Annotated in this window: 106 protein-coding genes and 9 pseudogenes (1 of these 115 running past the window's edge); 52 read left to right on the top strand and 63 right to left on the bottom strand. The window is 60.2% G+C overall.

What is annotated here, in order from left to right:
* On the top strand, positions 1-229 hold the 3' portion of the coding sequence (locus WOC76_RS01395) for a DMT family transporter (RefSeq protein WP_341102973.1). It extends 275 nt beyond the left edge of the window; 229 of the gene's 504 nt are visible here — the last part of the coding sequence; its start codon lies off the left edge, out of view; the stop codon is at positions 227-229.
* Positions 230-612: 383 nt separating this feature from the next.
* Here the strand turns inward: WOC76_RS01395 and WOC76_RS01390 are convergent, their stop codons facing one another.
* On the bottom strand, positions 613-1,599 hold the full coding sequence (locus tag WOC76_RS01390) for an AraC family transcriptional regulator (protein WP_341102971.1): 987 nt from the start codon (positions 1,597-1,599) through the stop codon (positions 613-615).
* Between the two features lie 150 nt (positions 1,600-1,749).
* Between WOC76_RS01390 and WOC76_RS01385 the strand changes: the two genes are divergently transcribed.
* Positions 1,750-2,121, top strand: a complete 372-nt coding sequence (locus WOC76_RS01385) for an MAPEG family protein (RefSeq protein ID WP_341103052.1) — start codon at positions 1,750-1,752, stop codon at positions 2,119-2,121.
* A gap of 78 nt (positions 2,122-2,199) precedes the next feature.
* Here WOC76_RS01385 and WOC76_RS01380 read toward each other — a convergent pair whose 3' ends face one another.
* Together WOC76_RS01380 and WOC76_RS01375 are read right to left on the bottom strand one after the other, a co-directional pair.
* Entirely contained in the window at positions 2,200-2,616 is a 417-nt protein-coding gene (locus tag WOC76_RS01380) for a hypothetical protein (protein ID WP_341102968.1), read from the bottom strand.
* Positions 2,617-2,619: 3 nt separating this feature from the next.
* Complete coding sequence (locus WOC76_RS01375; RefSeq protein ID WP_341102967.1) at positions 2,620-3,051, bottom strand: regulator; 432 nt, start codon at positions 3,049-3,051, stop codon at positions 2,620-2,622.
* Between the two features lie 268 nt (positions 3,052-3,319).
* Here WOC76_RS01375 and WOC76_RS01370 point away from each other — a divergent pair, with 268 nt between their 5' ends.
* The 3 genes from WOC76_RS01370 (at position 3,320) to WOC76_RS01360 (ending at position 6,053) form a co-directional block, all read left to right on the top strand.
* Positions 3,320-4,714 carry a sensor histidine kinase gene (locus WOC76_RS01370; RefSeq protein WP_341102965.1) on the top strand — a complete coding sequence of 465 codons (1,395 nt, stop codon included), beginning with the start codon at positions 3,320-3,322 and terminating at the stop codon, positions 4,712-4,714.
* Positions 4,711-5,361, top strand: a complete 651-nt coding sequence (locus WOC76_RS01365) for a response regulator transcription factor (RefSeq protein ID WP_341102964.1) — start codon at positions 4,711-4,713, stop codon at positions 5,359-5,361. The genes WOC76_RS01370 and WOC76_RS01365 overlap by 4 nt, the downstream gene beginning before the upstream one ends.
* A 227-nt stretch (positions 5,362-5,588) precedes the next feature.
* Complete coding sequence (locus tag WOC76_RS01360) at positions 5,589-6,053, top strand: DUF3280 domain-containing protein (protein WP_341431233.1); 465 nt, start codon at positions 5,589-5,591, stop codon at positions 6,051-6,053.
* A 145-nt stretch (positions 6,054-6,198) separates the two neighbouring features.
* Here WOC76_RS01360 and WOC76_RS01355 read toward each other — a convergent pair whose 3' ends face one another.
* Entirely contained in the window at positions 6,199-6,978 is a 780-nt protein-coding gene (locus WOC76_RS01355) for a TIGR01458 family HAD-type hydrolase (RefSeq protein WP_341431232.1), read from the bottom strand.
* Positions 6,979-7,120: 142 nt separating this feature from the next.
* Here WOC76_RS01355 and WOC76_RS01350 point away from each other — a divergent pair, with 142 nt between their 5' ends.
* Positions 7,121-7,264 (top strand): hypothetical protein, encoded by a 144-nt coding sequence (locus WOC76_RS01350; protein ID WP_341102959.1) that lies wholly within the window; start codon positions 7,121-7,123, stop codon positions 7,262-7,264.
* A 247-nt stretch (positions 7,265-7,511) separates the two neighbouring features.
* Here WOC76_RS01350 and WOC76_RS01345 read toward each other — a convergent pair whose 3' ends face one another.
* Positions 7,512-8,453, bottom strand: coding sequence for a S1C family serine protease (locus WOC76_RS01345; RefSeq protein WP_341389987.1), 942 nt, complete (start codon positions 8,451-8,453; stop codon positions 7,512-7,514).
* A gap of 53 nt (positions 8,454-8,506) precedes the next feature.
* Positions 8,507-8,929 carry an OsmC family protein gene (locus WOC76_RS01340; protein WP_341102958.1) on the bottom strand — a complete coding sequence of 141 codons (423 nt, stop codon included), beginning with the start codon at positions 8,927-8,929 and terminating at the stop codon, positions 8,507-8,509.
* Between the two features lie 1,282 nt (positions 8,930-10,211).
* On the opposite strand from WOC76_RS01340, the pseudogene WOC76_RS24180 reads away from it, so the two are divergent.
* Together WOC76_RS24180 and WOC76_RS01335 are read left to right on the top strand one after the other, a co-directional pair.
* Positions 10,212-10,256, top strand: a pseudogene (locus WOC76_RS24180) (hypothetical protein); the annotation flags it as partial.
* A 124-nt stretch (positions 10,257-10,380) separates the two neighbouring features.
* On the top strand, positions 10,381-10,866 hold the full coding sequence (locus WOC76_RS01335) for a DUF5996 family protein (protein WP_445730571.1): 486 nt from the start codon (positions 10,381-10,383) through the stop codon (positions 10,864-10,866).
* A gap of 25 nt (positions 10,867-10,891) precedes the next feature.
* Here WOC76_RS01335 and WOC76_RS01330 read toward each other — a convergent pair whose 3' ends face one another.
* The 8 genes from WOC76_RS01330 to WOC76_RS01295 form a co-directional block, all read right to left on the bottom strand.
* Positions 10,892-11,260 (bottom strand): VOC family protein, encoded by a 369-nt coding sequence (locus WOC76_RS01330; RefSeq protein WP_341102957.1) that lies wholly within the window; start codon positions 11,258-11,260, stop codon positions 10,892-10,894.
* Between the two features lie 9 nt (positions 11,261-11,269).
* Positions 11,270-11,671: a hypothetical protein gene (locus WOC76_RS01325; protein ID WP_341102955.1), complete on the bottom strand. Its 402-nt coding sequence runs from the start codon at positions 11,669-11,671 to the stop codon at positions 11,270-11,272.
* A 553-nt stretch (positions 11,672-12,224) separates the two neighbouring features.
* Positions 12,225-12,986, bottom strand: a complete 762-nt coding sequence (locus WOC76_RS01320; RefSeq protein WP_341389991.1) for a dihydrofolate reductase family protein — start codon at positions 12,984-12,986, stop codon at positions 12,225-12,227.
* A gap of 717 nt (positions 12,987-13,703) precedes the next feature.
* Positions 13,704-14,240 (bottom strand): 2-amino-4-hydroxy-6-hydroxymethyldihydropteridine diphosphokinase, encoded by a 537-nt coding sequence (gene folK / locus WOC76_RS01315; protein WP_341102953.1) that lies wholly within the window; start codon positions 14,238-14,240, stop codon positions 13,704-13,706.
* Complete coding sequence (gene folB / locus WOC76_RS01310) at positions 14,237-14,596, bottom strand: dihydroneopterin aldolase (protein ID WP_341102951.1); 360 nt, start codon at positions 14,594-14,596, stop codon at positions 14,237-14,239. The genes folK and folB overlap by 4 nt, the downstream gene beginning before the upstream one ends.
* A 30-nt stretch (positions 14,597-14,626) precedes the next feature.
* The gene (locus WOC76_RS01305) at positions 14,627-14,938 is read right to left on the bottom strand and encodes a hypothetical protein (RefSeq protein WP_341102949.1); all 312 of its coding nucleotides are present in this window, start codon (positions 14,936-14,938) and stop codon (positions 14,627-14,629) included.
* 126 nt (positions 14,939-15,064) lie between these two features.
* Complete coding sequence (locus tag WOC76_RS01300) at positions 15,065-15,412, bottom strand: 4a-hydroxytetrahydrobiopterin dehydratase (RefSeq protein ID WP_341102947.1); 348 nt, start codon at positions 15,410-15,412, stop codon at positions 15,065-15,067.
* 496 nt (positions 15,413-15,908) lie between these two features.
* Entirely contained in the window at positions 15,909-16,112 is a 204-nt protein-coding gene (locus WOC76_RS01295; RefSeq protein ID WP_341102945.1) for a hypothetical protein, read from the bottom strand.
* Between the two features lie 582 nt (positions 16,113-16,694).
* Here WOC76_RS01295 and WOC76_RS01290 point away from each other — a divergent pair.
* A pseudogene (locus WOC76_RS01290) lies at positions 16,695-17,683 on the top strand (IS630 family transposase).
* Positions 17,684-18,283: 600 nt separating this feature from the next.
* Here the strand turns inward: WOC76_RS01290 and WOC76_RS01285 are convergent.
* The 4 genes and pseudogenes from WOC76_RS01285 to WOC76_RS01270 form a co-directional block, all read right to left on the bottom strand.
* Positions 18,284-18,763: an NUDIX hydrolase gene (locus tag WOC76_RS01285; RefSeq protein ID WP_341102942.1), complete on the bottom strand. Its 480-nt coding sequence runs from the start codon at positions 18,761-18,763 to the stop codon at positions 18,284-18,286.
* A 273-nt stretch (positions 18,764-19,036) separates the two neighbouring features.
* Positions 19,037-20,504: pseudogene (locus WOC76_RS01280) on the bottom strand (ISNCY family transposase); the annotation flags it as partial.
* 341 nt (positions 20,505-20,845) lie between these two features.
* Positions 20,846-20,995 carry a hypothetical protein gene (locus WOC76_RS01275; RefSeq protein ID WP_341102940.1) on the bottom strand — a complete coding sequence of 50 codons (150 nt, stop codon included), beginning with the start codon at positions 20,993-20,995 and terminating at the stop codon, positions 20,846-20,848.
* An 831-nt stretch (positions 20,996-21,826) separates the two neighbouring features.
* A pseudogene (locus WOC76_RS01270) lies at positions 21,827-22,241 on the bottom strand (transposase); the annotation flags it as partial.
* A gap of 247 nt (positions 22,242-22,488) precedes the next feature.
* Between WOC76_RS01270 and WOC76_RS01265 the strand changes: the two are divergent.
* Both WOC76_RS01265 and WOC76_RS01260 read left to right on the top strand, forming a co-directional pair.
* Positions 22,489-23,520 carry a DNA-3-methyladenine glycosylase 2 gene (locus tag WOC76_RS01265; protein ID WP_341102939.1) on the top strand — a complete coding sequence of 344 codons (1,032 nt, stop codon included), beginning with the start codon at positions 22,489-22,491 and terminating at the stop codon, positions 23,518-23,520.
* A gap of 46 nt (positions 23,521-23,566) precedes the next feature.
* Positions 23,567-23,698, top strand: coding sequence for a hypothetical protein (locus WOC76_RS01260; protein WP_341102937.1), 132 nt, complete (start codon positions 23,567-23,569; stop codon positions 23,696-23,698).
* A 999-nt stretch (positions 23,699-24,697) separates the two neighbouring features.
* Here WOC76_RS01260 and WOC76_RS01255 read toward each other — a convergent pair.
* Genes WOC76_RS01255 through ndhC form a run of 13 tightly spaced genes read right to left on the bottom strand, consistent with a single transcriptional unit; the run spans position 24,698 to position 39,199 of the window.
* On the bottom strand, positions 24,698-26,143 hold the full coding sequence (locus WOC76_RS01255) for an NADH-quinone oxidoreductase subunit N (protein ID WP_341102935.1): 1,446 nt from the start codon (positions 26,141-26,143) through the stop codon (positions 24,698-24,700).
* A 3-nt stretch (positions 26,144-26,146) separates the two neighbouring features.
* On the bottom strand, positions 26,147-27,643 hold the full coding sequence (gene nuoM, locus WOC76_RS01250; RefSeq protein WP_341102934.1) for an NADH-quinone oxidoreductase subunit M: 1,497 nt from the start codon (positions 27,641-27,643) through the stop codon (positions 26,147-26,149).
* Complete coding sequence (nuoL, locus tag WOC76_RS01245) at positions 27,640-29,520, bottom strand: NADH-quinone oxidoreductase subunit L (protein ID WP_341102932.1); 1,881 nt, start codon at positions 29,518-29,520, stop codon at positions 27,640-27,642. Before nuoL ends, nuoM begins: the two co-directional genes overlap by 4 nt.
* A 1-nt stretch (position 29,521) precedes the next feature.
* Positions 29,522-29,830 carry an NADH-quinone oxidoreductase subunit NuoK gene (gene nuoK, locus WOC76_RS01240; protein WP_341102930.1) on the bottom strand — a complete coding sequence of 103 codons (309 nt, stop codon included), beginning with the start codon at positions 29,828-29,830 and terminating at the stop codon, positions 29,522-29,524.
* Positions 29,831-29,833: 3 nt separating this feature from the next.
* Positions 29,834-30,358 carry an NADH-quinone oxidoreductase subunit J gene (gene nuoJ, locus WOC76_RS01235; RefSeq protein WP_341431231.1) on the bottom strand — a complete coding sequence of 175 codons (525 nt, stop codon included), beginning with the start codon at positions 30,356-30,358 and terminating at the stop codon, positions 29,834-29,836.
* Positions 30,359-30,417: 59 nt separating this feature from the next.
* Positions 30,418-30,933 (bottom strand): NADH-quinone oxidoreductase subunit NuoI, encoded by a 516-nt coding sequence (gene nuoI / locus WOC76_RS01230; RefSeq protein ID WP_341102925.1) that lies wholly within the window; start codon positions 30,931-30,933, stop codon positions 30,418-30,420.
* A 21-nt stretch (positions 30,934-30,954) separates the two neighbouring features.
* Positions 30,955-31,905 (bottom strand): NADH-quinone oxidoreductase subunit NuoH, encoded by a 951-nt coding sequence (gene nuoH / locus WOC76_RS01225; protein WP_341431230.1) that lies wholly within the window; start codon positions 31,903-31,905, stop codon positions 30,955-30,957.
* Positions 31,902-34,637, bottom strand: coding sequence for an NADH-quinone oxidoreductase subunit NuoG (nuoG, locus tag WOC76_RS01220; RefSeq protein ID WP_341389994.1), 2,736 nt, complete (start codon positions 34,635-34,637; stop codon positions 31,902-31,904). The genes nuoH and nuoG overlap by 4 nt, the downstream gene beginning before the upstream one ends.
* A 4-nt stretch (positions 34,638-34,641) precedes the next feature.
* Complete coding sequence (nuoF, locus tag WOC76_RS01215; RefSeq protein WP_341102919.1) at positions 34,642-35,910, bottom strand: NADH-quinone oxidoreductase subunit NuoF; 1,269 nt, start codon at positions 35,908-35,910, stop codon at positions 34,642-34,644.
* 11 nt (positions 35,911-35,921) lie between these two features.
* Positions 35,922-36,386 carry an NADH-quinone oxidoreductase subunit NuoE gene (gene nuoE, locus WOC76_RS01210; RefSeq protein WP_341102917.1) on the bottom strand — a complete coding sequence of 155 codons (465 nt, stop codon included), beginning with the start codon at positions 36,384-36,386 and terminating at the stop codon, positions 35,922-35,924.
* 11 nt (positions 36,387-36,397) lie between these two features.
* Positions 36,398-38,155 carry an NADH-quinone oxidoreductase subunit C/D gene (gene nuoC, locus WOC76_RS01205; protein ID WP_341102915.1) on the bottom strand — a complete coding sequence of 586 codons (1,758 nt, stop codon included), beginning with the start codon at positions 38,153-38,155 and terminating at the stop codon, positions 36,398-36,400.
* 3 nt (positions 38,156-38,158) lie between these two features.
* The gene (locus WOC76_RS01200; protein WP_341389995.1) at positions 38,159-38,794 is read right to left on the bottom strand and encodes an NADH-quinone oxidoreductase subunit B; all 636 of its coding nucleotides are present in this window, start codon (positions 38,792-38,794) and stop codon (positions 38,159-38,161) included.
* A 15-nt stretch (positions 38,795-38,809) separates the two neighbouring features.
* Entirely contained in the window at positions 38,810-39,199 is a 390-nt protein-coding gene (gene ndhC / locus WOC76_RS01195) for an NADH-quinone oxidoreductase subunit A (RefSeq protein WP_341102911.1), read from the bottom strand.
* A 451-nt stretch (positions 39,200-39,650) separates the two neighbouring features.
* Here ndhC and WOC76_RS24175 point away from each other — a divergent pair, with 451 nt between their 5' ends.
* Positions 39,651-40,007 carry a transposase gene (locus WOC76_RS24175; protein WP_341102907.1) on the top strand — a complete coding sequence of 119 codons (357 nt, stop codon included), beginning with the start codon at positions 39,651-39,653 and terminating at the stop codon, positions 40,005-40,007.
* 99 nt (positions 40,008-40,106) lie between these two features.
* Here WOC76_RS24175 and WOC76_RS01190 read toward each other — a convergent pair whose 3' ends face one another.
* Both WOC76_RS01190 and WOC76_RS01185 read right to left on the bottom strand, forming a co-directional pair.
* The gene (locus tag WOC76_RS01190) at positions 40,107-40,577 is read right to left on the bottom strand and encodes a hypothetical protein (protein ID WP_341102905.1); all 471 of its coding nucleotides are present in this window, start codon (positions 40,575-40,577) and stop codon (positions 40,107-40,109) included.
* Between the two features lie 51 nt (positions 40,578-40,628).
* Positions 40,629-41,144 (bottom strand): CBS domain-containing protein, encoded by a 516-nt coding sequence (locus tag WOC76_RS01185; RefSeq protein ID WP_341102904.1) that lies wholly within the window; start codon positions 41,142-41,144, stop codon positions 40,629-40,631.
* Between the two features lie 146 nt (positions 41,145-41,290).
* Between WOC76_RS01185 and WOC76_RS01180 the strand changes: the two are divergent.
* Positions 41,291-42,015: pseudogene (locus WOC76_RS01180) on the top strand (IS5 family transposase); the annotation flags it as partial.
* Between the two features lie 812 nt (positions 42,016-42,827).
* Here the strand turns inward: WOC76_RS01180 and WOC76_RS01175 are convergent.
* Positions 42,828-43,142, bottom strand: coding sequence for a hypothetical protein (locus WOC76_RS01175; protein WP_341102902.1), 315 nt, complete (start codon positions 43,140-43,142; stop codon positions 42,828-42,830).
* A gap of 45 nt (positions 43,143-43,187) precedes the next feature.
* Positions 43,188-43,430, bottom strand: coding sequence for a CBS domain-containing protein (locus tag WOC76_RS24170; protein ID WP_445730578.1), 243 nt, complete (start codon positions 43,428-43,430; stop codon positions 43,188-43,190).
* A 678-nt stretch (positions 43,431-44,108) separates the two neighbouring features.
* Here WOC76_RS24170 and WOC76_RS01170 point away from each other — a divergent pair.
* From WOC76_RS01170 to WOC76_RS01160, 3 genes are read left to right on the top strand one after another with little or no spacing between them, the layout of a single operon-like run.
* Positions 44,109-45,560 (top strand): GH39 family glycosyl hydrolase, encoded by a 1,452-nt coding sequence (locus WOC76_RS01170; RefSeq protein ID WP_341102901.1) that lies wholly within the window; start codon positions 44,109-44,111, stop codon positions 45,558-45,560.
* Entirely contained in the window at positions 45,511-46,848 is a 1,338-nt protein-coding gene (locus WOC76_RS01165; protein ID WP_341102897.1) for a glucoamylase family protein, read from the top strand. Before WOC76_RS01170 ends, WOC76_RS01165 begins: the two co-directional genes overlap by 50 nt.
* Positions 46,845-48,377, top strand: coding sequence for a mercuric reductase (locus WOC76_RS01160; RefSeq protein ID WP_341102896.1), 1,533 nt, complete (start codon positions 46,845-46,847; stop codon positions 48,375-48,377). The genes WOC76_RS01165 and WOC76_RS01160 overlap by 4 nt, the downstream gene beginning before the upstream one ends.
* Before the next feature lie 570 nt (positions 48,378-48,947).
* On the opposite strand, the gene WOC76_RS01155 is transcribed toward WOC76_RS01160, so the two are convergent.
* Both WOC76_RS01155 and WOC76_RS01150 read right to left on the bottom strand, forming a co-directional pair.
* Complete coding sequence (locus tag WOC76_RS01155) at positions 48,948-50,420, bottom strand: glycoside hydrolase family 15 protein (RefSeq protein ID WP_341102894.1); 1,473 nt, start codon at positions 50,418-50,420, stop codon at positions 48,948-48,950.
* Positions 50,417-52,240: an ABC transporter ATP-binding protein/permease gene (locus tag WOC76_RS01150; RefSeq protein WP_341102892.1), complete on the bottom strand. Its 1,824-nt coding sequence runs from the start codon at positions 52,238-52,240 to the stop codon at positions 50,417-50,419. Before WOC76_RS01150 ends, WOC76_RS01155 begins: the two co-directional genes overlap by 4 nt.
* A 221-nt stretch (positions 52,241-52,461) precedes the next feature.
* Between WOC76_RS01150 and tkt the strand changes: the two genes are divergently transcribed.
* The 4 genes from tkt to zwf are packed head-to-tail and all read left to right on the top strand — an operon-like array spanning position 52,462 to position 60,043.
* Positions 52,462-54,543, top strand: coding sequence for a transketolase (gene tkt / locus WOC76_RS01145; protein WP_341102890.1), 2,082 nt, complete (start codon positions 52,462-52,464; stop codon positions 54,541-54,543).
* The gene (locus tag WOC76_RS01140) at positions 54,530-57,367 is read left to right on the top strand and encodes a bifunctional transaldolase/phosoglucose isomerase (RefSeq protein WP_341389997.1); all 2,838 of its coding nucleotides are present in this window, start codon (positions 54,530-54,532) and stop codon (positions 57,365-57,367) included. The genes tkt and WOC76_RS01140 overlap by 14 nt, the downstream gene beginning before the upstream one ends.
* Positions 57,368-57,391: 24 nt before the next feature.
* Positions 57,392-58,411, top strand: coding sequence for a phosphogluconate dehydrogenase (NAD(+)-dependent, decarboxylating) (gene gnd / locus WOC76_RS01135; RefSeq protein ID WP_341102888.1), 1,020 nt, complete (start codon positions 57,392-57,394; stop codon positions 58,409-58,411).
* A gap of 24 nt (positions 58,412-58,435) precedes the next feature.
* On the top strand, positions 58,436-60,043 hold the full coding sequence (zwf, locus tag WOC76_RS01130) for a glucose-6-phosphate dehydrogenase (protein ID WP_341102886.1): 1,608 nt from the start codon (positions 58,436-58,438) through the stop codon (positions 60,041-60,043).
* Positions 60,044-60,228: 185 nt separating this feature from the next.
* On the opposite strand, the gene WOC76_RS01125 is transcribed toward zwf, so the two are convergent.
* Complete coding sequence (locus WOC76_RS01125) at positions 60,229-60,390, bottom strand: hypothetical protein (protein ID WP_341102885.1); 162 nt, start codon at positions 60,388-60,390, stop codon at positions 60,229-60,231.
* 191 nt (positions 60,391-60,581) lie between these two features.
* Between WOC76_RS01125 and WOC76_RS01120 the strand changes: the two genes are divergently transcribed.
* The 3 genes from WOC76_RS01120 to WOC76_RS01110 all read left to right on the top strand — a co-directional run bounded on the left by WOC76_RS01120 (position 60,582) and on the right by WOC76_RS01110 (position 63,368).
* Complete coding sequence (locus tag WOC76_RS01120) at positions 60,582-61,436, top strand: Cof-type HAD-IIB family hydrolase (RefSeq protein ID WP_341102883.1); 855 nt, start codon at positions 60,582-60,584, stop codon at positions 61,434-61,436.
* A gap of 41 nt (positions 61,437-61,477) precedes the next feature.
* Positions 61,478-62,287, top strand: a complete 810-nt coding sequence (pgl, locus tag WOC76_RS01115; protein ID WP_341390000.1) for a 6-phosphogluconolactonase — start codon at positions 61,478-61,480, stop codon at positions 62,285-62,287.
* Positions 62,288-62,669: 382 nt separating this feature from the next.
* Positions 62,670-63,368 (top strand): ROK family protein, encoded by a 699-nt coding sequence (locus tag WOC76_RS01110; RefSeq protein ID WP_341102879.1) that lies wholly within the window; start codon positions 62,670-62,672, stop codon positions 63,366-63,368.
* A 240-nt stretch (positions 63,369-63,608) separates the two neighbouring features.
* Here the strand turns inward: WOC76_RS01110 and rpe are convergent, their stop codons facing one another.
* From rpe to WOC76_RS01090, 4 genes are all read right to left on the bottom strand, one after another.
* On the bottom strand, positions 63,609-64,289 hold the full coding sequence (gene rpe / locus WOC76_RS01105; RefSeq protein WP_341390002.1) for a ribulose-phosphate 3-epimerase: 681 nt from the start codon (positions 64,287-64,289) through the stop codon (positions 63,609-63,611).
* 204 nt (positions 64,290-64,493) lie between these two features.
* On the bottom strand, positions 64,494-65,072 hold the full coding sequence (locus tag WOC76_RS01100; RefSeq protein WP_341102875.1) for a DUF488 domain-containing protein: 579 nt from the start codon (positions 65,070-65,072) through the stop codon (positions 64,494-64,496).
* Positions 65,062-65,274: a DUF2945 domain-containing protein gene (locus WOC76_RS01095; protein ID WP_341390004.1), complete on the bottom strand. Its 213-nt coding sequence runs from the start codon at positions 65,272-65,274 to the stop codon at positions 65,062-65,064. Before WOC76_RS01095 ends, WOC76_RS01100 begins: the two co-directional genes overlap by 11 nt.
* 23 nt (positions 65,275-65,297) lie before the next feature.
* Positions 65,298-65,471, bottom strand: coding sequence for a hypothetical protein (locus tag WOC76_RS01090; protein ID WP_341102873.1), 174 nt, complete (start codon positions 65,469-65,471; stop codon positions 65,298-65,300).
* 173 nt (positions 65,472-65,644) lie between these two features.
* On the opposite strand from WOC76_RS01090, the gene WOC76_RS01085 reads away from it, so the two are divergent.
* Complete coding sequence (locus tag WOC76_RS01085; RefSeq protein ID WP_341102872.1) at positions 65,645-66,082, top strand: hypothetical protein; 438 nt, start codon at positions 65,645-65,647, stop codon at positions 66,080-66,082.
* A 7-nt stretch (positions 66,083-66,089) separates the two neighbouring features.
* Here the strand turns inward: WOC76_RS01085 and tnpC are convergent, their stop codons facing one another.
* The 4 genes from tnpC to WOC76_RS01065 form a co-directional block, all read right to left on the bottom strand.
* Entirely contained in the window at positions 66,090-67,652 is a 1,563-nt protein-coding gene (gene tnpC, locus WOC76_RS01080; RefSeq protein WP_341103045.1) for an IS66 family transposase, read from the bottom strand.
* A 50-nt stretch (positions 67,653-67,702) separates the two neighbouring features.
* Positions 67,703-68,059, bottom strand: a complete 357-nt coding sequence (gene tnpB / locus WOC76_RS01075; protein WP_341102870.1) for an IS66 family insertion sequence element accessory protein TnpB — start codon at positions 68,057-68,059, stop codon at positions 67,703-67,705.
* Positions 68,056-68,484 carry an IS66-like element accessory protein TnpA gene (gene tnpA / locus WOC76_RS01070; RefSeq protein WP_445928447.1) on the bottom strand — a complete coding sequence of 143 codons (429 nt, stop codon included), beginning with the start codon at positions 68,482-68,484 and terminating at the stop codon, positions 68,056-68,058. Before tnpA (WOC76_RS01070) ends, tnpB begins: the two co-directional genes overlap by 4 nt.
* A 491-nt stretch (positions 68,485-68,975) precedes the next feature.
* On the bottom strand, positions 68,976-70,658 hold the full coding sequence (locus tag WOC76_RS01065) for a SulP family inorganic anion transporter (protein ID WP_341431229.1): 1,683 nt from the start codon (positions 70,656-70,658) through the stop codon (positions 68,976-68,978).
* A 1,195-nt stretch (positions 70,659-71,853) separates the two neighbouring features.
* On the opposite strand from WOC76_RS01065, the gene WOC76_RS01060 reads away from it, so the two are divergent.
* The 7 genes and pseudogenes from WOC76_RS01060 (at position 71,854) to WOC76_RS01030 (ending at position 77,146) form a co-directional block, all read left to right on the top strand.
* Complete coding sequence (locus WOC76_RS01060) at positions 71,854-72,183, top strand: cupin (protein ID WP_341102865.1); 330 nt, start codon at positions 71,854-71,856, stop codon at positions 72,181-72,183.
* A 259-nt stretch (positions 72,184-72,442) separates the two neighbouring features.
* A pseudogene (locus WOC76_RS01055) lies at positions 72,443-72,529 on the top strand (IS200/IS605 family transposase); the annotation flags it as partial.
* Positions 72,530-72,598: 69 nt separating this feature from the next.
* Positions 72,599-73,412 (top strand): annotated as a pseudogene (locus tag WOC76_RS01050) (transposase).
* A gap of 677 nt (positions 73,413-74,089) precedes the next feature.
* Positions 74,090-74,452, top strand: a pseudogene (locus WOC76_RS01045) (hypothetical protein); the annotation flags it as partial.
* A 240-nt stretch (positions 74,453-74,692) separates the two neighbouring features.
* Complete coding sequence (gene galK / locus WOC76_RS01040; RefSeq protein ID WP_341431228.1) at positions 74,693-75,991, top strand: galactokinase; 1,299 nt, start codon at positions 74,693-74,695, stop codon at positions 75,989-75,991.
* Positions 75,992-76,455: 464 nt separating this feature from the next.
* A pseudogene (gene tnpA, locus WOC76_RS01035) lies at positions 76,456-76,721 on the top strand (IS200/IS605 family transposase); the annotation flags it as partial.
* A gap of 23 nt (positions 76,722-76,744) precedes the next feature.
* Entirely contained in the window at positions 76,745-77,146 is a 402-nt protein-coding gene (locus tag WOC76_RS01030) for a hypothetical protein (protein ID WP_341102860.1), read from the top strand.
* 175 nt (positions 77,147-77,321) lie between these two features.
* Here the strand turns inward: WOC76_RS01030 and WOC76_RS01025 are convergent, their stop codons facing one another.
* The 4 genes from WOC76_RS01025 to WOC76_RS01010 all read right to left on the bottom strand — a co-directional run bounded on the left by WOC76_RS01025 (position 77,322) and on the right by WOC76_RS01010 (position 79,795).
* Positions 77,322-78,083 (bottom strand): hypothetical protein, encoded by a 762-nt coding sequence (locus tag WOC76_RS01025; protein WP_341102857.1) that lies wholly within the window; start codon positions 78,081-78,083, stop codon positions 77,322-77,324.
* A 12-nt stretch (positions 78,084-78,095) separates the two neighbouring features.
* Positions 78,096-78,617, bottom strand: coding sequence for a hypothetical protein (locus WOC76_RS01020; protein WP_341102855.1), 522 nt, complete (start codon positions 78,615-78,617; stop codon positions 78,096-78,098).
* A 225-nt stretch (positions 78,618-78,842) separates the two neighbouring features.
* Entirely contained in the window at positions 78,843-79,457 is a 615-nt protein-coding gene (locus WOC76_RS01015; protein ID WP_341431227.1) for a hypothetical protein, read from the bottom strand.
* Positions 79,457-79,795, bottom strand: coding sequence for a hypothetical protein (locus WOC76_RS01010; protein WP_341390014.1), 339 nt, complete (start codon positions 79,793-79,795; stop codon positions 79,457-79,459). The genes WOC76_RS01015 and WOC76_RS01010 overlap by 1 nt, the downstream gene beginning before the upstream one ends.
* A 318-nt stretch (positions 79,796-80,113) precedes the next feature.
* Here WOC76_RS01010 and WOC76_RS01005 point away from each other — a divergent pair, with 318 nt between their 5' ends.
* The 12 genes from WOC76_RS01005 (at position 80,114) to WOC76_RS00950 (ending at position 92,748) form a co-directional block, all read left to right on the top strand.
* The gene (locus tag WOC76_RS01005) at positions 80,114-80,671 is read left to right on the top strand and encodes a lytic transglycosylase domain-containing protein (RefSeq protein ID WP_341102849.1); all 558 of its coding nucleotides are present in this window, start codon (positions 80,114-80,116) and stop codon (positions 80,669-80,671) included.
* The gene (locus WOC76_RS01000) at positions 80,668-80,979 is read left to right on the top strand and encodes a TrbC/VirB2 family protein (protein ID WP_036279574.1); all 312 of its coding nucleotides are present in this window, start codon (positions 80,668-80,670) and stop codon (positions 80,977-80,979) included. Before WOC76_RS01005 ends, WOC76_RS01000 begins: the two co-directional genes overlap by 4 nt.
* A complete protein-coding gene (locus WOC76_RS00995) occupies positions 80,979-81,275 on the top strand; it encodes a type IV secretion system protein VirB3 (RefSeq protein ID WP_341102841.1) in 297 nt (98 codons plus the stop codon). The genes WOC76_RS01000 and WOC76_RS00995 overlap by 1 nt, the downstream gene beginning before the upstream one ends.
* Positions 81,276-81,285: 10 nt before the next feature.
* Positions 81,286-83,721 (top strand): VirB4 family type IV secretion system protein, encoded by a 2,436-nt coding sequence (locus tag WOC76_RS00990; protein ID WP_341102839.1) that lies wholly within the window; start codon positions 81,286-81,288, stop codon positions 83,719-83,721.
* The gene (locus tag WOC76_RS00985) at positions 83,711-84,361 is read left to right on the top strand and encodes a hypothetical protein (protein ID WP_341102837.1); all 651 of its coding nucleotides are present in this window, start codon (positions 83,711-83,713) and stop codon (positions 84,359-84,361) included. Before WOC76_RS00990 ends, WOC76_RS00985 begins: the two co-directional genes overlap by 11 nt.
* Before the next feature lie 67 nt (positions 84,362-84,428).
* Positions 84,429-85,151 (top strand): type IV secretion system protein, encoded by a 723-nt coding sequence (locus tag WOC76_RS00980; protein WP_341102834.1) that lies wholly within the window; start codon positions 84,429-84,431, stop codon positions 85,149-85,151.
* Between the two features lie 209 nt (positions 85,152-85,360).
* Positions 85,361-86,416: a type IV secretion system protein gene (locus tag WOC76_RS00975; protein WP_341102832.1), complete on the top strand. Its 1,056-nt coding sequence runs from the start codon at positions 85,361-85,363 to the stop codon at positions 86,414-86,416.
* Positions 86,417-86,422: 6 nt separating this feature from the next.
* Positions 86,423-87,172: a virB8 family protein gene (locus WOC76_RS00970; protein ID WP_341102830.1), complete on the top strand. Its 750-nt coding sequence runs from the start codon at positions 86,423-86,425 to the stop codon at positions 87,170-87,172.
* The gene (locus WOC76_RS00965) at positions 87,169-88,035 is read left to right on the top strand and encodes a TrbG/VirB9 family P-type conjugative transfer protein (RefSeq protein ID WP_341102828.1); all 867 of its coding nucleotides are present in this window, start codon (positions 87,169-87,171) and stop codon (positions 88,033-88,035) included. Before WOC76_RS00970 ends, WOC76_RS00965 begins: the two co-directional genes overlap by 4 nt.
* Before the next feature lie 15 nt (positions 88,036-88,050).
* On the top strand, positions 88,051-89,391 hold the full coding sequence (gene virB10, locus WOC76_RS00960; protein WP_341102824.1) for a type IV secretion system protein VirB10: 1,341 nt from the start codon (positions 88,051-88,053) through the stop codon (positions 89,389-89,391).
* On the top strand, positions 89,339-90,343 hold the full coding sequence (gene virB11 / locus WOC76_RS00955) for a P-type DNA transfer ATPase VirB11 (RefSeq protein WP_341102822.1): 1,005 nt from the start codon (positions 89,339-89,341) through the stop codon (positions 90,341-90,343). The genes virB10 and virB11 overlap by 53 nt, the downstream gene beginning before the upstream one ends.
* Before the next feature lie 245 nt (positions 90,344-90,588).
* On the top strand, positions 90,589-92,748 hold the full coding sequence (locus WOC76_RS00950; RefSeq protein WP_341431226.1) for a type IV secretory system conjugative DNA transfer family protein: 2,160 nt from the start codon (positions 90,589-90,591) through the stop codon (positions 92,746-92,748).
* 131 nt (positions 92,749-92,879) lie between these two features.
* Here the strand turns inward: WOC76_RS00950 and WOC76_RS00945 are convergent, their stop codons facing one another.
* On the bottom strand, positions 92,880-93,593 hold the full coding sequence (locus WOC76_RS00945; RefSeq protein WP_341102818.1) for a L,D-transpeptidase: 714 nt from the start codon (positions 93,591-93,593) through the stop codon (positions 92,880-92,882).
* 440 nt (positions 93,594-94,033) lie between these two features.
* Between WOC76_RS00945 and recD2 the strand changes: the two genes are divergently transcribed.
* Complete coding sequence (gene recD2 / locus WOC76_RS00940) at positions 94,034-96,217, top strand: SF1B family DNA helicase RecD2 (protein ID WP_341102816.1); 2,184 nt, start codon at positions 94,034-94,036, stop codon at positions 96,215-96,217.
* A gap of 134 nt (positions 96,218-96,351) precedes the next feature.
* A complete protein-coding gene (gene trxA, locus WOC76_RS00935; protein WP_341102815.1) occupies positions 96,352-96,795 on the top strand; it encodes a thioredoxin in 444 nt (147 codons plus the stop codon).
* Between the two features lie 40 nt (positions 96,796-96,835).
* On the opposite strand, the gene WOC76_RS00930 is transcribed toward trxA, so the two are convergent.
* Complete coding sequence (locus tag WOC76_RS00930; protein WP_341102813.1) at positions 96,836-97,729, bottom strand: hypothetical protein; 894 nt, start codon at positions 97,727-97,729, stop codon at positions 96,836-96,838.
* A gap of 351 nt (positions 97,730-98,080) precedes the next feature.
* Positions 98,081-98,680 carry a cupin domain-containing protein gene (locus tag WOC76_RS00925; protein ID WP_341102811.1) on the bottom strand — a complete coding sequence of 200 codons (600 nt, stop codon included), beginning with the start codon at positions 98,678-98,680 and terminating at the stop codon, positions 98,081-98,083.
* Positions 98,681-98,740: 60 nt separating this feature from the next.
* Between WOC76_RS00925 and WOC76_RS00920 the strand changes: the two genes are divergently transcribed.
* The gene (locus WOC76_RS00920) at positions 98,741-99,496 is read left to right on the top strand and encodes a phospholipase D-like domain-containing protein (protein ID WP_341102809.1); all 756 of its coding nucleotides are present in this window, start codon (positions 98,741-98,743) and stop codon (positions 99,494-99,496) included.
* A 5-nt stretch (positions 99,497-99,501) separates the two neighbouring features.
* Here the strand turns inward: WOC76_RS00920 and WOC76_RS00915 are convergent, their stop codons facing one another.
* The 3 genes from WOC76_RS00915 to mobC form a co-directional block, all read right to left on the bottom strand.
* On the bottom strand, positions 99,502-100,134 hold the full coding sequence (locus tag WOC76_RS00915) for a methyltransferase family protein (protein WP_341102807.1): 633 nt from the start codon (positions 100,132-100,134) through the stop codon (positions 99,502-99,504).
* A 276-nt stretch (positions 100,135-100,410) separates the two neighbouring features.
* Complete coding sequence (locus WOC76_RS00910) at positions 100,411-103,383, bottom strand: LPD7 domain-containing protein (RefSeq protein ID WP_341390027.1); 2,973 nt, start codon at positions 103,381-103,383, stop codon at positions 100,411-100,413.
* Positions 103,380-103,784, bottom strand: a complete 405-nt coding sequence (gene mobC, locus WOC76_RS00905) for a plasmid mobilization relaxosome protein MobC (RefSeq protein WP_341102803.1) — start codon at positions 103,782-103,784, stop codon at positions 103,380-103,382. Before mobC ends, WOC76_RS00910 begins: the two co-directional genes overlap by 4 nt.
* A gap of 467 nt (positions 103,785-104,251) precedes the next feature.
* Between mobC and WOC76_RS00900 the strand changes: the two genes are divergently transcribed.
* The 3 genes from WOC76_RS00900 to WOC76_RS00890 are packed head-to-tail and all read left to right on the top strand — an operon-like array spanning position 104,252 to position 105,895.
* The gene (locus WOC76_RS00900) at positions 104,252-104,749 is read left to right on the top strand and encodes a hypothetical protein (RefSeq protein ID WP_341102802.1); all 498 of its coding nucleotides are present in this window, start codon (positions 104,252-104,254) and stop codon (positions 104,747-104,749) included.
* A gap of 11 nt (positions 104,750-104,760) precedes the next feature.
* Positions 104,761-105,447 (top strand): nucleotide-binding protein, encoded by a 687-nt coding sequence (locus WOC76_RS00895; RefSeq protein ID WP_341102801.1) that lies wholly within the window; start codon positions 104,761-104,763, stop codon positions 105,445-105,447.
* The gene (locus WOC76_RS00890; RefSeq protein WP_341102799.1) at positions 105,440-105,895 is read left to right on the top strand and encodes a hypothetical protein; all 456 of its coding nucleotides are present in this window, start codon (positions 105,440-105,442) and stop codon (positions 105,893-105,895) included. Before WOC76_RS00895 ends, WOC76_RS00890 begins: the two co-directional genes overlap by 8 nt.
* Before the next feature lie 13 nt (positions 105,896-105,908).
* On the opposite strand, the gene WOC76_RS00885 is transcribed toward WOC76_RS00890, so the two are convergent.
* From WOC76_RS00885 to WOC76_RS00865, 5 genes are all read right to left on the bottom strand, one after another.
* Positions 105,909-106,421: a GNAT family N-acetyltransferase gene (locus WOC76_RS00885; protein ID WP_341102797.1), complete on the bottom strand. Its 513-nt coding sequence runs from the start codon at positions 106,419-106,421 to the stop codon at positions 105,909-105,911.
* Positions 106,422-106,424: 3 nt separating this feature from the next.
* A complete protein-coding gene (locus WOC76_RS00880; RefSeq protein WP_341102795.1) occupies positions 106,425-106,727 on the bottom strand; it encodes a type II toxin-antitoxin system TacA family antitoxin in 303 nt (100 codons plus the stop codon).
* A 300-nt stretch (positions 106,728-107,027) separates the two neighbouring features.
* Positions 107,028-107,627 (bottom strand): alpha/beta fold hydrolase, encoded by a 600-nt coding sequence (locus tag WOC76_RS00875; protein WP_341102793.1) that lies wholly within the window; start codon positions 107,625-107,627, stop codon positions 107,028-107,030.
* A gap of 155 nt (positions 107,628-107,782) precedes the next feature.
* The gene (locus WOC76_RS00870; protein WP_341102791.1) at positions 107,783-108,160 is read right to left on the bottom strand and encodes a single-stranded DNA-binding protein; all 378 of its coding nucleotides are present in this window, start codon (positions 108,158-108,160) and stop codon (positions 107,783-107,785) included.
* A 749-nt stretch (positions 108,161-108,909) separates the two neighbouring features.
* Positions 108,910-109,254 (bottom strand): single-stranded DNA-binding protein, encoded by a 345-nt coding sequence (locus WOC76_RS00865; RefSeq protein WP_341102789.1) that lies wholly within the window; start codon positions 109,252-109,254, stop codon positions 108,910-108,912.
* A 550-nt stretch (positions 109,255-109,804) separates the two neighbouring features.
* On the opposite strand from WOC76_RS00865, the gene WOC76_RS00860 reads away from it, so the two are divergent.
* The 3 genes from WOC76_RS00860 to WOC76_RS00850 all read left to right on the top strand — a co-directional run bounded on the left by WOC76_RS00860 (position 109,805) and on the right by WOC76_RS00850 (position 111,653).
* Positions 109,805-110,335 (top strand): hypothetical protein, encoded by a 531-nt coding sequence (locus WOC76_RS00860; RefSeq protein ID WP_341102787.1) that lies wholly within the window; start codon positions 109,805-109,807, stop codon positions 110,333-110,335.
* 335 nt (positions 110,336-110,670) lie between these two features.
* Entirely contained in the window at positions 110,671-111,165 is a 495-nt protein-coding gene (locus tag WOC76_RS00855; protein ID WP_341102786.1) for a helix-turn-helix domain-containing protein, read from the top strand.
* 275 nt (positions 111,166-111,440) lie between these two features.
* On the top strand, positions 111,441-111,653 hold the full coding sequence (locus WOC76_RS00850; protein WP_341102783.1) for a hypothetical protein: 213 nt from the start codon (positions 111,441-111,443) through the stop codon (positions 111,651-111,653).
* 546 nt (positions 111,654-112,199) lie between these two features.
* Here the strand turns inward: WOC76_RS00850 and WOC76_RS00845 are convergent.
* Together WOC76_RS00845 and WOC76_RS00840 are read right to left on the bottom strand one after the other, a co-directional pair.
* Positions 112,200-112,322 carry a hypothetical protein gene (locus WOC76_RS00845; protein WP_341102782.1) on the bottom strand — a complete coding sequence of 41 codons (123 nt, stop codon included), beginning with the start codon at positions 112,320-112,322 and terminating at the stop codon, positions 112,200-112,202.
* Between the two features lie 465 nt (positions 112,323-112,787).
* Positions 112,788-113,669 carry an ArdC family protein gene (locus WOC76_RS00840; RefSeq protein ID WP_341390035.1) on the bottom strand — a complete coding sequence of 294 codons (882 nt, stop codon included), beginning with the start codon at positions 113,667-113,669 and terminating at the stop codon, positions 112,788-112,790.
* Positions 113,670-113,847 lie beyond the last annotated feature (178 nt).

The raw sequence follows: 113,847 nt of genomic DNA, 5'->3' as shown, positions 1-113,847 counted from the left end.
TGGATTGGCGCTTGGGATCTTTTCGGCCATCCTGCCAAGCTTTCTTACTTCGGAAGAGATCGCACGGATCGGCGCGGCGCATACCGCGATCATTGGCGCGACTGGGCCGATCGCGACCCTCCTGATGGCCTGGTTTCTGCTCGGGGAAGCTATCACCGCCCTGCAGCTCTTCGGCACAATTCTCATGCTTCATGGCGTCCACCAGGCTTCGAGCAGCCCTGCGCGGTGAGTCCTGAGGGGCTTACCCGAAGGGGAGGGATTCTAATACCGTGACGGCCGGCGCCGGCGTTGTTGCTTGCCCCATTCGCGTGGACTGCGGGGCTCGCGGCGGAGAGCCTTTCGCGATTTCCACGCCGCGACTGTTTTTGGTCCAAAGAAGCAAGCCGCCATTCTGGGCTCCCGAAGTGAATTCGTTAGCCTGTCGCCTTTCAAAGAGGGTGCCGCTCTCTGACGCGGCGAAAAGCGACTCTTGAGGGGCAGGTTGCGCACCTTGCCGGGCGTGAGCAGGGGACGGTTGATGAGGTCATCAAGCGACCCCAAAACCATGGATAGGAGAGTCGTAGTTCCTGCTCCGCGCCGAGAAGGGCAATGTTTAGCCGCGATCCGCGCTCGCTATTCTGCTGGCTCCCGACTTTTCGCGAAGGCGGTCGCCCTTTTTCGACGCCATTGGGCCGGTGGGCGACCGACTTGAGCCTTGAACGCGCGGCTAAACGCGGGGACGCTCTCATATCCAACGCGCTCGGCGATGCGATCAAGAGGCGACTCCGTCTCGCGGAGAAGGCGACAGGCGACATTGAGGCGCCATCGGCCGACATAGGCCATGACGCTTTCCCCCATGGTCTCCCGGAAGCGAGCCGCAAAGCGAGAGGGAGACAACGCAACCCGCGCCGCCAGCGCCTCCACGCTCCAATCTGCGCCGGGATCGGCGTGCACATAACGCACCGCCTCTGAAATCTTCGGGTCAGCCAGCCCCCGAAACCAGCCTGCGTCTCGCGCGCGCTGGCGCTGCTGAAACGAACGTATCGCCTCGGCGCAGAGCACTTCCAAAAGGCGCTGGGCGGTAAAGCCGTTGCGGGAGCGCCGCCCGCACTCCGCCGCCAGCATCGCCGCGGCGCCGGCCAGCGCCGGGCTGGCCTCGACCCCGCCTGCCGGGACTTTGAGCGCGGACGGCAGCGCGCCCAACAGCGGGTTGAGCGGAGTCGCTCGAATGACGAAGGCGCCGCAGATTAGCTCTGTCGCCCCCGGTTCGTCCTTTGGCGTGCCAATCCGGTTGGCGTCGCTTAAGATCGTTTCCAACGCCGCCGACTGTGCGACATCGCCATTGGACAGGCGATGCGCCGACCCGCCCGGCAGCAGCAAAAGCTCGGGCGCCTCCACCCGACCTACTGTCTCGCCCTCGCGCGACAGATCGAAGCCGCCACGACGGGCCAGGTGAAACGGCAACACCCGCATGTCCGGCCCCACGCCGAGAAGGCAGCGAAGCCTCGACTCTGCCGGCACGTCGACGGCCCAGGGCGGTTGGTAAGTCTCGTGAACCAGCACCGAGCCGGAGATGCGTAGATCATCCAAGGCGTCGTCCAACGGATCCGCGAGGCGCATGACAGTCGTTCCGGTCAAGAAAACGAGCGGCGCGATCATAGATAAGATTGCCGCAGAGGCGTAGCTCTTTTCTCCGTTGCAGCCGGCGCGGCTGATCGCGCCTGGAGAAGCCTAATGACCAACCAGACCCCTGAATTGACTTAAGTCGCCCTGTCCGCAGCCTTTACCGGCTTATTGTGGATTCCAATCGTCCTTAACCGCTTTTACGAGATTGGCGTGTGGCCGACGTTGAAGAACCCCCAGCGCGGCGCGCAGCCGCACGTCGATTGGGCTTATCGGCTGGCGAGCGCCCACCACAACGCCGTCGAGAACCTCGTCGTGTTCGCGCCGCTGGCGCTCGCCGTCCATGCGCTCGGCATTGGCGCGCCAATGACGGCGCAGGCCTGCGCGCTGTATTTCTGGAGCCGGGTCGCACATGCGATCGTCTACGCCCTCGGAGCGCCGATCCTACGCACCATCGCCTTCCTGATCGGGTTCGGCGCACAGGCGGCGTTGTTTCTGCACATCGTTGGCTTGGCGTAGATTGGCTTAAGATGCTGCTGCGTTACTGCGGCCCGGACGCCGGGGCCGCTTTCTCTGCTGCACGCTGCTACTGGCCCTTCACGAAAACACGACGGCGGCCGCGATTGTCCACGCCGCCGCCGCAAAGCCGATCGTCGTCGCCACACAACTCGAGATGATCGCGGCGAACAAGCCCGCTGGGGGCGCTGCTTTGTAATCCGGCCGCATGGCGTGCACCAGAAAGGCGAAGGGGTTGAAAAAGGCGCCAAAACACGCCGCGGCGATCAACCAGTTCGGCGGCGCCGCGCCGGTGAGCCGGCACAATCCATAGAAGACGAAGAGAAACAACGCCATCATCAGATAGTCGATATGAGAGCGGACGAGATCCGCCCGGTTGGGAAGAATTCGCTGGAGCGCCGCGCCGGTGGGCGCGAGCAGCGCGACGAGCAGCCACGCTTCGATCAAAGCCATCGAAAGGCAAAGAGCGCCAGAAACGGCGAAAGCGGAGAGCCACATGATTCAGTTCCCGTCGCGATCGTAGAGGCCGGCAAAGTCCTCCAGTGTGAGATCTCGGATGACGTTCGAGTCATCATCGAGCGCCTGGTAGAGGGAGCCTTTCCCGTAGATGGCAAAGAGAACAACCGCATCCTGATCGCCCCCGCCTTCGCGGTGCGGCTCGTCGGAGGGCGGCGCGACCGTGAAGCGCCCCGTCGGCCTGATTTCCTTCAGCCGCCCGTCGAGATGATAAAGACGATGCTCGCCCTGGAGCGTCATTGTTTTGTTCAGGGTCAGATGCCGGTGAAGAATAATTTGCTGATTTGCGGCAAATTTGAAGACGACGTGAATGACTTCGTTTTTTTCGTCGAAGTCCAGAACCGACAGCGACAAATAATCGATTCCGTCGATCTGTTTCCAGCGGATATTGCGGTCGTCGAAGGCAAACTCGGACATGATCCTATTCCTCGTGGGGTTTCCGCTTAGATTTTGAGAAATCCGGCGGCGAGCGCCTATGGCAGGATGCCCGGATTCGGCCGGGGAATTTGCCCGGTCTGTGAATCGAGGCCCCCTCGCGCCGCCGAACCAGAGGACTGAGCTCTCCTGCGAGCGACCGGCGTTGGGCAATTTGCCCGATTTTCGCGGATGCGCCGGCTTATGCATTGGCGGCGCACGCGCCGACGGCTAGACTTCAGACTTCGCGCCAAGCTGCGGAGCGCCGTTCATGCGCCTCATTGTTCAATTGATCGCTCAGCTCATCGTAATCGCCGCCATAACGCTCATAGCGACCTCGGCGTACGTCATGATCGACGCCCACAAGAACGTCGAAGCCGAGACCGTCGCCACGGCGGACCGTGTCGCCTTCGAGCTCGAGAACCTGTTCTGGCGGGAGATTCTGTGGCGCGGCAGCATGCGGCGCGACAAGGTGCTGCCCGTTCCGAACTGGGAGTCGCTCTCAACGCTGAAGCTCGTCTCCCCCGGCGTGTGTCTCGCATTCGCCCCGGCGGGAGACGAGCCGCGCCAACTGTGCAGCCGTCTCGAAGGCGTCGGCGCGTCGGCGCCGGAATGGTTCGCGCGCGCCTACAGGGAGGTTTTCGGCCCCGAGAGGCCGGTGGCCCGGCAACTCACCGTCCGAGCGCCGGAGACCGGCATCGTCGTCGCCATCGCCAACGCCGATGCGGCAGTCCGTCAGGCCTGGGGCCAGATCTCCGTCGTCCTCGGCGTCGCGGCCTCCATGGCGGCTGCGATCTGCCTCTTGGCCGCCATGGCCATCGCCAGGGCGCTGGCGCCGACGCAGACGATCATCGAGGGATTGCGGCGTCTGCAAGATGGCAATTACCGACGTCCCATCGCCTATCAGGCGGCCGAGTTCGGGCTCATCGCCGAGGCGGCCAACGATCTCGCCGAGCGCCTTGCGCAGACGGCCGCCGAGCGTACGGCCCTCACCAAGCGCCTGTTCGAGGTTCAGGAGGAGGAGCGGCGCGCTCTCGCGCGTGACCTTCACGACGAATTTGGCCAGTGCCTGACCGCGACACTCGCGTTCGCGGCCTCCATAGAGGCCGGCGCTTTGGATCGGCCCGATCTCGCCGAGGATGCGCGTTCGATTTCCGGAGTCGCAAAACGGATGATGACGACTCTGCGCGAAGCGCTGGCGCGCCTTCGATCCCAGGACCTGGAGGAACTGGGGCTCGAGGCGTGCCTGGTTCAACTCGTCGCAGGATGGAACGCGCGGCCTCAATCGCGGGCAAAAGTGCATCTCGATCTCGCAGGCAATCTCAAAGCCCTGCCACGCGCGGTCTCAATCAGCGTCTACCGCATTGCGCAGGAATGCCTCACCAACGCCATGCGTCATGGCCGCCCAAGCGACATCCGCCTGAGCATCGAAAGCGGGCGGTCGAGCGATGGCCAGATCGCCATGACGGTCGAGGACGACGGCGGCGGCGATCCGGCGAGCGTGAAGGCGTCCGCCGGCCACGGCATATTGGGGATGCGCGAGCGCATCGCCGCTTTGGGCGGCAGCCTTTCCATCGGCCGTTCGGCCCATGGTCTTCTCATCGCCGCGCGGATTCCGCTCTCCCCGCCGGGCGGAACGGCGCCACCGGGACTCGCGACGGCATGAGCGCCGTGGCCATCATACTTGTCGACGACCACCCGATCGTGCGCGAAGGCTACCGCAGGCTCTTGGAGCGCCAACCCGGCTTCCGTGTCGTCGGCGAAGCGGACAATGCGGCCGCTGCCTATCAGCTTTACCGTGACATCTCGCCCGATGTCGTCATCATGGATCTCTCCATGCCTGGCGCCGGCGGGCTCGAAGGGCTTCGCCACATCCGCCAGTGGGACAAGAACGCACGTATCCTCGTGTTCACCATGCATAGCGGATCGGCCTTCGCGCTAAAGGCGTTCGAGGCGGGCGCCGCGGGCTATGTCACCAAGAGCAGCGACGCAAGCGATCTCATAAAGGCCGTTAGGACGGTTGCGAACGGCGGCCGCGCGCTCAGCAACGACGTCGCGCGGCAAATCGCCGCCGAACGCCTTGGCGACAACCGGTCCGTCATCGCGGACCTCGGTCCACGCGAGACGGAACTCCTGAGACTGATCGCCATGGGCAGGACGACGGACGAGATTGCCGCCTTGCTCAATCTCAGCACAAAGACCGTTCAGAATTATCATTACCAGATCAAGTCGAAGGTCGGCGCGCGGACCGACGCACATCTCGTTTGGCTGGCCATTGGCTCAGGATTAGTCGACACCGAGAATGCGGGCTGAACAAGTCTGGCATGTTGCGCTCTCCAAGGAGATTTGCCCGGCTGCTAACGGGAGCCTCGCCTAAGCCAATAGACGCTGGCCTGTCCATATTTCTTCCGCGTTTTATGTCGAACGGGAGAAATCAGATGGGATCGCTTAAAAACCTTCTCAGGGCGTGCGCGATCGTCGCTTTGCTTGCCCTGACCCCAGCGGCGGCGACCGAGTCATCGCGCCCAATCAAGCTCGCCGTGTTTGATCTCGAATTAGACGACTTCAGCACCGGCGGCCCAATCGCGGGAGAGAGCGCGGCCGAAACGGCGCGCCTTCAACGCATGACCACGCTGGTCCGCGACCTGCTTTCGCGGTCTGGCCTGTTCGAGCTTGTCGATGTCAACGCGTCTGCTAGCCCGACGGTCGCCGACCATTGGCTTCGAAAATGCAACGGTTGTGACGCCGACGCAGCTCGCGATCTGGGCGCCGACATGTCCTTCGTGGGATTCTTCCGGAAGATTAGCGTCATGGAGCAATATCTGGAACTTCGAATCCGCGATGCGCGCACGGGGGGGCTTGTCCATGTTTCGCAGACCGATCTGCGTGGCGAGACGGACGAGTCCTGGAGCAGAGCCCTGAAATTTCTGATTAGATACGAGCTTGTCGAACCGGAACTCAGGCGCCGCGACCATCCAGGGAGCGGTCAGGCACACGGGCAATAACAGGCCATGGCCTCAAATGCGCAAATATGCGGCTCATTACGGCGCAGAAAGTCTACAAGGCTCCGGTGTGCAACAGGGCGATCGGATTCCTTGAGCTGTCGTTGACGATTCGGATCCGTGAGTGCGATGCCGGGCGTTGCTGAATTCATCGTGTCTCTGGTGGGGCTTCGCGTTCAGGGGATTCCAACAGCCAAACGACGGCGGCCTCGAGATTCTCCGCCACAAAGGTGGGCCGCTGGGGGAGCCGCGCCTCCCGTCCTGTCTGGTACTTTCCTGTCCGGACGAGAACGCCCATCAAGCCTGCGGCCATCGCGCCGCCGACATCGGCCTCAGCGTCATCGCCGATCATCGCCACCCGATCGGCGGGGCGATGGAGCCCGGATACAGCAAGACTGAAGAACGTCGGCGAAGGCTTGCCCAGCACCAAAGCCTCACGGCCAGAGGCAAATTCGAGCCCCTTCACGAACCGGCCCGCATCGAGGCTCAGTTCGCCATCGCGGTCGAGAAAGCACCGGTTTTTCGCCAGCGCCAGGAAGACGGCCCCGCCGATGATCTTGCGATACGCGCGGTTCAAAAGGTCGTATGTAAAGAACTCACCCGCATCGCCTATGACCACCGCTTCTCCGCTCCCCGCCGCAATATCCGCGAACTCCTCCTGCAGATCGGGATGCGTCACAAGAAATGGCGCGAGGCCTCTTTGGAGCAGGAAGGATCGCGCCAAAGCCGCCGGCGTGTAGATTTCTTCAGGCGAGACCGAGAGCCCCAGGCGCGGCAGATCCTCGACGATGCGCCGGAGGGGACGTCTCGTCGTATTCGTCACGAAGCGGTAAGGAAGCCCCGCAGCTCGAAGCCTTTCGATTGCTTCCAGCGAGCCAGGCAAGGCCGCGTCTCCCACGTAAACGACGGCATCAAGATCAATGAGCACGCCTTCGGGAGCGTTTACGGCTCCGTGGCTCGCTGGAACCGCAGCCGTGCAAATCCTCCAGAAATTATCAAGGCGCCGTCGACGGCTTGTCGGCCGCTCCGCTGCGGATGACCAATACGGAAGGCTAGCCGTCGAGCAAGACATGAAGCTTGGCTTCGAGCTCGACCAGCTCGAAGACGCTATCGAGGCCGCTCACGCGTTCCTGAAGATGGTGCGGTGGGCGCAACTGCATGTGGCTCGTTATGTCGGCGACATCCTTGGGTCTGAGCTTAACGCCAAAATCTGAACGGTCCCTTCGAATATCGAGCGGCTGTGGGGTTTTCGCAAATCTCGAGGAAACTCGATGTCGAACAATCGCGAGCTCTCCTCGAGTTTTTAGAGGAGCACAAGCAAAACTAGACGTCAGCATGGCTCAGGAGGATCTCGGGGAGAGTGGAAAATTCAAAATCTATGGCAAATCTCGTTTCTCCCGTAGCTCGCGTAATCCAAGCTCTGCGCTTGGGGCGGCGGCCGCATGTTTCGTAAATAGAAACTCATGCGGCGCGGCGCTCCTTGGGCCCGACCCAAAAGCGCTTCAATTCAGAACGGCGCAAGACGTCAAATGCAACGACGCGTCCGATCACATCCGCGCTGAGGTTTCTCATGAGATCGTCAGCGCCAGAAACGATTTTGTCGTCGACGCGCAGAATAATGTCCCGCGTCATCAGGCCTGATTCCCAAGCTGGGCCGTTCGGTTCGATGGCGCTGATCGAGGCCCCTTTTTCCTGTTCGATGTCGAGTCTCAATGCGATGCGGCGGGGCACGGAAACGGTCGCGGTGCCGATGCCGATGTAGCCCCTTCGCACGCGCCCATGCCGGATGATCTCGCTCATCACGAATTCCGCAGTGCTGGAGGCGACCGCGAAACAGATTCCTTGCGCGGCCCTTATGATCGCCGTGTTAATGCCGACCACGTCGCCTGCGGTCGTGATCAAAGGGCCGCCTGAATTGCCGGGATTCAACGCGGCGTCCGTCTGGATGACGTCTTCTATTTGTCTGCCTGTTCGCGAGGGGAGGCTGCGGCCCAAAGCCGATATGACCCCGACCGTTACACTCGCTTCGAGGCCTAAGGGATTTCCAATGGCGAGCGCCAATTGCCCGCGCTTGAGACGGCGGGAGTCGCCGAGTCGCGCAGCAGGGAGGGAGAAGCTCTCGTCGATCCGCAACAGGGCCAGGTCCGTGTCTGGGTCGTCTCCCAGCAGACGGGCGGATAACACACGCCCCTCGATCGTCGTCGCTTCGACTCGACGCGCGCCGCGGACGACATGGCTATTTGTCAGCAAAAATCCGTCTGAAGAGACAATGACGCCCGAACCGGCGCTCGCCCGTTTGTCGCCGTGACCAGCTTCGAGTCTGACGACGGCGGGCGAAACGGCGTCGACAGCCTTGATGAGCATCTGCGAATAGGGGTCGAGCTCGGCTGTTGCTTCCTGCATCCCCATCTCTGCGCTGCGATCGAGGTTAAAGGCCGCCTTGGGGGCGGAAGCGATCAAACCAGCCTGGCGTCCAGGGCGATTTCGACGTTCAACGCCTTGGAGACCGGACAGTTTTTCTCGGCGCTTCGGGCTATTTCGAGGAAGGACGCCTCGTCGAGGCCGGGCACAGCGGCGCGCAACGTCAAGGCGGAGCGCGTGATTCGAAAGCCTGATCCGTCGGGCTCGATCGCCACCGCCGCTTCGGTTGAAAGTTCAGCCGCAGTATAGCCAGAGGCCTGCAGCTGAAAGGCAAGCGCCATTGTGAAGCAACCCGCGTGTGCGGCCGCGATCAGCTCCTCGGGATTCGTCCCTTGCTGGTCTTCGAACCGAGTCCGATAGGAATAGGGTGTGCGCGACAGCGTTCCCGACGCGCTCGTGAGTTCGCCGGTTCCGTCTCGGCCGGAGCCCCGCCATGGAGCTTGCGCTTTGCGGATCATGTCTCCTCCTGTCGAATACAAAAGCGGCGGCGCGGCGAACGCGAAAGGCATAAATCGTTATTGCCGGCGGCGGCGACAAGGGTCGCGAACTCGGGCATTGTCATTTGCGTGGCTGACAAGGCCGTTAATCAAAGGAGGTCGCAGAGCATCGGCGGCGGCAGCTCGCGCGGTAGAATTTCGCGCGCCTCAAGGGGCCCGCGACTTCCTCACTCGACGCCAACAATGCGATCATCCGCGCGCCTTCGCGCCTCTGGCGGACTTCGCGCGTGACCGCCCCATCATCGCCAACACGAGCTTCGTCAGAGTCCTCATTGCTGCGATCTCTACCGCACCGGTGGTACGATATCTCGCAGCCTCAAATTGGCGTCCAGCAAGATCTTCGTGGCGGGAAAAGAATGGTGCTGGCTATGCCCGACGGCGACCGGCTGGTCGCCGGACTGGATCTTCCAGCGCACTCAAGCTCAACTAGCCCCGTTGCTGGTTAGAGAACGTCTCCGAGAACCATCAAAAAAGGGCCCGAGGGTATATCCGCGGCGGCGTTTGCGCTCTCTTGGCCCACGATTGACGGGGAATGTGACCGCGCCATGTGGGACCATATTGCCGGATGGCCCTGCAGGAGGGAGGCCTTGATGTCACGTTCTATGCTCCGTGCGAGCCTTGCCAGCGCGGCGCTGTTTGCCGGCGCGCTGCTTGCCCATGCCCAGTCCGTGCCCCCGGCTGGCCCTCCCGCGGAGGTGGCGCCTCCTCCTAGTGATCCCGGTTACGATATTCCCGCTACACCAGCTCCTCCGGTAGCGCCGGCGCCGGAAGACGACTCGGACGAAGACTGAGTTCGCATTGGAGCAAATAAGATGCAAAAAAGTGCCCCGCGCGATTGTTCACGGTCGGGGTGTCTCGAAACGCGGATCGGCGCTCAGGCTCGCGCAACGGAATAGGCTACGCTTCGATCGGCCATATATGTGAGTGTGAGGCGATGGTTCTGATTATTTTGGTCGCGGTGGCGACAGTCGCACTGGTCTTTCTCGCCATTTGGGCTGTCATTTATCGCGCCGGAAAGCGGGGCTAAGTGGCCGACAGGTTGCAAAGGTTGAGAAACGCCCTGCGCGTACATCGGGTGTCGGGGCGTTTTGGCGGCATTCAAACTGCTATCCGCCGGCGCCGAGGTGACGAACGGCATATTCCAACCCTACGCGAGGGACAGCCGATGTGAGCGAGGCCGACGAAGGCGCATGGGCGGATTTCCCCCAACGCCGCCTGGCGGGAGGGCTGCGAAAGTGCACACTTGTGGACTCAGATCGTCGGAACGATCGGAGTATCGCTCACTCCCTGGCTCAACCACTTGTGGCATGTCACGCTCTATGTGCCGCTCCGCGGCCTCGCCGCCTCGCATCAGCGTCCCAACGAGATCGCCGACGCCATCCCATCCCGGGAGGATCGCGTTCACGCGGCTTATGAGCTTCTGGAGATTGCAGGCGGATCGTGCGTTCAAGTTGTTTGGCACGGGCTTTATCGGCAAGGCCAGCCCCGTGCATTTCTTCTGGGGCAGCTTCGACATCGCGACGACGCGGTTTTCCGGTCGCCGCGCGCCGCCGCATCCGGGCGGGGTTCCCAATCTGCCAGACGTCGTCGTGCGTGAAGCATACTCGCACGAGGTGAGTAGCGCCGGCTTTTGGCCCGGCGGCGGCTCTGTGGATTACCCGGCCTTCTATTCCTACGCCTATCCCGCGCCGCCGGGATTCGAGGGCGCGCCGGTGAGGTCGCGGGACGGCTTTTTCCCCAACGAGCTCAAGGAATTCAGCCTGCACTATGACGTCGTCCGGCGCGCCAAAGACCCGGATGCGATTCTCCTCGACTTTCTCCAAAGCGTCTATGAGGCCCCACCGGGATCGCGCCGCGCTCGAGACGTCCTTGGGGCAGATCGGCACCCCGTCCGGTGATCAGCCCGAGCCTGTCCTGAACCCATTATTGGGGAACTGTCATCAATTCCATGAGATGGCCGTCAGGGCTCTCGAAATAGACGCCGCGGCCCCCGCTCCAGTCATTGAGCTTTTTATCAGTCCGGCTCCAGGGCGCGCTCCCGAAGCTCGCGCCTTTCTCCTTGACGCGGCCGAAAATGGCGTCGAATTCGCGGTCGCTGATGTGGAACGCATAATGATGGGCGTCAAACGACGGGGCGTCAGAAAATAACAGAGTCAGCGTTTCATTCACCCGCACGGGCGCGAAGTGGTCGCTTTTGTTCTCGATAGACAAGCCGAAAACGTCGGCAAACCATTCCGCGGCGTCTTGCTTATTGTGAGCAGGAACGATCGTGTGGTTGAGTGTGATAGTCATCGCCAAGTCTCATTTATGCTCGCGCCCGAGCAGAACGCAGTGTTGCGTGTCGGAAAAGATAAGCCATTTCAGTCCAGGCGCAAGAATCAAGCAGCCGCTCGCCGGCATCGGCGCCTCTCTCCCTCGGCGTGGCGATGGGTCGAACCCGAAACCACACGCTGACTGAGGAGGAAACTTAATGTCGCTCATGACCTGGACAAAAGAACAATTTGGCACGAACTCAGCACCCACGATGCATCGCGAAATCTTTCGATTGGTAAATGCGCTCGGCGACTCTACTCTGCCGCGCATAAAGCCGAACATGACAAGCTCGTGGTGACAGGCGTCGATTTGCAGAAGAAGTTTCAGGCTGGCGAGGCGGAGATCGCGGGCGAAACGGTGGTATTTGTCGTTGGCCGGTTGAACAACCATATTCCCAGCATCGACAGACGTTAGGGACCCGTCCTAAACGCGAAGGGCGTTATTTGGCCAGCTTCCCGCGCAAGAAAGAGTCCGGTCGCCCGCCACGGCAGCGGGCGACCTTTGCGCGCCTGCCGATCCGAATCGAAACGCTCGCCGCAAAAGAAGCCCATGCGACGGAGCGTGTCGCGCCGCCTACGACCGAACGTCGGAGATGTCGGGACCAGCTTTGCCGCCACAATGTGCGCGCGTTATAATACCGACCTTTCGATCTACCGCCGTGTGCCTATCGGCGTGGTCATTCCTCCCGACGCCGAGGTCGGAGGAGCAGCATGCGCGAATCCTGGGGCGGGGTTGTGGAGCCTAACAAGATAGACGTACAACGCACGCGGCTTCGGGCGACTCGATGTGTTTCCGCCAGGCAATGTCGGCGTGGCGCACGGCCTCGTCAGTCTCCTGCGCCTGTCCCATCCAGCATCGCTCGACGGCATCATCGAGCGCTTTGGCGATTGCCGCGGCTATCTCTATATCTGCGCGCTGGGCGGCACTCTGCTGACCAAGGGACTTATCCGCTCGCCATCGTCTGGAGCGCGGCCCCATAGCTACTTTGCGTGAAGGCGTAGCGCAGGAGCAGGTGGTCCGACGCCTGTTTGACGCTCTGGAGCGTAAACCACGGCGCAGTTTCCGGAAGGAACAACGCTTGTTCGGCGAGGCCCAGACGCTGCGCCTCCACTCCCCTCCCTGCGATTTGTGGCGCGAGCGTCAGGAACAATTCATCTACCATGTTCGCAGCCAGGAATATGCCGAAGACCGTGGGGCCTCCCTCGTGCAGCAGAAGGCGAACGCGGAACTCGTCAGCGAGGATCCCTAAAACCGCCGCCGGTGTCGTCGTCCCTGATTCCCCTGTCGAGCGCACGGCGACCGAACCGAGCTTGTCGCGATGTGCACGGGCAAGCCGCAAAGCTCCCTCGTTAGTTGTAATGACGACTGCCGCCAAACCTGGCGTGTGAAAGGTCGCTTCGTCGAGGTTAATATTCCCACTCGAGGTCAGAATCACGCTGAGCGGCAAGAGCGGCTTGCCGAGCCTTGCGCGAAGCTGTGCGAAAAGCTCTTTTGCCTGCGGATAGACAAACGCGGGGGTGCGCAAATGTCCATGCGCGGCATGTAGCGATCCGGACCCAAACAAGACGGCGTCCGCCATGCTTCTGAGGAGCCCCATGGTGAATAAATCCTCAGGCTTGCCGCCGCTGATCTCCTCACCCCCCGAGCGGCCTGGGAGGCCGAAGGACACAACTCCGTCGATCGTTTCGACGAAATTGCCGATCACATAAGGTCGGCCAACCGACGCCATAGAGAAGGAAAGGTCGCCTCCATAGAGTTGCTGAAGCTCGGTGGGTAGCAGCGGAGCTCGCGGTTTTTCTCTCTCATAAAGGGTGACAAGACGCATCTGAGTGTCTCCTTCCCGCGCCCAGCAAGCAATTCGTCGCGGGCGCTCTCGCGCTGATTTATGACCGCAGCCACCGCAGCCATCCCCGGCACGCCATTAAATGGAAGCCCTCGCACTCATGGGCCGTCCTCTCGGCTTCGGAATTCACAGTGGAGGTCGTTCGTCAGGATGAGCGGAACCATCTGCTCAGGCGAAGACTGGGAGGCTAACTCCCAGGCCCTCCGGCAGATGGGATGCGATTCAGCCACAGCATTGGCCGTTCGGCCGGCGTGCGCGTCTTTGCGGCCAGCAGCCGCACTGCAGCCTCGAGGTCAATAAAGACGCTACGCATGGCGTCGCGTGGCGGCGAATGATATCAGCGGTCACCACGTATAGCGCGACACATCTGGGGTGAGAAAACGCACGCTTAACCGCGCCAGTATTTCGAGGGCTGCCGGCGGCGATCTTTCAAGAAACTACAACCAAAACCCATCTGCCGAACGAATTGGCGTGATACGCTAGCTCGTCGCCCCGTTGCCAGACCATCAAATTTCGATGGTTAGGGTGCCGAGCCCAGCGGCCTTATGCGTTCGAAACTCGTTAATGGATTGTTCCGCCTTATCTGCATTCGTCGGTCCCTCCCGACTTTGCACAGTAACCTCGAAGTTCGTTTGACAACGTGAGCCGGGTCATATGAAAATTGGTAAATTTCGCAGCGATATCACGAATGCTTATGCCGGTTCCCGGGAGCATCAGATCTGGCGCCACTTCGGACAGGGGGATTGCAACAAAGGCCCGCTTCTCGATGTCTTCGGCCGGAAGGCGAAGATCCGTCGTCTGCACCTGCTGAGAACCATACAGCAGAAGGTCGAGATCAATGGGGCGGGGCGCAAACGTGTCGTCAGTTCGGCGACGCCCTAAGCGGTGCTCGATCGGGCGAAGCACCTTATGCTTGAGTGATTCTGGCGTAAGGCCGGTCTCGATTACGACCACGCCGTTGATATAATCGGGCTGCTCAGGGCGGCCCTCAGCCGGCGTGCGATAGAATGTGGAGAAGCGAACCAGCCGGACTTGGCGTGCTAACAGCCGTATCGCCGTCTTGATGTTTGCTCCGGGCGAAATGTTCGAACCGACCCCGATGTAGGCCCGCGTCATTGCCCTGGCCTTCGACGGACGATTTCAGCGGCGACCGAGCGAGCAAAGCGCAACGCTCCGGGCTTGTCCAAGGTCACGCGCACCTCGGACACTCCCGCAGTCTCGAGGCAAGCGGCGGCGATGGCTTCGGCGAGAGCTTCGAGCAGATGGAAGTGGGAGCCCTCCATCAGCGCGAGCACCCGTTTTTTGATCGCTCGGTAGTCGACGCTATCGTCTAATACGTCGCTCTTGCCGGCATGGCTCAAATCCGTCGAGAGGGCCAAGCTGACAACGACATCCTGCTTCGCCTCCCTCTCATCCGGGCGGAGGCCGATGATGCAACGCGCTGAGAGCTCTCTAATGAGAATGCGATCCATCGGCGTCTCCAAAAGATGGCGCTCCTTCATCTACGTAAATAATCCGGCCGGTGAGGAAACCAGCTGCTTCGGCGTCGTCCACGTCAGCCATTCGCTCAAAACGCTCTTTTGCGGTGTCGTGGGAGCGCCGTGTCGAACGCCGGTCAATCTATTTTCCTGCACAGAGGTCAACTTTAACCGCGCTTTTAATGCCGCGATCCGCGCGTCTGTAAATGCTGCTCTATCCTCAACAGAGAATCCATGGTGATCTTCAGCATGGGTGAACGGCGCTGCCCAGTCGCAAAAGGAAGACCCAAGAAAAGGGAACGAAGCCACCACAGCCAGAGCGAAACGCTTGTTCACGATACATCCTCCGATAGAGCGGACGTAGACGGCCCTGCGAGATGACGGACCCTGCGGACGCAAAATTAGTTAGTCCGATATTGCAAGGGGATCCCGGTTGCACTCCTATATCTGCCGCTTAGCAGCTCAGGGGGGATACATTCGGTCGAACAGTTGGTCGATCTTTGCCGCCATGATGAAGTCGTTCTCATGCAATCCCTTGATCTTCTTGGTTTGCAGCGAGACAACCCCATAGCCCCACCCAAATGAGACGTCAGGGTGATGACGCTCAGCTTCCGCGAGCTCGCCGACTCCGGCGACGAAGCACAAAGCCTCCCGAAAATCCTTGAAGTCAAACCTGCGCTCGATACGGTGCGCATCGTCCAGCAATTGCCAGTCCTTGACATTCCTTCGAAGAGCCTCGGCCTCATTGCGCTCCAGAGGCGGAAGGCCGCCTCGGCAAGGCGTGCAGGTCTTTTCGGCCAGAACCGACATGGATGCGTCCCCTTCTCCAAGTCTCTCACATAATCTCGCATATGAGCCGGCGCACAACTCATGCGCCAAAGCGGCTACCGCGGGCTATTGACGCTGTGCGGATCCCCCATGCGGATGAGAGGTAGCGCGGCAGCCATTCCTTTCAATTTGGGCTGTGACATCGCTCACCCTCGGAGGCGGTGGGCCGTGTGTGTGGCCACCCATCGGCCTGGCGTAGTCTGGTAGACTGTCACCGACGCCGACGAGGGGCGTTTTCACAGCCGCGTTTTGACGGATACGCGAAGCCGCCGAGGATCGGTTCTGCGAGGCGTCAGCACGGCAGCGGGAACTTTACGCCGCCGAAGCCAAGCTAATCGACGCCTTTGGCGGCTACGCGGCCGTGACCTCGAAAGCCCGCCGCAGATTGGGCACGATCGCTCGCCGATCTCGTCGACTTTAATTCCGGGACTACCGGACAGCTTGATTTTCTTTCGCTTGTCCTGCTCTACCCCGAGGGCTAAACCTTGGCAATCAGCTCTCCGAAAAGTGATGAAGACCCATCTTCATAGCATAGCGCGCCCAGCAGCAGGGCGATCAGGAAGCAGGCACCGATCACCGCGACTAAAACTAAATCTGCGTCGTCGATATTCGGCTGGGAATGGACACCTCGCCATTCTGGCCGATGACGTCTCATTCGAGAGCGGAAGTCCCAATGCTTCATATGGCGCTCCTTCAGCCCGGCTCGTCCGCGGCCCCTTTCTTTGTAAGCCTCTCGTGCGCGGCATCGTCTCTCTTATCGAACTCGACGCGGCTTCCAGGGCAGCGCGGATGGCGACGACTGTTCCGGTTCAGCACCTTTAAGACAGGGTTCGATTTGAGGAAGGGAGGCTTTCTGGTTCATCGTCGCGCTTAAGGAGCGAAGATGAGTATCCGTTTTGGTCAAGCCATGATTGGTGACCATTTGCGGTTGTCTCGCAACAGAGCATTTGCCATTACAATGAGCTTACGCACGACAACTGTGAGGGCCAGTTTCCCAGGCTTTCCGGCACGAAGGAGCTGACCATCTTTCGCCTTGAGGTCTGGATTGTGTCGCACGGCCACCATGGCTGGCATGTAAATCGCGCTACTCAACGCCATCGCCGAACATTCATCGCAAAGCAATGATGTTCGCAATTAGATCGCTTCTTGCTTTTCTTGATGAACGCCACAGGCACTCGCAAGTCCTCGTTGGCTCCAGGCGCTAGCCTATAAATCCGGCACGAAAATATCTTGTACTGTTCGGATGTGATGCTATTTCTCGGGAATGGAAAAGGAAGACGCGCGCAAGCAAACCTCTGAGGCTCTGTTAGAGCCTCGCAAACAAGTGATCCGATTCTTCCGGAAGTGCGAGAGAGTGATGGGGATTGTCGAGTTGACGGGGCTATCCCATCCGGCGGTTCGTTTGGCGATCGATCGGTTCGAGGCAGGCGTCGCCGCTGCACTGAGGCGGAAAACCCGCGGCAGGAAGCAAGGCGAAGGCCGCAAACCCAAGCCTGAGGAGGAGGCCGAGCTGCGCGTATGTGGACGCGCGCAGCGGTGACGGAGCTGATCGAGCGCGAGTTCAGTCTGAAGCTATGCGTGCGCGCGGTCGGCAATTATCTCAAACGTTGGGGCTTCACGCCGCAAAAGCCGATCAAGCGGGCCTACGAGCAGCGTCCGGAGGCGATCAAGCGGTGGCTCGACGAAGAATATCCGACGTTCGAACAACGAGCCAAAGCCGAAGGCGGCGAGATGCATTGGGGTGACGAGACCGGCCTCGTGAACACCGACGTTCGCGGTCGCAGTTATCCGCCCAAGGGCGAAACGCCGATCGCCTTTACCCCCGGAACTCGTCAGAAACTGTCAATGATCGCCAGGGCGACGAACCAGGGCAAGGCGAGGTGGATGATCATCGATGATACATTCAACGCCGAGAGGTTGATCGAAGTTTTTGAGGCCTTGATTAAGAACGCGGGCGCGAAAAAATTTTGTCATCCTCGACAATCTGCGCGTCCATCATTGGAAGATCGTCAAGGCGTGACTCGCAGAGCGCACTGACGCGATCGAAGTGTTCTATCTCTCGAGCTACGCGCCTGAGCTGAATCTCGACGAACGACTCAACGCCGACCTCAAACACGCCATCGTCGCCAAGGTCGCGGTGCGGACCAAGCTCAAACTCAGAAAACAGCCGAGGGTCACATGAATACGGTCGAAGCTTCGCCCCATCGCGTCAAAGCCTATTTTCATAACCCTCGGGTGCGTTACGCCGCCTAAAGATTTCACCGTACCGGATCAATAAGTCGAGTAGGCGACACGACGCGAGTGAGGCGATTTGATTGGCTCAAAGGCGCCGTTGCGGTCGATGGGACGGAGATGCCCCATTGCCTCGATTTCGTCCGCTGAGACGATTCAGCACCCATCCGCATCCTCAGCTTGGCGCGGAGCTCTAATTTTGTTTTTCAGCGCGACAAAGCCAACAAAATCTCTCATCGGCCGACGGCATCGTTCATGCACCTTGTGTGCACCTTGTCAGTCGCTGTTCGACGCACTTTATGAACATACGCGCCGCAATCGAACCGAAAGCTCTTCGCGGCATGATGTTCGGAGGTCCGGCGATTTTCGTTGGGCGCAAAATGACCGCCTGCGTCTTCGGACGCGAAGTCGCACTCAAAATTCCCGCCGACCTCGCCAAGACCGTTATTGGGTGAGGACGCGCGAGGCATTTCGCGCGCTACGGCAAACCAAAAATGCACGAGTGGGTCTCTCTACCTGCCGCTACGAGCAAATCTCGATGAGCCCTCAGACCTGCTCGCTGCCGCGCTTTCCTACGCCAAAGCAAACAACGTCTAATTGACCGTCAAAATCGCACATCGCTCATGTAGCGGTGGCCTTCTTGAAGCTTTTCGTCGCGAGCTTTTCAAAACCCCTTATCATTTTGGTGAGTTCCGGTTCGTCCACCATTCGGGCGGCTTTACTGGCCGAGAACCATTTTGTAGCGCGCTGTCGCTTCTCGGGCCAATTCTTCCGCTGCCGCACAACACGCAATGGAAAAACGTCCACGCGGCATAATACCGTCGCGCCGTTCCCCAATTTCTTTTGATAATGAAAGGCGCCAATCGTCGTTTTGTCTATTTTGCCGAGAAGCCCCGCCTCTTGGATGGCTTCGAGAGCTGCGGTTGCATGAGATTTGCGCCCTTTCATGGGCCAGCCTTTGGGAATGACCCACCGGCGCGTCTCTCGCGAAGTGATGAGCATTATTTCTAACGCTTTCCCCTTACGACGCCACGGGAGGGCGGCGTATTGTTGTTGGGGGGCGGCGCCCTTGGTCTTTTTGACTACCTTCGGATACTTCACCCGAACCTCCTAGGGCGCGCCGTGAGGGGAGATTTGCCCTTATAACGCAACCATTTATGGCGCGATAATCTGCGTGAGAAGACGTATTGCCTCACGTAACGATGCTCCTGAATCCAGCTGCCGTTGCCTCATCTATTTTGCTCCCGAGTCTAGGGGACTGAGGAGGCCGGTCGTGGAGCTGGCCGGGGTTGCGCAACGACCGGCCTCCTCAGCCATGTAACGGGCGCCTCCTGGTGACCGGACAACCGAGTCCGGCTCTCGCGTGCATTCTATCGAGCCAAACAAGAGCGCAGCCGCCTCCTCGCTACGCCAGGATTTAAGACGCCGTTGAAGAGTCCGGAGCACGTTGGCCGGATAGGTTCCTGGGCATTCCGCCTGGAGCTTGGATAGAAGTTCACTGCTTGTCCGCCACGGCTCGGCCTCGAACCATTGTCGGAGGTGCGGCGTCGCTTCGAGAAGCGGATCGGGGCGTCGCCGCTCTCTCTTCTTCTTGATGATCGGTCTATCAGTCGGGCGGCCCGTGCCCTCTTTCCAGGCTGTTCGCAAGCTGGCCAGAAACTGGTCGATCGGCGGCGCCGCAGATGGATCGCTGGCTGGCGCCGCGTCGGTAAGCCTGGCCAAGCGCTCCTGTATGGCTCGGATATCGCGCAATAAGGCAACCGGGTCTAAGCTGGCATAGATTTCATTGACGCGGGCGCGCATTGCATCCGGCGCCCGCGCGTCAGCGATCAGCCGCTGATGCGGCGTTGCCGGGGCGCTGTAGTTCTTGCGGACGCGCGCGCCGTCACGCTCTTTTCCGATCAGTTTGAACGACGGCTGGAAAAAAATCACAAACAAACGTGCCGAACGATAGAGCTGAGCGAGAAGGCCAGCCGCTTCGAGCCCTTCGAAGCGGCGGTAACCAACCATTCGGCGGACCACAGTGCCGTTCTTCTGCTCGACAAAGGCCTGGTCGTTTTTGCGATAAGGGCGACAGCGCGTGAAGACGATTGCAGCTTGCTCGCAATACGTCTTCAAAGTCTCATTCATAAACACGGTGTCGTTATCCGTGTCCAAGCCCAAAAGTGTGAAGGGGAGTTGCTTCCGTAGTTCCGTGAGCACAGCGCTCAACAGATTCTGTTCTCGCACGAGAAGCGGCGCGCATTCCGTCCACCCGGTCGCGATGTCGGTGAGGACGAGCGTCTGGATGAAACTGCCACGCGCTGAAGGACCGCTGTGAGCGACAAGGTCGGCCTCGACGAAACCGGGTGCCGGATCGTCCCACTCCGCTGATGTGCGCACGGGGATGCTGCGTCGTAAGGCGCTTGCCGCAGGCCGACGCCGCGGGCGACCGATTTGCTCCCGGATTGGTCGCAGTGTTCGGTCGATCGATCGTCGCCGCGCTCATCGATAGCAATTTGGCGCGAATTTCGGGCGCCAGCTCAATATGACCGTGCCGCTCCATCGCGTCGAGCAAGATCGGCAGGAGGGCCTTCAGGCGCTTGCCGCACACCCGATCCGCGGCTTCCCAAAGCAGCATCAACGCATTTCGCTCAGCCTCGTCGTAAATCCGCCGACGCGCGCGCCGGGCCGACGCCTGACCATTTTCGCGCAGCAACCGCATCGCATGCTTCCTATGGAAACCGCTCAAGCCAACGAACTCGTCGAGAATCCGGCTTCTCTCCACCCGGTTCGCCACCCTGTAGCGTTGCGCCAAAGCCGAAGTCAGTTCCTTACGCGTTGCCATGCTCAATCGCCTCATCGTCGTCCCCGCGCTCCTCCGCTGTTCGGGAGCAAATTACGTGAGGCAACGGTTCAGCATTCAGGAATATTTTCGGCGAGACAATGCGGCATCCAATACGAACCGAGAGGAGCCCGGCATTGGGCGCGAGGCGTCGGGCCGCAAACTTGTATTCGGATTGGATACCCAAAGTACCCCGACCATGAAGCAGTCATTCGCGTCGATGGCAAGACTCCGAAGCAGCAGGACCCATTCTCATCACGGCGTCGAAGCCATGGCTCGTCTCGGGTGGCCGCCGCCTCGGATCATTTTCAGCGGCCTTCGCTAAAATGTAGGCGGGCGCCGAAACTCGATTTATCCCTTCAAGCGGCTTCACGTAGGACGATGCCCGGTGGGATTTCGCCACGACCGATCGGGCTGTCGCCCGCCGCCTCTACGATCTCAAGCTCGACGAATTTCTTTTCCAATAGCCGCAAGATCCAGCGCGCATAGCTTTCAGCGGCGCCGAGCATGACAAGGCGATCAGTCTGGCTTCCTTCCCCCGTCCTTCCCCTGTCGAAAATCCGTGGCACGGGACTCGTTGAAACGGTTAAGCTTGTTCTCGCTTGGACTTAGCTCGGCCTTTTGCTACCGCCAGACAGAAGTGGAGCGAAATAGGCCAGCTGGTCAGCGAGGTCCATGGCCGGGACTTGATGACTCACAGATGCTCCGCTCCCTGGGCACGGGGCAGGCGCTCGGTTCGTCGCTGGCGGCGAGTTCTTGTTCACGTTTTCCTCGCAGAAGCTCTACCAACGCTACCTGTAGGAGCAGTGTCGCCAGGGCACTAGATAGCGGCTCGCGAGCGAGAGCCGCTTTATATACACTGCGCAGTGCCCTTCCGAGCTGCGTTCGAATATTCCCGGCCAATTCGGGTGTAAGGTTGGCCTTCCTTAGTTCCATCTGGCATCTTCCAAAAGGCGATCCTACACCCTTGTTTTTACATAGGTTCCCTCTGTGGAAATTCAAGCCTTGGCGGGGCGTCTGAGTGGCAGTGGGTATGACTTCGGACACCCGAGACCATGGCGTTTGCCTTTCGGTTCGGTGATCTTGGGGTGATGGAGTCGTCTAATCGCGATTTTCGTGTCAAGCGATTTTGCAAGGCGTCGGACGCGTATGCCAAGTGCAGGGTCGTTTTCGTGGTCGACATCAGTCGACGCACGATGGGGCTTCGCGAGAAGAGCCTTCAAATGTGGATGACGCACTCCGCTGGAAGCAGCGGCGCATCCCATTAAACGGAATGGATCGACCCATGTCCCGGCAGGGGACGTTCTTGCGCACTCGGAACGAACGCTATCCCTAAATTGTCATGCGGCGATTCCCGCCATTCGATCGAAGAAGGTTCCCTTCCTGACTATCGCATGCATAATAACCACCAGCTTGCGCGCGACTGCGACCGCAGCTCGCTAGACGCCAATCCTCTGTTTGAGCGCGAGCCCCCATGTCCGCGTGCTGGCGGCTAAATTGCGGGTCAGGATCACTGTCGCCGCCTCATAGAGAAGCCCTTGCAATTCACGATCGCCGCGTCGATATGTGGCCGCTATAATCCTCCTCGCCTCACTGATGGTGCCGGGTCGTCATCCCAAGCCGTGCACTAATAGAGCGGGACCTCGCGAAGTTATTCGGGTCTTCAATCGCATTCGCGAAGAAGGCGCAAGGTGACGCCCATGTTTGCGGCGTGGATCGAACGCTTCGCCAGGCTTCCAGCGTCGGCAGTACGATCCAAGCGCCCCGTCCCGACCAGCGAGAAAGGGGGCGGATAAAAATTATGCTGGTCCGCGCGCCTCTGGCGGCAAAGCGGGCGCCGGCGACGATGCAGGGGCCTAAATAGCCTGCTTAGTTGGGTTCGGTTGTGCGTCTTTCCCGCGGCAACACGCCACCCACGGGGCGCTGAAATAGGGCTTTTGCGCCGCTCTGCTACGCTCCCGCCTGTGCCAGGACAGTCACGATCGGCGCGGAGGGTGATCCGATGTTTGATGATCAAAAGCGCACACAACCCCCGTTAGGACGGAGCTCAGGCGAGCGGCGCCTTCCTACGCGAGCACCATTCCATCTCGAAGCAACTGTGCGGGTTCTGCAGCGTCGACCTACAAACAGCATCGACCAGTGGGAAGGCAGGCGTTACCTACGTGTCTTTCGCATAGAAGACCGTTTCGCGATAACCGCAGTTGAAAACCGGGGAACCATCGACCGGCCAGATGTGCGCTATTCGATGCTCGGCGGATCTTCTGCAGCAGGGCTGCAGATTGAGAGTCTTTTACGACGAATGCTGGGCCTGGATGTGGATCCGGGGCCACTTCAGCGACTGCTCGAGGCAGAGCCAGCCCTCGGCTCGATAGCAGTTGCGCTACGGGGGATGCGCCCTCCTCGTTTTGCCTGTCTTTTCGAAACCTTCTTGAATGTGGTGCCATTTCAACAGGTCAGTCTCGAAGCCGGCTTAGCTAACGTAACACGGCTGGCCGGGCGCTTTGGCCGCCGTATCGACGAGGCGGGCCGCTCCTTCCATACGTCTCCGACGGCCCGATCCATCGCCGAGGCTCGCCTTGACGACTTGAAGGCATGTGGGCTGAGCCTTCGAAAAGCGGACGCGCTTCGCCACGTCGCGCGAGCTATCGAGGCGGGCGATTTGGTCGAGGAGCATATTGCACGGGCGCCGACGGGGGACGCGCTGCACATGCTCCGCGAGCTGCCGGGCGTCGGCCCCTGGAGCGCCAACCTCGTCCTTTTGCGCGGCTTCGGGCGACTCGATATTTTCCCGCCAGGCGACGTCGGCGCGGCGCGCGGACTCGTCAGTCTCCTGCGCCGGTCCGATCCGGCGTGGCTCGACGACGTCATCGAGCGCTTTGGAGATCGTCGGGGTTATCTCTATTTCTGCGCGCTCGGCGGCGCTCTGTTAGCCAAGGGATTCATCCGCCCCGCGTCGCCATTGTCCGGAGCGCGGCGCCATGCCTATTTTTCGCAAAGGCGGAACGCAGGAGCAGGTGGTCCGACGTCTTTTTGACGCTCTGGAACGAAAACCACGGCGCGGCTTCTGAAAGAAGCCTCCCATGGCCAAAGAGGCCCAGACGCTGCGCCTCTATTCCTCTCCCTGCGATTTGCGGCGCAAGCGTCAGAAACGGCTCGTCGACCATTCCTCTTGGGCGCCCTCGGTCGGCTGCGGCAATTGGTTTTCCAATTGATTCACACGAAACCTCTCGCAGCGGCCTCTTTGCCCCGAGAGTTCCCAGCTCGGACATTTCGATCAAGGGCGAACGCCGTAGTTTGGGAGATAGCTAAGAGGCCGACCTTGTCTTATCGGGCGCCACCCCCGCGATACAGTAAGGGCATGGCTCCGACGCGGGCGGATGCCCCCTCCGCAGCGGCGTCGTATGATGCCCGGAGCAGCGCGGACCACATCTCCCAGCGGAATCACAAGAAGCCGAAGGAATGCCTGTTACGCTTGCTGATTGGGAAGCGGAACCCAGATTACCGGCGGAGCAGCTAGCTTTCGAAATCGTGTGCCCGTCCGATAGAAAAATTCACTCCGACAAAATGTGGGAGTAACCCAAAACCTCCCGACGACAGCATTTTTCGATGCGAGCGATCCGCATTGCGGCAAGACCGCGCCCCATGATGTACGAGACCCCCAATGTCACGCAACATGACCTCCGCTCTAGTTGTCGGTATGTTTCTGTCGACCTCGACCGGAGCACTTGCGCAAGAAGCAGTCGCTTGCGATCTGCGTAGAGGATCGGCCAATTCCAGGATTGAATGTCTCACGAAAATGGTCCGCTCTCTGAATGAACGAGTGAGTTCGTTGGAAACACGATTGAACAAGTATGCGAGGCCGGATGATTTATCCGCTTACGTTCGTCGATCCGAGTTGGAGACTCTACTAAACGGTTACGTAAAATACCAATCTCCTGTGGCGATCAATTCGCTGGTCGAGCCCAGCTCGAGCCAATATACCGGACGTTGCCTCGAGGCGTATCCCGGTGAAGCAGAGGTAATCGCTCACAGGCCTTGCAATTTTGACTCGAAACAGGAGCTCAAATGGCAGTTGCTTCCTGCTCCGCGAACGGAGGCAGAAAGACAATGAAGCGACTCAGGTCTCCCTATCGTTCTCGCTGACCTACGCCGCGCCTGGTAATGAAAAGCAGCCCGCGCCTCGGGTTCCATTGGCTCTACAATCGAAAGCGCTATTTGATCGACATTTGTGCGACGACTTGGATCATGTCAATTAACGACGTTGGAAAGACGCCGAGTCCGACCAACGCCAAGGTGAGCGTAGCGAGCACGACGACACTTGTGAAGGGCGTCTTTGCATCGTGCCGCCAAACGCCAGGTGTCGCGCACAAAGCTACTATCACCCGAAGATAATAGAATAAGGCGATGATGCTGCCGACGACGAGAGCCGCGACTGCAGGCCACATCTCGGCGCTGACGCCAGCCTTGAGAACATAGAATTTTGCGAAAAACCCCATTGTGGGAGGAACTCCGGCGAGGGAGAGCAGCGTGAGGGCGAAAACTCCGCCGATCAAGGGTCTTCGCCAAATCAAGCCTCGATAGTCCTCGAGTAACTCGATCTCCATCTCGTTGTCCGATGTCGAAAGAACCGTGATAACGCCGAAGGCGCCCACAGTAGCAACGAAATAGGCGACAAGATAGTAACTTACAGCTTCGATTGCGAGATCGCCGCCGACAAGAAACGCGATTAATAAGTAACCGAGATGCGCGACCGACGAATAGGCGAGGATCCGCTTGACGTTGTTTTGCTGAAGAGCAAGCAGGTTGCCAACCATTATCGATGCAATGACTAAAACGTTGATCAATATGACCACCGAGTTGGAGGTGCGCGCGCCGGTCGTTAAAAAAAGGCGCAAGAAAAGAGCCAACACGGCGCCTTTCGAGATTGCCGCGACAATCGCCGCCACGGGTGCCGGCGCCCCCTCGTAGATATCCGGCGCCCACATGTGAAAGGGCACGATCGACAGCTTAAATCCAATCCCCGTTATGATGAGCGCCAGGCTCGTCAGCCAATAAAGGTCGAACGGGGCGTCCTGGGACGCATTTAGGAAGGAGCCTATGCGCGCGAACTCGAGCGTGCCCAGCCGAGCATACACAAGCGCCATGCCGAAAAGCAGGAATGAGGAAGAGAGCCCCGCGAGGATCAAGTATTTGACTCCGGCCTCGACGGGTCTTTCTTCTGTGCGGGGATAAGCAATCAACCCGAGCAAGGAAATGGTGAGAATCTCGAGACCGAGAAAGAAAGAAGCAAAGTGGTTGCTGGCGACGAGAGCGCCGGCTCCCACTGTCGCGAGGCCCTCGAACAGATAGTACTCTTCGGGAGAATCGTGGCGGACCGCCAGATATCCATGCGACAACAAGAGAATGACGAAACTGGCGGCGAGAATGAGACCGAGGTAAAAAATCGCATAGCCGTCGATGAGCAGAAGGGGCGTCACTTGAACGGGAGAAACAGACGCGGCGGGCCACAAGGAAACCAGCGAAAGCCCAAGCCCAAGCAGCGTTAGCGTGGCGGTTATTCCGTGACGGCGACGAAACGCAATCGCCAGTAGGACTGCGATTAGAGAGGCGCCGAGTACGAGGAAGGGCATGATGGCGATGAAATCGGCGCCGCGCATCGATCATTTTCCCGCGATCTGGCGTTCGAAGACGGTGCGCTGTAACTCGCCGAGCGCTCGGTTTGCCGCCTCGAAAACCGGTTGGGGGAACAGGCCGAACCAGATCAGTATCGCGCTCATCACCGCCAACACGCCGAGGTGACGCGCGTCGAGGTCGACGAGCGTCGTGGATTCTTGCCGCGGTCCATGAAAGACGCGCTGAACGAAGGCGAGAGCATAGATGGCGGATGCGACGAGGGCCAGCGCCCCGGCGACGCCGAGCATCGGAAAAGCCTGGAAGACGCCTACGAGCACCAGGAACTCGCCGACAAAATTTCCGAGTCCTGGCAGCCCAAGCGACGCGATTGCGAAAACCATTCCAAGTCCTGAGAGACGCGGCATGCTCGACCATAAACCTCCCATGCGCGACATGTCGCGCGTGTGGAGCCTTTCCTGAAGTGCGCCGGCCAAGATGAAAAGCCCGCCCGTGCTGAAGCCATGCGCGAGCATTTGCATGAGGGCGCCGCGCAGGGTCAGCGTGTTCCAGGCGTATATCCCGAGCAGAACGAAACCCATATGGCTGACGCTGGTGTATGCGATGAGTCGCTTGATGTCGTATTGGGCGAAGCTGAGCAGCGCGCCGTAAAGAATTCCAATCACGCCGAGGGTCATCGCCACGGGCGCGAACGCCGTCGCCGCGGCTGGGAAGAGCGGCACCGCGAAGCGCAACAAGCCATAGGCGCCTGTCTTCAAAAGCAGGCTCGCGAGGATGACGCTGCCGGCCGTCGGCGCTTCGCTGTGAGCATCGGGCAGCCATGTATGCAACGGCACAATTGGCAGCTTGACCGCGAAGGCGACGAAAAAGCCGAGCATGATCCACATTTGCGTCGCAGGATCGATCTGCGCCTGTGAGAGCGCGAAGTAGTCGAATGTCGCCGCCCCGTGCTGCTGCAGCTCGATGAAGAACAGCGCCAGGATAGCGGCCAGCATGAGGAGGCCGCTTCCTTGAGTGAACAGAAAGAATTTGGTGGCTGCATAAACGCGTTGCTCATGCCCCCAGATCGCGATGACGAAATACATAGGAACTAGCATCAGCTCCCAGAAAAAGAAGAAGAGAAGCAGATCGAAGGCCAGAAAGACGCCGACGACGCCAGCGAGCGTGAGCAGGAGATTAAAATGGAAGAAGCCGAGCCGTTCCGTGATCTCGCTCCAAGAAGCCAGCACGGCGACTAGGCCGAGCGAGATCGTGAGAAGGATCAGCAACAGGCTCAAGCCGTCCATGCCAAGATGGAGTCTCGCTCCCAATTGCGGAATCCAAGGCCAATTGATCTGAGCAAGCCAAGCCTCATTATCGGGGAGGGCGGCGTCGCTTCCGGCCGCCGCCGCGAGGGCGAGGATGAGATCGATCGCAAGTATGATCAGCGCGATCCAGCGCGGTGCGGCTCCGCCCGGCCACCACGCGGCAAGCCAAGCGAGCACGCTGCCGAGCATTGGAACAAGGATCAGCCAGACGAGCGTCATGCGAACACCGCAACCGCTATGGCGAGAACGGCGCCGCCTGCGACTCCGGCGGCGTACCAGCGGACTCGGCCCGTCTGCATCTGACTGAGCAAGCGATGGGCCTCGGCGCTCAGCAAAGCGAGTGTGGTATAGATTGCATCGATAAGGTCCGTCCGACTGAAGCGCGCCGCCCAGAGATATGGTTGCACCAGAGCGTGATCATAGAGCCAGTCAAATCCCCAGCCTCTCGCCCAGAATTTCGCCAATGCGAGAGTCGCCGGGGCTCGAATCATTGTTTGAATGAAGGCCGGCCGGCGATGGAAAGCGATATAGGCGGCATAGATGCCGAGCAGGGAGGCGATCGCCGAGATGAGCATGGACAAGCCCTCCACGCCCTGTCCCGGCTCGAACCGAGAGACGGGCAGCGTCAACTGCATGAGGGAGCTGAAATTTGGGGCGTTCCCCAAATATGGCGGGAGCTCGACAAAGCCGCCCACGACGGCAAGCACGGACAAAACGACAAGGGGGACGGCGATACGACTGCCGGTGCGCCCGCACGGCTCGATCTTCGCCTCGCCGAAGAAGGCGATAAAAACGGCGCGGAAGATATAGAGCGCAGTGAGGAAGGCGCCGGCCACGCCGCCGACCCATAGCGAATTGCCCCCGGGGCCGCTCGACCACGCCGCGGCCAGAATACGATCCTTGCTGTAAAAGCCCGCGGTGATAAGCGGGAACGCGGCTAGCGAGGCGCTGCCGATCAAAAAGCTCCAAAAGGCGAGCGGTAATCGCTGACGGAGGCCGCCCATCTTGAAGATGTCGTGCTCTTCGCCAAGCCGCTGAACGACAACTCCCGCCGACAAAAACAATAGCGCTTTGAAGAAGGCGTGCGTCATGAAGTGGAAGATTGCAGCCGACCAGGCGCCGACCCCAAGCGCCAAGAACATGTAGCCGATTTGGCTGATCGTCGAATAAGCGAGTATTCGCTTGATGTCGTTCTGGTTGAGCGCGCTGAAGGATGCGAGAAGCAAAGTCAACACCCCGATCACTGCAACAGCGCCATGAACCGCGGGCGCGAGCTCATAAAGGACATTTAGCCGAGCGATAAGGTAGACCCCTGCCGTGACCATGGTCGCCGCATGAATAAGAGCGCTGACAGGCGTAGGGCCGGCCATTGCGTCGGGTAGCCAGACTTGCAGCGGCAGCTGCGCTGATTTGCCCAATGCGCCGCCGAGCAGCAGCGCCGCCGCCGTCATCGCGGATCCGGAACCCACGGACCAGCTTCCAGCCGCCCGGCGCATCAGATGTTGAATATCCAGCGTCTCCAAATTGACGAAGAGAAAGAAGAGGCCGATCACCATCGCCGTATCGCCGACGCGCGTGACGATAAACGCCTTGCGCGCCGCTCGTCCATGTGCAGGGTCGCTATACCAGAAGCCGATCAAAAGATAGCTGCAAAGGCCGACGCCTTCCCATCCGAGATAGAGCAATAGAAGATTATCCGCCAAAACCAGAATGAGCATCGTGGCGACGAAGAGATTCATATACGCGAAGTAGCGGCTGTATCCCTCATCCTTGTCCATGAATTCTGTTGAATAAAGATGGATGAGAAGGCTGACAAAGGTGATGACCAGCATCATCACGACGGATAGTGCGTCGAGGTAAAAGCCGATGCGCGGCCTAAAAATATCGACGGCGATCCAGCTCCACAAGACGTGGCTGTAGGGTTGAGGCGACATAAGGAAGATGGCTGAAAGAGCAAAGGCGAGGATCATCGAGATCGCAACGGAGCCAACGCCGATTACCGCAATCCAAGGCCTCGGCAGAGCGCCAGAGGAGACAAACAACATGGCGGAACCGAGGAGGGGCAGGCCGGGGACGAGCGGGAGAAGCGCGAGCATTCTATCCTCGCATCCGGCTCGCGGCGTCGCTGTCGAGCGTACCAAGGCGCCGGAAGATCTGTAGGATGAGCGCGAGACCGACCGAAACCTCCGCCGCAGCCAGCGTAAGTATCAGGATAAACATGATTTGGCCGTCAGCTTGCGCCCACCGCGACCCAGCCACGATGAAGGCAAGCGACGCCGCGTTGAGCATGATCTCGATCGACATCAACATGAAGATCAGGTTCCGGCGGGCCAAGACGCCAATCGCGCCAAGTCCAAAGAGGGCGATGGCGAGCAACAAGCCGTGTTGCGCAGGAATTGGGCTCATTGTTCACTCCTCCGTTTCTGTCAATTCCTTCTGAGGATGGCGTTCATGCTGTCCAAGGTGGTAGGCGCCGATGAGGCCGGCGAGCAGCAGCAGGGACGCAAGTTCGACTGCGAGAACATAGGGGCCGAAAAGCGATGCCCCCACTTGCCGCGGGCCTATGGCGGCGCCGCTTTGAGTCAGGGGGGCGCCGCGCCATAGAATATAGCCAAGTTCGCCGAGGAGAAGCGCCGTTAGGATCGAGGGCCCGATCCAAATTGATGGCGTGAGCAAACGTCGCTCCTCTCTGGCGGCGGCTTCGTCAAGGTTGAGAATCATAATGGCGAATACGAAAAGAACGACAATGGCGCCGGCATAGATGATCACTTCCAGCGCGGCGGCGAAGGGCGCGCCAAGAATGAAGAAGATGATCGCCGTGGCGAGCAGCGAGACGATCAGGTAAAGGAGCGCATGAATAGCGTTGTCATTGACGACCACTCTCGCGGTGGCGACAACGGCGATAGCCGATGCGATGTAAAATGCTGTCGCCATAACTCGCCATCCTTTTTTATCGCTTCGCATTCAAGCGCCTACGATCGGGACTCAACTCGTCACGGCATCAACCCTCGTACGTCGATCGGCGCTTCCTCGCGCTCTGCTTCACCCTTATCCTTGCCGCCGATCGACTTGCCCGCGATGCGCCAGAAGCTATAGTCAGGATACTTACCGACTCCACTAATCAGTAAATCTTCTTTTTCGTAGACGAGGTTCGATCTCTCATATTCGCTCATCTCGAAATCAGGGGTCAATTGGATCGCGAATGTCGGGCAGGCCTCTTCGCAGAAGCCGCAAAAGATGCAGCGCGAGAAATTGATGCGAAAGAACTCGGGCCGCCAGCGCCCGTGCTCGTCCTCCGTTTTTTGGAGCGCGATGCAATCTACAGGGCATGCGACGGCGCATAAATAACAGGCGACACAACGTTCCTCGCCGTCGGGGTCTCGAGACAATATGATGCGCCCGCGAAAGCGAGGCGGGAGGTAGGGCTTCTCCTCCGGATATTGCACTGTCACGCGACGCCGAAAAAGGTGAAGGAAGACCGTCCAGAGCGACAGAAGCGAACTAAACATCGCGCTTCCCTTCCAACAGTTTCACGCGATAAGCGCGACGGCGCCGGTCACGGTGAGGTTCAAGAGCGTCAGGGGTAACATTGCTTTCCAGCCAAAGGTCATCAGCTGGTCATAGCGCGGCCGTGGCAACGCCGCGCGCATCAGGATGAAGAAGCCGACGAAGGAGCCTGTCTTCACTAGGAACCAAAGGAGCGGCGGAAGCGCCGGCCCCAGCCAGCCGCCAAAAAATAACGTCACGATCATGGCCGAGATGAGAGTGATCCCGACATACTCGCCAATGAAAAAGATCCCGAATTTCATACCTGAGTATTCCGTATGGAAGCCCGCGACGAGCTCGCTCTCGGCCTCAGGGAGATCGAAGGGAAGACGGCGTGTTTCTGCGACGCCCGCTATCAAAAATGTGATGAAGCCCAAGAATTGGGGGACGACGTACCACAAATCGCGTTGCGACAGGACAATGTCCCTTAAGTCGAACGAGCCAGCGAGCATGACAACCCCTAAGAGAGATAGCCCCATGAAAATCTCGTAACTCAGCATCTGCGCCGCGGCGCGCACTCCGCCTAGGAGCGAATATTTACTGTTCGAGGCCCAGCCTGCCAGGATTGGGCTGTATACGGCGAGCGAGGACATCGCCAGGAAGAAGAGGACCCCGATGCTGAGGTCGACCACGCCGATGCCAGGAGCTATTGGAACCACCGCGAAGGCGATGAGCGTCGCCGACATGACGATGGCGGGGGCCAGCACGAAGGAGGCACGATCCGCAAAGGGGGGAATCCAATCCTGCTTGAACAGAATTTTGATCATGTCGGCGACAAGCTGGAAAACGCCGAATGGTCCGACTCGGTTGGGACCATAACGATCCTGAAAGAGACCGAGAAGCCGGCGTTCGATCCAAGTCAACAAGGCGGCGAACCCCACGAGCGCGGCCAAAATGCCGATGGCGTTCCCAACTCCGGACGCGAGTTCATTCATCGCGGCTGACCCTTGCTTATGCCATAGGCGGGCGTAATTTTTCCCCAGGCCGGCAAGCGGGCATCGATCGATCCCGAAAGCCCCATGACGGCGCCGGCGACGCCCGGCGGCAGCGCCGGCCGCACTTTCACACGCAAGCGAAAAACTGCGTCTTCCACGCTGACGGCAACCAGTCCGCCTTCCCCGACATGCAAGCGCGCGGCGTCCTGAAGGTTGAGCGCGATATATGGCGCGGGAACGCGCTCGCGCACGGCGGGCGCCGTGCCGCTCAGCTCCTCGCTGCCAAAGACCTCATAGAGCGGAGCGATAATCCATTCGTCGCGCCGTGGCTTGAACGCCGCCGGCGCTTTGTCGAAATAACGCGGCGTCGCCTGCGGTCGAGGCTCAATGAGTCGAACGCCCGGGTCGCCACCTCGCAGCGCATCGCCAACCTCCTCCTGGAATTTGTTTAGAGCGCGGACAGAGTTCCAACCCGGGGTCCAGAAGTATGGGATAAGGGCAGATGGCAGAGGGCCGTAGTAGCCTTCCATCGAATAGGAGAATGGGGTGTCAGGATCGTCGGGCGGTTTTGGCTCATGTATCGTCCGTCCCGCGTCGATGGCGGTGCGGCCGCTATATCGGTGCGGATCCCGCGCGATTTTGCTGCCGCTAACGCGGAAATCCGCCGACGGCGCGGCGCGCGTGATCGGCGAGAGAGCAGGAATTGCCGTCGCGCAAGCCGCGATGACATCATCCAACTGTAACCAGGGTGGATGAGGCGCGCGGCCTACCCACGCCAGCCCATCGCTCAGCCATCGCCAGCTCTCTTGGATTTCTCCGGCCGGCGCGAGAACCTTGAAGTAGCGTTGCGCCCGCCCCTCGCTGTTGACAAGCGTGCCATCGACTTCGGCGAAGGCGCCCGCCGGCAGCACGAGCGTTGCTTTGCGAGCGGTGTCGTGGAGCAGCTGATCGAGAACGACGACGTCACGCGCGAGCTTGAAAAAACTCTCGACGGTAGCCGCGTCGGCGCGTCTGTAGAGGTCATTCTCGAGCACGATCAGCGTGTCCGCGGTCCCCTCCTTTAGGGCGCGCAAGGCGCTCGGCAGTGTTCCTCCGCCCATCAGACCGAGCCCCATGCTGTTGCATTCCGGCAAGGCCAGATAAAGCTTGGCTGAGCGGGAGGTCCGTCGCAAAGCCCAGGCGACGTTGGCGGCGGCCTCGACCACAGGCCTGCTGACGCAACTTGCGCCCGCGACGACCAATGGGCGCTTCGCCTCTTTGAGCCCTTGAGCGACCTGACAGGCGACCGCGCGGATCTCGTCCGAGAGATCGTGAACCAGCGGCGCCGCGTCATCAATTTCATGAGCGACAGCAAAACCGAACCGGGCGATGTCATCAGAAGCGGCGCGGTAAACTCGCGTGGCCACGTCATCGAGCCGTGTCGCGTCGGGAGTCGCGATAAAAAAGGGACTTCTTTGTCCCCCGGCCGCTTCTCGCACGCCTGCGTCTTGCCATCTTGGTATCTTGAGTTTGTCCGCCATCTCCAATGATCTCTGGCGGGCCGCCTGACGAAGGGCCAAGGCAAAGCGAGGCGCAGTGTTTGCAACATCCTCGCCAAGCACCAATATGCCGTCCGCTTGCTCCGCATCCTTAACCGAAGCGGTTCCGGCCGGCCCGTCCCGCAGGATTTCTAGCGTTAGGGCGATGAGTTCTTGTTGTGGCTCTGACACGCCCAGATAAAAGTTTTCAGCGCCAACCAACTCGCGGAGCGCGAAATTAGCCTCCAGCGAGGCGCGTGGCGATCCGATTCCGATCGCCTTGCCGCCAGTGAGGATTCGACCGAAATGATCGAGCGCTTGGCTTTTTGTCGCATATTCTAGCGCGGCGCCTTTGCTTAGCCGCCTAAAAGCTTGCCGCGCTCGGCTCTCGACATCGAGGAAGCCGCGACCGAATCTGCCTCGATCGCATAGGAAATAGCCATTGATCTGGCCATTGTATCGGTTGATGACACGATGCACGGCTCCAAGGCGCGCATTGACCGATGTATTGCAGCCGACGCCGCAATGGACGCAGATCGACGGCGCCGCCGCGAGGTCCCATTTGCGGTTGTAAAGTGCTGCGAATGGCTTGTCGTCGAAAACGCCCGTCGGGCATACCTCGGCTAGGTTGCCGCTGAATTCGTTTTCGAGCACGCCGTCGTCGTGGCGGCCGAAATAAACATTGCGGTGTATGGCGAAAACGTCGAAGTCGCGCCCTCCCGCATAATCGCGATAGAAGCGAACGCAACGATAGCATGCGATACACCGATTCATCTCGTGGGTGAGAAAAGGGCCAAGATACTGGTTCTTATGCGTCCGCTTTTTAAACCGGTAACGCCGGTAAATATGTCCCGTCATCAACGTCATATCTTGCAGATGACACTCGCCTCCTTCCTCGCATACTGGGCAATCATGGGGGTGATTTGTCATCAGCCATTCGATGACGCTCGCCCGAAAGGCGATTACCTCAGGATCGTTGACGGAGAGACGCGCGTTGTCCGTCGCGGGCGTCATGCATGACATAACAATGCGGCCACGCGCGTCGGTTTCGTCGTGAAACAGCTTCACTGCGCATTGTCTGCAAGCGCCAACCGAACCCATCGCTGGATGCCAGCAGAAGTAGGGGACATTTAGTCCTAGCGAGAGGCAAGCGTGCAGGAGATTGTCGCCCGTCTCGACGTCGTATTCCTCCCCGTCAATGTGGAGCGTCGTCACGGTTCTACCTCCAGGGGCATCGCTTCTCTGTGATATGGCGCTCGAAATCCTTCCGAAAATACCGGAGTCCGCTCTTGAGCGGCTCCATCGCGCCAGGGGCGAGCGCGCAGAATGTTTTGCCGGGGCCGAGGAATTGCGTGTGCATGGCCAAGATCTCGAGATCGCCCGGCTCTCCTTCCCCTTCCTCGAAGGCGGCCAGAATCCGTTCCGTCCACGGCAAGCCGTCGCGACATGGCGTGCACCACCCACAAGACTCTCTCGCGAAAAAATGCTCAAGATTATGCAGCATCCCGACGGGGCAGGTTTGTCCGTCGAGAACAATTATCGTGCCGGTTCCCAGGCGGCTTCCGACCTCTTCTACGGATTGGAAGTCCATGGCTACGTCGAGATGCTCCTCCAGGAGAAATTCGGTCGAGGCGCCGCCCGGCAATAGCGCGCGAAAGCTATAGCCTTCGCGCATTCCCCCGCCATGCTCCTCGAGGATTTCCCGAATCGTCGTTCCCATCGGGAGCTCCCATGAGCCGGGATGCTTCACGTGGCCGCTTAGCCCATAAATTTTTGTGCCCCCGTCCGAGCCGCGGCTGAGACCCCGGAACCACTCGGCGCCTCGATTGATAATGTGGGGCACGTTAACAACGGTCTCGACATTGTTGATGATGGTGGGCTTGCCCCAGAGCCCGCTGGTTTGCGGGTAAGGCGGCTTCGCCCGGGGAATAGCGCGGTTGCCTTCGAGCGCTGTAAGGAGGGCGGTTTCCTCGCCGCAGATATACCGGCCGGCGCCTGTGTGAAGATGGAGCGCGAGGTCGAAGTCCGACTCGACGATGCTCCTGCCAAGATAACCCTTGGCGTAGGCCTCGGCGATCGCGCGCTCGAGGCGACGGGCGGCGAGCGTATATTCGGCTCGAAGGAAAATGAACGCGACATTTGCATGCGTGGCGAAAGCGCTCACCACAATCCCTTCAATCAACTGATGGGGATTGCCTTCAAGCAGCATCCGGTCTTTGAATGCGCCGGGCTCCATTTCGTCGGCGTTGACAACGAAATACCTCGGGCGTCGGTCATCCTTGGGCGCTAAGCTCCATTTCCTGCCCGTCGGGAATCCCGCGCCCCCGCGACCTCTTAAGTTAGATTCTGTGACCATCTTTACCACATCGTCTGGCGTCATCTCGCGAAGCGCCTTCCGCACCGCTTCATAGCCTCCCATGCGCACATAAGCTTCGAGCGATAACGGCTCTTCACCCGGACGGATGTTTTTGGTGAGGGGTCGCTCCATTGACGCGTCCGTCACCGGTATGAAGCGAGAGCTTCGCTCAGCTTACCAGGAGAAAGGTCGCCGTGCAGATCGCCGTCGATCATGATCACTGGCGCATGGTCGCAAGCTCCGAGGCAAGCCGTGGGCAGCAGGGTGAAGCGCCCATCGGCTGTGGTTTCCCCAAGCTTCAAATGAAGCTCTTTCTCTAAATGATCGCGCAGCGCACTGCACCCCATGATCCAGCAAGAGACGCTATCGCAGATCAGGATGGTATGCCATCCAACTGGGTGGCGGAATATGAGATTGTAGAAGGTCGCGACACCGTCGAGCTCGTCCGCCGACATATCCAGGCAACGCGCGACGTCGTTAAGGTCCTCATCGGAGATCCAACCGCGCCAGCGCTGAACCATCTTCAGCGCCTCGACGCAAGCGCCGCGCTTCTTCTCGTAGCGGTCGGCCAGTTTGGAAATTGTTTTGTTTTCGTCGAAGGACAACATGATTTCGCTCCTCAACGGTCGACATCCGCCATCACAAAGTCGATGCTGCCGAGAGCAGCAATTAGATCGGGCACCATCGCGTTGCGACACATCAACGGAATCATCTGCAGATGAGGGAACGACGGCGTGCGGATACGCGTTCGGTAGGACATCGTGCCGCCGTCGCTAATTAAGTAATAACTGTTCAAGCCCTTCGAGGCTTCGATACAAACGCTCGCCTCGCCGGGAGGTATCACCGGCCCCCAACTCACGTTGAGAAAATGGGCGATCAGCGTCTCGATATCGTGTATTGTGCGCTCCTTAAGCGGGGGCGTTGTGACGGGGTGCAGCGCCTTATAGGAACCCGCGGGCATATTCTTGAGACACTGTGCGATTATGCGCAGGCTCTGCCGAATTTCTTCAACCCGTACCGCCGTACGGTCGTAACAATCGCCATGAACTCCGGTTGGTATTTCGAAGTCGAATTGCTCATAGCCCGAATAAGGTCGCTTTTTGCGATAATCCCACTCGAATCCGCATGCTCTTAGACCAGGTCCAGTGGCGCCCCAGTCTATGGCTTCATCGAGGGAGTAAGAGCCGACTCCACGCGTTCGAAGCTTGAAGATTCGGTTTTGCATCACCAGCTTGTCGTATTCATTTAGCCGCGCCGACATATAAGCGACAAACTCGCTGACTAGATGGTCCCATCCCTGAGGCAGATCCTGAGCCACGCCGCCAATTCGGAACCAGGCTGGATGCATACGAAAGCCGCAGATGGCCTCTATGACCCCGAACGCACGCTCACGGTCTGTGAACATATAAAAAACCGGCGAGAGTGCGCCGACGTCCTGGGCCATCGTGCCGTAGAACACCAGATGATTTATGACGCGAAACAATTCCGCAAGCATAATCCGGATCACCTTCGCCCGATCTGGCACACTGATTCCGGCAAGTTTTTCAACAGCGAGCACGTAAGGAAAATTGTTCATTACACCACTCAGATAGTCCACGCGGTCTGTGTAAGGGATATACGTGTGCCATGATTGTCTTTCGCCCATCTTCTCAGCGCCGCGATGGTGATAGCCGATGTCAGGAACGGCATTGACGATCTCCTCGCCATCGAGTTGGAGAACAATGCGAAATACGCCATGAACGCTCGGGTGGTTCGGGCCCAAATTCAAGAACATGAACTCATCCGTGTCGCGTCGACGTTGCAGTCCCCAATCTTCGGGTTTGAAGCGCAGGGATTCTTGCTCGAAATCTTCTTTCTTCGAGGACAGCTCAAATAAGCCGGATTCAGTCGCGCGGGCGGGATGATCCTTGCGTAAAGGATGGCCATCCCAAGTTGGCGGCATGAGGATGCGTCGCAGATGCGGATGATCTTGGAAGCCGATCCCGAACATGTCCCATGCTTCGCACTCATACCAATTTGCAGCTGGCCAGAGATCTGTCACGCTGGGTAGCGAAGGTGGTTCGCCTGTAAGCGCGACCTTGATGCGGACGTCCGAGTTTCGCTCATAGGAGAGCAATTGATAGACGACGGTGAAGTTACTCCGCGGTTGGTCCTCGCGGCGGCGTCGATGGCGTTCGTCGATGGCGGTCAGATCGAAAAGGGTACGATAAGGTCGGCCGATGTTCGTTTTCAGGTAGGCCAAAATAGGATGTGCGGCATCCTTGGCGACCCAAAGGGTCGGGATTCCGTCATGTGTCTCCTGCGGCGTGAGGACGTTAGCGCCGAATCGTTCCTCAAGTTCATGAACAACGCTGGGAATGGCAAGGTCATCACGCATTCGTTAAACTCTGTCGGGCGTACGCAGCTCAGTCGTTTTCCGCCGGTCAGGCCGCTTGAGATCACGCAGACTCGGAGGTCTCGCACGAATCACCTCTTGTGGGCCGATCGTCCAACTCAATGGCCGGCGTTCCTTCCCGATTGATTGCTGCAGGAGAATTAGACCTTCAAGTAGGGCGTCGGGACGCGGGGGGCAGCCCGGCACGTAAACATCAACCGGGAGAAAGGCGTCTACTCCCTGGACGACACTGTAGATGTCGTACATTCCGCCCGAATTGGCGCATGACCCCATCGATATGACCCAGCGCGGTTCCAACATTTGATCGTATAGGCGCTTTATCACCGGGGCCATCTTGATGAAGACAGTGCCGGAGATCACGATAAGGTCGGCTTCCCGTGGCGTCGACCGGAGGACCTCTGCGCCGAAACGCGCGATGTCATATTTGCTTGTGAAAGCAGTGGCCATCTCAACGTAGCAACAGGAGAGGCCGAAATTGAAAGGCCATATCGAGTTCTTTCGACCCCAGGCGACCATGTCCTGCAGTTTAGTCAGGATCAAATGTCTGCGAACCGCCTCGTCGAACGAGGCGGTCGAAGCATCCCGATCGTTTTCCGTAACCTTGTCCAAACGCCAGCGCATGAATGATCCTCGGAGTTACAAGCCTCTCGTCCGCGGCCCCCAATCGAGCGCCCCTAGCCGCCACAAATAAACTAGAGCGGCGAGAAGGACGCCAACGAACACCAACATTTCGAAATAGCCACCCCAGCCGACATCGCGAAAGGCTATGGCCCAGGCAAAAATGAAAACTGTCTCGAGATCAAAGATCACGAAGAACATGGCGACGAGATAAAACTTCGCAGGAAAGCGAAAGCGTGCGCCGCCGACGCTTACGATCCCCGACTCGAAAGGCTCGATCGTCGCTTTGCTCGCATGTCTCTCCCCGAATAGGTGAGAAGAGCTCATCATCACGACGATCAGCGCAAAAACAGCGCCACAATACAAAATGAGGGGCCAGAGGGGAGAAGGGATGACCGCTTGCATCATTCGACCTCAGGTTCAAACCGAATACCCACGCAGAAAGCCAAGGATAAATAGCTAGCGCGCGTGAAGGTTCCCTCTGCGAACCAAAGCCCTAATTAGGGAAACAGGCGCGCCTCTGCCGTCAAAACGCGAAGCGTTTCCCGCATATGACCGATGGCCAAACAGCGTTCCGAGCTTATGTTGGCGCTCGGTCAAGACGAAGCGTCGCACGCCTCTCAAGGCTCAAATCGCGCCGGTGACGGCAGACGACGGCGACCGGCTGCACGACTGGCACGGCGACGAAATGGGGGGTGCGGATGGGCGCCATCGCCTTGTCGGCATTTTCCGAGGCCGGCGATCGTGGCGCGGAGCCCAATATCGTAAGGAACCGCTTCGCCAGGGGCGCTCGGCGATGTCTCATGTCCGCTACGACTGGCCTTCCCTGAGAAAGCTTTGATTTATCGGTCGCAAGTTTATGGAGCGTCAGCACGATCTCGAATGTTGCTGCGGCTGGCGGCATGGACCTGGGCTTTATAGAGCGCTGCTCGAAAACACCATACTCGACGTTGGCAATGAAGCTAGTTCGTTGCCGCGTCTTCGGAGACGCCAAGTCCGTATTGTTCTTGACAATCTCCCGATCGACGAGCCCAAGCGCGACATGTCGCCAAAGCGCAACAAGAACGTCCACTACCATTACACGCCGCCGCACGCCTCCTGCCTAAACCAGATCAAAATCTGGTTCTCGATCCTGACCAAAAAGTCGCTTGATCGCGGGTCCTTCACCCCCACGAAGAACTCGTCGCAATATCCGCACCTTCAATGCCAGCTGTAACCGAACCGCCAAGTTCACCGGACAAAGTCCAAGATCGATTAGAAAAACCCTGTTTCGCCGATTTTTCGGGATCATAGGTCTATTGGAGATCAGTATTTCTTAAGGAGTGTCGGCTTGCGACTCGGCGTCGGCGTGTCGTGCTCGCGCATCGGTTAACCAACGATCGAAATCTTCGCGGATTTCAGGACTTTGGACTTGCAGACGCACAATGACTTTCTTCTGTCCGGGATTGGATAGCTCCGCCTCAAACTCCTCGAGGCTTAGCTCTCCGAACGCAAATTCTTCCTCTTCGGTGATTCGCCGTGGACCCAACGTTCGCTCAACGACAGTCTCAAGGATCCAGTATCCATCTTCAACTCGAGGTTCGACCGTGAGCCTCGCAATGGATCTGACGAGATCGAATTCCTCTCCGTTTTCGATTCCATAGGCAGTGGAGTCGAATTCCTCTTCGATTGCATATTCTTTGACCGCGGCGACGTTCAGCTCGGGCTGACCGCGCCCAGCTTCGATCTCGGCGCGCAGCAAGTTAACGACTTCCTCTGCCGACAATTGCAAGTCATAGGGAACCATCGAAGCTCTCTTCACGTCGGGTTGGATGGCTTATCCTCATGGCATAACCGCTCAATGATACCCGATGCCCATGACATAGTCGCGCAGAAGCCCTTCTTCTTCTTCAACCTCGCTCAAGAGCGCTTGCAGTGCGTCTCGTGCGTTGAGCACTCCCAAAGGCTTTGCGTCTTCGTCTATGATGGGAACGTGCAGAAGCCTCTCCTTTTTCATTAGCGACCAGACATCAGAAAGCAAAACGTTCGGCCGACATGATCTTACGTCCCGTGTCATCACTTCCACGACACTCATCGCACAAGCGCAGACACTACGGTGTTCCGACTCCATGTCTGCGGCATGTAGCCTCTTCCCTCCGCCACCAGATTCGTGTCTCCTGCACTGACAATGGCTAAGGCAACGTATGATATCCGATGTGGTGATAACGCCGCCCATCGTGCCATCAGGATTGCATACGATCACAAGATTTATCAGCCCGTCGCACAATGCCAGCGCCGCATCCGCGAGCACGGCGTTGGGTCCAATCGTCGCTAGACGTCGGCGCGCTAAAGGCACGACGCTCTCAACCAGCATTGTTCTGCTCGAGTAAGAGGGTTCGAACGGAATAACGCCCAAAAGGAGGCCTTGTTCCGGTAAAAGCCAGGGGGCGCTGGGGAACGGAAGCGCGGGCCCCGAGGGTTTCCCGCATTTAACCGCGAACGGATGCGTGGCCGACCCCAGTCATGGACGAGGGCGCGCCGCAGCGTCAACATCCGCTGCGCGAGCTGTTCAACGGCCTGCGTTACATGCTGCGCTACGGTATCGCATGGCGCGCCATGCCCAATGATCTGCCGCCAATCAGCGATCGCAGCGCTGGCTCGCGGCGGGCGTGTTCGAGGCGCTGGCGCAGGATCTGCGCGCTCTGTTGCGCGTCGCGTCGGGTCGCGCCGCGGAGCCGACGGCGGCGATCATCGACAGCCGGACCTTGCGCTCAACTCCGGAGAGCGGCCCGCAGGCAGGCTATGACGGGGCAAAGCGAAAGCGCGGCTCGAAGCTGCACATGGCGGTCGACACATTGGGCCATTTGCTGGCGCTGCATGTCACGCCGGCCAATGTCGGCGACCGCGCCGAGGTCGGCAAGCTCGCCGCCGCCGTGCAGGAGGCGACGGGCGAGAGCGTCAAACTCATCTATGTCGATCAGGGCTACACCGGCGAGAACGCGGCCGACGCGGCAAAGGCGCAAGGCGCCGAACTTTGCGTCGTCAAGCTGGCCGAAGTGAAGAAGGGTTTCGTGCTGTTGCCCAAGCGATGAGTGGTCGAGCGTTCATTCGCCTGGGCGACACGATGCAGGCGGCTCGTCAAAGATCACGAGCGCTATGCTCAGACCCTCGCAGGCTTCCATGTCGTCGCCTTCGCATGTCTCATGCTCAAGCGCGCCGCAGAATTCATGCTCCAAGGTGCATAACACCCTAGACGCTGAGAGGCTGTGCCGGCTCTCCGCGCCGTCTGTTGCTCAAGAGCAGACGCAGGGGCTGACGGCGCGTTAGGTCTCCTGCAAGCGCCGCCAGCTTTTTTTGCAACGTTTGGTAGTCAGTCAAGCTCGAAGAGCATGTTGCCTTCCCTAGTTAACCGCCGATCATAGCATGTCTGTGGGAGGCTCAGATGCTTAGGAAGAGCTTATCTGCGGCGTTGTTTGTTACCGTCGCCGCCTCTACCCTGCCGGCTACATCCTTCGCCGGTGTTATGCCAACCGCCGATAACGCCACTGTCAGTGTATCGGCGCCCACCACGCAAGTAGACTGGCGCGTTTACCCGCATCGCCATCACCGCTGGCATATGGGGTGGTATTACGGCTGGCCGCGCTCTCGGCTTGGCGCAGCCTACGGTTACGCCGCGCCTCTCGCCACCTACGGTTACGCGGCGCCTGCCACAACCTACAGCCCTGCTTATCCCTGGTATGGCGCCTACGGGGCTGCATATCCATCATATGCGAACCAGGACCTGCGAGGACTTCTTTTCGTGCTTGGCGGATTGGCAGGCCCGGCAGCGTTCTTGTTCGCAACGCCATAGCGCAAAAGCTTTGGTCCCATCGATTTCGGCGAACCACATCCACGGATATTAACCGAGAATCTGTCTATCTCGGTGATCAAAACATCTCTCATCGAAACCCCCAATTTCCCCTCGATGACGCGATAGCAGGGGCGCGGCGTTTTTCGCGTCTCCGCGCTCTGGCGGGCCGTGAAGGCATGAGTGCATCCTAAAAAGTTTCGATGGGCGTCAAAAAATGCGAGGTTTCTTCCATGGTGTATCCGCGATTTTTTCGAGGCGACCGGCTCCCGTCTGAGGAACGAATGTCGTTGCCGCGTCTTCGCTCATCTGGAGCGGGACGTCGACAGTTTCCCTCTCGCCAGCTGACGCCGTGTCGACGGCTCGATCCAGAACGTCACCGTCTCGTGTTCCAACGATTATCTCGGCATGAGCCAGCATCCGGACGTGATCGCCGCCATGATCGAGACGGCAGGTTAAGGTCGGCGCCGGCGCGGGCGGTACCGAAATATTTCCGGCTCGAGCCACGCCATCGTCGAAAACCATCGAAGCTTTCCTTCACGCCGGGGCCGCGCGACTCAAAATCACGCCTTAACCGTTCAGCGATATCCAATGCCCATGACATAATCGCACAGAAGCCCTTCTTCTTCGACCTCGCTCAAGAGCACTTGTAGCGCATCTCGTGCGTTGATCACTCCCAAAGACCTTGACGTCCTCGTCTACGACCGGAACGTGCAAAAGCCCCTCCGTTTTCATTAGCGTCCAGACATCGGAAAGCAAAGCGTTTGGGAGGCACGACTTTATATCCCGCGTCAGCACTTCCACGACACGCATCCCGCAAGCGCAGACGTCGCGACGTTCCGACTCCATCCCTGCGGCTTGTAGCTTCTCTCCTCCGCCACAAGGTTCGGATCCCCTGCACTGACAACGGCTAAGGCAACGCGTGACATCCGATTTGGTGATGACGTCGCCCATCGTTCCGTCCGGATTGCAGACGATCACGAGATTTATCTGGCCGCCGCACAAGGCCGGCGCCGCATCCGCGAGCATGGCACTGGCTCCAACCGTGGCTAAACGTCGGCGCGCTACGGGCAGCACGCTCTCCACCAGCATAGTTTGCTTAGGTAAGAGGATTTGAGCCGATAACGCCCAAGAGGGGAGCTGGTTCCAGCAAATGCCTGGGGGGTCACCCGGCAACGGAAGGCGTGCGGGGGTTCTCACATTCAACCACGAAGGATGCTTAGACGACCCGGCTAGCGAGCAGCGCAGGTCGAGATCTGCGGATCTCACCCAGCCGGCAAGATCGTGAAGCCGCCTCGGATAGGTCGGCATGTCGGCGGAAGCTTGATTATACAAGGCTCATGTTGTCAAATTTAACATTCCTGGAGCGGGATAGGCCGGATCAAAATCTGCCTGCTAGACCTTCTCCGAATATTCATCCGTGAGAGGCGTTGTCAACGAAATCGATGAAAGCTAATCTAGGTCAGGCCATTTTGGTTGATGGGAATGGCAATGACAGCCACGTTTGTCTGCGACGCGAATCAAAGAGGTCGAATTTTTCCGCATTATTGGGAGCACACCGTCGGCAGCGATCACGCTGTCATGGCGCTTCGCGAGGATTGGCGGCGGCAGATACGCCGCGCGCACGACGAACTCGGCTTTAGCCACGTGCGCTTCCACGGCCTGCTCGACGACGACATGTCGATTCTGACGGGCGAAGGCGAATGGGAAGTCTATTCATTCTTCAACGTGGACAGCATTTTCGACTTTTTGCTCTCCATCGGCATGCGCCCCTTCGTGGAATTAGGCTTCATGCCGACGCCGCTCGCTTCGGGCGACAAGACAGTGTTTCATTATCGCGGGAATGTAACCGCCCCCAAGGACATTGGCAAATGGACGCTGCTAATCGAGAAACTGTTGCGTCACTTTGTGGAGCGTTACGGAATTGACGAAGTGCGCCACTGGTTTTTCGAGGTTTGGAACGAACCCGATCTGAAATGGTTCGGGGGCGGCTCGCAGGCGGAATATTTCGAGTTCTACGTCGTCACCGCGCGTGCTGTAAAATCTGTCGACCGGTCGCTGCGCGTCGGGGGCCCCGCAACCTCGGCCAACGCGTGGATCGCAGATTTCGTCGCCTATTGCCGACGGACCGGGGCGCCTGTCGACTTTATCACGACGCACCATTACCCGACCGACGCCTTCGGCAGGCCGGGCGACGACACCGTCACGCAACTATCGCTCAGTCCGCGAAGCGTGCTCCGCGACCAGGCCGCAAAAGCCAAGCAGGAGGCTGGAGGCCTGCCGCTTTATTATACGGAATGGTGCACCTCCTCCAATTCGCGAGACGGGCTCCATGACGAGCCTTACGCGTCGAGCTTCATTGTGAAGACATTGATGGAGGCGACGGGGCTCGTCGACGGATACAGCTATTGGACGTTTTCCGATATTTTTGAAGAAAACTATTTTCCATCCATGCCTTTTCATGGCGGGTTCGGGCTTCTCACCATCCATGACATCGCCAAACCAGCCTACCGGGCCTTTCAGCTCATGCGTGGCCTTGGGGCGGAACTTTTAAAAGTCAAGGGCGCTCACGCCACGGTCGATTGCTGGATCGTGCGCAACGAAAATGAACTCGCAATTGTCGCGACCAATTTTGTCGCGCCGCGACACCTCATCGCAACGGAGCGGTTGCGCGTCGAACTCAAAGGCGTGCGGTCGCCGATCGACGCCAAGCTCACGCGCATCGACGCAGATCACGCCAATCCCAAGGCGCTGTGGCTGGAGATGGGATCGCCGGAATATCCAACGCGCGATCAAATTGCAGCCCTTCGCAGGCGATCGGAATTGACTCCGATGCCAATTGAATGCGAGTCGACGCGAGACGGGCTTATTCTTGCGCTTGATATGCCCCCATATGGAGTCGCCGTCGCTTCTCTTTGCTTCGCGCCAGATGCCAATGCCTGAGGAAACTGACGAGTCGCTGCTTGAGCGCATTGCGCATGGCGCGTTCGGCTACTTTGTCGAACAATATAACGCCGCAACCGGACTGATCGCGGACTCGAGCGACCCTGGCGACCCCTGCAGCATTGCAGCCGTCGGTTTTGCGCTGTCTTGCTATCCGATTGGCGTCGAACGCGGATGGATGCCGCGTGCAGAAGCTATCGCGCGTACGCTCGCGGCGTTGCGCTTTTTCGCGAATAGTGAACAAAGCCATCACCCCGACGCGACCGGCTACAAGGGATTTTACCGGCATTTTATAGACATACAGACCGGCAAGCCGGCCTGGCGATCAGAAGTCTCCCTTATCGACACAACACTTCTTCTCGCCGGCATGCTCGTCGCAAGCGTCTATTTCGACGGAGCTGACGCGCAAGAGGCGGAAATCCGCGCGACTGTCGACGCGCTCTATCGACGGATGGACTGGGAATGGGCGTGCGATAATCAACCGACCGCGCGTCAGGGTTGGCGACCAAAAGGCGGCTTTCTCCATTACGGATGGGACGGCTACGACGAGGCGACAATTCTCTATATTCTCGGCCTTGCCTCGCCGACGCATCCGTTGCCAGCGAACACGTTCGACGCCTGGACGCACACTTATCAATGGGAAGAAATCTACGGTTACACGCACCTCTATGCTGGGCCGCTATTTATCCATCACTTCTCGCAGGCTTGGATAGATTTTCGCGGAATCCGCGACGCCTTCATGCGCGAAAAGAAGTGCGACTATGCCGAAAACACCCGGCGCGCCACACTCATGCAAATCGAGTATGCCCGACGCAACCCTCACGGCTTCGTGGGCTATAGCGAAAAATGCTGGGGATTATCGGCCAGTCGCGGAGTGGGATTTCAGACTCGCGAAGTTGAGAGAAGGCTTCGACATTTTCTCGGTTATTCCGCGCGAGGCGCGCCATACGGGCCGGACGACGGCACCATCGCACCGTGCGAGATGCTTGCATCGCTTCCCTTTACGTCTGAGCGCTGCCTGGAGTCACTGCGTCACATGCTCGCGACGTTTCCGGAGGTTCTCGTCGACGGCCGTCTCGCGAGCGGCTTCAATCCGACACTGCCAGGAAAAGGTCCTGGCGGATGGGTCGCAAACGGGCATCTGGGATTGGACCAGGGCATCGTCGTCATGATGATCGAAAACTATCGCACTGGCCTGACCTGGAGCCTCATGAAGCGATGTCCATACGTGGTTGGCGGCTTGCGGCGCGCGGGCTTTTCGGGCGGCTGGCTATCGGAGGCGAAATGAACGACGGCGCTGCGCCATTGATCGATACTGAGGAACGATACACGCAGGCGCGGATTGAAAATCTTCGTCCGTTGCAGTGGCGAAACCCGCAAGCCGCGAAGACATATGATCTCGTCGTGCTCGGCGCCGGTCCGGGCGGCGTCACCGCCGCCAAGGAAGCCCGACGTCTTGGCGCTTCCGTCGCGCTTGTCGAAATGCAACTCATCGGCGGAGATAAGCTTAACGCAGGCTGCGTGCCATCCAAAGCGATTATCCGCTCGGCGCGCGCCTATGCCGACATGCGCGCCGCCGACAATTTCGGCGCGCGTCGCCCGAATGACATTGCGGTCGATTTGCCCTACGCATTCGAGCGCATGCGCCGCATACAGTCGCGTTTAAGTCGTCTCGAAAATGCCCAGCGGCTCGCCGAAAGCGGCATAGATGTATTCTTTGGCGAGGGAGGCTTTATCGAAAGCGACGCCATTGCGGTCGACGGCCAAACAGTGAGTTTTGAATACGCGATAATCGCCACGGGATCACGTCCTCTGATGCCGTCGATCGCAGGAATTCAAGACGTAGGCTTTTTTACGAACGAATCCGTCTTCCTGTGCGCGGACATGCCCCGCCGTGTTTTGATGATCGGCGGCGGCCCATTCGGTTGCGAACTTGCGCAGACCTTTGCCCGTCTTAGCGTTTCCGTAGCTATAGCGCAGCACGATCCAATGTTTCTTGCCGGCGAGGAACGCGACGCCGCGCAAATTTTATCCGGTGTTTTGGAGCGTGAAGGCGTTGAAATTCATCTCAATACGGACGTTGTCGCTGTCAAGAAGCAGGATGACAAGAAAATCGCGACCTTGTTGAGCGCAGGACAAGAATCGTTTTGCGTCGTCGATGAGCTCATCGTCGGCGTTGGACGTGCGCCGAATGTCGAAAATATCGGTCTCGAACAGGGCGGAATTGAGTACTCCGCCGGCGCCGGTGTGACAGTGGACGATTGGTTGCGGACGAGCAATGAGCGGGTCTTTGCAATAGGCGATGTCTGCATGTCCAGAAAATATACCCACGCAGCCGAAGCCGCCGCCCGGCTTGCCGTTTGCAATGCGTTGCTGCAACAGGAAAATCGCCTCAGCGGACTCGTCATTCCGTATTGCACTTATACTGATCCGGAGATTGCGCATGTCGGCTTGCATGTGCGCGAAATTCGCGAGCGCGGGGTCCCGGTAAAAACCTACACTGTTCTGATGCAGGATGTCGATCGGGCCGTCATCGACGGCGAGGATGAGGGGTTTGTTAAGGTTCATGTCGAGGAGGGCGGCGACAAAATTCTCGGCGCAACGATTGTGGCGCGACACGCTGGCGAAATGATCAACGCGCTTTCTCTCGCGATCAATTGCAATATTGGACTGAAACGCCTCAGCGAAGTCATTCACGCTTATCCTACTCAGGCCGAGGCGGTGAAGCTCGCCGCTGATGCTTGCGCGCGCGATTTGTCGATAGACAACGTTCCGGTCAAATTCGCCAAAGCGACGCCAGACGGGGGCGATTTCTGACTGGAGCGAGGCGGGTGCGTGAGTCTGGGATTTCTGGAAAAATCTTGCGACATTTTGGCAGATTCACTCGACGGATCCTCGGACGATTCGCGGGGACATTGGTTGTACGTCGCGCGCGGAGATTGCCGCGATGGCGAAGGTCGCTTTCAGCTGCTCGTTCGTTCCCTTGCTCTACCCCGCAATGGGAAGACCAGTTCGACGTGGCGAGGATAAACCATTTCCAACCGCGCATTTAAACAACCACGCATCGGACCTGCCGTGGAGCCAATAGGTCGTTGCCGGCGCGAGCGGATTGAGGAGAGTGCGGACTTGATACTTTCGTAAGAGCCGTTCGCCCAAGCGCTGTCGGGCTCGATGTAGGGCGTTTTGACGCCGATCTGATGGGGGCCTCACGCCGTCAACGGTCGCAATGGAAATCCGTTTCCTGTGTCGCCAGAAGGGTCTCACGCTTACGGCTCTCGGGAACCGCACGGGGCAGTCGCGCCCGAGATGCATCCCCTCGGACGATCTCCTCCCTGGGGGACTTCCGAAGCCAGGAGTCGCTTATCTGCTGGCCACAAATCGAATGAATTAGGTCGCGTGCGCCGCCCGCATCGCTTGAACCGCGCGCCGGCGCGCAGCGCACGCCGTAACGAAGCAGGCGTAGCTCCAAGTGAGATCGTCGGCGGAAGTTGGCGCGCCGTCTTGCTGACTGAACTGTTCCGCTAGTTCGCGCGAGGCCGGCGTGAAACGGCGCACGGTGGCGAGATACATGTCGCCGCGACGAAGCGCGGCGACGGCCAGCGCTTCGCGAAGATTTTCGGCGAGCGCGCCCTGCAGAAGGGTGTCGGCGGGTGTCTGCAACAACTCGGCGAGCGGCGGGCGGCTCCCTTCGGTGACCAAAACACTTTCGCCTTCTGCGACGGCCTGCGCGAGAAGAAAGCAGAATTGAGCGCCGCCAAGAGTCGCGAAATAATAGGCGCCGCCGCTGAAATAGCTGTCGCCGCGATACCGCCCAAGCGCCGGCGCGCAAGCGGCGGGACGCGCGCGATTGATCGGATATTCTTCGTCGAAGAGCCGCTCCAGGGCAAAGAGCGTGGCGAGCATTTTCGGATCGACGACGCTGTGTGCTCCGGCGCGTCGACCCGCATGGATCACCGCGAGAACCACGGCGATATCGAGTCGCCGCTCGAGCGGCGCATTTGATCCCGTCTCGACGAGGCGACCGCGATAGACGCCGTCCTCGGGGTCGAAATGCCGATCGAGTTCGGCGAGAAGCTCGCTCGCCGCGGCGACGCAGGCCGCCGCACGCTCCGCGTCGCCCGCGGCAGCTAGAAACTTGGCGCCCGCGTCGAGCGCGGCCTGCTGGACGAGGCGCGTGTGATAATGGAAGCCTATGTTTTCCTCCCACAGATCATAGCAACGCTCCCACAAATAGGAGAGCGTGTAGTCCAGGTCGTGGCGCAAAAGCGTCATTGCCGCGTCTCCCGCCCGGGCGCGGAAGGCGTCGAGCGCGAAAAAGCGCATCACCGCGAGCGCGCGCAGGGCGGGCCCGTCGTTTTGCGGACGACTCCACTTCAGGACGTCGAGACTGCCATCCGGGTTGTAGCGACCCTCCCCGAAAACTGCGTCGCCGACGATCTTGGCGATCTCCACGCGCGAGCGCACATGCTCTTGGAAGGAAGGCTCGACCGCTTCGGGATAGAGACCCTCACGCAGGAAGTCCGGCCCGTCCAGACGGCAGAGCTTCAGGCTAAAGCCGACGAAATCGACGAGATGCTCAATGGCGGAAGGCCCCAACATGGCGCCTTCGATCGACTCGCGAAGCGAGTCGGCGACGATAGCAGAGTCGCGCAGCCAATGGAAAAAATAGTCCGGCTTCGGATCGTAGGCGTCCATCGCCGGCGACGCCAGGATCGAGCCGCGCACGGGACGGATTGTCTGCCGCATGGCGGGGCGATGCTTCACCAGAGCCGTCGCGGAGACGGCGCGCAGCATCGCGTTCGCGCAGAAACGGTCCTGGTCGCTGACCCAGTCCAGCAGCGGCGGCGTGACTTCGTTCATCTTCCGCTTTCTAGCGTGAGCGCTTGCGTCAAGCGCGTTTCCTCGACCCCCTCGATACGCGCGAGGCCCGGGCCCTTGCGATCGAGGACGAGATGCAAGACGCGATCATAGCGAGCGGTCTCAGCGCGCGGACCGTCGATTGCAACGAGCGATGTAGTCGCTAGTTCATTGGCGAGGACATCGAAAACGAGTTCGCGCGCTTCAGACGCCAAAGCTTCAAGCGCTTCGTCGATGACGACGCAGTCGGGCTTGCGCAGCAACAATCGCGCGAAAACGAGAACGAGCTGTTCATCATAGGAGAGCTCGGGGTCCCCGCTTGCCGAAAGCCGAAGTCGGGGTGCGAGGTGACCAAGTCTCATGCGCGTCAGGGCTGAAACAAGCTGTTCTTCCGTAAAAGTCTCCGGCGGGTCGGGATAGGCGAGAATGCGGTCGATGGCGCCGTCGGGAATGAACGGGCGTTGGGGCATGAACATGACCCGATCGCCCGTGGGCAATTCGATCCGGCCCGCGCCCCAAGGCCAAAGACCCGCGAGCGCGCGGAAAAGGCACGTCTTGCCCGACCCCGCCGCAGCGACGATCAAAATCCGCTGACCGGCTCCGATTTCGAGTCGAGGCTCGCTCAAGCCGACGCTTCCGGAAGGAAGAAACACTTTGAGATCCTCTATAATCAGTTGCGCGCCGGCGGTGGTCTCCATCGTGATCCGGCTCGTCGTTTCGCCCATTCTGTCGAGTTCGAGCAAAGCGAGGCGGAAAGCGCCGACACGATGCAAGGTCGCGCGCCAATCGGCGATCGCGCCGGCGTTGTCGACGACCCAGCGCAGCGACTGTTGCACTTGCGTGAAGGCGCCGGCGCTCATCAGCAGGCCGCCGAATGAGAGATTTCCGGCGAAGAATGCCGGCGCCGCGACAATGATGGGCGCGACGATCGTGAACCAGCCGTAGCCAGCCGTCACCCATGTGAGGTTGGTCGTCGCGCGCACGAGCTGACGCAGCACGACGAGGAGGCGATCGAAGGTTAGGTTCAGCTTCTCTTCTTCTTCCGCTTCGCCGCGATAGACGGAGATGCCTTCTTTGTGTTCGTTGACGCGCACAAGGGCGATGCGCAAATCTGATTCGCGCGCGTAATGTTCGGCGTCCAGACTGACGAGTTGCCGGCCAACGACCCAGCCGGCGAGCGACGCGGCGGCGGAATAGAACAGCGCGCTCCATACCATATAGCCAGGGATCGCGAAATCTCGACCCGCCACATGGAAGATTACGCCAGCGGAGAGACCCCACAGAACGCCGATGAAGCTCGCGAGCAACAGCGTAGCCTGGAGCAGGCCGACGCCGAGATCTGTGGTGAGATCTGCAAGATGATGGGCGTCCTGTTGAATGCGTTGATCGGGATTGACCCCGATGTCTCCCGCTCCGGCGAGGAGAAAGGCGCGTCTCGGCGCAAGCCACTGCGAGAAGAGATCGCGCGTCAGCCCGCTACGCAGGGTCACGCGAAGCATCTGGTTCAGCCATGTCTGGAACACATTCAACCCCAGCAGGGCGCCAGCGATAACGGCGAAGACGCCGAGCTGACGCACAAAGCCATCCAAGTCGCGCCGGGCAAGCGCGTCGTAAAAGGGCTTGTTCCATGCGTTGAGCTTGATCTGGCCGTAAGCCGTCGCGCCGACGACGACGACAAGCCCGATCGAAAGCCAGATCAAGGCCGCACGAACCCGTGAGATCCACAAAACGCGCGCTATGGTGATGGCTTCGCGCAAGAGCGCGCCAAATATCCAGGGTGGGGTGACGACTCCGCGCCGAGGTTCGCCTTCTTGCTGTCCCATGGCCGTCAGAACTCCTCAATCGCTCCGCTCTCGCACACTCAGTTAAAATATCAATTAGAGCAACCGGACGCGGGAGGAGTTAGGAGGCCATGATACGCGCATGAGCCTGAGCCGCGAGAGGTAGCGAGAGAACGACATAGAGCACGAGGCGTTCGACGCAAGGATTCCGGTTGAGGTGTCGATATCAGCACATAGATCCACCAAGAAGGGACCTAATCGCGATGCGCAACAGTTCGCTCGCTGAGCTTAGCATCAATACGATCCGGACTCTGTCTATGGACGCCGTGCAACAGGCGGACTCCGGCCACCCCGGAACGCCGATGGCGCTTGCGCCTGTGGCCTACGCGCTGTGGCAAAAATATCTGCGGTTTGACCCTGAGGACGCCGCCTGGCCTGATCGGGACCGCTTTGTGCTGTCCAATGGGCATGCATCGATGTTGCTCTATTCCATCCTCTACTTGACTGGGGTGAAGGCAGCCAAGCCGCAGGCAGAACAACCGGGCGGGCTCGCGGTTGATCTCGACGATATCAAGCGTTTCCGTCAACTCGACAGCCGCTGCCCTGGCCATCCTGAATTTGGGTTGACGACAGGGGTCGAAACGACGACGGGGCCGCTGGGGCAAGGCTGTGGCGCCAGCGTCGGGATGGCTATGGGGCGGGACTGGCTTGCCAAGCATTTCAACCGGCCGGGTTTCCAGATCTTCGACTACGACGTTTACGCGATATGCAGCGACGGCGACATGATGGAAGGGATCAGCAGCGAGGCCGCGTCCTTGGCTGGTCATTTGAGACTTGGCAATCTGTGCTGGATTTACGACGATAACCACATCACGATCGAGGGGGACACAGCCCTCGCGTTTGGCGACGATGTTGCGGCGCGCTTTCGCGCCTATGGCTGGAATGTGCAGCGTGTCGGCGACGCCAATGACATCGACCGAATTGCGGGAGCGATCGACGCATTTCGGAACGACGATGGCGCGCCGACGCTTATCATCGTCAGGAGCCACATCGGCTATGGCGCGCCTCACAAGCAAGATACCGCCGCCGCGCATGGCGAGCCGCTCGGCGACGAGGAGATTCGCCTGGCTAAGCGAAGCTACGGTTGGCCAGAGGACGCCAAGTTTCTGGTGCCGAACGGGGTGCGCGAGCACTTCCGCGACGGCATCGGCCGCCGCGGCGGCGAACTGCGAGCCGCCTGGTCGACGCGCGTGCAAAGCTATCGGGACGAACATCCCGATCTCGCGGCGCAGCTCGATCGACTGCTCGAAGGCGGACTGCCCGACGGCTGGGACGAAGACCTGCCAAGCTTTCCTGCCGACGCCAAGGGGCTCGCAAGCCGCAACGCTTCCGGAAAGGTGTTGAACGCCATTGCGCCGCATTATCCTTGGCTTATCGGCGGCGCCGCCGATCTCGCGCCATCGACAAAAACAAAACTCGCCTTTGATGGCGCGGGAGACTTCGAGCCCGACAATTATGCAGGCCTTAATCTACATTTCGGGGTTCGCGAACATGCGATGCAAGCGGCCGTCAATGGATTGACGCTATCAAAACTGCGCGCTTATGGTTCGACCTTCCTGATCTTCTCGGACTACATGAAGCCAGCGCTGCGATTAAGCGCGCTGATGCGCCTTCCGACCATCACGGTTTTCACCCACGATTCGATCGGGCTCGGGCAAGACGGTCCGACGCACCAGCCGGTGGAACAGCTCGCCGCGCTGCGCAGTATCCCCAATCTTGTCACGCTGCGGCCCGCCGACGCCAATGAGGTGGTCGAGGCATGGCGCGTGGTCATGGCCTTGAAAGACCAGCCCGCGTGTCTGGTGCTGAGTCGACAGGCACTGCCGACATTCGATCGCAAGCGTTACGCGCCGGCCGCAGGGGTCGCGCGAGGGGCATACATTATGGCCGATGCGGCGGGCGGCGCACCGAGCGTCATTCTGATTGGCACGGGCAGCGAGGTCGCGCTGTGCATCGAAGCTCACGAAAGGCTCGCCCAGGAAGGTATCGGCTCGCGCGTGGTCAGCATGCCCTCGTGGGAATTGTTCGAGCAGCAGGATCAAGCCTATCGGGACGCGGTGTTGCCGCCCGACGTCGTTGCGCGCGTCGCGGTCGAAGCTGCGTCAGTGCTTGGTTGGGATCGCTATGTCGGCGTCAACGGCGCCAAGATAGGCATGCGCGGCTTTGGATCCTCGGCGCCTTTGAAGGACGTGATGACGAAATTCGGCTTCACGCCGGAGAATGTTGTGGCGGCGGCCAAGGCACAGCTGAGGACGTCAGGGAGACGGGAAGATGAATCCGCTTAAGCAGCTCGAAGCTTGCGGCCAGTCGCCCTGGCTCGACTATCTCAAGCGCAGCCTGATTGAGAAGGATGAGCTGCGGACGCTCGTCGAGCGGGACGGAATTAGGGGAGTGACATCGAACCCGACGATCTTCGAAAAGGCGATTGCGGAAAGCGACGAATACGAGTTGACGCTGAAGAAATTCCAGGCGACGGCTGATCACAGCGTCTCGACGATATATGAGCATCTAGCGATCGCAGACATCCGCGCCGCCGCAGATGTGCTGCGCCCTGTCTACGATCAAACGCGGGCTCGAGACGGGTATATCAGTCTGGAGTGTTCCCCCTATCTCGCTGACGACGCCGACGCCACCATTGAAGAAGCCATCCGGCTTTGGCGGACGGTGGATCGGCCGAACCTGATGGTGAAAGTGCCGGCGACGCGTGCTGGCGTGCCGGCGATCCGCGAATTGGTCGGCCGCGGCGTGAACGTCAACGTCACGCTGCTCTTTTCAATATCGGCGTATGAGCGGGTGGTCGAGGCTTATGTCTCGGGCCTCGAAGCTCTGAAGCGGGCTGGCGGCGATATGTCCAAGATCGCGAGCGTCGCCAGTTTCTTCGTCAGCCGCATCGACACCGCCATCGATAAACGCCTTGGTAAGCTCGCCGATCAATCGTTAGCGAACCGTCTGCGCGGCCAGGTGGCCATCGCCAACGCCAAGATCGCATACACGCGCTATCAAGAGCTGTTTTCCAGCGCGCGCTGGGAGGCTTTGGCCGCTGCCGGCGCCAGAACACAACGTCTTCTTTGGGCGTCCACCAGCACCAAAAATCCGGCGTACAAGGACACGCTCTATGTCGAGGCGCTGATCGGGCGCGACACCGTCAACACGATTCCGCCGGTGACCATGGACGCTTTCCGCGATCACGGTCGGGTGGCGCCCGATTCGATCGAGAAGGATGTGGCCGTCGCGCGCGCCTTGCTCGCCGATCTGCAGCGCAGCGGCATATCCCTGGAAGAGGTCACAGAGGAGCTTGTGAAGGATGGCGTGCGGCAGTTCGCCGACGCATTCGACAAGTTGTTCGTTTCGATCGCGCGGCGGCGGCGGCGCCTTGTCGACGGGGAGGAGCCGCGCCAAAGTTTCAGCCTCGGCTCAACCGAGCTAAGGGCCGCTTTCGACGCGGAAATCGACGCCTGGCGAGTCGAGGGACGCATACGTCGGCTGTGGGACGGCGACGCCTCTTTGTGGACCGGCAAGGACGAAGGCGAATGGCTGGGATGGCTGAGTATCGTTGATCAGGAACTTAACGATACCGGACAGCTTGTCGGATTTGCTGACAACGTGAAGGCCCGGTTCGCCGATGTGATGCTGTTGGGGATGGGCGGATCGAGCCTTGGTCCCGAGGTATTGGGGGAAACGTTTGGCCGGCAAGTCGGATGGCCGCGCTTCCACATGCTCGACAGCACCGATCCGGCGCAGATCAGGACAATCGAGCAGGCGGTCGACCTCGACAAGACGCTTTTCATCGTTTCCTCAAAATCAGGCGGTACGTTGGAGCCAAATATCTTCTTGGACTATTTCTACGATCGCGTTTCCTCACTTCGCGGCGGCGGCAATGTTGGCGAGCGCTTCGTCGCAGTCACCGATCCCGGCTCTTCGCTGGAGAGGCGCGCCACCGAGCTGGGCTTTGCTCATATATTCTATGGCGCGCCGTCGATCGGTGGCCGCTATTCGGTGCTGTCGAAGTTCGGACTCGTGCCCGCAGCCGCCATGGGCCTCGACATCAAGCGCTTGCTTGAGCGAGCGCATTCGATGCAGCGAGCTTGCGCCGCGGATGCGCCGCCCGCGGAAAACCCCGGCGTACAACTCGGCGTTGCGATGGGCGTCGCCGCCTCCCGGTTCGGGTGCGACAAGGTGACGATCATCGCATCGCCGCACATCGCTGATTTCGGCGCTTGGCTGGAACAGTTGCTCGCCGAGAGCACGGGCAAACAGGGCCTCGGCCTCATTCCGATCGCCGACGAACCCCTTGCGGCGCCGGATCGTTATGGCCGAGATCGGTTTTTCGCTTACGTCGAACTGGACGGGCGCCATGATCCGGCGCAGCGCGATGTCGTGGCGGCGCTGGAGCGGTCAGGCTATCCGGTCGCGAGGATCAGAGTCAAAGATATCTGGGATCTGGGCGGGGAATTCTATCGCTGGGAGATCGCCACGGCGGTCGCCGGGGCGATCATCGGGGTCAATCCCTTCAATCAGCCGGACGTCGAGGCGAGCAAAGCCAAAACTCGCGCTCTGACGGACGAATATGAGAAATCGCATAGGCTGCCGAATGAGGAACCGCTCTTCCGCGAGAATGGCGTCGCCCTCTACGCCGACCCGCGCAATGCCGCCGAAATCGGGCGACACAACGCGCTTTCCGGTTATCTGAAGAGCCATTTTGACCGTGTTCACGCGGGCGACAAATCCGGCGATTACGTCGCCATCCTTGCCTATATCGAGCGCAACAAGACGCATTTGCAAACGTTGACAGCGCTTCGCAAGATCATTCGCGATCATACGCGCGCGGCGACGTGTCTCGGGTTTGGGCCGCGATTTCAGCATTCGACCGGGCAGGCCTATAAGGGTGGGCGCAACTCGGGGGTTTTTCTGCAAGTCACTTCCGACGATCCTGTCGACCTCGACGTGCCCGGCCACTCCTTCACCTTCGGCGTCGTGAAGGCGGCGCAGGCGCGCGGCGATCTGGAGGCGCTCGTCGAGCGCGGTCGGCGCGCTCTGCGCATTCATCTCCAGGATGTCGACGCCGGATTGCGGGAGCTTGTCCGAGCTATGGACGCAGCTGTGAAATAACTAGTTCATGCAGGAGTGAAACGCATGCAAATCGGCGTCATCGGACTCGGTCGCATGGGCGGCAATATATGTCGTCGACTGATGAAGGCGGGCAACACTTGCGTCGTCTTCGACCTTAACGCCAATGCGCGCGAGGCCTTGGCGAAAGACGGGGCCATCGCAGCTCCGTCACTGGAAGGGTTGGTCAAGGCGCTCGAAAAACCGCGCGCCGTATGGATCATGCTGCCCGCCGGCCGCATCACGGAAGAGGCCGTAGTCGAACTTGGTCGTCTGCTGGAACCCGACGATGTCATCATCGACGGCGGCAACTCATTCTACAAGGATGATATCCGACGCGCCCGCAAACTCGCCGATAAGCGCATTCATTACGTTGATTGCGGCACGTCGGGAGGCGTTTGGGGCCTTGATCGGGGCTATTGCCTCATGATCGGCGGCTCGCAACAATCGATTGATCGCCTTGATCCCATCTTCGCCGCGCTCGCGCCGGGCCTTGGCGATATTCCGCGCACGCCGAATCGGAAAGGGGATGCGCGCGTCGAACGCGGGTATATTCACGCAGGTCCCGCTGGCGCCGGACATTTTGTCAAAATGGTGCACAACGGCATCGAGTATGGACTGATGCAGGCCTACGCAGAAGGTTTCGATATTCTCCGCAACAAGAACTCGGAGGATTTGCCAGAGGATGAACGCTTCACATTGAACCTGCCGGACATCGCAGAAGTCTGGCGGCGCGGCAGCGTCATTGCCTCATGGTTGCTCGATCTCGGCGCCGCAGCCTTGGTGAAAGACCCCGGGCTCGAGAAATTCTCCGGCTATGTGCAGGATTCAGGCGAAGGACGTTGGACTGTCGAGGCGGCGATCGAGGAAGCGGTGCCGGTCGACGTCCTCTCGTCCGCGCTTTATGCGCGCTTCCGCTCGCGCCGGGAGCACACATTTGGAGAGAAAATGCTCTCAGCCATGCGCTTCGAGTTTGGTGGCCATGTTGAAGGTCAGGAGCCGATCGATCCGAAGCCCGGGCCCAGGCAGTCGAACGGAGAAAGATAACGCAAAACAGAGCCGAGCAGAGTCATGATCCGTAACACCCAGGCCGGGGCGCCGCAGTCGATTCAATTGGTCGAGTGTCCGCCGCGCCGCGACGCCAGATCCCCAGACCCTTGCACAATGGTGATTTTCGGCGCGGGCGGCGACCTCACCAAGCGCATGGTGGTCCCGGCCCTTTACAATCTCGCGCGGACCAATCTATTGCCGGAGCGTTTTGCCCTCATTGGGGTGGATCTCGCGGAGGAAACAACAGAAAGCTGGCTCGACCGACTTCATGATTTTCTGAAGAGCTTCCTCGGTAGTTCGGCTACTGAATTCGAAGTGGACCAAATCGATGAGTCGGCCTGGCAGAGGCTTACGAAGAACAACTCGTATATTTGCGGCGATTTGACCCAAACCGATGTGTATGAAAAGCTCCGCGACGCCATCGCGCGAGTCGACGGAAGCTGCGGGACAGAAGGCAACGTGCTTTTCTATCTCGCAGTCGTAGATAGATTGTTCGGCGTCGTTGTGGATGAACTGGGGAAGGCGAAGTTGGCCGACCAGCAGGAGGATGGCGTCGACAAGCCAAAATTCTGGCGACGCATCGTCATCGAGAAGCCGTTCGGACATAGTCTGGACTCGGCGCGCGAACTCAATATGCGGATCTTGCGCACGCTGCATGAAGATCAGATATTCCGCATCGACCATTTTCTAGGCAAGGATACCGTCCAGAGCATTATGGCGTTTCGTTTCGCCAATGGCCTGTTCGAGCCGATCTGGAATCGCGACCGCATAGATCACGTGCAGATCACGACGGCAGAAACGATCGGCGTCGAGAAAAGAGGAAAATTCTACGAAGTAACCGGCGCCTTGCGCGACATGATACCCAACCACTTGTTCACATTGCTATCGATGGTGGCGATGGAGCCGCCGATCGGATTCGACGCGGCCGAGGTTCGAAACAAAAAGGCCGAAGTGTTCATGGCCATGCCAGTCGTCGAGCCGACGATGGTCGTGCGTGGTCAATACGCGGAAGGTTCGGTGCTAGGCCAGGTCGTGCCCGCCTATCGGCAAGAGCCGAACGTCGCGCCGGATTCCGACGTGGAGACCTATGTCGCCATGCGCGTTGAGATCGACAATTGGCGCTGGGCCGGCGTCCCATTTTATTTGCGCACTGGAAAGCGGCTAGGACATCGAACCACGGAGATCGCCATCCGGTTCAAGCAGGCGCCGTATGCGGCCTTCCAAAACACGCCGGTCGACGCGTTGCGACCCAATTGGCTGCTGTTGCGCATCTCGCCGCGAGAAGGCATATCCCTTCAGTTCGAGGTCAAGCGTCCCGGGCCGGCGATGGATTTGGCCGCCGTGCGGATGGATTTTTGCTATGCCGACTGGTTCCCGAGAGAGGCGAACGTAGGCTACGAGACACTGATTCACGATGTGATGAACGGCGACTCGACGCTATTCATGCGAGCGGACATGGTCGAACAAGCTTGGCGGATCGTGCAACCCGCGCTTGACGCCTGGGCCGAGAGATCCGTCGATACGCCAAAATATGAGGCGGGGAGCGCGGGGCCGAACGCCGCCGACGAACTGCTGGCAAGCGAAGGTCGCGCCTGGCGTCCGATCGGCGGAGACCCTAAGACGCCATGAGCACAGTCTTGCGACATTCCAGAAGGAGGATTTCTTGCGCCGTATCGGATGTCGACGACACCCTCGTCAACCACTTGGACATCGCCACGCCAGTCACGGGCTTCAACGGCGGTTTCGTCATGAGGTCAGACTTTTCAGTTCCGGTCATCGGGCAATGTACGGCGCCCGCGCTGGACAGACATAAGCTAGAGGTTTCCGTTTTCGCGGGAGAAGAATGGCCGTTGCGCGAGGCGAATGTTCCGCACGTTCAGCTGGCGGAGCCGACAGTCGGGTTCAGGCTTACTGCTGTCGATGATCTTGAGGCGCTTCTCTACGATGCGGTGACGATCGTCGGCGCCAGCGCTCATTTCGAACTCGTTGCGCGATGCAGAATATGCGCGGCTCTGGCGAGCGAGACGATGGTCCTGCGTTCGCAACCCCCTTACCTCGACATCACACATTCACGCGCAAACAGAGGCTTTACCTTGAGTCAATCCGCAGCGGTTCTGCCCGCGAGAACTCGTTCGAGGGTAGGGGGCGCAGCGACACAGGCCGGAGCATGATTACATCGGGACGGCCGTCGCGAAAAATATCGCTCGTAATCTCCGACGTCGACGGTTCGCTCCTCACGCCGGAAAAGGTGCTAACCGACCACGCCGCCAGAGCTGTCAGAGCGCTCGATGCCGCGGGCATAGCCTTTGCTATCGCCAGCAGCCGGCCCCCGCGCGGTTTGGCGATGCTAGTCGCTCCCCTGGCCTTGAAGACACCGATCGCCGGATTCAACGGCGGAGTTTACGTGCGTTCGGATATGTCGTTGATCGAGAGCCATACGCTTGATCCCGACGTCGCTAGACGGATCGTCGATCTCATTCTCGGCGAAGGATTGGACGCGTGGGTTTATACGCCCAGTGAATGGTTGATCCGCGACCCGAATGCGCCGCATGTCGCCCGCGAAACATCGACGGTGAGGTTTGACGCGAAGGTGGTGCCGAAGTTTACCGATACACACCTCGCCCATGCAGTAAAAATTGTCGGCGTCTCTGACAATCGGGGTCGAATTGCCGCCTGCGAGATGAAAGTTCAAGCGGAATTGGGGGAGAGCGCGAGCGCGACGCGATCACAACCATATTACCTCGACGTGACCCATCGACAGGCCAACAAAGGGATGGTTGTGACAACCTTGGCCAAAAATCTGAACATCCCTGCCGCGCAGATCGCTGCGCTAGGAGATACGTCGAATGACGTTCTTATGTTTCGGGGAAGCGGATTTTCTATCGCCATGGGCAACGCGAGCGCTGAAGTAAAGTCGGAGGCAAGCGCTGTGACCGATACCAATGAAAACGACGGATTCGCTAAGGCGATGGAGAAATTTATCCTTGCGCGCATAGAAAAGAGCGACGGAGGAGGTCGATAGCTGACGGAAGTAGTCGACCGACCCTCGTGCGTCCGAGCATCATGTCGTTCGGCAATACGAGCAGGGACAAGCCGAAACTGAGGTGGTTGGGCATCGCGGCCAAAGAGAGCGGTAAATGGAGAGCGTGGATGACTTCGACCTGCGAGGCGACGCTGGAAGTATTTGCTAGTCCACAGCTGATGGCGGAGCATGTTGCCGCCTGGTTGTTAAAGCTCGCGCTGGCGAAGGAGGGCGTCTTTGCAGTGTGTCTGTCGGGTGGCGCGACACCGCGAGAACTCTATAGGCTGCTGGCCAATCCATCTTATCGAGAGCGCTTCCCTTGGCCGCGAACGCATTGGTTCTGGGGAGATGAGCGGTTCGTGCCACACCACGATGCATTGAGCAATTACCGGATGGCGAATGAGATGCTCCTGTCGCGCGCACCTATTCCGGCCGAAAACATCCATGGGATTCCAACGGAGGGGCTTGATCCCGATGAATCCGCTGGGGCTTACGAGCGCATGCTCAAATCGTTCTACGGCGCCGATCAATTCGATAGCGCACGGCCTCTCTTCGACGTTACTTTCCTAGGCTTGGGGACTGATGGCCATACCGCCTCATTGTTTCCTGGGAATATTGCGTTGCAGGTGCGCGACAAGTGGGTTTGCGCAGTCGTCGGCACGCCGGAGCCGCGCATCACGCTAACCTATCCCGCGATCGAGAGTTGTCGACACGCGGCGTTTCTTGTCGTAGGACATGAGAAAGGACGAATCCTGAGCAGGCTCCGGCGGGGCGATCAACATCTCCCCGCAGCTCACCTTTGCCCCATCGGCACGCTCTCGATCTTTGCAGATGCGGCGGCTGCAGATTAGCCTATGGCGGGTCATCCGTTGATTAATGCGGATGCGTAGCGAAGGTTACCGCAGATTGATTTAGAGGTTGATTATTCTGGGAGTGCTCCATCAAGCGCTCACGCACGACGAGCGGTGCTTCAACAGCGGGCGGACAGCCACATTCAATGCGGTGATGGGCTGCGTTGAGAAGCGTTGACGATTCGAGAAGGCGGTGTGTAGGCAATCTTCAGCGTCTTATTTGTTTCGACGCTGTCGAAAAGCGTGGCGACCAGTGCCTCTTGTCCTGGCGTGACAATACGTTCCCGAGCGCCAATTATGCCAAAACCGAGTTTTCGCTGACGCCATGGACAACTTCGGTCTTGGGAGCATCTGGGGAACCGGCAATGCGAGGCGCGGAAATATGAATGAGACTGAGGAGAAAATCGTCCAGACGAAGGTTGTTCTCGCCATCGATATTGGCGGCACGCACGTAAAGGTAATGACCAGCGTCGGCCGCGAAGAGCGGAGGGTCGATTCCGGGCCTAAAATGACGGCGGCCGCCATGGTCCGCGCAGTTAAGAAGCTGACCGAAGGCTGGCGTTACGACGTCATAGCGATGGGCTATCCTGGCCCTGTTTTACACAACCGGCCGCTGGCGGATCCTGCCAATCTCGGGCCACATTGGGTGGGCTTCGATTATCGCGGCAATTTCGAAGCGCCGGTAAAAATCGTTAACGACGCCCTGATGCAGGCGATCGGCAGCTACGAAGGTGGGCGCATGCTCTTTCTCGGCCTGGGCACGGGGCTCGGCGCGGCGATGATCGTCAACAACGTCGCGCAACCGATGGAACTCGCTCATCTGCCCTACAAGAAAGGCAAGTCGTTCGAAGATTATGTCGGCGAGCGCGGGCTCGAGAGACGCGGCAAGAAGAAGTGGCGAAAATCCGTCTTTGACGTGGTGGAGCGTCTACGCAACGCGATGCAGCCCGATTATATCGTGATCGGCGGCGGCAATGTCGAAAAGCTCGAGGAAATGCCTGAAGATTGTCGTCGCGGCGACAACGCGCTTGCGTTCAAGGGCGGGTTCCGTCTCTGGCAAGACAAGACGCTGGTTGTCTAATAGCCACGTTGATGGTCGTCGCGGCGCCGGACGCGAGGATGTTAATTGCGTTGCGTTCACAAAGCGGGGCTACGCGCCCTAGGAGGTTGACGCTGGCCGCGAGAAACCCTTATCTTCTCGACCCTTGTGGATGAATATTCCGGCAGGTCGGCGAGTCGGCGCGCCCATAGAGTTTTGTTCGGTCGATGCGAGGTTGATCCGAATAGTAAGAGGTGGCGCAAAAGATGCGAGGCGCCTTTTTTATGCAATAATTGAACTAGCGTTGGCGGCGGCTGTTCTGAGAGCCGTGATATTATCGGCATAAGCAGAAGGGCCGCCGCGGAACGCGGCGGAGCCGGCGACGAGACAGTCGGCGCCCGCCTCGACAATCGCTTGCGCATTTTCCGGCGTCACGCCGCCGTCGACTTGAAGGTGGATCGGTTGGCGTCCGATCATCTCGCGTATGCGCGCGATTTTGGCAAGTTGGGCGAGAATAAAGCTCTGACCGCCGAAGCCCGGATTCACACTCATCACGAGAATGAGGTCGACATCGTCGAGCACGTAGGAGAGGGCGCTTTCATGCGTCGCCGGATTGAGCGCGACTGCCGCCTTTTTCCCGTGTGTGCGGATCGTTTGCAGCGAGCGATGCAGGTGCGGCGCGCCTTCGGCATGGACCGTAATAATATCGGCGCCGGCTTCCGCAAAGGCGGCGATATAGGGATCAACTGGCGCGATCATGAGATGAACGTCGAGCGGGAGTTTCGTCATCGGTCGCAACGCCTTCACGGCGTCCGGACCAAAGGTGATGTTGGGCACGAAATGCCCATCCATCACATCGAGATGAAGCCAGTCCGCGCCCGCCGCAGCCATGGCGCGTGCCTCTTCGCCAAGCTTGGCGAAATCGGCCGATAGGATGGAGGGGGCAATGAGAGTCCGCGGCATTTGATGAGTGACCCCGGTCACCCGGTAGGTAAGGAGCTGGTCGCTTTGTTTCAATCGTCGCCTTGATCGAATTCAGGCTATGCGAGAGGTTTGGCGTTCGAGGGCAACAGCGCCTGGCTATTGGTTGCCCGATCTCACAGCCATACGCTGGGATCGTCGCCAACATAATAGCGTAGCCCGAGGTCGGAATCGCTGACACCGCGCTCAGATTAGCGTTCGGACAGCGCCGCGTGGAGCCGGGTAGACGATGGTTCCGTCGGGCTGAACGGCGGCGCCTGGAGTGATGCGGGCCGGTTCAAGACGACCCTCTCCCATAATATGGAAAACGGCTTCATCGCTCGCGATCAGGTAATCGGCGACGATGCGGCGGTGGCATCGCCACCAGACCGCCTCGGAACACATGATCGCGGAGCGCCGCTTGCGCCCTTCGCCAAGCAGATGCGCAAGACCCGCCTGAAATTGCGCGGAAAGCGCGTAATCGGCATAGTTATGGAAGCTCTCGTTCGTCCAAAAGCCGTTGACATCGGGAGAGAGGTTGCGCGCCTTTCCACGCAGCCCGCCAAGGGCGCCGAGATGTTCGTATGAAATCTGGAACGGCGAGAGAGAAGCGGGTAGAACGTCCTTATTGAATTGCGGGTTAACTCTCGACATCGGGATTTTCCTGATATCGACGAGGAGTTCAACTTGCGCTTCGCGCAAGATTTCAACGAATGTCTGGATGCTCCGATTGGAATGACCGATGGTAAAGAACGGAAGCTTTACACGGGCGCGGTCATCGCACATAGTCAAGCACGCTACCTTTGTGGGCGGCGATATGATCAGTCTTATCGCTTTTAATCTCGTATTGCGGATCATCTTCAGAGGCGCGATGCGTATGTCCTTTGTACACGAAGTCGCGGGTGTGGATCGCAATGATGATGCCGCTCACGTGGCCGGCTTCGGAATTCCAGCTTACATGGTCTCCGATTCTGAATCGTCTCGCCACCTCGCTAACTCCTTGTGTCTCTTTCAGAACCGCGTTTTTAGACCGATCGACTCATTGTGAGCTTCATCATCGGTAGTGTAAACGAAAGTGATCGTATGCGTCCAGGCGAGAACGCAGACGCGGTCGAGTTCCGGGCGTATTTTGACGCCGTTCGACCCGGTATCGCCGTTGGAGCTATGGCTCGCAATTCGCAGCATAGCCAGACCGCTCCTGCAATTCGGGCTAGGGACGAGGGTGTTTTCCCGTGACCGACCGCTAATCAATCGTAAGCGGTGCGACCGGGACACGCCGATCGGCTGTGGATGGCGTTACCTTTACAGTTGACCTGAGATCAGAGGAATGGCGTTGTGCCTCATGAGGAGCGACGCCGATGATGATCGAGGACCAGCTTCGCGAGCGGCTCAAGAAGGTCGAGGCGCTGTATTTCGGCTCGACGAGCGCGGGCGAGCGCGAGGCGGCCGGCGCAGCGGCCGATCGGTTGAGAGCAAAGCTCGGTGAGGCGGCGCGCAGCGATCCTCCCGTCGAGATGAAGTTCACTCTGCCGGACGAATGGTCGGTGCGTTTGTTCGTCGCTCTGTGCCGACGCTACGGCGTGCGTCCCTTCCGCTATCCGCGGCAACGCCGCACGACGATCATGGTGAGAGCGCCGCGGCGCTTTTTCGACACCGTCGTATGGCGGCAATTTTCCGACCTGCACACGGACCTTTGGATCTATTTCGAGCAGACGACGGAGCGGCTGATCAAAGAGTCGATCTGCTCGGACACGAGGGACGCGGAAACGGCGAGCGAGCCGAACCTGTTGCGTTGACGGCGGATCAAGCCGCCGATTTGCTTTGTTCACGCGCCGCTTTCCAGTTCCACGCCAGAAGCTCGGCGATCTGGTTGTTAGTCGTCGCGCCGCAGACCATGCGCTCCAGCACATCTGCGAGCCACGTCTCCGGATCGACGCCATTGAGCTTCGCCGTCTGAATCAGCGAAGAGAGGATCGCCCATGTTTCTGCGCCGCCATTGTCGGCGGCGAAAAGTGAGTTGCGTTTGCCGATGGCGATCGAGCGAATGGGGCGCTCAACGATGTTGGTGTCCGGCTCGATGCGGCCGTCATCGAGAAAGCGCGTCAGTCCGCTCCAATGAGCGAGCGTATAGTTGATCGCCTTGGTCAGCGGCGAGATTTGCGACAGTCCATCGCGCACGGCGACCAAGCGGGCGTGTAGCGCCTCCATGATCGGCTTTGTCTCCATCTGCCGGATAGCGCGCCGCTCGTCGGCGCTTTTGCCGCGAATGCGCTTCTCGATCGCATAGACCATTGCGATCGTCTCGATGACCTCTTTGGCGAATGGCGAGTTCGTCGTCTTGAACACCGCGACGAACTTGCGACGTGCGTGAGTGAGGCAGAAGGCGAGCGTGATGCGGCTCTCGGCGCGCTCGTCTTTAACCAGAGCCTTGTAGGCGGCGTAGCCGTCCACCTGCAAGATTCCTGCAAAGCCGGAAAGCTGCGATGCGATCTCCTTCTTGCTACGGCCTCCCGCGAATACATAGGCGACGGCGGGCGGAGCAGGTCCCGCCCACGGGCGGTCGTCGGTCGCATGCGCCCAGAACTGACGGAGCTTCACATGGCCGGGCGCGAGAACAGGCATCGGCGTCTCGTCGCAGAAGAGCCGCGGACAGCGATGCATCACCGCCAATTGCAGATCATAGAGCCCCTTCAGCATCCAGGCCGTCTGCTTCATCCAGCGCGCCAGCGTCTGCCGATCCACGACGACGCCCTGGTCGGCCAGGATGGCGGTTTGACGGTAGAGGGTCGACAACCAGCCGTATTTGGCGACGGCGATATGGGCGACGAGCGCCGTTGAGACCATGCCGCCTTCGATTAACTGCGCAGGCGCTGGGGCCTGCACGACCGCGCTTTCACAAGCCCGGCACGCATATTTGGGCCGGATCGTGCGCAAGACACGCAGCACGGCGGGAACGCGGTCGAGCGCCTCGCTCACATCCTCTCCGATGCGATGCATTTGTCCTTTGCAGCAGGGACACAGCGTCGTCGCCGGCTCGATCACGCGCTCACAGCGGGGAAGATGCTCGGGCAGCTTCCCGATGTTGCGCTCGGCCTTTTTACGCGGTGTTTTGCTGGCTGGCTCGCCTGGCGGAACGTCGTCGTTCCCCGCCGCTGTCCTTCGCATCTCCTCGGCGCGACCATCCAAAAGGTCGAGCGCGAGCTGCTCTGAGCCCAGCCCGGCAAAGCGCTCGGAGCGCGCGCCAAAAATCAGCGCCTTCAGCGTCACAATCGTTGTCCGCAGCGTCTCGTTTTCCGCTTCGAGCGCGAGCGCCAGCTCCGTCAGCAGAGCCGGATCCGATGGGAGGGGCGTGGAGCGAAGCGCCATGATATGAATGTACCACCGCACCCGCGGAAGCTCCAGCGAATGCAGCTATGTCACGCCGTTTTATTGGGTTTCGTCACCGCCTTCGGCACGATGCGAGCCCATTCTGACAAGCCGTCGAACAATAGCGCGAACTGCGTCGGCGTCAGAGCGATTACGCCGTCTTGTACCTGCGGCCAAGCGAAGTCGCTGTTCTCCAGCCACTTAGTCGCCAGCACTGTTCCCGAGCCGTCGAAGAGGAGGAGCTTCAAACGATCCTTGCGCTTGGCGCGGAACACATAGACATCGCCGCAGAAAGGATTGCACTTCAAATCTTCCGCCACGAGCGCGACGAGACCGTGCACACCCTTGCGAAAATCGACTGGCCGCGTCGATACAAACACGCGTCGCTGCGCGCCGATGGAGATCATCGCGAGCGACGCAGCGCCGAAATCACTGCATCTACCGTCGCACCGTCCGCGCCCATCGGGACACGGATCGTCGCATCCCCTATCGAAATCTCGATCGCGCAGGACGCCACTGAGGCCGCCTCGCTCTCCTCGTCAATCGCGGCGGCGCTGTCCCGCCGGTCCTCGCCGCATCTCAAGCGCACCGCCGCGAACAGCGGTGCATGGCCGGGCGTCTTTAGCGCCTCCCGGGTCTGTCGGCGCCAGACCGTCAATAGTCCACGGCTCACGCCGTTGCGTCGAGCGACATCCGATATGTTCGCGTTCGGCTCCAGGCTCTCGGCGACGATCCGGGCCTTCTCCGCCGACGTCCAACTGCGCCGACGCCGGCTCCCGGTGATCACCTCCACCCGCTGATAAGTTCTGCCCTCATGCATGGCTTCAAGCATGGAATGATCCATCCGATCCTCCTCAGCCCCAAATCACACGAAGAAGATCGTTCGCCACTTAGAATTTTACGAGGTGGGCCGCTCGCACCGCTTACAATCAATCAACCAGTTCTCGCCCAGGGCCGCGATGATCGTCTCCGCTTCGTTGGCGAGCGTCGCGTTGTGGGGCGGCGTTTGTCAGTCAGCAAGTCTGAAACGGTCGGTTTCCCACGGTATTGTGCGAGCCACACAAATGCTGGCCGGGTCAATAACCGCAGTTTTCCCCCTGCGCGGACGACCGCTGCGCTGCATGGTAGTGCGGTCTCGCCTTGTGATAATCGCGGGTGATCCGCATGGCTTGCGATCGGTTCACTCGCCCAACCTTAACGAGACCGGCGCTCGCCAGAGGCGCCGGTTGACGTTTCGCAAGCGGCCGTTCCCCACTGTCGTTTCTGAGAAAATGGGCGCGAACCCTCGAAGCTTCGAATCAAAATCGATAGCTTCAGCGCCCTTCAGTCGTCACCCGAGACGTGGCCTCCACCGAGTTTGTGCGCTGCCGCGATTGCTTCATGCAATGTCGTAAAGATCCACGTCTCGCCAACCGCCGCGGTGACACGGTGGCGATCCATGTCAGATCTCAAATATGGGCTGACGCGCGCGAACACGATTTGCGTTCCTTGTGGACGTAACTCCTCAAGCAAGTCACGGATCGATTGGGCGGCAGAGTAATCCAGATCCGTGATGGCGCTGGCGTCCACAATAAACCAACGGACCTTTGCTGGGGCGCCCTCGATGAGCGCTCGGATCTCGCTCACGAAACGCTCTTCGTTTGCATAAAACACATCGGCGCCAAAACGATAGACGATTAGTCCTCGCTCGGTCTGCATGCCGGGCGTCGCTGGCGCCGCCGACCAATCGCCGGCTGCGTCCGGTTTGAGCAGCGTGGTATGAGGACTGTAGCTGTGGCGCACGTGCCGGATGAGCGAAAGGCCGATCGCCATGAGAATACCCTGCTCGACGCCGATGAACACCACGGCCCCTGCGGTGAAGACTGCGAGAAGGAACTCGCCTCGGCTCTCGCGATAAATCGATCGTAAGCCCTTGATGTCGATCATGCTAATCGCGATCGTGAAGACAACGCTGGCCAGCGCGCAACGCGGTAGATATTGCAGGGGGTCTGCAAAAAAGAGCAGTACTAGAAGAACGACGGCGGCGAAGACGAGTTGTGCGAGCTGGCTGCGCGCCCCCGCGATATCGGCCATGGCCGTCTGGGTCGGGCTGCCGTTGACGACAAAAGCGCCGCTCAAAGCAGCCACGGCGTTAGCTGTGGAGAGTCCAAAAATATCCGCGTCTTCGTCGATGCGTTCGCGATGCCGGGCGGCATAGATCCTGGACGTCGCGGCGCTCTGCGCGATGATCATGACGAAGCAAGACGCGGCTACCGGCAGTAGCGCGAGGATCTGGTTCAATGACGCCTCCGGCAATCTGATCGATGGCAACCCTCCCGACACCGGCCCGATGACCGCAATTCCGCGCTCTTCGAAATGAAATTCCGCACTTGCCGCCATTGAGGCAATGACGGCGAGGAGCGCGACAGGAAATCGCGGCGCAAAGCGACGCCCAAGCAGGATAACGCTTACGACAAGCAGCGAAAGTTTGAAAGTTTCAAGGTTGAATTGCCGGAAGTTATCGTAAAGCTCTTTGAGTTGGGGAATTGTGCGATGCGCGGACACATCGATCCCAAGGATGTCTCCTGCCACCGCAATTCCGACCTGAAAGCCGACGCCCGCGAGAAACCCGATCAATACCGTGCGCGAGAGGAAGTTGGCGAGAAAGCCAAGCTTGAATATCCGCGCGAGCAAAAGTAGCCCCGCCGTCAAAAGCGCAAGCATGGCGACGAGTTCAACATATTCCGTGCTTTCGGGCTTCGCCATGTGGGAAAGGGAACTGGAAAAAATGGCTGCCGTCGCCGAGTCAGCAGCCACGACGAGATGCCGCGAAGAGCCAAAGAGCGCGAATGCGACGAGGGGCAGCAAGGCGGTGTAGAGGCCGGCGACGACCGGCATGGCCGCGATTCGCGCGTAGCCAAGCACTTGGGGAACGTCCATCGACGCGAGAGTCAAGCCGGCCAGGACGTCGCGCCCTGCGTCGCGAATTTTGAAGGGCCTCAGACCAGCGAAAATGGCGAGTCGCAAATGACGCGTCCTTCTTGCTTCCACATTTGAGAATGAGTTGCTTGCATTTGCGCTGTGGCTCCGGTCGCGACAACGTCGTTATAGAGATTTCTGGGTATACACCCACTCGGTGAAACAGCGAAAAAGACATTTGTCGTGACAAGCGACCTTCAATTTGACTGTAGAACGCAAGGCGGCGTCCCGCACATTTTAAGCGCCGCGCGGAACGTATCCTTGCAGAAGAAATCCCCTGTCAATAGCGCGGACTTGGGACCCAGCGAGGGAGCGTTTCCAAGAAATGCCGACGATGCCGCATCATGTTACATCCGGCAAGGAGGCGACATAAATTGATGAGACCGATAACGAGACCGAGGCGGCAGAGAATCGTTCCTGAACTCACAGCCTTGCCGGCCGACTCGACCCGCTACATAATACGTAGCGGTTATGGAAAGCGCAGGCGCCGACGACTACAGGGATGGACGCCAATACGCAGATCATCCTCGCGGGAGGAGGGGAGGTTCGTCATGAGAGAACTTTTTATTCTCTTCGGTTTCATTGTTGGCGGCGTCTTCTTTGGGACACAGGCGCCGCGGGCGGAGCAAGCTGGCGATACGTCTGGGCCCGCGGCGGGAACCGCGGTTCGGCCGCCGACTGTTGTAGAGAAGAATAATCCGTACGTTACGACTCCAAACCCAGAAATTTCGGGACCGAGCGGCACATCCGCTGGAGCCCCCGGCATCGAAAGCGAGAGAGGCACACAGGGCGGAAAGGCTTGGAAACCGCCCGCCGAGATTAGGGGAAAGATGGGAAGATCATGAGCATCGATAACCAGCAGCCTCGCTGCTACCTTCTAGGCGCTTTTCTCTTCAAGCCACTGTCCCTATCCCGGCGGCTTTAGGCTGCGACCTGCGAGCGCGCGGCAAGGACTCCGTATTCGCAATCGGGGTGCGGTCCGGCGATTTAGGAGTAACCGTCGCCTATCCACTTGACTCCCCGAAGAGAGCGCCGCGTGTGGCTCGCCGAAAAAAGCGGAATTGGTCAGCAATCTCGCAAGCTGACGATTTATGACCATCCGCGCTGTGCGCTCGCGACTCAAATGCGGACATATACATATATGGATCTCGCCCGATTACGCGGCTTTCGCAGGAGCGGACTCTTGGCCGCGAGTGCGGGTCAGGGCCTGTCTGGCGAACGACGCGAAGAAGGATAGCACGCAATGGCCATACATCACGCAAGAGCTGAGGAGATTGTCGACTTACGACCGCTCGGGCAGGACTTGAAGTACGCCAAAACATCAGCAATCGTTAAATCCACGATCTTTGAAGCCATCCGCCTTATCGTCCACGCCGGAGCAAACATCCCTCCTCACCAGGTTTCCGGTACGGTCATGCTACACTGCCTGGAAGGACGCATCATACTTGGGCTTGTCGAGAGGGAATTGGAAATGTCGGCGGGTCAATGGGTGTACTTAGACTGCGGCGCCAAGCATTCGGTGAGGGGCGTGGAAGACTCATCTTTACTTCTTACGATCCTCCTTGAGCGATAATTTTGCCACAAAAACCTTGGCCGGCCCTCGTCCATCCCCGGGCTCGCCTCGGCACGCTCCAATCACCATGCGGAACGCCCAACGTCTCGCGCCAATCTGTCATTGTCGACTAAGGATCGGTATGGTCAACGTCTCGCTAAAACGCAGTGAGAGTCCTACTGGCTTTGGCGGGGTGACAGTAGGAGTTTGACGTTTACTGGATTCCACCGACGAAATTTCTGGTCGTGAGCCGCCACGCACACGATGAGGAAAACCCGCGATGGACGAGTATAGGAGCTTAAGCCACCCAAAGTGGGACTGTAAATATCACGTCGTATTCATTCCCAAATGTCGACGACGCACTCTGTAATACCAACCGGCGCGGGGCGTGACTCCACTGCCGATTCCCGAATCGGGAAATATGTGAGCCCCTGTGATGAACCGATGGAGGTTCGTCATGGCTGCGGCGGTGCGGTTGCGGGGCGATTTCGATGCGGATCGGCTTCGGGCGCTGGCCCGCGGCTCCAGGGATGGGCCGCAGGCGCGGCGGCTGCTGGCGCTGGCTGCGATCTACGAGGGAGCGCCGCGCAGCGAAGCCGCCAGGATCGGCGGCGTGACGCTGCAGCAAATCGTGCGCGACTGGGTTTTGCGCTTCAGCGCCCATGGGCCGGGCGGCCTCCTCGACCGCAAGGCGCCGGGGCCGGCGTATCTGATGCAGGACACGCATCGGACCGCTCTGGCGCGCATCGTCGAAGACGGGCCGATCCCGGCGGTCCATGGCGTCGTGCGCTGGCGGATCGTCGATCTCTGCCACCCCAGCGCCCCGAAAAGATCAGCGCACGGCGTCGACCTCTACTTTCGGCGCGATCGCGCGGAAGGAGGGCAAGGGCGCGGCGCTCGTCCTGCCCAGATGCGACACATATGCGATTAACCTGCACCTTGCCGAAATGGCCAGACACGTCGCGCCCGGGCGTCACGCCGTGCTGATGCTCGATCAGGCCGGATTGCACATGACGGACAAGCTCGACGTTCCGCACAACGTCACGATCCTGCCGCTGCCGGCCAAATGTCCGAAGCTGAACCCGCAGGAGAACGTCTGGCAGTTCATGCGCGACAACTGGCTCTCAAACCGCCTGTTCACCGGCTACGACGACATCGTCGACCACTGCTGCGCAGCCTGGACAAACCTCACCGACCAGCCATGGCGCATCATGTCCATCGGCATGCGTGACTGGGCATATCGGTTCTGATCAGTGCGGGTTGGTATTAGTGCCCATGTTTTTCACAGCGGCGCGTCAAACACCGCCAGTTGGGGAATCCGCGACTTGCTATCCGAGCCATCTTCCCCATGACAGAGGACACCCGGCGATGCGAGGTTGCAGCACGCCACGCCGGGTGTGGCTGGCGGGGACGCTGGCCAACAAGACCCCGCATGCTGCTGGGGTGAATTTTATCTTCATGTCTCGCCAGAGATACTTGTGGTTTCTACGGCAACAACGGCGCGCGCGCACGGATTTTTACACGCTGGGCAGAATCAGGCGGGTGCGTCTAGACCGTTCAAATTACGTCTAATTCCCAGCTATCGCGTGGTTGAAAATCGTGCCAATGTTCCGACGTCAAATCAGCCTGTCCGTCTGGGGCGGGCTTTTTTATTGCCTTTATTGCCGCTAAAAAACTCCGCCTCGCCTCCCAAGCTGCGGAAGAAGCGCAGCAGCGAAAGGAAAGCGGCCGCCCCAGGATCTGAAGAGACGAGCCGAGCTGTCGCCTGAATATGTCCGGAAACACCCCGCCTTACATTCCGACCTCAAGGGCGTCCGCCTATGAGCAATGATAAGCGGCCGGAGAATCCGCGGGCGACGACCATGCACGCTTACACTGCCTCGCAACCCGTCAATATCGTGCTGACCACGACCGGCGCGCGGCAAAGACGACAACCAAGGCTCTGCCGCAATACGAGGGCCGGTTCGATGGCATTGCAATCCGCGAGGCCGCGCCGGTCGGCTCGATTGCTGACGTGACCATGCTCACCAAAAGGGAGACTGCCTCGGCGAGGTCAACGGCATCTTCGAGGAGGGAGGCGAAAAGCAATCGCTATGTGGACGTGCTCGGCGTCACGCACGACCCCATCGTTTCGTCCGACGTCATCAAGGACTCGCACGGTTCCTTGGTCAACGTCACTATGACGCAGGTCGTCGACCGCGTTCTGGTCAAGGTGATGGCCTGGTCCGACAACGAATGGGGTTACGCTTCGCAAATGGTCCGCGAGGGCATGAGGGCGGCGACGCGCTGAGGCGAGCGGAGCGGAGTCGTGATTAAACTGGCGGATAAGGTTGCCGTCGTGAGTGACAACAAACGATTGCTCCTTGCCTTCTCGAACCTGGTATGTGGACTGGCATGGCAAGAGCCAATGTCTTTAGACCGTTTTAAGGTGGGAGAGCACGAAACTGAGCCTGTCAAAGCCGTTGCAATCGGGCGGGGCCATATACTTCCACATGCGTCACGCCATACTATATGGAGCCACGTCGCCAAAGTGCAGAAACGCGCTGACTGGCCCACTTTGCAATTCGATGTTGCGACGACCACCCGGCCCCCATGCTCAGATCGCAAGCGACGTCTCGACACAAGAATTTGGCAGGTAATGACTAAAACTCGACGAGAAACGACCGAGATGTCAACACGTGACGCCAGCAATTTGCCTTCATTGTTCAAACGCCGTTTCGGGCGCGAGCCGGAATTGTTCCGTGCCCCCGGGCGCGTCAATCTGATCGGTGGCCACACAGACTACAATGGAGGCTTCGTGCTGCCAGCGGCGCTCGATCTCGCAACTTTCATCGCCATTGCGCCGCGGGAAGACAATTTGATCCAGGTTCACTCGGTCAATTTCGACTCGGATTTAACCTTCGATCTCGATCAACCTCAGCAGCCCGCGCACGATTGGAGCGACTATATTAGGGGTGTCGCCGTGGGACTGATGAACTCTCGCTATTGTCTGAATGGCGCGGACGTCGCCGTGCTGAGCACGCTTCCGATCGGTTCCGGTCTCTCCGCCTCCGCCGCGCTTGAAGTTGGCTTTGGATATGCCTTGCTGAGTATCTCCGACCAGACCATCGACCGGCTGAAGCTCGCTCAAGTCTGTCAGCACGCTGAAAATGAATTCGTCGGCACGCATTCCGGCATCATGGATCAGTTCATTTCCTGCCATGGCGTCGAGGGTACGGCGCTGCTTTTAGACTGCCGCAGCCTGGAGGCACGACCAATTCCCATTGATCCCGCCATCCGCATCATCATCTGCAATACGATGGTGCATCATGAACTCGCCCGCAGCGAATTCAACCAGCGGCGCAAGGACTGCGAAGACGCCGTCGCGCTTCTTTCAACCAAGATCACAGGCGTTTTCACGTTGCGTGACGTAAACCTCACGCAGCTCCGCGAGCACGCCGGGCTTTTGCCTGAGCTGATCTATAAGCGCGCTCGTCACGTCGTCAACGAGAATGCGCGCGTGATCGACGCGGTGCTGGCGCTCGAAGCCCGAGATTTCGTCACGGCAGGCAAGCTGATGAACGCCTCTCACGAGAGCCTGCGCGACGATTATAGTGTAAGCTGCAGGGAACTCGATGTCATGGTCGAGTTGGCCCGCAAGGCCCCCGGCGTTTATGGCGCGCGCATGACCGGAGGCGGCTTTGGCGGCTGCACGGTCAGTCTCGTGTCGACCGAGACGGCCAAGGACTTCACCGCTGTCGTCGGCCCGGCATACGCGGCGGCAACGGGCCTCTCACCGACGATCTTCACCTGCTATCCAGGCGCGGGCGTCGGCCCGGCGCATCTTTGAAACGGACGCTGACATGCTCCACCTGCAACTCACCCGTCGGCGGTTCAATGCGCTCACGGGGTAGAGGGGTGCTGGTCTCGCCGCATCGCACGAGCTCACCCCCTCCCATATGAAGACGTTTCGCCCTCACAAACTACTTCGCACAATCGAAAGCGGCGCGGGATGGCGTCGGCGGAAGCGTTAGCGCCAGCGCCCGTTTCAACTCTTGGCAGTTGAGAGCGATAGCTCAGCAGCCTCAGCGAGCTGCATCTGAGCCGGAGATTATTTCACCGAGTGATCAAGTCGCTCAGAGTATCAACCGCTTCGCGCCGGAACGAAGAATTTCCGTGAGCGGGTCGTCGATTTCTCATGGAGGGCAACAACATTATTCTCAGTCATGGCGTAACGCTCCTCGGGAGGTTCGGGCAGGTTTGGTCACCAATCCCGTTACGTCGCCTTCCTCACGCCGTCATCACCCAGATTCCTCCATAGCTCCACACAAGGAGAGCTGGATCGAGGAGGGGCATTTGATGCCCGATTACGTGCACATGATGATCGGATCCGCCGAAATATTCGGTGTCTCAAGTGGTTGGGTATATCAAGGATGCGGGCGCGATCCATCTCGCGGGTTTACGCGGAGCGGAAGGGCGGGTTCGTTGGGCAGGATTTTTGGGCACGAGGATACTTCGTGTCGACGGTAGGTCGAGATGAGGAATTCATCGCGCAGGCGGGTCAATTGGATTTCTGGTAGGCGCTTCTAAGGATGGCCGAGGGGTGAGGCAGATCGGGCGAAGCCCAGAGGCCACGCCTATTTTTGTGCGCATCGCCCTCTGCAACGGCGTATTGGAAGTTTACAGGTTTCCCGCGGGGATCGGTGGCGGCGAAGGCGAAGCCCTGCGTGATAAGGATCGTGCCGAGGTCGAGTGTCTGTCCGCCAATATGGGCGGCGCAGACGGCGAAGTTGACCGAGCCCGACTGTGCAAGCGCGGTGCATCGAAGTTTGGCGTCTTTGATCAGCGCGGCGAAATACCCAATCGAGGCTTCTCCGCAATCGCGCTTTATGCCGGCAACATTGGTGAAGGTCGTTCCGCGAATGCAGGACTGGACCGCATAGAGCCGGAAGGTCTGCCCGCCTTGAGTCCAGGTGTCTCCCGTTTGGAATTGCACCCCCGCTGAGGGGACGTCGAAGACGGGAAGCGGCGCATTCTTTGACGCCGGAGCTACTGGAACAGCTCCGTTCGCTGGCCCCGCCTGTTGAGCGTCGGAAGTCGAGGCTGCGATTACCGCGAATGCGCCGAGTAGTGGTCCCCAAGTAAGGCCAAGGCGGGCGAGAGGCATGCGCTGAGCGCTCCTACGCGAGGTTTGCTGGTAACGAAACCGGCGCATTGCCCGGAGACGGCGGAATGACACCGCCGGGCTTGGTCCCGCCGCCCGGGCAGTTGGTTCCGCCGTCGCCCGAACCGTTTGGAGCGTTGCACGTCGCTGCGGCCTGGTTGATCTTGTTTTGGATCGACTGTCCCCAGGAACAAATGCTTTGATTGTTTCCGTCGAGGTTCGCGCCGCCATCGGCAAGGGTTTGGCCGCTGGCTCTGACTCCGCCATTACCGATTGAAGGGCAAGCGCCGCCGTTTGCCTGCATGAAAGCGAGGTCGTTTTTGCAAATCAGCGGGCCAAATTGGAAACAGGCCGCGAGCATCCCGGCGGTTACCGGGGTCCCGTTGACACTGCCGCTGTTGGAGAGCGTCTGATAGGCGCCGCTGGTGTTGGAGTTGCCGACCTGTTGCGCCCAAATGCAGACTTGCTGCTGAGCCGAAAGATTCAGGTACTGGCTTGGCGAGTAGCCGGTGTTCGTAAGATTGGAGCGCGTCAGCTGCAATACGCCGAAATTGTTCCCGTTCGAAGCGCAGGTGTTGCCGCCGGATTCGGCGATCGCGGCGCCCCCGAAATTGCAGGCGTTATTTTTCAGCGCGTTGTTCGCCGAAGGGCAGTTTTGGATGTTTTGGGCGACGTCCGACGCGCTGCCGGACTGACAATCCGCGAAGGCGAGCTCAGAACCTGAGAGAACGACGGCGATAGCGCATGCAAGAAGTGTTGACGCTCTCATTTTGCTCATTCCGATATAGAGCTATCTCACGACGACCTTTTGAGAGGGTTCTGTCCTCTCGTTACCATCGACGTTAGCGAAGGTGATTTGATGGGTCTGCGGATCGTACGTCGCAATCGTCGCCTTCCCGGGATTTTGAGGAGCGTCGGCTTCGAAAACGGTGACAAGTAGGTCGGGGATGTCGCCGAGCACTTCGAGCTTCCCGCCTGAGAGGCTCACCACCCGCGTGGGACAAAAAAGCAGGTTCGGAACGCCGCCAGCGTTGGCGCAATTGTTGTTGATGACGGAGACGACGATCTGTTTTCCTTCGACCTGGAAGCTCGTGGTGTAGACGACGCCGATAAGCGGCTTATCTGCGCCGTCCGGCGTCGAGTGCAGATATTTGCGAAACTTGAGCATCTCCGGAACTTGATCCGACCAAATGCGCGCTTGCAGGTTCGAGTCGGTCAAGGAGAACGTCTGCGCCATGAGCCGATGCGAGATCGCTTTCTCAGCGCTGGCGGAAAGCGGGGCGAGCACCGCGAGAATGAGGGCGGCGCGCATGAAAAGCTCCTTCGCATGATAGGCCTGATCGATACGAAAGACGGGGACGGGCGCCCGCGTCAAAGACGCGAAGCGCCGCCGGAAAAGCAGAGGGTCCGCCCGCGCAAACTGCTTTTCCGCTTGACGCAAGCAGGCAAGCGGCTGCGCCGTAAACCGTAGCGCTCGGATCAACGGCGAAGAGAAGAGGCGTCGCTCTGACATTGGGGGCTCCGAGGGATCTTGGCGCTAATTCGTAGGGTGAAGAGGCACGGTTTGGCCACATTGGGGAATTTCCACATGCGAAACCGTGTAGCGGATTTTGAAGGCGCGCGCGGCGACGTCGTAGGAGATCTCAGTGCGCGTCGCAGACGAATCTTCGATCGGCGCTTGCGGCTGCTTTTCGAGAAAGCAGGCGGCCCCGTCTATCACGAGTGCGTAGCGGTCCGCCTCGAACATTGCGAGTCGCATTGGACAGACTTTGATTTTCACGCCCACTGCCGGGGAGGGGTATTCGTCCGTGCAAACATTGGGCGCGTCGAGTACGGTCAGGGCGGCGAGCTTGGTTTGGAAGTTGATCGTGAAGTGCCATTCCGAGGCGCCGCGATTGCCGACGGCGTAGCTGAGCGAGGGGTCCGTGAGCGGACGCCCCGGAAGGGGCGCCGGCGGCGGCTTCGAATTGCTCTCGTCGAGCCGATCCTGCCAGATCGAAGCGTATGACTCCGCTTCTCCCCGGGGAAGGCGAAGGTCGGAATAGGCGACCGCGCGCCAGCGCTCCGGGTCCGGCGTGAAGGATTCGGCCGAGACCGTCGCGGACAGCAAGACAAACCCAGCCGCCAGGATCGACGAGAGCAATGCGCGCATCAGCGACGCCCGACGAAAGGCCGGAGAACGCGCATAGCGGCCCGAAACATTCCGCGGGCGGAAAAATAGATCGCGGCGAAGAGAGCGAGCGTGGGAAGCAGCACCAGCAGCGCCGAACCGTTGGGACGCAGCGGGGTTTGCGCCTCCGGAAAGAGGGCTGAGTTCAATATGCGCTCGATCGGATAGAGAATCGGACCGACAAATTGGACAGGAAGACTGTTTAGCCATTCGGCCGCCAGCGAGACGACAACCACCGAGACTCCTAAGAGGATCAGAAACGGGAAAGGAGGCCGAATCGGTTCAAGGAAGACGTACTGGCTGTCATGGAGATGCTTCATGGCGGCGCTCTCTCTCGGGCACTTGCGTGGAATGCTTCCGATCGCTCGTGACGTTCCCAATATTTTCAGTCGTTTTCATATCGCAGATTTTGTCTGTTGCCAATTTATTATATTTTGTTAAGAGGGAGTCACTCACCAGGGAATTGCCCGATGCGCATTGCGCTCCTCCTCATCCTCTGTCTTTTTCCCGCGATCGCGGCCGCCGACGAGCGAAAGCCCGCGCCAAGGGGAGTTGTAAGGGTCGCCTTGGCGCGGGCCTCAGACGCGCCGCGGAGCCTGCCGACAGAGGATGCCGAATCAGGAGCCTGCGCGGCCGAGATGGATTCGCAAAGCCTGCGAGGCCTTGTTCAAACCGAGGCGCGGCGCGCGGGAGTCGACGAGAAGCTTGCTCTCGCGATTCTCGACCAGGAATCGTCAAACGGCGCCAATCTCAATTCCCCGAGGGGCGCACGCGGGCCGATGATGCTCATGCCGCAGACAGCCGCCCAATATGGCGTCGTGGACATTTGCAATCCCCTCGAGAATGTCCGCGGGTCGATGCTGTTCCTGAAGGACCTTGTCGTCCAGTTCCAGGGAAACATGATGCTCGTCGCCGCCGCCTACAACGCCGGCAGCGAGCGCGTCTATCAGGCGAAGGGCGTGCCGGCGAACTCTGAAACGGTTCGCTACGTGGCCGCCGTGACGAATCAATATTACGGGCTTGGCGATTTCTCGGCGCGGCGCGGAAAGCGCGGCCCCGAGGCGAGCCGGAACGCTCAGGAAGCCTCAGAAGGCGAGACGCCGCCAGTCGGAAAGAGCCGTTCGGCGAGAGACCAGCAGTGGATCGGCGGGTCGGTTCTCTATGTGGCTCCTGATGACGAAGGAGAAAGTAAATGACGTTTTTTTCGCGTTCCGACGCAATGTTCCTGGGCGTTATGGTCGGATTGGCGCTGATTATCGGGCCCGATTCAGCCCTGGCGCAGACGGCGACCTTCCAGCCCCTGAACACCGCGTTGACGAGCGTCCTGCAATTCATGACGGGAACCTTCGCGACGACGGCCGCCACCGTCGCCGTGGCCGCCGTCGGCTATCTCGCTCTCACCTCGCGGATTCCCTGGTCCTGGGCCTTCTCGGTCATCGTCGGCGTGGCTCTGATCTTTGGCGCTGCGCAAATCGTCCAGTCGCTCACAAACGGGCAGGGCTGATGATCCGGCAACAGGCGAAGCCCCGTCTCGATCCGCTTGTCGGCGGGCTCACAAGGCCACCCATGATGCTCGGCGTTCCCTATGTGCTGTTTGTGATGGAATGGTGCGTCATCGTTCTCATCTTCATCAACACCAAAAACCTGCTGATATTTTTGCTGTTTGCGCCCATCCACGGCCTCGCTTACGCGCTGACGGTGCGGGACAATCGGTTCGTCGACATTTTGCTCGTGCGCTACGGCAAATGCCCCATCACCCGAAATCACCGATTTTGGGGCGGCGACTCCTACAAGCCTTGAGGAGCCGATCGTGGCGAAGCTTTCCGCGCATATTCTCAAGTCTTTGAAATTCGGGGCGCAAAGCGGCCGCGAGGCCGGGGTCTCGAAGCACGTCCCTTATCTTCGGCATGTCGAGGAGGACATGCTCAAAACCAAGGAGGGCCACTTCCTGATGGTCGTTAAGGTCGGCGGCTTCTGCTTTCAGACGGCCGACCAGGCGGAGATCGATATGCGGCTCTCGAGCCGCAATACGCTCATCCGCTCGATGAACGACAGCCGCTTCGCCGTCTATTCCCACATCATCCGGCGCGAAGTGACGCCAGAGATCGGCGGCGGCTTCGACAATTTCTTCTGCGCGGAGCTCGATCGCCGCTACATGGCGAACCAGGCCCATAAACGCATGTTCGTGAACGATCTTTATGTAACGATCATTCGCCGGGGGTTTCAGGGCAAGGTCGGCATGGCGGACAAGGCGACGAGCTTTTTCCGCAAGGGGCTCGGCGTCGAAGAAAAGGAGATCGAACGCGAGGCCAAGCGGGAGCTGCGCGACGTCACGGCCAATTTCTGCAGGGAGATGGCGAGCTACGGGGCGCAAATCCTCGGATGCAGAATGCGCCGCGGCTCCGTCTGCACGGAGATCAGCGAGTTCCTGGCGCAGCTGCTGAACGGCGGGGCGCCGCTTCACATGGCTCTGCCGCGCATGGCGCTCGACGCCTATCTGCCGACGAAGCGCATCACCTTCGGCAAGAAGGCTCTTGAATTCAGGGGAGCGTCGGAGGCCGACACCCGTTTTGCCGCCATGCTCTCCATTCGCGAGTATCCGGCCTACACGGGCGCCGGGATGCTCGACGGCCTCCTGCGCGTCCCGCACGAAATGATCGTCTCTCAGTCCTTCGCGCTCGAAGACCGCGCGCCGGTCATGTCGCACGTCGCCAAGGTCGAGCGCCAGATCGCCGCTTCGGACGAAGCGGGGACGGAGGTCGAGGCGGCGATCAACACCGCCCGCAACGAGCTCGTCAGCGGCCAAACGGTCCTCGGCTATCACCATCTGACCGTCTGCGCGCTCGGCCGCTCCATCCGCGAAATGGAGAAATGCGTTCAGGCGGCGACGCAGGAGCTGCAGAATTTCGGGACGATCGTCGTCCGCGAGGACATGAACGCCGAGCCCGCCTTCTGGGCGCAGATGCCCGGGAATTTCGCCTATATTGCCCGACGCTCCCTAATCTCCTCGCGTAATTTCGTCGGCTTCGCCTCGCTCCACAATTTCGCCGTCGGTAGGGCTGAGGGCAATCGCTGGGGGCCGGCGATCTCGGTCCTGGAGACGACGAGCCAGACCCCCTATTACTTCAACTTCCATCGCCGGCAGGTCGGCAATTTCACGGTCACGGGCCCGACCGGCTCGGGCAAGACCGTCGGCCTCGGTTTTCTGCTCTGCCAAGCCATGCGGGTGACGTCGCGCCCGCGCGTCGCCTTCTTCGACAAGGACCGCGGCGCCGATCCGCTCATCCGAGCCATGGGCGGCAGCTATGAAGTGCTGGTCCCCGGCGTTCCAACCGGCTTCAACCCCCTGCAGCTTCCAGGCTCCCATGAAGACCGCAAATTCCTCGAAGACCTCCTGAAATTCATGGTGCGGCCCCGCGACGGCTCGGACCTTGGCGCCCATCAGCTTAAAATCGTCGAGGGCGCGATCGATCAAATTTTCGCCGTGCCCGCCAAGGATCGGCGCTTCGCGGAAGTCGCGCATCTGCTCAGGGGCAGCGAGAAGCTCGGCCAAGAGGATTTGGCGTCGAGGTTCGATGTTTGGACCAAGGCTCGCGGATGGCTCTTCAACAACGAGCGCGACTCGTGGTCGGCGTCAAATGGCGTGTTCGGCTTCGACATGACCAAGGTTCTGGATGACGACGACATCCGCACGGCGGCGCTCGGCTACATCTTCCACCGGATCGAGGGGATGATGGATGGCAATCCGATGATGCTGTTCATCGACGAAGGCTGGAAAATCCTGACCGACGACAAGTTCGCAGGCTTTCTCAACGACAAGCTGAAAACCATCCGCAAGCTCAACGGGATCGTCGGCTTCGGCACGCAGTCGGCGAAGGATATCGTCGCCTCCCCAATGGGGCACACGCTGCTCGAGCAGACGCCGACCAACATCTTCTTCCCCAATCCCAAAGCGGACTTCGAGAGCTATGTGACGGGTTTCAAGCTCTCCGAGCGCGAATTCGAATGGGTGCTCAACACGCATCCCGACTCGCGCCAGTTCCTGATCAAGCACGATCAGGATTCGGTCATCGCGCGGCTCGATCTCTCAAACATGCTCGATATCGTCAAAGTTCTCTCCGGGAACGTCGACACGGTCCAGGAGTGCGAAGAGTTGCGCGCCCGTGTCGGGGACGACCCACGCGTGTGGGTTCCGATTTTTTGCAATTGGCGCTCCGCGACGCGGGAGGTTTCCCATGCGGCATAGACTATTTCCGCTGGCGGCCTCCCTTCTCGCCTCCGCTGGGCCGGCTTTCGCCGATACGCCCGTCACCGACGCCGCTCGGGAGACCACCGAAAAAAGCATCTCCGATTGCACGGCCAAAGCGCGGGTCTACAAGGAATCGACCTTGCAACCCTCGAAGGGGATTACAGCAAGCCTGCAGACGCCGGGGCAGGGCCAATTGCCGTCAGTTGGCGGCGATCTCCTCTCAGCGAACAATGTGACGGCGCCCACCACCGGCGTCGTCTCCAACATGGATTTGAGCGCTGTCCAGACTACCGTGATCGGCGGTGGAACGAGCGTCACAGCGCTGAACCTGAACACAGTGGCGCAGACGGTCGCGGCTTTGGGCGCGGTCGCGAGCGGCATTCAAGGGAACAAAAACAACACGCAAATCGCCAGCGCCATCATCGGCGCGATCGCGCTCTCCCAGTCCGCCTGGAACCAAAACAGCAGCGCGCGCAGCAACAACGGCGGAACGTGGAACCAGGCGATCATGGTGACAAGCCTGACGGCGCAGCTCTTCAATCAGCGTGGGCTGAACCTTATCGCCGGCGCGAGCCGGGCGGCCAATGCTTTGGCCTTCGATCCGGCCAAAGCGACGCTCATAGGGCCCCCGCAATGACTGACACAAATGCGACTGTCGTCCCGCGTTCCACGGGACCGTGAGGCGAGGCCAGAGGAGACAGATCATGATCAGGAAGCCGCTGCTTTCATTGTCGCTCGGGAGCTGGTTGCTCCTTAGCGCCGCCGCATTGGCGCAAGTCCCGGTTATCGACACGGCGACGCTGACCCAGGCGACGCAGACCGCGCAGAACACTGCCCAGATCATGAACACCAACCAGCAAATTCTCGAGACGGTCAATCACACGCTGGCGGCGGTGACGGGCGATCGGTCCACGGGAGGCCTGTCCTCGATTGGCCTTGGCGGCTTCTCGCTCTCGAGCGCGCCGGACCTCAGCTCGCTGCTTGGCGGCGGGTCCCTGTCGATGGGCGGGCTTGGCTCCTATGGCTCGTTGGCGTCTTCGATCATCAATGGTCTCAATCTCGCCAAAACGCTCACCGGAGCGACCTCGGCGGCGTCGACGACCGACCTTGCTTACACGGGCGCGGTCAACACCTCCGCCGCCATCACCGCCGCGGTGTCGGGCGCTCAAGCCGCCTCGGTGACGAGGTCGTCGGGCTTCAGAGGGGCGGCGGGACAAATTGGCTCGGCGCCGGACATCAAGGGATCGATCGACCAAAACTCGCAAATCCAGACTCAAACGGGTCAGACCGTCAACGAATTGATCGGCACCGTGAACCTGACGAACGCCGCCCTGAATGCTCAGCAACAGCAGGATCTCGCCGCTCAATCGAAGCTAGCGAACATGTGGTCGTACGACGCTTCGAAGGCCACGCTGGTTGGGCAGTAGGAGAGTAAGCGCAATGAGAAGAATTGCCAGAGGCGCTTTCATCGTCACGCTCGGGATAGCGCTAACGGCCCTCTCGGCTTGCGCGCATAGGGACCTGATAGCGCCCTGCACGCGCGACAGTTCTGTGTGGTCTTTTGGACGAGCCTTTGCAGCGGCGAGCGATTGCGGGCCGCTTCTCCCGATAAATCGCTAAAAAAGGAGGAACCGCCGTGGACATTATCTCGGCGCTTTTCCAGAAGGTGGACACCGTCGCCGCTTCGGCGGTGCAACAGATTTATCAGTCCATCTCCTCTGGCCTTGCGCCGGTGTTCACCGTGGCGTTGACGATCTACGTCGCATATTGGGGATATGAAATGATCTACGGGCGCGCGCCGCTGACAGCGGGCGCGTTCCTATGGCGCATCTTTCGCATCGGCGCCATCTACACATTGGCCTTCAGCTGGGGCGATTTCTCGTCGATCGTCGTGGATGTGTTCACGAAAGGAGCAGACGGCGTGGCGACGGCGGTTTGCTCGGGCGTCGGCGGGACGAACTGCGGCACGCCGGAAAACTCGATTTCCTCCACGCTTTCGACGCTCTTCACCAACGCGCTCACGGCGGGCAAGACTGTGGCCGCTTCCGGCGGCTGGGGCGCCGCGATCGGCCTCTCGCTGCTCGCAATCGTGCTGCTCATCGCCGCAGTCGTCTTCATCACGATCGCCGTGAGCCTCGTCCTGGTCGGCAAGATCGCTCTCTTCGTGCTGCTGGGGCTGGGGCCGCTGTTCATCGCGATGGCGCTCTTCAACTTTAGCTCGGTCCTCTTCACCGGGTGGCTGCGCACCTGCGCGCAATATGCGATCGTCCCGGTCGTCGTTTACGGAATCCTTGGATTTCTGCTGACGCTCATGAACTCCACCATCACCAATTTGGGATCGATCACGGACGCATCGTCCGCAATGACGGTGATCGCGCCATTCTTGATCCTTTGCGGCGTCGGAAGCGCCTTGCTGCCGCTTTCCCTCCAAATCGCAGCCTCGGTCGCTGGCGGCTACGCGCTGCGCGACGTCATCGACCTTCAAGGCCGGGCGCAAGGCGCCTGGCGGCTTTGGCGAGACTGGCGCGGCAACGATTACCGCCAAACTGCGCTGCCGCCGCCAAGCGGCGGCGGATACTCAATCGGTCCAGGCGGCGCCACCGTGCAGCGCGGCTACGACCCCCGCGCGGAACAGGTGGCGGCTGCCCTAATTGAAAGCCGCGCCGCTCAACTTCGCCGCGAACAGAGATAGGAATCCATGTCTGACGATGTGCAGGCCGGCGGGCGGTCGCCGCTGGTGAACGATAGCTATTATCACGATGGAGCGCGCTGGGAGCGCGACATCTACCGCCGGCTCGAGCTCTCCAGAAACGCCTGGCGCGTCGTCGCAAGCCTGATTGGCCTCGCGCTTCTCGCGGCGCTCGTCGCCCTGTTCATGCTCATTCCCTTGAAATCCACCGAAGTCGTGACGCTCCTGGTGGACAAGTCGACGGGCTATGTCGAGGTTGCTCGGCCGCTTGAGAGCGGGGGGCCGATTTCCGAGCGCGAGGCGGTGACGCAAGCGAACATCGTCCGTTTCATCCGCGCGCGCGAAACCTACGATCCCCCGGCCCTGAGGGATAATTTCGAGCTCGCGTCGCTGCTCTCAAGCGGAAGCGCCAGCAAAGAGCTCGCGGAACAATTTTCCCTAACCAATCCAAACAGCCCAATGAAACTCTTGGGTCCGACCGGACGCGTCAAGGTTTATGTCAAAAGCGTGAACTTTCTCACGCATGGCTGGATGGATAACCCCAAGGCGCCCGCAACGGCGGCAGTTCGGTTCATGACGACGCGAACAAATGAGCGCGAACAGGTCATCGAGCATTGGGCCGCGAATGTCAGGTTCCGCTACACGCAGGAGCCGATGCGCAACGAGTGGCGCTTCGACAACCCGCTCGGGTTTCAAGTCGTCGAGTATCGCAAAGACCAGGAAACTGTGGCTCCGCTTGGCGGAGGAGGCCAGCAATGACGAAAGTTTTGCTTGCAAGCCTCCTGCTCGCCGCCGTTTTGTCGTCGCCCGCCGCCGCTGAGCGCGCGCCTTTGCCGGTTCCGGCAGATTCGCGTCTGCGCACGGTGCCTTTCGAGAAGGATAACGTCGTCACGATCTGGGGAACGCGGGGCGTCTCGACGATCATCGTTCTCCATGACGACGAGAAAATTGCGACGGTCGCGCTCGGAGACACAATTGGCTGGCAGGCGGTGCCCGATCAATCGAAGCAATTTCTTTTTATCAAGCCACTGGAGCCGGATGCGGTCACGAACATGACCGTCGTGACGACGAGGAAGCGAATCTATTCGTTCATCTTGCGCACGAGCAGCGGACACGATCGTCGGGTCGTGTTCAAAGTCCGCTTCACCTATCCGGACGAAGAAGCGGACGCGCGGCTCTTGGAGAAGGCGCGCGAGCTTGCAGCCTTCCCCAATAAGCGGAACGCCGAGAGCTCGGCGATCCGAAACTTCGATTACAGCTACAAAGGCGCGCCGCACGTGAAACCCGAGCACGTCTTCGACGACGGGACCAAAACGTATTTTCGGTTTTCCGGGGACGTTCCCGGCATCTTCCTGGTCAATCCCGATCGGTCCGAGACCCTCGTGAACTACCGGCGCGAGGGCGAGATGATTGTCGTCGATCGCACAGCCGGTCAATGGACGATGCGCAACGGGGCCGCGACCGCTTGCGTCTTCAACATGCGCGCCGAACCTGATCCGCCGCCAAGGGCGCAAGAGACGGATGTGCAACCCGAAATCCAGGCCGTCCATGCGCCCGAGGGCGGCTTCTTGACGAACTTTCTCTCAAACGGCCTCGCGCCGAGCGCCAGCTTGCAGCAATAACAGGAGCGCCGGATCATGGCTGCTGATTTCGAGGAAGAAGGCCGGCTCGCGAACGAGACGGTCACGCGCCAGTCGTCGAACCCAAATGTGGCGCTGGGCGCGGTCGCGGTTCTTGCCGCCGCCATCATCGCCCTCATGTGGTACGCGTCGAGTCGCAAGCAAAGTAAGCCGCAGAACGCCGGCGACGAGTCATTTGCGACCGCAAGGCTCCAACCGGGCGCGTCTTTCGACCGGCCGCCGCCAAAAGTCGAATCCGCTAAATTCGTGATTCCCGCGCCCCCGGCGCCGCAGCCTGCCGCTGTGGTTGGCCCTCAGCCCGTTACAGAACCGAGGCCAGACGATAGCGAAGCGCGGCGCCTGGCGGAGCTCGAACGGCTGCGCAAGGAAGCCGAAGCGAAACTGGAGGCCCGCCTTCGTTCGCCCATGCTCGCGATCAACGACCGGGAAGGAACGGCGTCGGTCGATCCCGCTGCAAGGGCCGGCGCCGAGAGGGACGAGGAAGACCCGAACCGCCGCTTCCTTCGCAACGCCGAAAATGACGTGACGCGGGCCCGGGCTGTGAAGCACACGCGGATCGATGCGTTGGTGCCGCAGGGCTTCATGATCCCCGGCGTGCTGGAAACCGCCATTCAGTCCGACCTTCCAGGAAATGTGAGGGCGTCGGTGAGCGAAGACGTCTATTCCTTCGACGGGCGTCGGGTCCTTATCCCCAAGGGAACGATGCTCACGGGCGAATACCGCTCAGGAATTGTCCGGGGGCAGTCGCGCGTCATGATCATCTGGACGCGCATGCTGCGCGCCGACGGCGTGTCGCTGATGCTCGGATCCTATGGGACGGATAATCTTGGCCGCTCGGGTCTCGCAGGCGAGGTGGACAAGCATTTTCTCGACAGGTTCGGAAACGCCGCTCTGTTGACCCTCACCGGCGGCGTCGCGCAATTCGTCGCCTCGCTCGGCCAAAATCAAAATTTTGCAACGAGCCCGCAATATGCGCTCGATCCAGTGACGGGCCAGCTCGTGCCCATAGTGGGCAATCAGAACTCCGTGCTCTTGAGCGCGCGGCAGATCGGGGCCCAGTCGACCTCGCAAGCGATCACGCGCATGGCCGTAGAGGCGCTGAAAGACGAGATTCACATTCCGCCGACGATCTACGTCGATCAGGGTACGAGAATTCTCGTCTTTGTGAAGCGCGACCTCGATTTCTCCGACCTCTATCCGGACCCTGTGAAAGAGGCGCTCTATGAACTCAAGCATCCCAAACGTCCGCGGCGCGACCAAAACTCCGCTTTGGGAGACCCTGCCGGTGTTCTTCCGGAACGCGGCAGAGCCCATTCGGGTCTGGTTACAAAACCCTGACGTCATCGAGATCTGCGCCAACCGGCCCGGGGAAGTGTGGGTCGAGGCGCTGGGCAAGCCCGCCATGGAGCGCTTCGAGGTTCCCGAATTGACGGAGACGGCAGTAAGGCGGCTGGCGGAACATGTGGCCTCTATCACCCAGCAATCCGTGAACTCGTCGACGCCTCTGTTGTCGGCGGCGATGCCGCATGGGGAGAGATTTCAGGGTGTGCTGGCGCCGGCGGCGCCTTCTGGCGGCGCGTTCTCGATCCGCAAGCAGGTTATCGCCAATCTCGGCCTTGAAGACTATGCGCGAATGGGCGCTTTCGAGGACGTGAAGGTGAGAGGGCCGCTCAAGGCGGACCTGAATCACTATCCGGAGATCGAGACCGAGCTTGCCGAGTTGCTGCAGGACGTGACGCCTGAGGGCGTGCATAAGGCGCTCGCCTTCGCGATCAAGAACCACGTGACGATGATCATCTCGGGAGGCACGTCGTCGGGCAAGACGACCTTTCTGAACGCGCTCCTTAAAGAAGTTCCAGCTGCCGAGCGCGTGATCTCGATTGAAGATACGCGCGAACTCCAGCCGCCACAGCCGAACTGGTTATCCTTGCTCGCCTCCAAAGGCGGGCAGGGCTTGACGCAGGTCACGGTGCAAGACCTGCTGGAATCAAGCCTACGATTGAGGCCGGACCGGCTGTTTCTGGGCGAGATTCGTGGCGCTGAGGCGGCGACATTCCTGCAGGCCATCAACACGGGCCATCCCGGCTCGCTGACGACGCTGCATGCCGATAGCTCCTACGGCGCCTTTGAGCGCCTGGCGCTGATGACGCTGCAATCAGACCTAAAGCTGAGCAAGGCGGAAATCATGGACTATATCCGCTCGGTCATACCGATGGTGATTCAGTTGCGCCGCCGGCCGACGCGCGGCGTCGCGGAAATTTATTTCCGGGGCTTTGGCGGGAAGGCGTGAGAGGACCGATGCGCTGGCCCCTATACCTCTTCGGCGCGCTCTGCGCCTTCGCGGCGGCTTTCCTTCTATGGGAAGCCTCTTACGCGCTGGCGGTCGCCTGGCGCACGCACAACTGGTTGCTCTGGCTTCGCTTTACGCGAGGATTCGAACTCCTGTTGCCTCTGCACGCGGCTGAAAGCGAATGGGGAGATCCAGTCGTCCAGAATTTGATCGCGCGGGCGACGCTCGGCGCCACGATCGCGGTCGTGGTCGTCGCCGTCATCGCCATGCAGATTGTTCAAGGCGTTCGCGCGATGAAGCCGCCGCTTGGGGGCTCGAGACTTGCGACGCTCAAAGATCTGCGGAAAGCGGATCTGCTGAACGGCGAACCCGGCTACTCGATTTTCCTCGGACGCTTTAACGGCAAGGACGTGCGCTACAGCGGCGCGAGTCACATCTATGTGAACGGTCCGACGCGCGCGGGCAAGGGCGTCGGCTTCGTGCTCCCAAATGCGCTTGAATGGCGCGGCTCTTTGATCGGCTTGGACATAAAGCGCGAGATGTGGGTCGAAATTGGCGCCGCTCGTGCGGCCATCGGTCAGCGGGTTTTCCTGTTTTCGCCTGGTTCGGCGCAATCGCACTGTTGGAACCCCCTTGATCTCGTTTCGGTTTGGCCGGAAAGGGCGACCGATGTGGCGAATATTGCGCGAAGCCTTATTCCCACGCCGGCGACAGGAGATTCTTACTGGGCGGAAACCGCTCGGGGACTCTTCGCCGGCCTCTTGGGTTATGTGCTCGACAGCGACACGATGCGCGGACAGCGAACGATAAAATCCGCGCTTAAGATGATGAGCCGAGGCCGTAGCCTTGCCGCCGTGATGGCAGATATCCTGGTCGCCGAGCCCCACCTGAATGAGTTCGTGGCGGATAAATTTCGCCAGCACATTGGCCGCGAAGAAAAGCAGCGCATGTCCTTCGAGGCGCATATCGTCACTGCCCTCGATGGATGGAACAACAAGCTCGTCGACGATGCGACGAGCCGCAGTGATTTCAACGTCGCGGATCTGCGGCGAAAGCCGTTCACGATCTTGATCGGCACGCCGGTCGGCAATTTTGGTTCGATTGAAGCCGTCGTGCGCCTGCTTGTGCAGCAAGTTCATGACGTGCTGCTGCGGAGCCTTCCAGGCCTCGACGAGCCGCATAGGCTCCTCCTGATGCTCGATGAATTTTACCAGTTCGGCCGCATGCCTGAAATCGCAGACCGCGCGCCGCTCGTCGCGGGTTACGGGTTTCAGATCGCGGTGATTGCGCAAGGCCTAACCCAATTGGACGTGCGCTACGGCAAGCCGACGCGGGACATGCTCGTTGGCAATATGGACGTGAAGCTTCTGATCGGGGTCGGCGACGAAACCACCGCCAAATTTTGCGCCGACGAAATCGGAAAGCATTATATTCGCCGAGAAGGCTGGGGCACTTCGATCGGCGGCGGCAGCCTTGTCGGCGGCATGCCCCGCGCGAGTCGCTCGACGCAAGGGCGGTGGGAGCTCGAGCCCCTGATGGCGCCGGAAGCCCTTCGCCGATTGGACAGTAAAAAGTCGGTGCTGCTGATGCGTGGCCAGTACGCGGCAGTTTTGGACAAAATCAACTTCTTTACGGATGGCGGCTACAAGCGAAAGGTCGCGGCGTCGGCGCCTTTCAGCGCTCAACTGAGCGTGCCGGATGTTGGGGCTGACGCCCTCGCGTCGGACTGGTCGACTGATGCGGGAGCGACGATCGTGTCTGCCGCACTTGGGGCAAAGCACGACGCGGCGCTCTCGCGCGTGATTGCGGCCGCAGAGAAAATCTTCGTTGACGCTGAGCCTTTCCGCGTGGCTTTCGTCGCGGCGATGAACGAAGCGAGCAATGAGCCGGTAGCTGCACTTTGCAAGCAGCTTCGAACCAAGCCTCAGTCGATTGCCGCTCTGAAGAAGTCGCACGTCTTCTCGATGCAACGCGCGGGCCCGCCGGACATTTTGACCAAGTCGTTGCGAGCGGAAATCGTCGCCGCCCGAAACCTTCTCAATGCGGACCGCGCCGAAAGGGCGGGCATTGTTCATGGCGGATCTGGGTCTGACGATTTAAGCGGGGCTGCGCGCATGTTTTCTCCGGTTGAAACGACGCCACCGCTGCCGCCCGTCGTCGTAGCAAACGCCAGCGCCGGCAGTGGTGAAGTGGAGAGGGCGCGGGAACCAGCGGACATGATGGCGCTCGTCGCGGGCGTCAATGCCGAAGCCACCGAATGGGTGGAGGAGGTGAAGGCCACAGTCGCATTGACTCTGGCGGGCGAGAAACGAGCGGAGTTCGATGCCGACGTGGCGCGTCTGGAAGCAGCTGCGGGTCTTTTCCGAGACACTCCGGATGATCTGCACGAACTTCTAAACGTTTAGCGCGCGTAAGCTGGCCACATCGGAGATTGTCAGCTTGCGCGTTGGCGAACAAGCGACAATCGCGCACCTGGGATCGGCGACTAACACTGGGCCCAGCGCCTCCGCGGCCGTCTCCTATAAGCCGTTGGCCTTCACCAAGGTGAATAGGCCCAAGGCCATGGCGATCCATAGTAACCCTGGGATTCATCGTAATAAGGAACACCAACTGAGCGTCTGACCCGGCGCGGACTTGTCTGACCCCTAGCGACCTTATACTCGCCGCGCGGACTTGTCTCATCCTCAGCGACATTATTCTCGCCGCCCGGGGTAACGCCGGTCACCACTACCTGCGTATTCTCCAGGCCATTCTCCTCCACCAGCGCATAAAGTATGGCGGCATCCTTAGGCGAGATACGCACGCAGCCATGCGAGACGGGTCTGCCAAGATTCTTTACTTCGAAGCTGCCGTGGATGGCATGGCCGTCCTTTATAAAGAAAATGGAATGGGGCATGGGGGCATTGTCCCACTGTTTGCTATACCAAATTTCGTTCATAGAGGTGGCAGTATAGGTTCCCGATGGAGTTGAATATCCTGCACGCCCAGTTGATACCGGCCATTCATATCTTTCTACCCCATCCACATAAACTGTCATTTGTTGTCTTGTTTTGTCGATGTTGACGAGGACGGCAACCCTGTTGGCTCCGGCCGCACCCGCGTCCATCGCTCTGCGGAAGCCCGAACCCGCATGAGCCGTCACCGGAAAGAGGACGAATGCCGCGTCAATGGCGGTGAGCAAAAGCCCAATTCTCAGCAATTGTTTTAAGGATAGGAACATAAGCCCCTCCAAGGCTGCGGAAACGAGCATATGCCCCGCCGCTTCGTAGCACGTTAGCCGGAACCCGTCAGATGAACGCCGAACCGGCACAGATAGTTCCGCTTCCGGCTAGGCCGGAGGCTGCATGCTGGGAGTGGACGGTTTTTGACGGCAACTAACGAAAGACGCCGCGCCCTATTAACACAACATCATGCAGCAGAATCTTAACCGAGCAGACGCGTTGCTAACCCCGCGTGTCGGCAAATGATGTTTGTGCAAAAGATAGGCGCGAAAGTCGAGCGCCATTCAGACGAGGCCGTAGCCTTACAGACGATGGCCGCTTTGGGTTAAAACCGGTCTATCGGATACGGTTTTAAGCGCGCTCCTCGGCGAACGAGGAGTTCGACGTCGGGAAAGTCGCTGAGGTCTGATGAGGAGGGACGGTGGCCTGTTATAATGGCGCCGCCGCCGCTCCTCCTCGGAATCTCCGTTTGCAGCCTTCAGCCAACTCGAGCCCGCCCAAGGAAACCCTCGTCGGGTCCGTCGAGCGGGTGACCTTCCACAACGAGGACAACGGCTTCGCGGTCCTGAAGGTGAAGGCCCGAGGCAAGCGAGATCTGGTCCCGGTCGTGGGGCATGTGGCCTCGATCTCCGCCGGCGAGTTCATCCACGCCGTCGGCGTCTGGATCACCGACCGAGCTCACGGGCTACAGTTCAAGGCGGACTTCCTCAAGACCACGCCGCCAACCACTGCGGAGGGCATCGAGAAGTATCTCGGCTCCGGCATGGTGCGGGGCATCGGTCCGGTGCTCGCCAAGAGGATCGTCGCCGCCTTCGGCGAGAAGACGTTCGAGATCATCGAGGCGGAGCCCGAGCGGATGCGGGAGGTCTCCGGCATCGGCGAATTCCGCGCCGGAAAGATCGTCGCCGGCTGGGCCGAGCAGAAGGCGGTGCGCGACATCATGGTCTTCCTGCACGCCAATGGCGTCGGCACGTCGCGAGCTGTTCGTATCTTCAAGACCTACGGCCACGACGCCATCCAGGTCATGACGGAAAATCCCTACCGGCTGGCGCGCGACATCCGCGGGATCGGGTTCAAGACCGCCGACGCCATCGCCATGAAGCTGGGCATGGCGCGGGAGGCGCCGCAGCGTGTCCGGGCGGGGATTTCATACGCCCTTCAGGAGGCGATGGACGAAGGCCACTGCGGCCTGCCGGTGGAGGAGCTGGTCAAGCTCACCATCACCCTGCTGGATGTCGACGAGCGCATCGTCCGGCGCGCGCTGAAGGCGGAACTCGCCGATGGCGAGGCCGTCGCCGACGCGATCGAGGGGAAACCCTGCGTGTTCCTGCGCGGCCTGCACCTTGCCGAGCGCGGCGCCGCCGACCGGCTGCTGGCCTTGGCCCGAGGGGCGCCGCCGTGGCCGACGATCGACGCCGCGAAGGCCATCCCCTGGGTCGAGGCGCGAACTGGAAAGACGTTGGCGGCCTCGCAGCGCGCCGCCGTCGAGACGGTCCTGGCCTCGAAGGTCGCCGTCGTGACCGGCGGCCCCGGCGTCGGCAAGACGACGTTGCTCGACGCCATCCTCCGCATCCTTGCCGCCAAGGGAACGAAGCTCCTCCTCGCGGCCCCTACCGGTCGCGCGGCCAAGCGTATGGCCGACCAGACCGGCCTTGAAGCCAAGACCATCCATCGCCTGCTGGAGACCGACCCGAAGAACGGCGGGTTCCGCCGCGACGCCGACAATCCCCTCGACTGCGATCTCCTTGTCCTCGATGAGACGAGCATGGTCGACGCGCCGCTGATGTTTTCGGTGCTCAAGGCGATCCCGCCGCGAGCCGGGCTCCTGCTCGTCGGCGACGTGGACCAACTGCCCTCGGTGGGGCCGGGGCAGGTGCTCGCCGACGTTATCGCGTCCGGCGCGCTGCCGGTCGCGCGATTGACCGAGGTCTTTCGCCAGGCGGCGGAGAGTCGGATCGTCGTCAATGCCCACCGCATCAACCGCGGCGAGATGCCGGAATGGCCCAAGCGCGAGGAGACGTCCGATTTCTATTTCGTTGAGGCCGGCGAGCCGGAAAAGGGCGCGGCCAAGGTCGTCGAGATCGTCCGGGACCGCATTCCCCGGCGCTTCGGCCTCGACCCCATCGGAGACGTGCAGGTCCTCTGCCCGATGCAGCGCGGCGCCCTTGGCGCCCGGTCGCTCAACGCCGATCTCCAGAAGGCGCTCAACCCGAACATGGCCGAGAAGGTCGAACGATTCGGGTCGAGCTTCGCGCCCGGCGATAAGGTAATGCAGACAGAAAACGACTACGACCGCGAGGTGTTCAACGGCGATCTCGGGCGCATCCTCCGCATCGATCAGACCGAGGGCAACCTGTGGGTCGATTTCGACGGGCGCGAGGTCGAATACCCATTCGGCGAACTCGACACGCTGGTTCCCGCCTATGCGACGACGATCCACAAGTCGCAGGGCTCCGAATATCCCGCCGTCGTCATCACCCTCGCGACTCAGCACTACACGATGCTGGCGCGCAACCTCGTTTACACGGCGGTCACGCGCGGCAAGCGCCTTGTCGTGATCGTTGGGCAGCGGCGCGCCCTCGCCATCGCCGTGCGGACACACGGGCGGAAGCGGCGGTGGACGAAGCTGAGGGAGTGGCTCACGGCGACATGAAGACGCAGGGCGAAGGCGAATGGCTGCCTGCGCGGCTTCTGGTCTGCGTCCTTGGGGGCGCCTAAATGATCATAGCCAGAACCCAGGCTTGCTGTCCTGGAATCGGAAGACAAGAGTCGGAGTGGAGTTGCATCTTGGATAAGAGCGTTATCATCGTTTGCCCCCAATGCGGCAGCCTGAACAAGGCACCCGACTCCAAGCTTCATTCCGGCAATCTGCCCAACTGCGGTCGGTGTCACGCCCCGCTGTTCGACGGCCACCCCGCCGACCTCGGGAGCGCGGAGGACTTCGATCGAATGATTGGCAAGACGGAGCTTCCGGTTCTGGTCGACTTCTGGGCTGGATGGTGCGGGCCGTGCCGCGCGATGGCTCCGGAATTCGAGGCCGCCGCGCGCGACCTTGAGCCGACGGCGCGCCTCGCCAAGCTCGACACCGAGCGCGTCCCCGAGATCGCCGCCCGCTTCGGCATCCAAAGCATTCCGACGATGATCCTCTTTTCGCGCGGACGCGAGATCAATAGACGAAGCGGGGCCCTTGGCCGCAGCGCGATCATCGCGTTCGCACGCAGCGCAAGCTGACCGAGGCGTTGCCGGTCCGGTGCCGGGAAATGGAGAGCGCTCAAGCGTTCCCCGCGCCGGAGTATGCTGCGATTCCCACATCGAATTTCAGGAAGCGGTCGAACAGCGGCGATTTCCGATAGAGATGCGTTTCGACCAATTCATGCGTCTGGGACTTCTCCGCGCTGCGTTCAAGTAGACCGAACCAGAACAGTGGCCGCAGGACGCGGGCCTCGAAGGCCAGAGAGCCGCGGTCCCAAATCCCCCGCTCGACAACTTCCGCCGTCGGAACGGCGCAAAGCCGCGAAAGCCGTTCGGGCGTCTGCAAATCCCATGCGGCGATACTCAGCGACCACAGAACGATGCCGATGTCGCCTTGTGGCCAAGAGCCGAGCAGCCCGCGGCCGAAGTAGGACAAATCAAGGCGCCAGAGCGCCGTATGGAAAAGGATGGCTTGCAGAGGGCCGAACCGCTGCCGGGATAAGAGTTCGCGCGCCGCTGGCGTCGTCGTGAGCGCGCCTTTGCGACGACGGAGCAAGCCGGCGTGCGCCGCCGTGATCCGAATAAAATGCAGAGGCATGAAATCGGGCTCGTTGATGACCTTGTAAAGACCGAGGGTGCTCGCCTTTTCATATCCCGGCCACTCGAAACGGTCCCGCATGTCGTCGACGACCACCCTGGCGAGATTGCCCGTGGCGGTCAACTTCAGCCCGTCGCCTTTCGATGCTGCTTCGAGAAGGATAATCGCGTTCCGAAGGACCGGGGACATTTCGACGTCCACCTCCGTCAGGTCCGGCGAGATCCGCAGGGCGCCGTGCCGGTTCAACGGCTCCTCGCGCAGGGCCTCGAGACTTCTCGGATCCAGCGACAGCCAGGCCGGCTGAAGAACCCCGAACCATTCCGCCGCGCCGGGAAGGTCCAGCAACGACTGGAACAGCTTGGTTGTTGGGACCACGAACGCCTCCATTCTCGCATTGGAGCGGGTCGCTCCCCGCGACGGATCCTGATTGAAGGCTTTCCTACGGGCAAGAGGATGCCTTCGACGTGGGGCGATGGGGATGGAGCCCCCGAGCCCACGCGATGCGACGGGCGTTGGCGCCCGGAGATGAAATCGCCGCTTTCCTGGTCCGGGTTGGTTGACGGTCGGTATAGATGGCGGTTCGAGGCGCTATCCGAGTTCGGGATTGGCAGGACGCATCGAGGACGAAACGGGATCGAATCGCGGTCTCCAAATCGGCTGGAAGAAAAGGTGTCAAATTCGTTTCTCGAGAACACAGGCCCACGGCGTCGAGCCCTCCGCCCAGCATCATCCAGCTTTGCCGCCCACATGCACTGTGAGCCACACCGTCGCCTCGTTGGCGTCCGTCCATTCGACGCGATGCCGAGCATGGGCCGGGATCTCCACGTAGTCGCCCGGACGCAGACTGCGCGGCGCGCCCTCGCCGTCGAACAACAAGCCCGCCGAGCCACTCAGCAGCACGACCCATTCCACCCGCTCCTGGTCGTACCAGAAGCCAGGCTGGCTGGCCTGCCCGGTGGAAACGATCCGCTCGATCCTCGCGCCGGGAAACTCGGCCAAGATTGTGATCTCCTCGTCGATCAAGCGTTCGGGCACGTTCGCGAACAGGTTCCTGGTGGCGAGCATCGGCTTCCTCCCTGCGGCTGCATTCCCCTCATGAACCCCGTGGCCCGTCAAATGGAAGTAGTCCCTCCTGCCGGTGAGCATCAGGGCCAGCCCGTCGATGGCGGCCAACACCGTGGACGACGAGAAATACAACGGGCCTGAGATCTCCATGCGCGCCTGTTCACGCGTGATCGTTTCCCGGCAGCCGCCCATCGCCGCCAAGAGGCGCTCGCGGTCCACAAAGCGATCCGATCGGCGGTTTGATCTGCGGGGCATGGACATAGCCTCTTCCGTTCTATATTCGTTCTTATATGAGGAGGGCGACCTCCGGAAGGCCGGGGGATGGGATTGCCGACGGGGAAACGAGTTTGCGCCTGCCTTGCGCTGGCGTTCGCCTTACACGGATTTCTTGCCGTCTGCGCGGCGCCGGCCCGAGCCGCGGACGTCGAAATCCATTACGCGCCTGCCGAGAACCTCGAGCGCGTGGACGTCGACCTGCTGCGTTCGGCCCACACGAAGATAGACATGGCGGCCTATTCGCCGACCGATTGGCCAGTCATCGACGCCCTGATTGACGCCCACCGGCGCGGGGTGGTCGTTCGCATCGTGCTCGACCCCAGCCAACAGCATGCCCTCGACCGCCTGCGCGAGATCACGGGCAGCATCCGCATGAAGGCGCCAGGGCCCTACATGCATCTGAAGTCCTATGCGATCGACGGCCGGATCCTGCGCTCGGGCTCTGCAAACCTATCGGCCTCGGGCCTCAAGCAGCAGGACAACGACCTCATCATATTGCGGGAGTCGGCCGCCGCCCACGCCTTCGAGGCCCGCTTCGAGCAGATGTGGGCAGGCGCCAATCCGCTGCCGGCCCCCGGCAATCAATTCGCGAATCCCGCTCCCGCACCGAGGAGGGATAACTCAGTCGCTGCGGGTTGCCTGATCAAAGGCAACGTCAGCCGCAATGGTGAGCGCATCTATCACGTGCCGGGGGATCGCACATATGATCGCGTGCGTATGGATAAGGGGCCGGACAAACGCTGGTTCTGCACCGAGGAACAAGCAGTCGCCGCCGGGTGGCGGAAAGCCTCGAGTTGGTAGCCCCGCTACCAAATGAAGGGCACGAAGCGGTATCTGACCTTTTCCGCGTAGGCGGCGTATTCGGGGAACCGCTCCGCGAGCACACGCTCCTCAAAGACCGAGCGGACGGCGAGCAGGGTCACCAGCAGGGGCGCGAAGACGAGCCCGTAGGACGAGCCGAGCAGCAGCGGCGTCCCGAGCAGAAATAGGACCGCGCCGCCGTACATCGGATGGCGCACGATGCCGTAAGGACCGGTCGTCACGATCCTCTGTCCGCGCTCCTCCTGTATCCGGACGACCGGCGCGGCGAAGGAGTTCTCCGCCAAGACGCGCCAGATGATCGCGTAGGACGCCAAGATGCAGACGGCGCCCACAGCCTCGGCCCACGCCGGCATGACGGTCGATCGCCAACGGACGGCATCGAGACCCATCACAACGAAGGACGCCAAGTAGAGCGCGAAGAACAGCGACAGGATCGCCTTGTCCCATGCGGGCTGACCGGTTTGGAAGGGTGAGGAGAGCCGCTCTCTCAAGAGACCAGGATCGTGACGGGCGAACCACAGCCCCGCGGCCGCGCCGACCCCTCCGATGATGCCCAAGAAGATCCAGGCCTCCGGCCATGCGATCGTGCCAGCCGGCACGAAAAGGAGGACGGTCATGCCGGCGAGCCAAACGGATGTCTGGAGGAAAAGTCGGATTAGCATGGCTGCAACCGCGGCGTGAGCAAATTTGGAACAACGCCGGGGCGCCCTTGCGCGCGCCGACCGGCCTCACGATCCTGCCCTCGTATGCTTATTGATTCCATTGCTATTTGCGGAGGGGCATTTGACACGAACCACCGCCAACAGCTGAAGTCGGGAGAATGACGTTCAATCGTAAAGTGCTCCATGGCGACCGCATTTCGTGGAATCGAACAGCCGAAAGACGAGGCCTTTTTACATCGACTCGCCTTCCGCTTCGTCGCGATCCTGACGGCGCTCGTCTTGGCGGAAGCGCTCGGCGTTCTCCGCGTCAATACGCCGCTGCTCGTCACGACTAGCTTGATCGAGCACGCGGCGCTGTTCAAAGCGAAGGGCTTGGATGGCCTCGCTTTGCATGGGGTCCGCGGGGATTTCGCGAGCAGGACTGTTGTCTACGGCCCGCTCTGCTTCACGCGCCGCGCGGGCTTCCTCCGGAGCGCGGTACGGCGCTCCCTCGGCTCCGGCGGCGGCGTTGGTTTCGTGAGTTTCCCTAGCGCGTGCCGCCTGGCGGGTTTCTTCTTGCGCCTCGACGTCGACGCGCTCGCGGATGCTGTTGAGCTCGATCGCGCGCTCGGCTGGCGTCGTGTTGAGGACTGGCGCGTCGGCGGGCCTTTGATGTTCCGCCTCCGAAAGTGGAGCAGATTTCACAGGCGCGTCTGTCTCTTTGGCTTCGGCTCGTTCTTTTCCTTGGGTGATGCTCGCGCGCTGCGCTTCGAGCTTAGCGTGGAGTTCACGAATGCGGTCCTGCAATTCCGGGTTTGTGATCTCGTAGCCATTTTCCGCGGCAAGTTTGGCGACGGTTTCCTTATATTCGTCGCTTCCGCTGACGCTCAGCTTTTCCCATTTTTGAGAGGCGAGTTTCAGAGCCGCATTGACGCTCTCCTCGTTGGTCCAATCGCGAATGTCGAGCTGTTTGCCGCTATCTATGAAAGCAAGAGTCTGGAACGCGCCAGTCTCTCGATCATGGCGGTTGTAGTGGATCTCTGTCCCCTTCTTCTCATTAGTGAACAGGGTGCCGACGTTTCGTGGCTCGGGCTCCACGAAACGGTCGCCCTCGATCTGTCCTGGGTTTCGTTCCAGCCGCTCTTGCTCTTTGGTTGCCCCCTCGGCGCGAGCAAGAATGTCGCGCGACCGCCGCATCAGATCATCCTTGACCGCGCCCTCGGGCAGATAGCCGCCTAGACGGTCCATTGCGTCGGCCATATTGCGTCGGGCGGCCTCCATTGTTTCGGCTGTTCGCATGGCTTTATCCTCCTTGGAAACAATTGGGCGTTTTTGCTGTATCGTTGTCAGCGCGGCGTCGACGCGACGTTGGAAGGGCAAAACGGCGGCTTCGTCGATCCAGTCGACGGGCTTGCGGAGCGCGTCGAGGGCAGGGGGCACGACGAAGACTTTCGCCGGTAGCTCGCGCGACGGGCGCAACTCGGAAATTCGCTCCGCGGGAACGTCCAAATAGACGAGCTGCGACGCTCTGCCTTTCGCTGCATAGGCTTCGGCAAGCGCGCGATCGATGGAAAAGAGGGGCGCGCGGTGAGAACCATCATTCGCCGCCTCGGCGCGATACAGCCGCATTGCGCCTGCCGCAGGGGGCGGAAGAACAGCCGCCCGGCGCGCGGCCAATGATTTCCATTCAGAGGCCGCCTCGGCGGCGCGGCGACGACCCTCCTCGCGCGTGGGTCGGTGAATTTCACGGTTCTGCACCCGCTCGACGCGTCGCCGGACGCTCTCGGGCGCGATGCCGCGCTCGACCATTTTCACGTCCTTGAGCCGATAGGAAGGCGCGTGAGCCTGATCGAAGCGACGAACGCCCTCCATGGGGATATGACGTTCGCGCGCTTCCTTGGCGAGCGTCTGACGCCACCGGTTGAAATCCTGTATCCCAGGATGCAGCTTTTCGCCCGCGGCGCTTGTTAGCCTCACGGCGGCATGGACGTGAATATGCCGCCTGTTCGTGTGCATGACGAACACATATTCATGCCCCCTGAACTCGCGCGCGAGCGTCGCGCGCGCAGCGTCCATGAAGGCGTCTTTGTCGGTCCCTGGTTTTGCGCTTAGGATCACATGCGCAAAATCCCGCGGGCTGCTCGATCTCATGGCGGGGCGCCAGGTCTTGGCAATCTCCAGCGCGGGATTGAAATTCTCAGGCTTCGGGCGATTTGCGTTGCTCGGCTGTTTTGCGAAATGGCGATCGGCGGCTTCTTCCAGACTCATGCCGGCGTCGGTCTCCGCAGGAAACGCGCCCGCCTTGGTGAGCGCCGCAAGTTGGGTCGTCGCGCCCTCGACGCCATGCGCCCAAACGGGCCCAGAGAGATCGACGTCGCGGCCGAAGGCGTCCTCGATCTTGGCATGGAAGCAACGAAGAGATTTCGCGTTGGCGTAAATCCGCTCCTTCTTTCCATATTCGTCTTTGCGGGCGCCGGCGGCGACAGCAACGAGATGCACGAGCGTGGAGTCGTACCGCTCCTCCAGCCGCCAAGCGTAACGATGGCCGCCGAGGGCGACCGCGAGGCCGACCCGCGCTTCGTCGGGACCGAGCCTGCCCTCGAATGTGAAGGTGACGCGGAAAATATCGTTCGAAGGCTCGCGCGGGTCGTCATCGCGCCAGTGCGCGGCGAGATCGTCGACGGCGGCCTTGCCGGTCACGAGAGTCCCATCCTCGCGTTCGAGGGTGAGCTGGCCCTTATCGCTCTGATAGTTCAGAAGCGACGCGGCGCGCGCGCTCCCTGAGCCGTAGCTCGCGAGCTTCACGACGGCGGCTTGCGAGCCGGTGGCGAGACCGGCCTTAGCGGCGATCGATGCAGCGGGGCCTGAGGATCCAGAGGAAGCGGCCTCGGTTGATAAAGGCTTCACTCCCGGAGGAAACCGTGGCGCAGGGCGAATTGCCGATTCCCCGCCGCGCCCGCTTCCCGGCCGCCGCAGGGCCCATTCGTCTTCGAGTTTCTCGCCGGCGCCGCCCGACGGAGCGCGCGGCCCCGAATAGGGCAGGCCATTTGCAGGGGGGCGAGTCAATTGCGACGAGCGGACAGGGGAGGCGCCCGCCGCTTCCGGAGGCGCCCCAGAAGCCACCGCCTCGAGTAGCGCCCGTCGTTCGCGGAAATCCCTTGCCGTTCTGATCCCACGCAGGCGCTCGGACAGGGGACGCAGTTCATACGCGACAAGATCGATCATTTCGACCGCCCAGCGACAACAGCTTCCGCGCGTCGATAGGATTTGACGCAAAGCGACCGATACAGGCGATCAAGCTCGCCGATTGCGCGGCTGACCGCTTCCAGGTGGCCCTTCAAATCTTCGCTTTGGATCACATGTCCCGCATTCATGTGATGGACGGTCTGGTTGAGATTATTGCCGACGGCGCGCATTTGTCGGGTGAGCGCAATGACTTCAACGCGCGCCTCGCCCGTGAACGTCGGTCCCAAAAGTGCGGCGGATCTCGCCAAGCGCCGCAATGCTTCGCTTGGCGTCACATTCAAGGACTCGCAAAACTCCCCAAAGAGCGCGTGTTCTTGCGCGCTCATACGGACGCTGCGCGTCACTGCTTTACGGCGGGAACCCGTCTGCTTGTCCGTCATGTCTCAGCTCTACCGTGAGGGTTCGGTTTGGCTTGGCCAAACTGCCGGACCCAAGATAGCCCGCCCGGCGAGGGCACATAAGAAAATGTGCTACATTTTCGGTATCCTGCCAAGAGGAAATCAATCTTCAAAAGTATTAAATCATCAGCATGTTCATATTCAATCATGCATTACTCGTTTAGTGCTCGCCTCTGCGCGCGTCATTTACATCACATTACATCATCTATCTCACCATAAACCCAGCCGATGCGCAGGGTAGTTCGCTTGGCGCCCATCCAAAGCTCCACAGATCTCATTGAACGCTCACGATAAGAGCGCCACATGCGTACCCATGCTCATTAAAAGCTCATGCCGTGCTCATGCCGAACTCAGGGGACGCCCAAGCGATTATTCATCCTCCGCGCCCACTGCGCGCTTCCGCATGACGCCCAGTTGCAGATGTTGCCATTTTATAATATTTTGCGTGCATGGATCTCGAAGATCAGAAGGAGAAGCTGAAGCAACGGCTGCTCGCCGCTCCAAAGCGCGAGCGCAGCCTCACCTTCGCCTCGCTGCTGCGGTCCATGCGCGACGAGATCGCGAAGGTCTGCGAGGAAAAGAACCTCTCCTACAAGGACATCCAAGAAATGCTCGCGGCGGATGGCCTCAATGTCTCCATCGCTACGTTGCGTCGGCACCTCGGGGAAAAGCGTAAGGGGAAGGGAGGGGAGCGTAGCGAGACGCCAAAAGCGGGAAGCGTGAACCTTCAGCCCGCGCCTCCAGAGTCGGTGCAGCCTTCCGGCGCTGCGCAGGCGGCGCCAATGAACAACGGCAAAAGATCGGAACAGGGCACAGGGCGTCCGATCCCGCCAATGCCAAGCCCGATCATCCGGGCGCCCGAGGCGGCGAGGGCCGGAAGATCGGATGATCCATCCGTTCCTCGAGCGTCATCCTTTCCCATTCGACGAGACCGCGAGCAAATTTAGGAGCGCGCTTAATGAGCAAGGCGATTTACGTGGTGGGCGGCAGCAAGGGCGGGGTCGGGAAGTCGCTCGTTTCGATGGCGCTCGTCCACAATCTGACCCAAAGAGGCGAAGAGGTCTTCGTCATCGACGCCGACACCTCAAACCCCGACGTTTTCAAATCATACGAAAACGAAGTGGTCTGCGAACTTGTAAATTTGGACGAAGCGGACGGATGGATTCGCTTCGTCAATATCTGCGACGAAAACAAAGAGAGCATCGTCGTCGTCAACACGGCGGCCCGCAATAACATGGGCGTCGCCGCTTATGGCCGGACGCTCAGCCAGTCTCTCGAAGAGCTCGAGCGCGAGCTCGTGACGCTGTGGGTCGTCAATCGTCAGCGCGACAGCCTGGAATTGCTGCAAGACTATGTCGACGCCATTCCGAACTCGAGAGTGCACGTTCTGAAGAACGGCTACTTCGGAGCCGATACGAAATTCGAGCTTTACAATGGCTCCAAGGTGAAGGCCTCGGTCGAGAAACAAGGCGGGCGTTCCCTGCTGTTCCCCGACATGGCCGATCGCGTGAGCGATGATCTCTACAGCAATCGCCTGAGCATCGCGCGCGCATGGCAAACCATGCCGATCGGCAATCGAGCCGAACTGCGACGTTGGCTCGAAGAGGTCAACAAGGTGTTGGCGACGATCGTCGCTGATGACTGACGCGACCACAACGATCTCGAGCTTCGAAAGGCTGCTTGGACGCGCAGCGACCGAAAGCGAGCGCGAGCAACTGCGACGGATTCAAGTAGAACTGGGATTGCGGGAAAATGACGCGCTTTGGCTCGTGATCTTCGCGCTTCAGTATTATGAGGGCCTCTATCGGCAGTTCCCCAAAGCGATAGCGGCGGAAGCGCAACGCGTTCTCTCGGAAACGCGAGTGGCAGCAGAGGCGACGATTCGAGCAGGCGCTGAGTCGGCGAAAGCGGACTTGGCAAAAGCGATTGCGACGGCGGCCCGAGATGTGGCCCGTGACGTCGCAAGGCGGCAAATGATTCAGTGGCTCATCGTCGGAATGCTCGTCGGCGCATGTCTCTTTAGCGCCGGTGCCTATGTCGGTGCACGGCCGGCAATTTGGCTCGGCGTTGTAGGCGTCAAAGGGGAAGGTTGATGCCTCGCCTGAATTATCGAAAGAGCGCTTCGATATCTGCCATCGGTCGAAACAGCTTCCTCGGTTGATCCGGGAAAGGAAGAAAGCTTTCGCGCAAATAGAACCTTTTCGCGTTCTCGTCCTTAGCCTCGACAACCACTGCAAAGGACGCGATCTCGCTACGCAACGCCCGATAAAGGGCGTCGGCAAGAAGGAACCGTCCATAGCCCTTTCCCTGATGCCTTCGATCAATTGCGACGCGGCCGAGCAGCGTCGCCGGCACGAGGGGATAGCGAGGTAGTTTGCGAGCGAGCGTCTCGGGGAGTTCAGGCAACTTCAACGCCGTTGACGACAAGGTGTAATAGCCCGCCAGACTCCCGTCCTCCAACAAGAGGACAAAAGGCGCCGCCAAATTCTTTCTGGCGTCCTGGCCGGCCTGCGTCCGAAAATATCGGTCGAGGGGCTCGACGCCGCTCTCGAAACCCCAGCGGTCGTGTTGGACGCCAAGCACTTCAACCCGCGGCCCGTCCGCCTTTTCGTCGCCCACGTGTTAGACGCCAGCGCGCTGACGATAACGGCGGATCGTATCGCGTAGGCGATCATTGACGGGCGTCGGCTCGATGAGCGCCTGAACGAAGGCTTGACTGTCTTGCAACGAGAGATCAAGGATTTGATGCTCCTCGATGGCTCGGCGCGCAGCGTCCTGAACGCTGGTTAGAACGAAATCCGTCACCGTGCGGCCTTGCAGGGCGGCGGCGCGTTCTATCAAGCGCTTTTGCTCAGCGGTTACGCGCGTCTCCAGACGCTCCCCGCGGACGCGGCCTGATCCGGAGCTCTTTGAAGATTCGGCCATTTGTCCATGCTCCCATTCGCCGACAGATGTACGGCCACTGGCCGGGGGCGTCAAGCGGAGGGGATAGGCGGCGACCTCATTGGCGCGGGTCTGTGAGAAAAACCTATGCGCGTGGATCGTTGTGGCGGCCGACGCCCCAGGAACACGTATGTTCGCTAATGTAGATTATTTACCTATTTCAATATGTTATGCACAAAAAAGCAATGAAAAATGGCCTTCGCTCGGGGCAAAATCCGGTCGGGTCCTACATGGTGGGACCTTAAAGCTAAGTCGATGGTCCGCTTTTGAGCCGGCACTCCCCTATGAAGTGACCGCTAGATAGCGCTTAATCTCAGCCGCCACGGCGTCCATATGTGTCCGGGCAAGGTCGTGATCCCCGCCAGGAAAGACGCAAAGGCGTGCATTCGGAAGGAGGGCTGCCAGCCGCTTTCCGACGGCGACTGGACTGATCGAGTCCGCATCGCCCCATAGGAGCAGTGTCGGCACTTCGATAGATGGGATTTGGCTTGAGAAATCGTCACCGGAATCGGCAATCCACTTGGCGGCACGCGGGTATGCAGCGAAGTAGTCGGGCCGCCAGTCCGACCCGCCAAGATTGGCGACTGGCACGCCACCAGAAGTCACAGCCAACACGAGACGCTTGACCATCCCAGGAAGCGCCAGGGCCAGTTTGATAGCGACAAGGCCGCCCATCGACTGAGCGACGATGTCGACCGGCTCCGCGATTTCATCGGCCACCAAGGCGACAAGGTCGTCGATCCCGTTGATATCAGGGAGCGCCGGTTCGTCGCCTAACCCAGGCCATGCGAAAAACACGCCTTCCATGCCGGCGCGGTCGGCGACCGGCTTCCAGAAGGAGGCGCTGCCCGAGGCCCCCGGAAGAAACAGAACCTTCGACATGGATAGATCCTATGTTGCGCCTTCAGCGCTGCGGAAGATGACGCTGAGCGGCTCGGACGGGGCGTTTATGGACGACTACTTCCGGGCGCCGAGCGCCAGATATTGACCTAGTGAAGCAGCGACGGGGGCCGAAAGGGCCCCCTCGAGGAGCCGCGTCAGCGGCTCCGTCGGCCCCGCGACTTCGCGGCTTCCTCCGGCTTGTCCTTCTTGTCGGATTTCGCCGTCAAGAGCGAGAGCTCGTTCACCGCGAAGGTCTGACCGTAGTGCGTTTCGCCGTCCTTCTTCCATTCGGTCTGGAAGGGGGTAGAGCGGACGAGAACGAGATCGCCGGGCTTGAGGCTTTCAGAGGCCCACTTGAGCAACCCGCCCTGGCGCTCGAAGATCGTGTGCTCATTCCAGTGCGTGCGCTCGACCCAGGCGCCTTCGCCGTTCTTGTAGTTGGCGTTGGATGCGATTCTGACGATCAGGTTCTTGCCGACGCTCTTGACCGAAGCGACGTGGCCGATCTGGTTCATTTCACAAAGCTGCGCCATTTTTCTCTCCATCGTTTGGGGCCGTCCCCGTTGCGATGGCGGTCGTTATTCGACGGCTGAGAAGACTGCGGAGCCGCAAAGCGGGCAAGCGAAGCGCCGCGCGCCGATCGTGACGAGGAATTTTGCTTGGCGAGGAATTGCCGCGCAGCGGCAAGAGGAAAATTCTTCGGCGCAGGCGCCGAAGCAGGCTTCGCCGTCGATAGACCTGGCCACTATCAGCAACAGGGCGCTCCCCGAGACGTGAGAGAGATTGGCGCGCGTTTTTCAACGAATGAACCCGAAATCGCCACATGCGGCATCAAGGGCAAGCGGTCGAGCGACCGATCAACAATGCTTAGCCGCCGGCTCAGTCGCGCGCGCGCCGGCTGGAGATCGCTACGCAACGAGCACACAGTGCTTGGGCCCGGTAAGGCCGTAGCAGTGGATCATCTGGCGAAGCCCCCCGCCCCGCCCGTCCGTTCGACGCTCATTCCCGCCTGGATTGATGGGGGAAGGATTCGGGCGAGCGCAGGCCCAAGCCAGGATTGCGGGTCAGCAAGCTCGCTAACCCGCATCATGGAAGAGAAGGAGCCGCGCAGCGGAGCGGGAAACCGCTTTTTAGGCGACGGCTTCTTGGAGCTTGGGATGCGCGGGAACGGTCACCAATCGGTGCAGGGGGCTTCCGCGACTTTCGCAGTGCATGCTCCGGGTCGTAGACTTCGCCCGAGGCTTGCAAATCGCCGGGCCTCTCGAAGCGCCCGTATCTCTGCTCACCGATCGCCGGCTTGTTGCGAAGGCGCGAGCCGATCGACGACGTTGGCGATCACATCGGTTATGTAAACGGTCTGGCCGTCCTTTTGATAGCTGCGGTCGGCGACGCGGCATTCCGCGTAAACCGGATCGCCCTTCTTGATGTTCTCAAGAGCCCATTTCGCGATCTTTTCGTTCAGGATCGTCAGCGTAACCCAGTCGGTAGCTTCCTTCTTCTCACCGGATTGCCGGTCGTTCCAGGCCCGATTTGTCGCGACGCTGAACTTGGCGACCTTCCCGCCATCGAAGCCTTTGGCGTCGGCGCCGACGTAGCCCCGCAGGATGAATAGATTTGTGCTGCGCATGAGTTTTTCTCTCCTGTCTTTTGCCTTTAGAAAGCCACCCCTGCTACGACTCCCTAGTTGGCACCTTGGCTTTCCAAGATTCGGATTTTATTATATTTTGCTAGGATAGGAAATTGCGGACCGCTGTCGATTGACCGCGATAATAAAAAGACCGTTTTTCGCTTCACGCGCCGCCGGCGAAGTGGCGAGAGCGAACACCAAAGCCATGAGACGGAGATCGTTGCTCCAACGGATAAGCGCGGGCCGCAGCTTCGGTTGCACCGCGACTAGCCCCCGACCCGAAGCCGGCCAATTTGTGAGGCTATCAGCCGGCGCAGCGGCGTTTTTGCTCGTGTTATCGCGAGCGGCCAAAGCCGACAACGCTTACACCTGCATTAAATTCTTTGCACAGCGCTACGCGTCGGCATTCTGCCCAAAGGTGGGCGCCATTTATCCGGATTATAATATTTTGGCAGCTTTTCTGCCTGCCCCCCGCCGTGGAATGGCCGCAACTTGGCCTTAGGCAGTCTGGAGAACCGCTCGTTTTCCCTTAGGTCAGGGGTTGCCGTTTATGAACGTTCAGGTGTTTAAGTTCCCCATCCGCGTGGCTCGGCGGGGAGCGGTATGGTGCGAACCGCTCAAAATCCATTTTCCTCAGGTCCACCGCCTCGTCAGGAAGAAAGCGTCTATGTCCTCAGCGGCGCCGGGCCTCAGGCATAACGAGACCCTTGTCGTTTGCGATTTTTCTCTATTCAATCTCGGGGGCGACTTGACGGGATCCATTCCCCTGCGTCACTTATCGCCCTCGGAGGATCGCTCGCTGATCGTTCGTCACCATTGGTCAAAGTTGCTTGCGAACGCCTACTTGCAGGGCGGCGAAGACATGGATCCCGACCAGCCGTGCGGAGGGCTCTATGAGACGGAACAGGCAATTTTCACGATCGCGAAATGTCGAACCCGCAAGAGCTGGCCCGGCCCGATGATCTTTTACCTTGCCGATGTATTCGAGGACGACTCCGAAATCGGGGTCCAAATTTGGGAAAAGTCGATTGGGGTCGACGGCGAGCTGCGCACAACCGACATTTTTTATAACGACGGCTGAAAAGCAGCGACTCAGGCTTCGGCATTCGCATGCGAACGCATCTCGGGAGACGAGGAGACTTTTCGCAGGGTGACCGGCGAACGCGTATGTGACCGGTTACCGCGCGCCGTAGGCGCCGCTGGGATTCTTAATTTTCTGGCAAGCATTTTCTAAAAAATTGGCGGTCGTGTTGATTTTCCGCTTGGCGCCGCCACGGGAATCTCCGATGCTAATAGACAAGCGGCCGTCATCTAACGTTACACGATCACATGAATAAAAGGCGGGCGGCAGGCGGGGCTCGAGGTCGGAAGGCGACGAAGCCGACGGGTGAACATCATCGACTGATGGTGAGTTCAATGGAGGATCGGCTCGCCTCTCCGCACCTGGAGCGGTTAGCGAAGAACCTGATTGCGCATCTGGAAAAGAGCGGAATGAATAAGCCCGAATTTGCCAAGTCCATCGGCATGTCCGGCTCTCAATTTCGTTACGTGCGCAGTCGAGCCGCGAACCCCTCAATCGAGATGCTTGCGAAGATTTCCGCCAAGCTGAAAACGCCTCTGTACGAGCTCTTGGAGGACTGCCAACTCGGACATCGTCGCAACTTGTCCGCAAAGCAGATGACGAAAAACCTTTCGATGATCCTGAAGAGAAAGTACGTTGAAAGCGGATTGGATAAGGAGCAATTCGCCAAAATTATCGGCGTCTCCCTGCCGCAGTTGTATTTGATGTTGCGGGGAGATTCGAACCCGTCGCTACTCATTGTCATCGAAATTGCGAGACGACTAGGCATCGGAATGTGGGAGATGTTGGGAGTGGAGCCGATGCAGGTCGAAGACCCCATGGCTCGTTAGGGCGGATCGAGGGATCAACGAACTCACGCGATCCTCCTCGCGCTACATTCCCGCGGCATTATCCAAATGGCGTCACCGCGCCCCTTGACGCAACTGCATTTGCAGTGTCCTGCGCGAGGAGCATGCGCTACCGCTCGCCTTTGGGGGGAGCTGCCTCTGAGACGGCCGCGCGAGCCCCAATTAGTTAAATCCGACGCCACTCTTTGGGTCGACGATGTCGCTGGCTTGTGAATTCGTCTCAGGCTTCCCATATCGACCAACAGGAGAATGTCGCCATGTCTGAGAAAGCGAAAAGCTACGCTTTCCTGACCGCGGGTTTCGCGGTGATGCTGTTCGCCAATTTCTACATCGGCGAGACGCCGCTTGGGTGGGCGACGCTCTTCGCAGGGCTCGGCATTTACTACTACGGCTGGCGTGGCGTTTGTCCGGCATGCCAGGCCGGGCGTTGCAGAGTCGAGTTGCCGAAGGAAGTGGTCGAGCGCCGTTAAGCGTCCGCTTCGACGCGTCGGCAGGGCCGATCGCGACCCTCGACCCGTCATAGAAATCCCGTTCTTTCTCTAACTTTCGGACCCAAACCGTAACGCCCCCGTTCGACGGGCTATTCGCTCGGAGCCGAACCGAGGTCGTACGGAGCGGAGCAATCATGGCCTCATCCGCAGGTCCGCCGGAAATTTCCTGGCGCGGGAGCAGCCTGGAGATTTTCCGCACTGGCATTAAAGTCTTCCGAGCACCGGCTCCCCGACAGGGGCGTGAACGGCGAAAACGCCGACCCGCTGGTCTGTGCGGCGCCGAACTGCGGCCTGATGCAAACCATCCTGCCGCCAGCCGGGATCACTGTTTCCTCGACGATTGTGACGTTCGCGCCGCCGCTCAGGCCACGCGACGAACTTGAGCCCCGCGGTCTTTCCGGCCCCCGAGACCTTCGGCCGCCAATCGCCTAATTTGCAGCAGTAGGCCATAGCAGCCCGACGTCGAGACGTCGGAGGCGGCTGGGCGTTTCCGTGCCCTCCGGGATCATCGCCTTTTTACTTTCCTCAGCAGACGCGCAGGCGACAGAAGGTCGTCCGCTGGGGCGCAAATAAGCGGATCAAAAGCGCCCAGATGCGGTCAGCAGGAGCCTCGATCTCAATCTCGGTTTCGATATGACGCAAAGCCATTATCTCTCCTACCCCTCGTAATCAGAGGCTTTATGCGGCCGACGCACCCCGCCCGGTTCCGGCAACCAATTCCCAGAGCGATTGAAAAGGCAACAACAATAAGCACTCTGAAATTTAGCGACGTCGCTCGACCAAGGCTCCTCCTCGGTGCGGCATTGCCCATCAATCGGATGCCGCGCGGGCAAGGTCTCCCTCCCATGCCGCCGCGCGGCGGGTTTTTAACGCGCGGGGCAGGGGGCGGCGCCCGGTTCGAGGTAAATAGGGAATGTCGATTGGGTAGAACGGGATTAAAAGACGCGCCTTCAGTTTGATCGCTCAAGCCGCCGCGAAAAGGGTTTTGGGGAAATTCGTAGCTGCGAAACACACAATATTCCCCGGCCTCGGCCGGTTCTGGGGTGTCGACCCCGTAAAAATGGGGATGTTACACGCCACGTGATTCAAGCGGCGTGCAACAAGGTATTGCGCTCACGCGCCTTGAAGCGCCGCGAGAAACGCCGCAGCTTCGGAAGCCTTGGAGGCGGCCGTGAAGATCGCCTTCTTGTCGGCCTTCAGGACGCGAAGCCAGGTGTCGAGATACTGCGCGTGATCGGCGCGAGGCTCGTCGGTGACGCGAAGGTCGGCGCACAGGAACGCCGCGCCAAGTTCGGCGACAAGTTCTTCCATCGCATAGGCTTCATCGCCGAAGCGTTTACCGAGTTGGCGATTGCAGCGCGTTTCGGCGCTCGTCCAGTGCGTTAGTTCGTGAAGCAACGTCGCGTAGTAGGATTCAGCGGCGCTGCTGGTCGGCGAGCCGACGAATGCTTCGCGCGGGGGGAGTTGGATGCTGTCGGTCGAGGGGCGGTAGAAGGCCCGGGTGCCGCGGTGGTCGATCGTCGCGCCGGTTGCGTTGATGAAGGCCTCGGCCGTCTCAATTGGCTCGATGACGCTCGCAGGCGTATCGGACGCGGGCAAGGTGTAGCCGTCAACCTGCTCGGCCGCGAAGACAGGCGTGGCGCGGGCGAAAAGGCGGGTTTCGGTTTCGTCGCCCGAGGCGTTCTCGGCCGCGACAGTGAATTCCTTGTAGAAGACGACATGGGCGGATTTTTCGCCTTTGCGAACCTGGGCGCCAACCTCGGTCCATTGCTTGTAGGTGCCCCAATGGCCGGAGCTGTAGCCCTTGGCGTCGGCGGTCGCCCAAAGGGCGAGGATGTTCACGCCGCGATAGGCGTTTTTCGAGGCGACGTTGACGGGCCGCATGTTGCCGGCGGACCGATGCCACGGGAGCCTGAATTCTCCCGCGCCTTGCTCGATGGCGGCGATGATCTGGTCGGTGATGTGCTGGTGGATGTCGAAGCGCTCGGCCTTCATGGCGGTTCCCCTTGTTTCGCGGGCCGCGCGATTGCGGCCTCGTCGGGGCAGGGGAACCGGCCCCATGAGACGAGCGATCAAACGCCGCGCCTTCAGGCGCGCCGCGAAAGCGGGGCGGAGCTGCACGAACGCGGAGAGGAAGCGAGCCGCGTTGATCGCGAGGCGGGGCCGGTCAGCG

Source organism: Methylocystis sp. IM3 (assembly GCF_038070105.1).
GTDB lineage: Bacteria > Pseudomonadota > Alphaproteobacteria > Rhizobiales > Beijerinckiaceae > Methylocystis.
The sequence above is the reverse complement of the archived record's forward strand: the minus strand, read 5'-3'. Positions and strand labels throughout refer to the sequence as shown.

Bases quoted from the DNA above. Each gene is read 5' to 3' on its own strand.
- WOC76_RS01390 (WP_341102971.1), bottom strand. From the start codon at position 1,599: ATGCGCCTCGCGGATCCGTTGGACGACGCCTTGGATGATCTACGCATC.
- WOC76_RS01380 (WP_341102968.1), bottom strand. From the start codon at position 2,616: ATGTGGCTCTCCGCTTTCGCCGTTTCTGGCGCTCTTTGCCTTTCGATG.
- WOC76_RS01375 (WP_341102967.1), bottom strand. From the start codon at position 3,051: ATGTCCGAGTTTGCCTTCGACGACCGCAATATCCGCTGGAAACAGATC.
- WOC76_RS01370 (WP_341102965.1), top strand. From the start codon at position 3,320: ATGCGCCTCATTGTTCAATTGATCGCTCAGCTCATCGTAATCGCCGCC.
- WOC76_RS01365 (WP_341102964.1), top strand. From the start codon at position 4,711: ATGAGCGCCGTGGCCATCATACTTGTCGACGACCACCCGATCGTGCGC.
- WOC76_RS01350 (WP_341102959.1), top strand. From the start codon at position 7,121: ATGAAGCTTGGCTTCGAGCTCGACCAGCTCGAAGACGCTATCGAGGCC.
- WOC76_RS01345 (WP_341389987.1), bottom strand. From the start codon at position 8,453: ATGCAGGAAGCAACAGCCGAGCTCGACCCCTATTCGCAGATGCTCATC.
- WOC76_RS01340 (WP_341102958.1), bottom strand. From the start codon at position 8,929: ATGATCCGCAAAGCGCAAGCTCCATGGCGGGGCTCCGGCCGAGACGGA.
- WOC76_RS01335 (WP_445730571.1), top strand. From the start codon at position 10,381: ATGAGCTTCTGGAGATTGCAGGCGGATCGTGCGTTCAAGTTGTTTGGC.
- WOC76_RS01330 (WP_341102957.1), bottom strand. From the start codon at position 11,260: ATGACTATCACACTCAACCACACGATCGTTCCTGCTCACAATAAGCAA.
- WOC76_RS01325 (WP_341102955.1), bottom strand. From the start codon at position 11,671: ATGGTTGTTCAACCGGCCAACGACAAATACCACCGTTTCGCCCGCGAT.
- folK (WP_341102953.1), bottom strand. From the start codon at position 14,240: ATGACGCGGGCCTACATCGGGGTCGGTTCGAACATTTCGCCCGGAGCA.
- folB (WP_341102951.1), bottom strand. From the start codon at position 14,596: ATGGATCGCATTCTCATTAGAGAGCTCTCAGCGCGTTGCATCATCGGC.
- WOC76_RS01300 (WP_341102947.1), bottom strand. From the start codon at position 15,412: ATGTCGGTTCTGGCCGAAAAGACCTGCACGCCTTGCCGAGGCGGCCTT.
- WOC76_RS01295 (WP_341102945.1), bottom strand. From the start codon at position 16,112: ATGAAGCATTGGGACTTCCGCTCTCGAATGAGACGTCATCGGCCAGAA.
- WOC76_RS01275 (WP_341102940.1), bottom strand. From the start codon at position 20,995: ATGCTCGGCGCCGCTGAAAGCTATGCGCGCTGGATCTTGCGGCTATTG.
- WOC76_RS01265 (WP_341102939.1), top strand. From the start codon at position 22,489: ATGTTTGATGATCAAAAGCGCACACAACCCCCGTTAGGACGGAGCTCA.
- WOC76_RS01260 (WP_341102937.1), top strand. From the start codon at position 23,567: ATGGCCAAAGAGGCCCAGACGCTGCGCCTCTATTCCTCTCCCTGCGAT.
- WOC76_RS01255 (WP_341102935.1), bottom strand. From the start codon at position 26,143: ATGCGCGGCGCCGATTTCATCGCCATCATGCCCTTCCTCGTACTCGGC.
- nuoM (WP_341102934.1), bottom strand. From the start codon at position 27,643: ATGACGCTCGTCTGGCTGATCCTTGTTCCAATGCTCGGCAGCGTGCTC.
- nuoL (WP_341102932.1), bottom strand. From the start codon at position 29,520: ATGCTCGCGCTTCTCCCGCTCGTCCCCGGCCTGCCCCTCCTCGGTTCC.
- nuoK (WP_341102930.1), bottom strand. From the start codon at position 29,830: ATGAGCCCAATTCCTGCGCAACACGGCTTGTTGCTCGCCATCGCCCTC.
- nuoJ (WP_341431231.1), bottom strand. From the start codon at position 30,358: ATGGCGACAGCATTTTACATCGCATCGGCTATCGCCGTTGTCGCCACC.
- nuoI (WP_341102925.1), bottom strand. From the start codon at position 30,933: ATGTTTAGTTCGCTTCTGTCGCTCTGGACGGTCTTCCTTCACCTTTTT.
- nuoH (WP_341431230.1), bottom strand. From the start codon at position 31,905: ATGAATGAACTCGCGTCCGGAGTTGGGAACGCCATCGGCATTTTGGCC.
- nuoF (WP_341102919.1), bottom strand. From the start codon at position 35,910: ATGGAGCGACCCCTCACCAAAAACATCCGTCCGGGTGAAGAGCCGTTA.
- nuoE (WP_341102917.1), bottom strand. From the start codon at position 36,386: ATGTTGTCCTTCGACGAAAACAAAACAATTTCCAAACTGGCCGACCGC.
- nuoC (WP_341102915.1), bottom strand. From the start codon at position 38,155: ATGCGTGATGACCTTGCCATTCCCAGCGTTGTTCATGAACTTGAGGAA.
- WOC76_RS01200 (WP_341389995.1), bottom strand. From the start codon at position 38,794: ATGCGCTGGCGTTTGGACAAGGTTACGGAAAACGATCGGGATGCTTCG.
- ndhC (WP_341102911.1), bottom strand. From the start codon at position 39,199: ATGATGCAAGCGGTCATCCCTTCTCCCCTCTGGCCCCTCATTTTGTAT.
- WOC76_RS24175 (WP_341102907.1), top strand. From the start codon at position 39,651: ATGGAGCGTCAGCACGATCTCGAATGTTGCTGCGGCTGGCGGCATGGA.
- WOC76_RS01190 (WP_341102905.1), bottom strand. From the start codon at position 40,577: ATGGTTCCCTATGACTTGCAATTGTCGGCAGAGGAAGTCGTTAACTTG.
- WOC76_RS01185 (WP_341102904.1), bottom strand. From the start codon at position 41,144: ATGCTGGTTGAGAGCGTCGTGCCTTTAGCGCGCCGACGTCTAGCGACG.
- WOC76_RS01175 (WP_341102902.1), bottom strand. From the start codon at position 43,142: ATGGTTTTCGACGATGGCGTGGCTCGAGCCGGAAATATTTCGGTACCG.
- WOC76_RS24170 (WP_445730578.1), bottom strand. From the start codon at position 43,430: ATGCGTGTCGTGGAAGTGCTGACGCGGGATATAAAGTCGTGCCTCCCA.
- WOC76_RS01170 (WP_341102901.1), top strand. From the start codon at position 44,109: ATGACAGCCACGTTTGTCTGCGACGCGAATCAAAGAGGTCGAATTTTT.
- WOC76_RS01165 (WP_341102897.1), top strand. From the start codon at position 45,511: ATGGAGTCGCCGTCGCTTCTCTTTGCTTCGCGCCAGATGCCAATGCCT.
- WOC76_RS01160 (WP_341102896.1), top strand. From the start codon at position 46,845: ATGAACGACGGCGCTGCGCCATTGATCGATACTGAGGAACGATACACG.
- WOC76_RS01155 (WP_341102894.1), bottom strand. From the start codon at position 50,420: ATGAACGAAGTCACGCCGCCGCTGCTGGACTGGGTCAGCGACCAGGAC.
- WOC76_RS01150 (WP_341102892.1), bottom strand. From the start codon at position 52,240: ATGGGACAGCAAGAAGGCGAACCTCGGCGCGGAGTCGTCACCCCACCC.
- tkt (WP_341102890.1), top strand. From the start codon at position 52,462: ATGCGCAACAGTTCGCTCGCTGAGCTTAGCATCAATACGATCCGGACT.
- WOC76_RS01140 (WP_341389997.1), top strand. From the start codon at position 54,530: ATGAATCCGCTTAAGCAGCTCGAAGCTTGCGGCCAGTCGCCCTGGCTC.
- gnd (WP_341102888.1), top strand. From the start codon at position 57,392: ATGCAAATCGGCGTCATCGGACTCGGTCGCATGGGCGGCAATATATGT.
- zwf (WP_341102886.1), top strand. From the start codon at position 58,436: ATGATCCGTAACACCCAGGCCGGGGCGCCGCAGTCGATTCAATTGGTC.
- WOC76_RS01125 (WP_341102885.1), bottom strand. From the start codon at position 60,390: ATGAGCGCTGGCGCCGACGATCGTCACCGCATCGTAGAGAAGCGCCTC.
- WOC76_RS01120 (WP_341102883.1), top strand. From the start codon at position 60,582: ATGATTACATCGGGACGGCCGTCGCGAAAAATATCGCTCGTAATCTCC.
- pgl (WP_341390000.1), top strand. From the start codon at position 61,478: ATGTCGTTCGGCAATACGAGCAGGGACAAGCCGAAACTGAGGTGGTTG.
- WOC76_RS01110 (WP_341102879.1), top strand. From the start codon at position 62,670: ATGAATGAGACTGAGGAGAAAATCGTCCAGACGAAGGTTGTTCTCGCC.
- rpe (WP_341390002.1), bottom strand. From the start codon at position 64,289: ATGCCGCGGACTCTCATTGCCCCCTCCATCCTATCGGCCGATTTCGCC.
- WOC76_RS01100 (WP_341102875.1), bottom strand. From the start codon at position 65,072: ATGTGCGATGACCGCGCCCGTGTAAAGCTTCCGTTCTTTACCATCGGT.
- WOC76_RS01090 (WP_341102873.1), bottom strand. From the start codon at position 65,471: ATGCTGCGAATTGCGAGCCATAGCTCCAACGGCGATACCGGGTCGAAC.
- WOC76_RS01085 (WP_341102872.1), top strand. From the start codon at position 65,645: ATGATGATCGAGGACCAGCTTCGCGAGCGGCTCAAGAAGGTCGAGGCG.
- tnpC (WP_341103045.1), bottom strand. From the start codon at position 67,652: ATGGCGCTTCGCTCCACGCCCCTCCCATCGGATCCGGCTCTGCTGACG.
- tnpB (WP_341102870.1), bottom strand. From the start codon at position 68,059: ATGATCTCCATCGGCGCGCAGCGACGCGTGTTTGTATCGACGCGGCCA.
- tnpA (WP_445928447.1), bottom strand. From the start codon at position 68,484: ATGCTTGAAGCCATGCATGAGGGCAGAACTTATCAGCGGGTGGAGGTG.
- WOC76_RS01060 (WP_341102865.1), top strand. From the start codon at position 71,854: ATGGCCATACATCACGCAAGAGCTGAGGAGATTGTCGACTTACGACCG.
- WOC76_RS01025 (WP_341102857.1), bottom strand. From the start codon at position 78,083: ATGAGCAAAATGAGAGCGTCAACACTTCTTGCATGCGCTATCGCCGTC.
- WOC76_RS01020 (WP_341102855.1), bottom strand. From the start codon at position 78,617: ATGCGCGCCGCCCTCATTCTCGCGGTGCTCGCCCCGCTTTCCGCCAGC.
- WOC76_RS01015 (WP_341431227.1), bottom strand. From the start codon at position 79,457: ATGCGCGCATTGCTCTCGTCGATCCTGGCGGCTGGGTTTGTCTTGCTG.
- WOC76_RS01010 (WP_341390014.1), bottom strand. From the start codon at position 79,795: ATGAAGCATCTCCATGACAGCCAGTACGTCTTCCTTGAACCGATTCGG.
- WOC76_RS01005 (WP_341102849.1), top strand. From the start codon at position 80,114: ATGGATTCGCAAAGCCTGCGAGGCCTTGTTCAAACCGAGGCGCGGCGC.
- WOC76_RS01000 (WP_036279574.1), top strand. From the start codon at position 80,668: ATGACGTTTTTTTCGCGTTCCGACGCAATGTTCCTGGGCGTTATGGTC.
- WOC76_RS00995 (WP_341102841.1), top strand. From the start codon at position 80,979: ATGATCCGGCAACAGGCGAAGCCCCGTCTCGATCCGCTTGTCGGCGGG.
- WOC76_RS00985 (WP_341102837.1), top strand. From the start codon at position 83,711: ATGCGGCATAGACTATTTCCGCTGGCGGCCTCCCTTCTCGCCTCCGCT.
- WOC76_RS00980 (WP_341102834.1), top strand. From the start codon at position 84,429: ATGATCAGGAAGCCGCTGCTTTCATTGTCGCTCGGGAGCTGGTTGCTC.
- WOC76_RS00970 (WP_341102830.1), top strand. From the start codon at position 86,423: ATGTCTGACGATGTGCAGGCCGGCGGGCGGTCGCCGCTGGTGAACGAT.
- WOC76_RS00965 (WP_341102828.1), top strand. From the start codon at position 87,169: ATGACGAAAGTTTTGCTTGCAAGCCTCCTGCTCGCCGCCGTTTTGTCG.
- virB10 (WP_341102824.1), top strand. From the start codon at position 88,051: ATGGCTGCTGATTTCGAGGAAGAAGGCCGGCTCGCGAACGAGACGGTC.
- WOC76_RS00945 (WP_341102818.1), bottom strand. From the start codon at position 93,593: ATGCTCGTTTCCGCAGCCTTGGAGGGGCTTATGTTCCTATCCTTAAAA.
- WOC76_RS00925 (WP_341102811.1), bottom strand. From the start codon at position 98,680: ATGTCCATGCCCCGCAGATCAAACCGCCGATCGGATCGCTTTGTGGAC.
- WOC76_RS00920 (WP_341102809.1), top strand. From the start codon at position 98,741: ATGGGATTGCCGACGGGGAAACGAGTTTGCGCCTGCCTTGCGCTGGCG.
- WOC76_RS00915 (WP_341102807.1), bottom strand. From the start codon at position 100,134: ATGACCGTCCTCCTTTTCGTGCCGGCTGGCACGATCGCATGGCCGGAG.
- WOC76_RS00910 (WP_341390027.1), bottom strand. From the start codon at position 103,383: ATGATCGATCTTGTCGCGTATGAACTGCGTCCCCTGTCCGAGCGCCTG.
- mobC (WP_341102803.1), bottom strand. From the start codon at position 103,784: ATGACGGACAAGCAGACGGGTTCCCGCCGTAAAGCAGTGACGCGCAGC.
- WOC76_RS00900 (WP_341102802.1), top strand. From the start codon at position 104,252: ATGGATCTCGAAGATCAGAAGGAGAAGCTGAAGCAACGGCTGCTCGCC.
- WOC76_RS00895 (WP_341102801.1), top strand. From the start codon at position 104,761: ATGAGCAAGGCGATTTACGTGGTGGGCGGCAGCAAGGGCGGGGTCGGG.
- WOC76_RS00890 (WP_341102799.1), top strand. From the start codon at position 105,440: ATGACTGACGCGACCACAACGATCTCGAGCTTCGAAAGGCTGCTTGGA.
- WOC76_RS00880 (WP_341102795.1), bottom strand. From the start codon at position 106,727: ATGGCCGAATCTTCAAAGAGCTCCGGATCAGGCCGCGTCCGCGGGGAG.
- WOC76_RS00875 (WP_341102793.1), bottom strand. From the start codon at position 107,627: ATGTCGAAGGTTCTGTTTCTTCCGGGGGCCTCGGGCAGCGCCTCCTTC.
- WOC76_RS00870 (WP_341102791.1), bottom strand. From the start codon at position 108,160: ATGGCGCAGCTTTGTGAAATGAACCAGATCGGCCACGTCGCTTCGGTC.
- WOC76_RS00865 (WP_341102789.1), bottom strand. From the start codon at position 109,254: ATGCGCAGCACAAATCTATTCATCCTGCGGGGCTACGTCGGCGCCGAC.
- WOC76_RS00860 (WP_341102787.1), top strand. From the start codon at position 109,805: ATGAACGTTCAGGTGTTTAAGTTCCCCATCCGCGTGGCTCGGCGGGGA.
- WOC76_RS00855 (WP_341102786.1), top strand. From the start codon at position 110,671: ATGGAGGATCGGCTCGCCTCTCCGCACCTGGAGCGGTTAGCGAAGAAC.
- WOC76_RS00850 (WP_341102783.1), top strand. From the start codon at position 111,441: ATGTCTGAGAAAGCGAAAAGCTACGCTTTCCTGACCGCGGGTTTCGCG.
- WOC76_RS00845 (WP_341102782.1), bottom strand. From the start codon at position 112,322: ATGGCTTTGCGTCATATCGAAACCGAGATTGAGATCGAGGCTCCTGCT.
- WOC76_RS00840 (WP_341390035.1), bottom strand. From the start codon at position 113,669: ATGAAGGCCGAGCGCTTCGACATCCACCAGCACATCACCGACCAGATC.